Source organism: Rhizobium cerradonense, from assembly GCF_030182455.1.
Taxonomy (GTDB): Bacteria; Pseudomonadota; Alphaproteobacteria; order Rhizobiales; family Rhizobiaceae; genus Rhizobium.
Genome location: NZ_JAQJCK010000004.1, coordinates 173015 through 288357, shown reverse-complemented (window position 1 = coordinate 288357; position 115343 = coordinate 173015). Strand labels below are relative to the sequence as shown.

The following is a 115343-nucleotide window of genomic DNA, read 5'->3' as shown; positions in this document are numbered from 1 at the left end:
GCGCGGAATCGATCTTCTTCAAATCGCTGACCTATCGCTCCCTCGCGGAAACGGCCGACCTGCCGGACCCCTCGCGGCGCAGCGAAATCGCTCGCCTGCTGCGCGCCAATGCGGTCAACCAGAAGCGAGCGGATGCCCTGGACCTGCTCCGCATCCTTGCCGATTGCCCGGACGAACGGCAACAACCACCGCACGACTGGACGTTCCAGGCCAATAGTTTGTGGCGGTTCGCCTTCCACCGCCTTGAAATTGCGCCGTAAAAAGCAGCTCGCAATCCCCGCTCGTGTCACGCTGTATGTCACGCGCCAAGGTGTCCGACTTGAGTTAATGTCTGCTCATGTTCCTGGCGATGAGTATCTAGTTCGCCAGGAACGGGGGCAAAGGGGCATGACATGACAGCAATACTTCCTATCGAAATGGCACATCACGATTCGGATTCACTGAAAGAATTGGCGTCGATCGCACGGTTGATCACCTATGCGCGTCAAAGCGCCAAGAGCATGAACGCCGAATTCCCGGTCTGGTGCCTCGATCTCGCGCTCGGAGCCGTCTTGCAGGAAATGTACGCAAATGGCCTGCAGATGCCGCTCTTCGAAGAAGGCGTAGACAAAGTGAATAGGGCTGTCGCACACTAAGCGCAGTTTTTAGGTTTTCTGGCGGGGGGCCGGAGAAAGATGCCGGTGTGGTTCTTCGGAGCCATGCCGGCATCGCTTTTGTGGCGGGAGCTGATCTCGAAACGTCCGGCGTCGTTTAGCGAACGACTGAAAGCCTATCGGCGCTTCCGATGCGCCTGCACACCCGCCAGGAAGATTGCTATACAATGACGCAGATGCCGCAGCCGGGTTTCGCGGTCTGGCCAGTCGTTCAGCTTGCCGGGATGCGAAATCATCGCGCCGAAGATCATGTTCATCAGCATGCGCGCGCCGCTTGCGGCATCGGCAATCTCGATCAGGCCGCGTTTCTGCTGCAGGCGGAGCCAATCGGCCAGCATCTGCCGCGACTGTTCGGCACCGTAGGTGCGCAGCAGCGACGCCATTTCGGGAAACCGCTGCGCTTCGTTCACGGCAAAGTGAATGAAGGCCTCGCGGTCCCGCTCCGCCACTTCATCGATGTCGATCATGAAAATCTGTTCCAGCGCTTTGTCGAGCGGCAGATTTTCCTTGGGGTCGCGCGGCAGGGCCAGCATCGAGGCACGATGCTCGGCGATGATCGCCATAAACAGCTCGGTCTTGCTCGAAAACAAGCGGTAGAGGGTCTGCTTGGAAATCCTGCACCGCGCCGCGACGAGATCCATGGTCGTGCCGCCGTAGCCAAGCTCATGAAACGTCGCGCGGGCTTCCGCGACGATCTCCGCCCGCTTTGCGTCGTCACTCGCGGTCTTCGGACGGCCGCGCGGGCGGCGAGCGGCAGTTTGCTCTGCTTCCCTAGCTCTTGCCCCCGTCCGTGCTTCCATTCCCAACCTCAAAAAAAGCCAAATGACATTGACATTTATAGCGGTACAAATATTTTCTGTACTAATTGGTACTGTAAATAAGGCAATGGGAAATAGCAACGTGGAAAAGCGCGCCTCTTCTACCCCTGTATTCGTACGTCCGGCGGCATCCAAACGCCTCCCAGCCACACGCATCTCATTGGTTGCCGCAGGGATCGCCGCCACGTTGCTGCTGGCGGGCTGCAACGAGCAGAAGGCCGCGCAAAACAATGCACCGGCCGTCAAGACCGAAGTCAGCGCCATGACGCTGCACCCGCAATCGGTTGCGATCACCGCGGAGCTGCCCGGCCGCACCAGCGCCTACCTGATCGCCGAAGTGAGGCCGCAGGTCGGCGGCATCATCCGCAGCCGTAATTTCAAGGAAGGCAGCGAGGTCAAGGCGGGCGACGTGCTCTACGAAATCGACCCCGCCACCTATCAGGCCGCCTATGACAGCGCCGCCGCCGCTCTGCAGAAGGCAGAAGGCGCCATACCGAGCGCACAGGCCAAGATGGATCGTTACAAGGGATTGAGCGCCCAGAACGCTGTCAGCCAGCAGGACTACGACACTGCGCAGGCGACGCTTGTCCAGGCGCAGGCCGATGTCGCCTCCGCCAAGGCCGCGCTCGAGACCGCACGGATCAATCTCGACTACACCAAGCTGCGCGCACCGATCGGCGGCCGTGTCGATGCCTCGACGGTCACGGTCGGCGCGCTCGTCACCGCCGACCAGACGACGGCGCTGACCACCATCCGCCAACTCGACCCGATGAATGTCGACGTGACGCAGTCAAGCACCAACCTGCTTGAGTTCCGCCGCGCCATTGCGGAAGGCCGATTGAAGACGAGTGGTGACAACGTCTCCGTCCACCTGACGCTGGAAGACGGTTCCGACTACAAGCAGACCGGCAAACTCCAATTTTCGGAGGCCTCTGTCGCCGAGACCGTCGGAACGATCACCGTACGCGCTGTCTTCCCCAATCCGGAACGCGTGTTGCTGCCCGGCATGTATGTTCGCGCAAGCATCGAGGAAGCTGTCGCGGAAAACAGCTATCTCCTGCCGCAGCGCGCCGTCTTCCGCAACACCAAAGGCGAACCGACGGCGATGTTCGTGACCGCCGACAACAAGGTACAGCAGCGTGTGCTGAAGGTGCAACGCAGCGTCGGCAATAGCTGGCTGGTGAACGAAGGCATGCAGGATGGCGACCGTCTGGTCGTGGAAGGCAGCCAGCGCGTCCGGGACGGCCAGGAAGTCAATGTCGCCGCCGTCACGATCGATGACGCGACCGGCGAAGTAAAGCAGGTCGCCGGCGAGCCCGCTGAACAGGCCAAGCTGGAAAAGACCGAAACCCAGCCCGCCTCTGGCGCCCAGAAGTGAGGTAAGCGATGTCGCGTTTTTTCATCGACCGGCCGATCTTTGCCTGGGTCATCGCCATCGTCATCATGCTGGCCGGAGCGTTGTCGATCCTGACGCTGTCGATCTCGCAATATCCGCAGATCGCACCGACGACGGTGAGCATCAACGCGAACTATCCCGGCGCGGATGCCGCAACCGTCGAGAATTCGGTGACCAAGGTCATCGAGCAGGGCATGACCGGCATCGACAATCTCGACTACATGACATCGACGTCGACATCGACGGGCCAGGCCTCCATCTCGCTGACCTTCACCAACAAGGCCGATTCCGACGTCGCGCAGATGCAGGTGCAGAACAAGCTGCAGCTCGTCACCGCGCAATTGCCGCAAACGGTGCAGTCGACGGGTATCACCGTTTCCAAGTCGACATCGAACTTCCTGATGGTCGTGGGCTTCGTGTCGAAGGACGGCAAGCTGAATTCCAACGACCTTGCCGACTATGTTTCCAGCACGCTGAATGACACGCTGAAGCGCATCGAAGGCGTCGGCAACACTCAGATCTTCGGCGCCGGCTATGCCATGCGCATTTGGGTCGATCCGGATAAGCTGGCCAAATACCAGTTGATGGTCAGCGACGTCACCAACGCGATCCAGTCGCAGAATTCGCAGGTCTCGGCCGGCCAGCTCGGCGCGCTGCCGCAGCGAAAGGGCCAGCAGCTCAATGCAACGGTCACGGCCAAGAGCCGCCTGCAGACGCCCGAGCAGTTCAACAACATCATCCTGAAGAGCCAGTCCGATGGCTCGCTGGTCCGCCTCAACGATGTCGCGACGGTCGAGCTTGGAGCGGAAAGCTACACCACGTCGAGCACCTATAACGGCCATCCTTCGGCCGGTCTCGCCGTCATGCTCGCTTCCGGCGCCAATGCCATCAATACCGCGGAAGCGGTGAGATCGACCATCAGCAGCTTGAGCCAGACTCTCCCGCCGAATGTCGAAATCGTCTATCCCTACGACACGACGCCCTTCGTCAAGCTATCGATCGAAGACGTGGTCAAGACGCTGTTCGAAGCTATCGTACTCGTCTTCATCGTCATGTTCGTCTTCTTGCAGAACATCCGCGCTACCTTGATCCCGACGCTCGCCGTTCCCGTCGTGCTGCTCGGCACCTTCGGCGTGCTGTCGCTGTTTGGCTATTCGATCAACACATTGACAATGTTCGGCATGGTGCTGGCGATCGGCCTCTTGGTCGACGACGCCATCGTTGTCGTCGAAAACGTCGAGCGCGTGATGGAGGAGGAAGGTCTTTCGCCGCGCGAGGCGACGATCAAGTCGATGCAGGAAATTACCGGTGCTTTGATCGGCATCGCGACGGTTCTCTCTGCCGTGTTCATCCCGATGGCCTTCTTCTCGGGCTCAGTCGGCGTCATCTACCGGCAGTTCTCGGTGACGATCGTCTCGGCGATGATCCTGTCGGTCATCGTCGCGCTGATCCTCACGCCGGCACTCTGCGCCACCATTCTGAAGAGGCCCGAGCACGGTTCCAAGCAGCGTGGCGCCTTCGGATGGTTCAACCGCAATTTCGAGCGCGCAACGCTTCGCTACCAAAGCGGCATTCACGGCATGATCCGCCTGACGGCGGTCTTCCTGCTGGTGTTCGTGTTGATCGGCGGCGCCGTCGGCTATCTGTTCAACCGCCTGCCGAGCTCGTTCCTGCCAGATGAGGATCAGGGCATCCTCCTGACCGCCATCCAGCTTCCGCCGGGTGCCACGAATTCCCGCACCTGGACCGTACTTAACACGGTGAAGGACTATTATCTCAACAATGAGAAAGACTATGTCGAAGGCGCTTTCGCCGTCGCCGGTTTCGGCTTCAGCGGTCAGGGCCAGAATGTCGGCATCGTTTTCGTCCGATTGAAGGACTTTGCCGAGCGGAAGACGCCACAATCGAAAGCACAGGCGATTGCCGGCCGCGCCATGGGCGCCTTTTCGAAAATCAAGGATGGCAGCGTCTTTGCGCTCGCGCCGCCGGCCATTCCCGGCTTCGGCAGCTCCAGCGGTTTCGATTTCTTCATCAAGGACATCAACGGCGCAGGCCATGCTAGCCTGATCGCCGCCCGCAACCAGTTGCTGGGCGCAGCAGCGCAGAATAAGAAGCTCTTCGGCACGCGTCCCAACGGCCAGGAAGACACGCCGCAATATTCGCTGAACATTGATCAGGAAAAGGCGAGCGCGCTGAACATCGCACTCTCCGACATTGACACGACGCTCTCGACCGCCTGGGGCGGTACCTATGTCAACGACTTCATCGATCGTGGCCGCGTCAAGAAGGTCTATGTTCAGGCGGATAAGAATTTCCGCATGCAGCCGGAGGACTTCGGCCGCTGGTATGTGCGCAATTCCGATGGTGCCATGGTGCCCTTCTCCGCCTTCTCGAAGGGCGAATGGACCTATGGCTCGCCGCGTCTCGAACGCTACAACGGCTCGTCCGCCGTCGAAATCCAGGGTTCCGCCGCTCCCGGCGTCTCCTCCGGCGACGCCATGAACCAGATCGACCAGATCATGGCAAGCTTGCCGCCGGGCTTCAGCCATGAATGGACGAGCCTCTCGGCCCAGGAAAAGCTTTCCGGCAATCAGGCGACCCAGCTCTATGCCATCTCCATCCTGGTCGTCTTCCTGGCGCTGGCCGCCCTCTACGAAAGCTGGTCGATCCCGCTTGCCGTCATGCTGTCGGTGCCGATCGGCATTTTCGGTGCCCTTCTCGCCGCCACCATTTTCGGCCAGTCGAACGACGTCTATTTCAAGGTCGGCCTGCTGACGACCATAGGATTGGCGGCCAAGAACGCCATTCTGATCGTCGAATTCGCGATCGAGCAGCAGGCGAACGGCAAGGATCTGATCCCGGCGACGCTGGAAGCGGCCCGTCAGCGCCTTCGACCGATCCTGATGACCTCGCTCGCCTTCATCCTCGGCGTGATGCCGCTGGCGATCGCCAACGGCGCAGGCTCCGGCAGCCAGAACTCGATCGGCATCGGCGTCATGGGCGGCATGATCTCGGCGACCGTACTCGGCATCTTCTTCATCCCTTTGCTCTTCGTCTCCGTGCGTCGCATCTTCAAGGGCGGGAAGCGGCCGACAAGCACCACTACATCCGAGCCAACCCCGGACACGGCGCACTAGAGCGGTTCAGCGTTTCACGGAATCGCTTTCCCGCTCTACACCTTTGTTTTTACGCATCCCGGACGGAAAACCGCTTCGCACTTTTCCTGGAATTGCTTTAAGAAGCGTCACTTGCATGGCTTTTAAGGGAGGAGAATGCTGTGATCAGGGCTTTGATGATCGAGGCGGAAAACGTGACGCGCTTCCACGAGGTCCCGGAAGGACCGTTGGGCGCCGGCCAGGTCCGCGTCGGTGTCCGGCACATCGGGCTCTGCGGCAGCGACCTCAACACCTTCAAGGGCCTCAACCCCCTGGTGAAGCTGCCGCGCATTCCCGGCCATGAAATCGGCGGCGAGATCCTTGCCGTCGGCCCCGGTGTTGATCCCGCCTATGCGCCCGGCCGCCGTGTCATCGTCATGCCGTACACGAATTGCGGCGAGTGCACCTCCTGCCGCAAGGGCCGGCTCAATGCCTGCCGCTACAACAAGACGCTCGGCGTGCAGCAGGATGGCGGTCTGGCCGAGGAGATCGTGCTGCCGGCTGAAAAGCTGATCCTCAACGATACACTGCCGCCGCGCCATCTGGCTTTGGTCGAGCCGCTATCCGTTGGTTTTCATGCGGTTGAACGCGGACGGGTGGCGAAAGGCGATCGCGTCGTTGTGCTTGGCTGCGGCATGATCGGCATGGGCGTCTTGATCGCCGCCGTCGCTCGCGGCGCCGAGGTCATCGCCGTCGATCTCAGCGAGGAAAAACGCGCGCTTGCCCGGCAATTCGGTGCCGTCGAGGCGATCGATGCGGGCAGCGAGGATGTCGTCGCCAGGGTCAGCGAATTGACGGGTGACGATGGCGTGGATGTCGCTTTCGAGGCGGTCGGCCTGGCCGCGACCTTCACCCAAGCCATCGATCTCGCCTGCTTCGGCGGCCGTGTCGTCTATGTCGGCTATTCCAAGGCGCCGGTCACCTACCAGACACAGTTCTTCAACCTGAAGGAACTCGACATCATGGGCTCCCGCAACGCCCTGATGCGCGATTTTCAAAACGTCATCAGCCATCTCGAGGAGATCGGCGACAAGGCCGATGCGCTGATCTCGAAGGTCTTCCCTTTTGAAGAAGCGGAAAAAGCGCTGCCCTATTGGGATAGCCACCGCAATGCGCTCAAGATTGTGATTGAGCGCGGCGCTTAGCGCTGCGGCGAATGGCGTCTCCGATTCGCCCACGGAATGATGAGGGCCAAATTCCCAATTTAAAAATCTGCCATCGATGATTAATGTGCAATCATTGATGATAGGAGAGGCCCCTTTAGCCAGCATGACGATCCGCAATATCGATGATCATCTGAAGGCACGACTGCGCGCGCGGCAGCATATGGACGATCGATGGAAGATGAGGCACGCGATATCCTGCGAGCTGCATTGTCGACTGAGGAAACACGGCAGCCAAATTTAGCGGAGGCAATTCGCCGTCGGATGGCTGCAACCGGCGGCCTCGTATTGGAGATCGCGCCACGCGAACCGATCCGACCGGTCGAACTTGACCCATGATCATCCTCGATTCAGCGATCACAGGATCGCGAGGAGCAATGCTGGCCACACGCAACGTGCCGGATTTTCTGAACACCGGAATTGCGATGGTCAACCATGGGACCATCGCGGCTGAACCCCGACACCCAATCATGCCGACGTCGAGGACATAGGCGTCTCTGCCGGTTGCTTCGTCGACCACCGACTGTGCAGCTTTGCCAGCATCAGGTAGATGATTGGCGTCGTGTAGAGTGTCAGCACCTGCGAGACAATCAGGCCGCCGACGATGGTGATGCCGAGGGGGCGGCGAAGCTCGGCGCCGGGGCCGGTGGCGATGATCAGCGGGATGGCGCCCATCAAGGCGGCGAGCGTGGTCATCAGGATCGGCCGGAAGCGTTTCAGGCAAGCCTCGTAGATCGCCTCCTCCGACGGCAGGCCGAGCTTGCGTTCGCCCTGCAGCGCGAAATCCACCATCATGATGCCGTTCTTCTTGACGATGCCGATCAGAAGGATGATGCCGATGAAGGCGATGATTGTCAGTTCCGTGCCGCTGATGACCAGCGCCAGCAGCGCCCCGAGACCGGCTGATGGTAGCGTCGAGATGATCGTCAACGGGTGCGCCAGGCTCTCGTAGAGGATCCCGAGGACGATATAGACCGTCAGCAGCGCCGCCAGGAGCAACAGCGGCTGGCTGCTCGAAGATTGTGTGATGCTGGCCGCATCGCCGGCAAAATCCGCATGCAGCGTATCCGGCAGATGCATTTGCAGCACCGCCTGTTGAATGGCATCGTTTGCTGCCTCCAGCGTGGTATTGAGCGCCAGATTGTAGGAGATGGTGACGGAAGGATATTGCCCCTGATGATTGACCACCAGCGGCGCTAGAGTCCGTTCGACCGAGGCCACCGCACTGAGCGGGATCTGGATGCCGCCAGACGCCGGCACGTAAAGCTTGGAAATATCATTGGGATCGCGGGCATAGCTGGGATCGGCCTCCAGCACCACGCGATATTGATTGCGCTGGGTATAGATGGTCGACACCTGCCGCTGCGCGAAGGCGTTGTTGAGCGCCGCGTCGATCGACTGGATGCTGACGCCGAGCCGCGAGGCTTCATCACGATTGATATTGACCGTCGCCTGCAAGCCGTTCGGCTGCCGGTCGGTGGCGACATCGGTCAGCCCCGGCAGCGTCTGCAGGCGTGCCAGCACTTTCGGCGCCCAATCCACCAGCTCGTCGTAATTCGCGCCCCAGAGCGTGAACTGATATTGCGACTGCGATTGGCGCCCGCCGGCGCGAATATCGCCCGGCGAAAACAGGAAGGTGCTGAGACCGGGAATGGCCATCAGTTGCTTGCGCAGCCGGTCTATCACCTCGGAGGTCGAGACGCGTTCCGATTCGGGCTTCAGAGAAATGAACAATTGCCCGCGATTGATCGAACTGGAAAACCCGCCGCCGCCCACGGACGAGCCGACACCGGAGACGGCCGGATCCCTGGCGACCATATCGGCCGCCTGCTGCTGCAGCTTGACCATGGCGGGATAGGAGATGTCGGTCGCCGCCTGCGTGCCGCCCTGAATGAAGCCGGTATCATCCTGCGGAATGAAGCCCTTCGGCACCTTGATATAAAGATAGGCTGATATGACGACGCAAGCGAGGATGACGAGGACGGAGAGCACGCGATGATGCAGCACCGCCTTCAGCGTCCGACCGTAGAAATTGGTGATTGCGCCGAGCGTTCCTTCGACGATCCGGCCGAACAGGCCCGGCCGGGCCTCCATGTCGCGCGCCCGCAGCCGGTGGCCGCAGATCATCGGCGTCAGCGTCAGGGACACCAGGGTCGAGACGACGATGGTGAAACCGAGCGTCAGCGAGAAAGTCTGGAAGAAGCGGCCGACAATGCCGCCCATGAAGAACAGGGGAATAAAGGCGGCAAGCAGTGAAAGGCTGATCGAAACGACCGTGAAGCCGATCTGTTTCGCGCCCTCAAGTGCGGCCCGCATCGGCTTCACGCCGGTTTCGAGATTGGCATAGATGTTCTCGATCATCACGATGGCGTCGTCGACGACGAAACCGACGGAAACGGCAAGCGCCATCAGCGACAGATTGTCGATCGACAGTCCGAAGAGCCACATGGCGGCAAAGGTGCCGCAGAGCGACAATGGCACGGTGACCCCGGCTGCGAAAGTCGTCGTGGCGCGCCGCAGGAAGACGAAGACCACGGCCATGACCAGGCAGATGGTAGCAAGCAGCGTCCATTGCATATCGGTGACGCTGGTATGGATCGTCGTGGTGCGGTCGGAAAGAACCGAGATGTGGACACCGGACGGAATGAGGCTCTGCAATTCGGGGATCAGCGCCTTGACGCCATCCACCGTGGCAATGACGTTGGCGTTCGCTTCCTTGGTGATGTTGAGCAGCACGGCCGGTTTGCCGTCATACCAGGCATCCGAGCGGCTATTGCGCACGCCGGGCTCGACGGTGGCGATATCGGAGAGACGAACGGCCGTGCCGTCGCCGCTCTGCACGATGATCCGGCCATAATCTTCCGGCGTCCGGAGCTGGCCATTCATGGAAATGGAGAAGGCGGCATTGCTGCCGTCGATCGAGCCGATGGGGCCGAGCACATTGGCGTTGACGATTGCCGTGCGAACGCTGTCTAGCGACAGACCCATGGCGGAGAGCCTGTCGGGATCGAGCCTGACGCGCACGGCCGGCTGGTCGGCGCCGCTGACCGTGACGCCGCCGACGCCGTCCACCTGCGAGATGCGCTGTACCACCACGGTATCGGCCGCGTCATAGATGGCGCTTGGCGACACATTGTCCGATGTCAGCGCCAGGATCAGCACGGGCGCCGCCGCCGGGTTGATCTTGCGGAAGGAAGGCAAGGTCGGCAGATCGCCGGGCAGGTCGGTCGCCGCCGCGTTCAGCGCTGCCTGCACGTCCTGCGCCGCGCCGTCGACGCTGCGCGACAGATCGAATTGCGCGACGATGCTGCTCGATCCAAGCGAACTGACCGAAGTCAACTGCGTGATGCCGGCAATCGTGCCGAGATGTCGCTCCAGCGGCGCCGCGACGCTTGCCGCCATGCTGGCGGGGTCGGCGCCGGGGCGGCTGGCGGAGACGACGATCGTCGGCAGATCAACAGTCGGCAGGCTCGCCACCGGCAGAAAACGATAGGAAACGATGCCGAGGATCATCAGCCCGATCGCCAGAAGCGTCGTTCCGACAGGACGTTTGATGAAAGGCTCGGAGAGGCTCATGTCCCGCCACCCGCGACTTCGTCCAGTTCCGGAGCCGGCGTGCCCGTCGGACGCCCGACGATCCGGGCACGCAGGCTTTCGAAAGCAAGATAGATCACCGGCGTCGTATAGAGCGTCAGAAGCTGCGACAGCACCAGGCCGCCGATGATGGTGATGCCGAGCGGGATGCGCAGCTCCGCTCCGGTACCTTGCGCCAACGCCAATGGCAGTGCGCCGAAGAGCGCCGCAAGCGTCGTCATCATGATCGGGCGGAAACGCAGGATCGAGGCTTTCAGGATCGCCTCGCGCGGCGCCAACCCCTCCTTGCGTTCGGCCTCCAGCGCGAAGTCGATCATCATGATCGCGTTCTTCTTCACGATACCCATCAGCAGCACGATGCCGATCAGTGCGATGATCGACAGGTCCTGTCCGAACAGCATCAATGCCAGCAGCGCACCGACGCCCGCCGACGGCAAAGTCGACAGGATCGTCACGGGATGCACGGCGCTCTCGTAAAGCAGGCCAAGGACAATATAGATCGTCACGACAGCCGCCAGGATCAGCCAGGGCTCGCCCGCAAGCGACGAGGCAAATTCCTCTGCATCGCCGGAATAATTGCGCTGGATCGAACTTGGCATGCCGATATCGCGCTCCGCCGCCTGAATCTCGGTGACGGCCTCGCTGAGCGACGCGCCCTTGGCGAGATCGAAACTGAGCGTCACGGCCGGAAACTGTTCGTCATGGCTGATGACCAACGGTGCCGTCATGAACGACGCCGTCGTAAAGGCGTTGAGCGGCACCTGTGTATCGCTGGCGCCGGCGACGTAGAGCTTGTCGAGAGATTTCGGATCGGACTGATATTGCGGTGCAGCCTCGAGGATGACGCGATACTGATTGACTTGCCCGTAGATCGTGGCGATCTGGCGCTGGCCGAAAGCGTCGTTCAGCGTGTCGCTGACGGCCTGCATCGAGACGCCGAGTCGCGAAGCGGTTTCGCGGTCGACATTGACGAAGATGCGGCCGCCGCCCATCTCGACTTCCGAGGCGACGTCGATCAGCTTCGGGCTCTGCTGCAGCCGCTGCGCCAGTTTTTCCGCCCACTCCACCACCGTCGCCGTATCCGTGCCTGTCAGCGTATATTGATAGGGCGCACGGCTGACGCGCGTGCTGATCGAGATGCCTCGCACGCTCTGGAACGTAACGTGGATGCCGGGCAGATCGGCCACTTCACCACGCATGCGGTCGATGATATCGGCCGCCGACGCCGCGCGCTGGCTCCTGGGCTTCAGTACCAGGCTGAGATTGCCGGTGTTGGGCGTCAGGTTGGTGGCGCTGGTGCCGACAACCGAGACGATACCGGTTACGTCAGGGTCTTTGCGTAACCGCTCGGCCACGATCTCCTGCGTCTGCTTCATCGCTTCGAAGGAGATGGTCGGCTCGGTTTCGACGACGGCGGTGATCAGGCCGGTATCCTGCGGCGGCAGGAAGCCTTTCGGAATGACGATGTAAAGGGCGATCGTAGCGGCAAGCGTTGCCACCGTGACCAGCAGCATGAATCCGCTGCGGTCCACCGCCCAGACGAGGCTGCGACGGTAGCCTTCGACCAGCCGTCCCATGCCGCGATCGGTGCCCGCCAGCAAACCGCCGCGATGCTCCTTCGGCTTGCGCAGGATGCGGGAGCACATCATGGGCGTCAACGTCAGCGAAATCACCGCCGACACCACCACGGCGATGGTCAGCGTCAACGCGAACTCGCGGAACATACGCCCGACGATGCCGGTCATGAACAGCAGCGGGATGAAGACGGCGATCAGCGAGAACGTCAGCGAGATGATGGTGAAGCCGATTTCGCCGGCGCCCTTCAGCGCCGCCTGCATCGGGCTCTCGCCCTCCTCGATATGGCGGGCGATGTTCTCGATCATCACGATGGCATCGTCGACGACGAAACCGGTGCCGATGGTGAGCGCCATCAGCGATAGATTATCGAGGCTGAAGCCGGCGAACCACATGACGCCGAAGGTCGCGATCAGCGACAGCGGCAAGGCCACGCCGGCGATGAAAGTCGCCGTCACCGTCCGCAGGAACAGGAGAACGACGAGGATGACCAGGCCGATGCTGACGACGAGCGTCCATTGTACGTCATGGATCGAAGCACGGATCGTCTCGGTGCGGTCGTTGACGATGTCGAGCGAGATACCGGCCGGCAGCGCCTGCTTCAGCCGCGGGATCTGCTTCTGCACGCCCTCGACCGTCTGGATGACGTTGGCGCCCGGTTGGCGCATGATGTCGAGGATGACAGCCGGCTGACCCTGATACCAGGCGCCGACCCGGTTGTTCTCCAGCCCTTCGACGACGGTGGCGACATCCTTCAACTGCACCGGCGCATTGTTGCGATAGGCGACGATCACGGACTTGTAGATGTCGGGATCGACGATCTGATCGTTGGCGGCGAGCGTGAAGCTCTGCTGCGTGCCGTCGAGCGCGCCCTTGGCGCCGGCAACGCTGGCATTGGTGATTGCGGTGCGCAGATCCTCCAGCGCCAGACCATAAGAGGCAAGCCGCGGCAGGTCGGCCTGGATGCGGATCGCCGGCTTGACGCCGCCCTGGATGTTGACATCGCCGACCCCTGAAACTTCGCTTAGTCGCTGTGCCATCATCGTATCGGCGAAATCGCTGAGTTCGCGGATCGAATAGCTGTTGGAGCGCAGCGCCAGCGTGACGATCGGCGTATCGGCGGGGTTCACCTTCGAATAGGTCGGCGGATAGGGCAACGTGCGCGGCAATGTCGAACCGGCGGCATTGATCGCCGCCTGCACATCCTGGGCCGCGCCATCGATATCGCGGCCGAGATCGAACTGCAGGGTGATCTGGCTGATGCCGAAGGCACTCGAGGAGGTCATCGACGCCAACGACGGGATCTGCCCGAGCGGCCGCTCCAGCGGCGCGGTCACCAATGCCGCCATCGTATCGGGATCGGCGCCCGGCAGTTGCGTCGTCACCTGGATCGTCGGAAAATCCACCTGCGGCAGCGGAGCGACCGGAAGGAAGAGAAAGCCGAGAATGCCGCCCAACAGCACCGCGACCCCGAGAAGCGAGGTGGCGACAGGCCTGGAGATGAAGAGCGACGAGACGTTCATTGCTGTTGAGTTGACGTAGCGGGTGGATTGGTGGAAGCGGCATCGCCCCCGCCGGTATTGGCGTTGGGATTGGCATCATTGCCGCCGGCACCATCCGCCTTCTGCCTGCGGTGACCACCATTGCCACCGCCCTGGCCATTATGCTGGCGATGCGGCCGCTGGCCATCACTGGCCGTATTGCCGTTGGTTTGGGTCTGATTGGTTTGGTTTGCGTTTTCGGCAACCGGCTGCCCATCGACCGCGGGCGTCGTTGCAGGCGGTGCGCCCGCGCCGGCCCCTTCGGAAATCTGTACTTTCGAACCGTCCTGTAGGCGCGCAAAGCCCGTCGTCACCACCTTGTCGCCCGGGGCTACGCCATCGGCGATGACGGCCTGTACATCGTCCTGCTGGCGCACCGTTACCGGCTTCATGGCAACCGTTTGATCCTGTCGGACGATGTAGACAAAGGTGCCGTTCGGGCCACGCTGCACGGCAGCGGTCGGAATGACCGTCACGCCCTTCAGCGTCTCGACAAGCAGGCGGGCGTTGACGAAGGCGCCGGGCCAGAGCGCCAGCTTGTCGTTCGGAAAATTGGCCTTCAGCTTCACCGTACCCGTGGTGGGATCGACCTGGTTGTCGACCACCGCCAGCGTGCCGTTGTCGATCACCGTCTGACCGTTGCTTGCGATCGCCTGGACGGAAAGCGCACCCGCCGCGCTCGCCGCATTGACGCGGGCAAGCTGCTGCTGCGGAATGGAGAACAGGATGGAAATCGGCTTGATTTGCGAGAGCGTCACTATGCCCGTCGCGTCCGACGAGCTGACGAGATTGCCGACATCGACATTGCGGATACCGGTGCGCCCGTCGATCGGCGCTTCGATCGTCGTATAGTCGAGCGTCGCCTGCGCGCTTTCGATGGCTGCCTGGTCGGACTGGATCGCCGCCGTATATTGAGCCACAAGCGATATCTGGGTATCGACCTGCTGCTGCGTGCCCGAAGCGCTCTGCACCATGCGCTGAAAACGATCGAGATCGCGTTTCGCGCCGGCCAGCAATGCCTCGTCCTGCGCCTTCTTGCCAATGGCCTGGTCGAGCTGGGCCTTATAGACGGCATCGTCGATGCGGGCGATGACGTCGCCCTTCTTGATGTCCTGGCCTTCCTCGAAACCGATTTCGACAATCTTGCCGCTGACTTGGGCGCGAACCGTCACCGTGTTCAGCGCCTTTACCGAGCCGACACCGTCGATATAGACCGGGACGTCGGCGGATTTCGCATCCGCCGCCAGCACTGGAACCGGACCGGTGAATTGCGAAAGACTGCCACGCCGCCGTCCGCCGCCTTGGCCAAAACCCTGCCCCTGATTGCCACGGTGTTCGCCCTGGGCCTGCTCGCCGGGCGCGGCCGCGCTCTGATAGCCGAGCAGACGCTCGGCACTGCCAAGCCAGCGATCGCGTGTCACATAGGCGCCGTAGGCCACGGCGCCAATCACTGCTACCGACATCAGGACCCGAAATGTCCGAGCCATCAACATACCTTCCTTCACAGCTCCGGCTTCAATGATCTGCCGGTGCGATATAGGCGCGACTTTAGCTTGCAGCTTGTCGCTTAGGAATTTGGTAGGGCCATTAAATTTTGTCCATTTTTGTGTGGCTTAGCGCAACAAACTGTTACATTGGACGAAAACCAGGGTTGTGGTTGCAAATGAGCAAGGGCACACCATGTCCTCGCTGTCTTACAAACTCTGAGCGACGCTTATGGTTCGGGCAGCCAGATCATTCCCGCCGTCGTCGGCACGCTGGAGGTGGCTCCCGCCAACCCAGGCGGCCCTCGGGCATCCAGCGGATGCGGGCTGATCGTCAGGCAATCGACAAGGGCCGCGAGGGCAGGCATCACAGCCTTTTCAGCAGATCCAACAACCCGCCATCGCAACCGCGGCGGCCGATGACCGACAGCCCTACCGGTCCGCCATCCATCTTCCCGGCCGGCATGGAAATCTGCGGCAGGCTGGCGTGGCCGGCGATCGAGAGGAGGCCTATGGCCTGCTGCCGGTAGGCGTCGAATATCTCTTGCGATGAATCCCTGCGCGGCGCAGGACCCGGGCCCGTGGGGATGATCATCACCAAACCGCCGGCAAGTGCCGCGTCCATTGCAGTAGCAATTTCGTGGCGCACCGCATCGACCTTGGCAAAGGTCTCGTCGCTGACGGATCGCGCCACGGCGAAACGCGCGGCGATGTCAGGCCCGAGGTCGACATCATGCGCCTCGATCCAGCCGCCCAGCGCGTTCCATGCATCATAGCCCTGCCAGAAGCGAAAGGCTTCTGACCTTTCTTCCGGCCCGACGATCGGCAACGGATCGGTAACGGTTTTGTCGAACAACGCCGCGATCTTTTCCGCCATCGGCCGCAGCAATGCGGCAAGTCCCGGATCGACGCCCGTCCAGATATCCGAAGGCAGCCAGGCCGTCGAAAAATTCGCCTCGCCGGCAAGACCAAGGGCGCGACCGACGCGAACCAGCGTTTCGACATCGCGGGCAAACCAGCCAAGCGTATCGAAACCGGGGCTGAGCGGCACCACGCCGCCCATGTCGATCGCCCCATGACTGGGCCGCATGCCGAAAATGCCGTTGAAGGAGGCCGGCAGCCGTACCGAGCCGCCGGTATCCGTCCCCAGCGCGAATTCCACCAGGCCGGCGGCCACCGCCGAAGCCGAGCCGGAAGAGGAACCACCCGGCACACGGTCGGGCGCGGCGCTGTTCAGCGGCGTGCCGTAATGCGCGTTGGTGCCCATCAGACTATAGGCAAATTCATCCATATGCGTCTTGCCGGCGAGCACTGCCCCCTCTGCCAGCAGTCGGGCGACGATAGGCGCATGCGCTGCCGCCGGGCCATGGGCGCGCCGCCAGATCGGATTGCCGTTGCCGGTGATCCGCCCTTCGACATCGATATTGTCCTTGGCAGCAAAGGTCAGCCCCGCCAACGAGCCGCTATCCGTGGCGCGGACGGGTTGTGCGAAGAGCTCGATGAAGGCATTGGCGGTATCGATCAGAGGCATGGATGCATGTCCGTGAAGGCGGGAATATCAAGCTAGCCGCATTCCGTCCTTCTAACAATGACGGCACTACCTTCCGATGAGCAATCTAGCGCTCACCGCATCAAAGGACACCCCAGCCGCGATAGCGCCCGCGTCCGGTCATCTCGCGCACACCGAGTTCCGTCACCAGATTGAGGGCGCCACGGGAAGTGACGCCGACATGGCGGGCAACCATGCTGGCGGAGACGATGGGCCGGGAAAGCACGATCTCGATGACGCCGGGCAAACTGCTGTTCGACCGCCGATCCTTGAGCCGCTGTTCCATCTGTATCTTGGCGAGCGACAGGCGATCGAGCTCCTTCAGCCCCGCTTCGGCCGATAGTGCCATGGCTTCAAGAAAAGCGGTCAATCGCATGGTGCCATCCGGCGAGCGGCGGCGCTCCCGCCGTACGGATTTCAGCCCGGTATTGAGGCAGAAGAGGTGCGACGTGACTTTGCCGCGACTGCGAAGATAGGCGCTGACGAGCAGGCTGCCGAGCCAATGCTGCCGCCGCAGCGGCTCGATCCGCTCCCATGCATCGAACAGCACGGCGCCACCCAAAGCCGGCGGCAGGAGATCGGCCTGGTGGATGACGGCGCGCCAGGTCTCCAGCCGCTCGTTCTCGTCCCAATCGTCGTCACGGATCAGGCCGAGCGGATCATCTGCCATCACCGTCCTGGCTTCGGGAATCTTTCCATCCAGCACCTGGCCGGAGCGGGCGATGACGGCATCGATCTCGGCAAAGTCCATGCCGAAATCATCATCATCGTCATCCTCCTCCTCTTCCATTTCCGCCATCTCGACAGAGATGGGGCGCGGAGTGGCCGTTTCCTCGGCGTCGCCGATGTCGCCGCGCAGGGCGGCAATGCCAGCCATTCCCAGCCCCCAGTCCGGCTCGGCGCTCCACAGCCGTCGCCGGGCGCGCAGCACAGCATGCGCAATGACCAGCTCATGCGTCGGCGCGCGAGCGTCGACATGTGCATCATGCAGTACCAGATCCTCGACATGCACCAGTTCGCCGCCAACCCAGAGCGCGCCAACGGCATCGAAAAAATGCCCGCGCTCACGAAAACCGTTGCCGACAGCATGCCGCAACGCTCGCTCATCCAGCCGCGCCAGCATATCCTCTGCCCTGGTCATCGCGGGCAGAAGTGTCGTCAGCGGCAAGTTCGCAAGATCATATCGCATTGGAATCCCATGATTGATTTGATCTAACGGAAGTTAACACCCCTAACGGCATCGGGATAGAAAGCAGCCTCTTTCAACTGTGGACGGTACTTCCTATTTTCCTCTTGACCTTCCAGTAACAGGAAGGTTCATAAACCTAGCCATGCTCGCTTCCGAGCGCTGGAGTTTCCGATGGCATTCCACGACGAACATGACCACCTCCATCATCATCACGATGCGCCGCAGGATGCGGTGATCCGCGATCCCGTCTGCGGCATGACCGTCGATCCCAAGGCGGGCAAACCATCGCTGGACTATCGTGGCCATACATTCCACTTTTGCAGCGAAGGTTGCCGCGACAAATTCGAAGCAACGCCTGAAAATTACCTGACGGCGAAAGACCCGGTTTGCGGCATGGATGTCGACCGCGCGACCGCGCGACATTTCCTGAAGCATGAGGGAGAGAAATTCTATTTTTGCTCCGCAGGCTGCAAAGCAAAATTCGAAGCCGACCCGGTGGCCTATCTTGGTGACGAAAAGCCGACACCGAAACCCATGCCGAAGGGCATGCTCTATACCTGCCCGATGCACCCCGAGGTGATCAGCGATCATCCCGGCGATTGCCCGATATGCGGCATGGCCCTCGAACCGATGGGGGTGCCAGCCGCCGATAAAGGCCCGAACCCGGAGCTTGTCGATTTCACCCGACGCCTCTGGATGAGCGCTGCCCTGTCGCTGCCGCTGTTGATCCTCAGTATGGGGCCGATGTTCGGCCTCCCCCTGCGCGACCAAATCGGCGAGCCCACCGCCACCTGGATCGAGCTGGCGCTCGCGACCCCGGTCGTGCTCTGGGCCGCTCTCCCCTTCTTCCGCAGGGCGTGGAATTCGGTTCTCAACCGCAGCCCTAACATGTGGACCCTGATCGGCCTTGGCGTCGGCACGGCCTATCTCTACAGCCTCGTGGCGACGCTTGTGCCCGGCATTTTCCCTATGAGCTTTCGCGGCCATGGCGAGGCTGTGCCCGTTTATTTCGAAGCCGCTGCGGTCATCGTCGCCCTGATATTTGTCGGCCAGGTGCTGGAGCTGAAGGCGCGCGAGCGCACCGGCTCGGCGATCCACGCGCTGCTCGACCTCGCGCCCAAGACCGCCCGCCGCATCGGCGCCGACGGCAGCGAGACCGACGTTCCTGTCGATCATATCCAGGCCGGCGACCGACTGCGCATTCGGCCCGGCGAGCGCGTGCCGGTGGACGGCTCCGTTGCCGAGGGACAGTCGACCATCGACGAATCGATGATCACGGGCGAGCCGCTCCCGGTCGAAAAGACCGTGGGCGATGCGCTGACCGGCGGCACGATCAACAAGAACGGCACGCTGATCATGATCGCCGAAAAGGTCGGCGTGGAAACGACACTATCGCGCATCGTCGAGTTGGTCGCCAAGGCGCAGCGGTCCCGCGCGCCGATCCAGACGATGGTGGATCGTGTTTCGGCCATCTTCGTGCCCGCCGTCGTGGTTGCAGCCATCATCGCCTTTGCGGTCTGGGCCTTTGTCGGACCGGAGCCGAGGCTGGCGCATGCACTGCTCGCCGCCGTCGCCGTCCTGATCATCGCCTGCCCCTGCGCATTGGGGCTTGCCACGCCGATGTCGATCATGATCGCCACCGGCCGAGGCGCGCAGGAGGGTGTGCTGGTGCGCGACGCCGAGGCGCTGGAGCGCTTCGCCAAGGTCGACACGCTGATCGTCGACAAGACCGGCACATTGACCGAGGGCAGGCCAAACCTGACCGATGTCGTCCCCGCCGCCGGCGTCGACGAAACCCGCCTGCTGTCGCTCGCAGCCAGCCTGGAGCGCGGCTCCGAGCATCCACTGGCCGAAGCGATCGTAACCGGCGCACAGGAGCGCGGCGCGAGCCTTTTCGACATATCCGGCTTCGCGGCAAAGACCGGCAAGGGCGTGGAGGGCCGCGCCGGCGATACGGCGATCGCCCTCGGCAATGTCGCGATGATGGCCGATCTCGGCGTTGCGACCGACGCGCTGCAGGCTGAAACCGAGCGTCTGCGCGGTGACGGCAAGACCGTGATGTTCGTCGCCTTCGATGGCCGGTTGGCCGGCGGCGTCGCCGTTGCCGACCGGATCAAGCCGACGACAGCGGCCGCCATCAAGGCACTGCACGATAGCGGCTTGAAAATCATCATGGCAACGGGTGACAACGCCCAGACCGCCAAGGCCGTCGCTGCGCGTCTCGGCATCGACGAAATCCGCGCCGATATGTTGCCCGAAGGCAAGAAGGCGCTGATCGACGAGTTGCGGGCCAAGGGCAATGTGGTTGCCATGGCCGGTGACGGCGTCAACGACGCGCCGGCGCTGGCCGCAGCCGATGTCGGCATCGCCATGGGCACCGGCGCCGATGTCGCGATGGAAAGTGCCGGCATCACCCTGGTGAAGGGCGATCTCAATGGCATCGTCAGGGCACGGCACCTTTCGGAAGCCACGATCCGCAACATCAAACAAAACCTGGCCTTCGCCTTCGGCTATAATGCTCTCGGCGTGCCGCTTGCCGCGGGCGTGCTTTACCCGGTCTTCGGCCTGCTTCTATCGCCGATGATCGCGGCGGCGGCCATGAGCCTGTCCTCGGTCTCGGTCATCGCCAACGCGCTGCGGCTGAGACTAGAGCATCCCACTTTCAGGCGGAACCGCCTGTAAGCGGATAAGATGCTCTAGATTCAAAAGACTAGAGCGCCGTGCGTTCAAACGAACGCACGGCGCTCTACCGAAATAAGGAGAGTCCACATGAATATTGGCGAAGCATCGGGCCGCTCCGGCCTGCCGGCAAAGACGATCCGTTACTACGAGGATATCGGCCTGATCCGCCCCGATCGAGGCGACAACGGCTACCGCGACTACGGGTCCGACGACGTGCACAAGCTACGCTTCCTGCACCGCTCTCGCAGCCTCGGCTTCTCCGTCGACGAGTGCCGGCAACTGCTGGCGCTCTACGAAGACAAAAGCCGTGCCAGCGCCGACGTCAAGGAAATCGCCACATCGAAGCTCACCGAGATCGACCGCAAGATCCGCGAACTGACCGAGCTGCGCCGCACGCTGGAACATCTCGTGCATGCTTGCCAAGGCAATGAGCGCCCGGACTGCCCGATTCTGGAGGAACTGTCGGAGGGGTGAGGTTGCCCAGCCACCCGCCCTCGCTCTTCGAGGCTCCGGCTTCAGCCTCCGCACCTCAGAGTGAGGGCTGATCTTCTCGCCAGCCACCTGACCTTCTGACGCCTTTCCGTCGCACTCTCTCCGCCTCATTCTGAGGTGCCCAGGCGATGAAGCGTTAGCGAAGCGACAGGGCCTCGAAGAACGAGGCGGCCACCGCCCCCTATCTTTAGTTTACCCGCTCCACCGCAATCGCCGTCGCCTCGCCGCCGCCGATGCAGAGTGCGGCGACGCCCCGCGTTGCACCCTGGCGCTCCAGCGCGTGCAGCAGCGTCACGATCAGCCGCGCGCCCGTAGCCCCGATCGGATGGCCCAGCGCACAGGCGCCTCCATTGACGTTGAGGCGGTCGCGGGCAATGCCGAGGTCCTTAGCGGCGGCCATGGCGACGACGGCGAAGGCTTCGTTGATCTCGAAGAGGTCGACATCGCCGACCTTCCAGCCGGTCTTGTCCAACACCTTGCGGATCGCCGGAATCGGCGCGGTCGTGTACCACGCCGGCTCCTGGCTATGGGTGGCATGCGCCTTGATCTCGGCGAGGATCGGCAGTCCCTCACGCTCGGCGATCGAGCGTCGCGTCAGCACCAGCGCAGCCGCGCCGTCCGCATTGGCCGAGGCACTGGCTGCGGTGATGGTACCGTCCTTGCGGAAGGCCGGCTTCAGCGCGGGGATTTTTTCCGGCGAGACTTTCTGCGGATGCTCATCCTTAGCGATCGTCACCGGTCCGCCCTTGGCAGCAACGGAAATCGGCGTAATCTCGGCCTCGAATGCCCCTGTCTCGATCGCTTTGCGCGCCCGCGTCAGCGTCTCGACGGCATAGGCATCCTGATCGTCACGGCTAAACTGATAGGCTTCGACGGCCAACTCGCCGAAGTCGCCCATCGAGCGGCCCTTCTCATAGGCGTCTTCCAGCCCGTCGAGCATCATGTGGTCGAAAATGCGGTCATGGCCCATGCGATAGCCGCCCCGCGCCTTGGCGAGCAGATAGGGCGCATTCGACATCGACTCCATGCCGCCGGAGACCGCGATCGAGGCGGAACCGGCAAGTATCAGGTCATGCGCCAGCATGGTCGCCTTCATGCCGGAACCGCAGACCTTGTTGATCGTGGTGGCGCCAACCGCATCCGGCATTCCCGCGCCGCGCGCCGCCTGCCGCGCCGGTGCCTGCCCCTGCCCCGCCGGCAGGACGCAGCCGAACAGCACCTCGTCCACCTTCTCCGCCGACAATCCGGCACGCTCCAAGGCAGCACGGATGACATGGGAGCCGAGTTCCGGCGCCTGCAACGATGACAATTCGCCCTGGAAACGGCCGAGCGGCGTGCGCGTAGCGGAGACGATAACGACAGGATCGGTAACGGACATGATGGCTCCTCGCAATCTGCAAGTTAAGGGATCAAGCTATTGCTATCACGTTAGATGATGTTCGTCATGTAAATATCGCGGAAACATTTCTTCGGACGAAGTGCCCGCTATTGCCCGATCCCGACTACCGCGATGATTGTCCTCCTCGTGGATATATTCTAAGGATATCCATCACTAAAGAAATGGATATCCCATGCCTCTCTACATCAAAGACGATGCCATCGATCGATTGGCCCGGCGCTACCAGGCGCTGACCAAAACGTCCACCAAAACCGAAGCCGTGCGGCTGGCATTGCAAAAGGCGTTGAACGAGGAGCTTGCCAAGCCGTCGCTTGTCGATATCGCCGTCACTTTCTGTCGTAACCTGAAGCAGAAGGCCGGCACCAAGGCGGATGCTCTTTCGGAAGGGGATGCCTGATGTTTGTCGATGCCTCGGTGCTTTCCGCAATGATGACCGATGAGGAAGAAGCCCGCAACTTTGCCGCCCGCATGCAGGCTGCGACCGCGCGCATGACGTCGCCGCTAGCGGTAACCCAGGCGGCGATCAGCGTCGCCGGCCGTCTTGACCTCACAATCGTCGACGCCGGGAATGCGGTCCGGACGTTTCTGGAGCTGATGAACATCCAGCTTCTCGCAATTCCGCCGCGGGCCGCCTTTCTGGCGATCGAAGCTCATGAGCGGTACGGCGAGGGTCGCCATCCGGCGGCTCTCAGCCTCGACGACTGCATGACCTATGCCTGCGCCCGCTATTATCGCCAGCCGCTTCTGTTCCGGAGCGATGCATTCGCCCAGACCGATATCGAGGTGGTCTAACCTGTCTGCTTCGAAACTACTGCCCAGGGCAAAGCGAGGTGGGACCGGCGGCGTATGTGTTCGAAACGCCAACGGCGTTTGGCGCCGCCGCGCATTGCAGCCTCGATATCGCATCGCCCGCTCTGATCGGGCCGGTCACAGACGGATCGGTGTTGATCGTACCATCCGGAAGGATTGCGTCCTTGGAATGGTCAAAATTGCCGACGTCGGTCTGGATTGCCTGTGCGTCGAACGTTGTGGTGCGATGTTTATGCGCCGGCCCCGCCATGGCGACGCTGGACATTCCGATGACGAGGGCCGAAATGGTAAGAGCTTTAAGCAGCATAAGACTGCCTCCCATGGGCGTTGAACCTCTATTCATATGGGAGCCTGTAACCCGATTTACAGCGGCGGGCAGGTCAAATATCGCAATTATTTGAAAGCCATGTTCATGTCTTGATGCGATGCCGCGACACCTCCGCACCCGCATCATGCGGCAAGCGGAGGAAGCGCAGCGACGAGACCGCGCCAATGAGGCAAACGACCAGAAAAGCCCAGTGAAAATCGACAAGGGAAAGCGTCTCTCCCCCATGGATGATGCGCGAGAGATTGAGCACGGCGGCGGCGACGGCAACGCCGAGCAACAGCGAGACCTGCTGCAGCATGCTCGAGAGCGTCGAGGCGGAACTGCGCTGCGCCGCATGGATATCGGCAAAGCCGAGCGTATTCAGCGCCGTGAAGTTCATTGAACGCGACAGGCCAGCAATGAATAGCAGGCAATATATCAGCAGATCCGGCGTCGACGGCGACAGAAACGCGCATCCACCGATGCTGGCCGACGAGATCAGGCCATTGACAACAAGCACGTTGCGGAAGCCGAAGACTTTCAACATCTGCGTGGTGATCGCCTTCATGCCGAGATTGCCCGCGAAGTAGAAGAGCAGATAGGTGCCGGCGTCGATCGCCGTACGCCCGAAGCCGACCTGGAAAAGCAGCGGGATCAGGAAGGGCGTGGCATTGATCGCAACCCGGCTTGCCGTTCCCGCCGAAAGCGTCGACATGGCGAAGGTCTGCACCTTGAAGGCGGAGAGATCGAGCAAGGGCGCATCGACCCTCATGAAATGCCGGGTGGCGATGACGGAGAAAACCACGCCGGCGGCAATGAGCCCGATGCTGGGCGCCAATCCCGTCGTCCCCTGGACCACGAACTCCAGACCGGCCAGCAGGAAGGTCAGCCCCGCCGCCGATTGCAGGAAGCCGATGAAATCGAGCCGCGCGACCTTTTCCTCCCGCTGATCCGGCACGAAGCGCAGGACGAGGCCGAGGCCGATGATCCCGATCGGAATATTGATCAGGAAATTCCAGTGCCAACTGAAATAGGTGGTGATGAAGCTGCCGAGCACCGGGCCGATGACCGGAGCCGTCAGCGCCGGCCAGGTAATCATCGACACGGCATGCACCAGATCGGATTTGCGCGCGTTTTTCAGCACGATGATGCGACCGACCGGCGTCATCAACGCGCTGCCGACGCCCTGTACGGCGCGGGCAATGACGAATTCGAAGAGATTGCCGGAGAGGCCGCAGAACAGCGACGCCACGGTGAAGATGGCGATCGACGCCAAAAACACCCGCCGCGCGCCGTAGCGGTCGCCGGCCCAGCCCGCCAGCGGCACGAAGGCCGCCATCGTCAACAGATAGACCGTAATGCCGATGCTCATCGACACCGGCTGGATGCCGAAGGTCATAGCCATCTGCGGCAATGAGGTCGTGACGATGGTGCCGTCCAGAATCTGCATGAAGAAGGAGACGGCGACAACCAAGGCGATGATGCGGGACTGCCGGCCGAAACTTGCTTCGGAAGGCTGATCTGTGGTCCGGGCAATGGTCATGACATGAAATTTCAGAGAATGGCGTTCAAGGGACCGGGCGCTTCCGGCAACAATCATACGATCATTGAATACGCCCATCGCCATGGATTGCAAAGCCGCAAACCCGCGCCGCAGCCATCAAAAATTGACACGGTGACATAAGAAACCGCGATTCCTGCCGAGTTTACCTAAGCTATATCTCCGCCGACAGGATCCTACGGGCGTCAATCGTCCGAATAGCGCTGCTCCCGCCAGGGATCGCCATACATGTGATAGCCATTCTTCTCCCAGAAGCCGGCCCTGTCGGCACCGATGAGTTCGATGCGGTTCAGCCACTTCGCGCTCTTCCAGAAATAAAGATGTGGCACGACGAGACGCATCGGGCCGCCATGCTCGCCGGTCAATGGCTGGCCCTCCCAGGCAGTGGCGAGGATCGCATCTTCGGCCGCGAAATCCGAAAGAGGGAGGTTGGTGGTGTAGCCGTCATAACTCGTCAGCAGCACATGATGCGCTTCGGCCGTCGGCATAGCGAGATCGAGCATATCGCGCGTCGAAACCCCTTCCCAGCGATTGTCGTAGCGCGACCAGGTCGTCACGCAATGGATATCGCTGACGCGGGTGCTTTGCTCGATCGCCTGGAAAGCCGCCCAATCGAGGCTGAGCCGCGTTTCCACGAAACCGACCACATCGAGCCGCCAGCTCGACAAGGACACATGTGGCTGCACGCCGAGATCGAGCACCGGCCAGTTCTTGACGAGATGCTGCCCCGGCGGCAGCCGCTCGGTCTCGGGTCGGCTGATGCGCCCCGTCAGAAACTTGCCCTCCGCCGCCCAGCGGCGCTTTGACGTGGTGAGCTTGCTATCGGCGGGGATCTGATCGTCGCTCATGCAGGCATCCTCTCTGCGGCGCAGAAATAGGATAGCCGAGGTATGTCCGTGTCAAGTCAGGGGCAGTTAATAGCCGACTATATTGCCTCGATGGCGATGCAGAACAGCTCCGCCTTGCCAGAGATCGAGCGTCGTACGGCGACGTCATTCGAAACAAGAAGGCAATCGCCCGCGGCAAGCACAGCATCGTCAATCTCGACATCGCCGCGATGGCAAAGAACAAGGCTGGTCCCGCCCTCGAAAGCGACTTCGCTATTTCCGTCGACCGAGACACGCCGCACCGAATGCGTAAAGCGCGCCCGCCGCGTCATCACATTGAGATCCGTGATCGTCCCGTCAATCAAAGTTGCCGAGGTCGGCGCATCGGCCGCGAAGGGCAGCGGCTCGCTCGCCTGCGTCAGGCGTTCAGGCGCGCGCGCCTCGATAAAGAGGGTCATACCCTCGCCATCAAGAATGGATAGCGTACGATCGATGCCCGGAAAGACCGAGAACGGCCCATCCGTGGCAACGGTCGCCATGCTGACGCGCCAGTCGAAGTCTGCAAGCCCGGCGCCGTCGGGCGAAACGGCGATCTCCACCGTCTCCCCGCCGCCGTTTTTCCAGGGCATGCGCTTGTGGTCACTGGCGCGCAGCAGCTTCATCTTAGTTCCCCAGGATGGCCGGCAGGCGCAGGCCCTGCTTCTTGGCCCAATCGAGGGCGATGTCGTAGCCGGCATCGGCATGGCGCATGACGCCGGTTGCCGGGTCGTTCCAGAGAACGCGCTCCAGGCGCTTGGCCGCATCATCGGTGCCGTCGGCGCAGATGACCATGCCGGAGTGCTGGGAAAAGCCCATGCCGACGCCGCCGCCGTGATGCAGCGATACCCAGGTAGCGCCGGATGCGGTGTTGAGCAGGGCGTTGAGCAGCGGCCAGTCGGAAACGGCATCCGAGCCGTCCTTCATGGCTTCCGTTTCGCGGTTCGGCGAAGCAACCGAGCCAGAGTCCAAATGGTCGCGGCCGATGACGACGGGCGCCTTCAGCTCGCCATTCCTGACCATTTCGTTGAAGGCAAGGCCGAGACGGTGGCGATCGCCGAGACCGACCCAGCAAATGCGTGCCGGCAGACCTTGGAAGGCGATACGCTCGCGCGCCATGTCCAGCCAGTTGTGCAGGTGCTTGTTGTCGGGCAGCAGCTCCTTCACCTTGGCGTCGGTCTTGTAGATATCTTCCGGATCGCCCGAGAGAGCAGCCCAGCGGAAGGGACCGATGCCGCGGCAAAAGAGCGGACGGATATAGGCCGGCACGAAGCCCGGGAAAGCAAAGGCATTTTCGAAGCCTTCATCCTTGGCGACCTGGCGAATGTTGTTGCCGTAGTCGAGCGTCGGCACGCCAGCATCCCAGAAGGCGACCATGGCTTCGACATGCACCTTCATCGAAGCGCGGGCGGCAGCTTCGACGGCTTTCGGATCGCTCTCGCGCTTGGCCCGGTGTTCGGCCACCGTCCAACCGGCCGGCAGGTAGCCGTTCAGCGGGTCGTGGGCAGAAGTCTGGTCGGTGACGATATCCGGACGCGGACCGCCGGCCTTCATGCGCTTCACCAGTTCCGGGAAGATTTCGGCAGCATTGCCGAGCAGGCCGACGGACTTGGCTTCGCCAGCCTTCGTCCACTTGTCGATCAGGGCCAACGCTTCGTCGAGCGTCTTCGCCTTTTCGTCGACATAACGGGTGCGCAGGCGGAAATCGATGCGGGTTTCGTCGGATTCGACGGCGAGGCAGCAGGCACCAGCCATGACGGCGGCCAGCGGCTGTGCGCCGCCCATGCCGCCGAGACCGCCGGTCAGGATCCACTTGCCCTTCAGGTTGCCATTATAGTGCTGGCGACCGGCTTCGACAAAGGTCTCGTAGGTGCCCTGCACGATGCCCTGCGTGCCGATATAGATCCACGAGCCGGCCGTCATCTGGCCGTACATGGCAAGGCCCTTTTTATCCAGCTCGTTGAAGTGATCCCAGGTCGCCCAGTGTGGCACGAGGTTGGAGTTGGCGATCAGCACGCGCGGCGCATCCTTGTGGGTGCGGAATACGGCGACCGGCTTGCCGGACTGCACCAGCAGCGTCTCGTCTTCGTTCAGCGTCTTCAGCGTCGCGGCGATACGATCGAAATCGTCCCAGGTGCGGGCGGCGCGGCCGATGCCGCCATAGACAACCAGCTCGTTCGGGTTTTCCGCAACGTCCGGATCGAGATTGTTCATCAGCATGCGCAGCGGCGCTTCGGTCATCCAGCTCTTGGCGTTGAGCTCCGGGCCACGAGGAGCGCGGATTTCGCGGATATTATGGCGTGGGTTGGTCATGTCATATCTCCAAAGAGGGCAGGATGCCGGCGGATACGGATGCGTTGAGTGCGCCGGAAGCGACCAGGTCGCTGGCGGCCTTGAGGTCGTTTGCCATGTAGCGGTCTTCATCCAGCGTAGGCGCTGCGGCACGGATGGTGGCAATGGCAAGGGTCAGTTCGGGACTGGTGGTCAGTGGCGCACGTAGCTCGACGCCCTGTGCGGCCGTCAGCGCCTCGATGCCGACGATGCCGAAGAGATTGTCGGTCATCGGCAGGAGCCGGCGGGCGCCATGGCAGGCCATCGACACGTGGTCCTCCTGATTGGCGGAGGTCGGCGTCGAATCGACAGAAGCCGGGTGCGACATCTGCTTGTTTTCCGACATCAACGCTGCGGAGGTGACCTCGGCAATCATCAGTCCGGAGTTCAGACCGGGCTTCTTGGCGAGGAAAGCCGGCAAGCCATAGCTCAGTGCCGGATCGACCAGCAGCGCGATGCGGCGCTGCGAGATCGCGCCGATCTCGCAGACGGCAATCGCGATCTGGTCGGCGGCGAAAGCCACCGGCTCGGCATGGAAGTTGCCGCCGGACACCACGGAATTGTCCGAGAGCACAAGCGGATTGTCGGTGACCGCATTGGCCTCGATTTCAAGCGTGCGACCGGCCGAACGCAGGAGATCCAGACAGGCGCCGTCGACCTGCGGCTGGCAGCGGATGCAATAGGGGTCCTGTACGCGCTCATCACCTTCGATGTGGCTTTGACGAATCACCGAACCGGTAAGCAGGCCGCGGAGGGCAGCGGCGGTATCGATCTGGCCTTTATGGCCGCGCAACGTGTGGATATCGGGATGGAACGGTGCCGAGGAGCCCATGGCGGCATCCGTCGACATCGCGCCGGTGATGAGGGCTACCTGCGCGGCGCGATGGGCGCGAAAGAGACCGGCCAGAGCAAGTGCGGTCGAGACCTGCGTGCCGTTGATCAGCGCCAGCCCTTCCTTGGCGGCAAGCACGACCGGCGTCAGTCCAGCCTTTTTCAGCGCAGCAGCGCCGTCCAGCCGCTCGCCAGCATAAAAGGCCTCGCCATGACCCATCATGACGGCGGTCATATGCGCGAGCGGGGCGAGATCGCCGGAAGCGCCGACAGAACCCTTCTCGGGGATGACGGGCACGACGCCCTTTTCCAGCATCGCCTCGATCAACCGCACCAGTTCCAGACGCACGCCGGAAGCGCCGCGGCCAAGCGAGATCAGCTTCAGCGACAGGATAAGGCGAACGACGTTCTCCGGCAGCGGCTGGCCGACGCCGCAGCAATGCGAAAGAATGAGGTTGCGCTGCAGGGTGGCGACGTCGGCGCTGTCGATCTTGATGGAAGCCAGTTTACCGAAGCCGGTATTGATGCCGTAGACCGGCGCATTGCCGGCGGCAATCTCGGCGATACGCGCTGCAGCTTTGAGAATGCCGGCATCGAAGGAGGCATCGAGCTTGGCAGGCTCGCCGGTCCAATAGATCGCGGCCAATTGTTTCAGCGAAACGGAGCCGGGATGGAGAGTGACAGTCATCGGTCGAATCTTTCCCCCTTAAAGATGCGGGCGTGGAGCGGATTGAAGCCGATGCGATAGACAAGCTCGGCAGGGCTTTCGATATTCCAGATGGCGAAATCGGCCGATTTGCCGGCCTCCAGCGTGCCGGTCTTGGAAAGCAGGCCGAGCGCGCGGGCGCCTTCACGGGTGGCACCCGCGATGCATTCCTCGACCGTCAGGCCGAAGAGGGTTGCTGCCATGTTCATCGTCAGCAGCATGGAGGTCAACGGCGAGGTGCCGGGATTGCAGTCGGTGGCGATGGAGATTGGAACACCCGCCTCGCGCAGCGCCTTGACCGGCGGCTTCTGCTTCTCATGAATGGCGTAGAAGGCGCCGGGCAGAAGGACCGCGACCGTGCCGGCATCCGCCATCGCCTTCACGCCGTCCTCATCCAGATATTCGACATGGTCGGCGGAAAGCGCGCCATAGGAGGCGGCAAGCTTGGCGCCGCCGAGATTGGAAAGCTGCTCGGCATGCAGTTTCACCGGGATGCCAAGCGACTTGGCAAGATCGAAGACGCGGGCAATCTCAGCCGGCGAAAAGGCGATCCCCTCGCAGAAGCCGTCGACGGCATCGGCCAAGCCCTTGGCATGCGCCTGCTTGAGACCCGGCAACACGACATCGGAAATATAGTCGTCGTTGCGGCCCTTGTAATCCGCCGGCGTCGCATGCGCGGCGAGATAGGATGTGACGACGCGAACCGGACGGGCGTCTTCCAGCGCCCGGGCGGCTTGCAGCATCTTCAATTCGGATTCGATGCTGAGGCCATAGCCGGATTTCACCTCGATCGTGGTGACGCCTTCGGCAAGCAGCGTATCGAGGCGCGGCAAGGCCGTCGCAATAAGATCGTTGACGGAAAGCGCGCGCGTTGCGTTGACGGAGGAAACGATGCCACCGCCGGCCCGCGCAATCTCTTCGTAACTCGCGCCTTCCAGACGCATCTCGAATTCGCGGGCGCGGTTACCTCCGTGAACGATGTGCGTGTGGCAATCGACGAGACCGGGCGTAACCCAGCGGCCTTCGAGATCGATGGTTTCGGCATCGCCGATCTCAGGCGCATCGCTTTCGCTGCCCGCGAAAAGGATGCGGCCACCCTTGGTCAGGATCGCACCCTTCTCGACAATGCCGAGCCCCGGCGCATCCTCTCGCAAGGTCGCCAGACGGGCATTGCGCCAAAGGCGGCTTTCGCCCTCGGATCTTACGCTATCGCCGGAAAAATTGTTCCCACTCATCAGCTTTACGCCTTTCCTTATGGGCTCATAATGTATATACATATTAAAAGAACTGACAAGAGGGATTTTGGACTCGGTATCCAAAAGGAAAGAGCTAGGTCATGACGAAACTCCATGCACGTTCGGCACTGCTTCAGGATGGCTGGCGGGAAAATGTCCGACTGACTCTGGAGGATGGCCGCATTGCCGGCATCGAGGCTGATGTTGCGGCAGAGGCCGGTGACGAGCGGCACGACGTTCTGGTTCCTGCCATGCCCAACCTCCACAGCCATGCCTTTCAGCGCGCCATGGCCGGCCTTGCCGAAGTCCGAGGCCCGGCGAACGACAGCTTCTGGAGCTGGCGGACCGTCATGTACAAGTTCGCGCTCTCGATGACCCCCGATCATGTCGAGGCGGTGGCCGCGCAGCTCTACATGGAAATGCTGGAAGCCGGTTTTTCCCGGGTCGGCGAGTTCCATTATCTGCATCACGACAAGGACGGCAGCCCCTATGCCAACATTGCCGAGCTTGCCGAGCGCATCGGCGCGGCAAGCACTGAAACCGGCATTGGGTTGACGCTGCTGCCGGTCTTCTACGCCCATTCCGGCTTCGGCGGCGCAGCCCCCATCGACGGCCAGCGACGCTTCATCAATTCGCTCGATCGATTCGAGGCCCTGATGGCCGGCTGCCGGACGATCGTTGATCGGGTGCCGGGTGCCGAACTCGGCCTTGCCCCGCACAGCCTGCGGGCAGTAACGCCCGAGGAGCTGGCAAAACTCGTGCCGCTCGCCGGCGACGGACCGATCCATATCCACGTCGCCGAGCAGGTGAAGGAAGTCGAGGATTGCATTGCCTGGTCCGGCGCGCGACCGGTCGAATGGCTGCTCGATCACGCCCCGGTCGACGGGCGCTGGTGCCTAATCCACGCCACCCACATGACCGATGACGAAACCCGGCGGATGGCGAAAAGCGGTGCGATCGCCGGCCTCTGCCCGGTGACGGAAGCCAATCTCGGCGACGGCACCTTTCCGGCACCGCTGTTTCTGGAGGAAGGCGGCCGCTATGGCATCGGCTCGGATTCCAATATCCTGATTTCCGTTCCGGAAGAGCTGCGGCAGTTGGAATATTCGCAGCGCCTGGCGCTGCGGGCCCGCAATGTCATCGCTTCATCGGGCGGCTCGACGGCGCGCGCACTGTTCGATCACGCAATCGCCGGCGGCGGTGTGGCATTGAAGGCGCCGGCCGGGCTCGCCATCGGCCGTTACGCCGATGTGGTTTCCCTCGATGTCAGCGCCGTTCCCTATCTCTCCGGCGATCAAATCCTGGATCAGTGGATGTTTGCCGGCGGCGTTGCCGTCGACAGCGTCTGGGCGCAGGGCCGCAAACAGGTCGAAGGCGGGCGGCACAACAGACGGGAAGCAATCTCCGCTCGATTCCGCGCTGTGATGAGCGAACTAATCGGTTGAAAAAGAATTTTTCCTCGCGACAATGAAATCCTAAATAAACAAAGTGACGATTACCCAGGTCTCACGAGGAAGCGGTCGGCGGCATGACCACAGGTAAAGAGGCGACGCTCCATCAGCGTATCCTGAACGATATCGAGAGCCGGATCGTTTCCGGCGATTGGCCGCCCGGCCATCGGATTCCCTTCGAACTTGCCCTGGCCGAACAATATGACTGTTCGCGCATGACGGTGAACAAGGCGCTGACGCAGCTTGCCCGGGCCGGATTGATCGAGCGGCGGAAGCGCTCAGGGAGTTTCGTCACTCAGCCACAGGCGCAATCGGCAGTGTTGGAAATCCACGACATCAAGTCGGAAATCCTGTCGCTGAACCTGCCCTACTCCCATAAGATCGTGAAACGCGCCAAGCGCAAGGGTCGTCCCGAGGATGCGCGGCGGCTGCAATTTGCCGGCGCGGTCTCGGTGCTGGACATCACCTGCATTCACTACGCCGGCCGCCGGCCTTTCTGTCTGGAAGACCGCGTCATCAATCTCGACGCCGTACCGGAGGCGGCTCAGGTCGATTTCGACGCATTGCCGCCGGGACCGTGGCTGATCAATCAGGTGCCATGGAGCACGGCCGAGCACCAGATCCGCGCCATCCCCGCCGAGGGCGAGGCCGCCACGAGCCTCGACATTGCCAAAGGCACCGCCTGCCTCGTCATCGAACGGCGCACCTGGAGCAACCTCGGACCGATCACACATGTCCGCCTCACCTATCCCGGCGATCGTCATACGCTGGTGGCGCGCTTCACGCCGTCAAGCTGAAACCGTAGACCGGAAAGCATTTCACGGAATCGCTTTCCGCTCTATCCCTTTGTTTCTACGCATTCCAGACGGAAAACCGCTTCGCACTTTTCCTGGAATTGCTTAGCCGCTACTGGCGCTGGGCGGGCTCGGTCTGCATCGGGATAAGGTTGTCGGATTGATGGATGGGCTTTACGGGATTGACCAGCAAAATGCTGAGCGCAATCAGCACCAACGCAAGGATGAGGGTAAGGCCGATCAAAAGTGGACGAATCGCGATCATTTCGGTTCTCCAATCTTTCGTGTCCTAGCCATAACGTGACAGGAAGGGGATTTTGAGGCAACCAGCTTTTTTGCGCTTAAACATTGCGCCAAACTGCAAAATTTCAACCTCAATCCCCGAATTGATCGGAGTTTTGGCTCGGACTTGACAGACACCCTACCAATAGGTAGGCAAAGTGAATGAGCAATATTTCGACCAAAGCGGACGAGATCGTCCAATCGGCACGCGGCCTGATCATCGCGGGCGGCTATAACAGCTTCAGCTTCGCTGATATTTCGGCAGAGGTCGGCATTCGCAAAGCCAGCATTCATCACCATTTTCCGACCAAGGCCGATCTCGTCAGGACCGTCGTGGCGCGTTATCGGGAAGAGGCTCGGCAGGGTCTCGCCGGGGTCGACGCCAATATTGCCGATCCCGTTGCACGCCTTCGCGCCTATACGGGCTTCTGGGAAGCATGCATCCGAGACAATACCGCACCCTTCTGCATCTGCGCCATGCTTGCCGCCGAACTGCCGGTGCTGCCGGCCGATGTTGCCGCCGAAGTGCGAGGGCATTTCCGGGATCTCTCGAGTTGGCTTGCCGCCGTGATGGAAAAAGGGGCGGCCGAAGGCCGTCTTATTTTGCCGCGCCCGGCAGCGGGGGAAGCTCTGTCCTTCATGGCAACCGTGCATGGCGCCATGCTCTCGGCGCGAGCCTATGGCGACCCGTCAGTCTTTGCCACCATCGTCGAACCGCTGTTCGATCGGCTGGCCACTCTCCATTGAAATTATTCAGATTTTCGTGATGTGGACCGATAACGCGGCTCTCACGCTTGTTTGATTGGCGGAGCTACCGAGTGGTAGATAGGATCGCCTTCGTTGCAATCGAGATGACTTCCTCCGGTTCTCTCATGCAAGGAATTCTGTTGGCCGACCTTGGCCGCTCTGTCGAAAAAACCTACCGATTAGTAGGTAGATCAAAGGAGACTATTCATGGATCGCAAGCATCTGACGAAGGGCATATTGGCACTGGCCACCGGCGCTGTCGTAACGCTCGCCGCGCTACAGGGCGCCAATGCCGCCGACCCCGTCCGCGTACGCGGCACGATCGAAAGCCTCGATGGCGACACGCTCAACGTCAAGTCCCGCGACGGCAAGGACATCGCCGTCATGCTGAAATCCGGCTGGGCCGTCGCCGGCGTCACCAAGGCCTCAGCCGCCAATATCAAGCCCGGCGATTTCGTCGGCATCGCCAATGAGCCAACCGCCAGCGGCGTTGCCGGCGCCATCGAAGTCGTGATCTTCCCCGCCTCGATGAAGGGCACCGGCGAAGGCGACCGCCCCTGGGATTCGAAGCCGAACAGCTCGATGACCAATGCCACGGTCGCCAATGCCGTCAAGTCGGTCAATGGCCCGACGCTCACCCTGACCTATAAGGGCGGCGAGAAGAAAATCAACATTCCGGACGGAACTCCGGTCGTGACCTTCACCTCGGCCACCAAGGACGATCTGAAGGCAGGCGCCGGTGTCTTCATCACCGGCCAAACCACAGGTGACGGCATCGTTTCCACCAATCTCGTTGCCGTCGGCGTCAACGGCACTGTTCCGCCGATGTGATCTTCCCTTCCCGCCCAAGGGAAGCCTGCAGGCCAATCGGCACCCGCCCCCGCCGTAGCCTGCCATGCGGCGCTCCAGATTCAGTTCCCTCGCTGATGGGGCGCCGCCACTTTCCCGGTGGATTTGTGGTACTCTGCAGCCAGGGTTTCCAAAGGGTTCATTGAAGATTTCGAGAGGAGCCTAGCCATGGCCGACATCGATACGACCGGTGCACCACCTGCGCCTCCCCGGACGATCTACATTCGCCGGCATTCGATCGTTACCCGCCTGACGCACTGGCTGAATGTGCTCTGTCTTTCGCTGCTGCTGATGAGCGGCATGCAGATTTTCAACGCCCATCCTGCCCTTTACTGGGGGCAGTACGGCGCCAATGCCGATCCATCCTGGCTGCAGATATCGGCCACCGATGGCGACAACCAGCCCTACGGCACCTTCCGCATCGGCGGCCTGACGATCCCGACGACCGGCGTTCTCGGCGCCTCGAAAGAGGATGGCGAATGGACCGAACGCGCTTTTCCCGCCTGGGCAACGATCCCGAGCTACCAGGACTTGGCCGCCGGCCGGCGCTGGCATTTCTTCTTTGCCTGGCTCTTCGTCTTCAACGGCCTGATCTATCTGCTCTATGGCTTCATTGCCGGCCATTTCCGCCGCGACTTGGCGCCCTCGGGTGCCGAGGTCTCGCCGCGCAATCTCTGGCATGAAATCATTGAGCACGCCCGCCTGCGCTTCCCGAAAGGCGAGAAGGCAAAGCGCTACAATGCATTGCAAAAGCTCAGCTACCTGATCGTCATCTTCATCCTGCTGCCGCTGATGCTGGCGACCGGGCTCACCATGTCGCCCGGCATCGATGCCGGCTACCCGTTCCTGCTCGATATCTTCGGCGGGCGGCAGACGGCGCGCGGCATTCATTTCATCACCGCCTGGACGATCGTTCTGTTCGTCCTGGTCCATGTGGCGATGGTCATCCTGTCCGGTCTCTGGAACAATATGCGTTCCATGGTGACCGGCCGCTACGCCATCCGTAGGGAAGGAGAGGACGCATGAGCAAGATCGTCAGCCGCCGCGGCTTCCTCATCGGCTCTGTCGCCAGCCTCGGCGCTATCGGCCTTACCGGCTGCGACGACGTCACCGAGAACCAGAACGTCCAGAAGGTTCTCGCGCTGGCCGAAGGTCTGACCATGGGCACACAACGCCTTCTCGTCCCGCCGCAGACGCTTGCCCGCGAATATACCGAAAAGGACCTCTCGCCGACCTTCCGCTCGAACGGCACGGATAATCCCGGCACTGCGGATTATGCCGCAATGGTGGAAAACGGCTTCTCCACCTGGAAGCTAAAGATCGACGGCATGGTCAACCAGCCGATGGAGTTTTCGCTGGCCGACCTGAAGAAACTGCCGTCGCGCACGCAGATCACCCGGCACGACTGCGTGGAAGGCTGGAGCGCCATCGGCAAATGGACCGGCGTGCCGCTTGGCCTCATTCTGCAGAGCGCCGGGCTGAAGCCGGGCGCGCGTTATGCGGTGTTCTATTGCGCCGACGAATTAGAGCAGACGCTCGACGGCAGCGGCCGCTACTACGAGAGCCTCGACCTGATCGACGCCTTTCATCCGCAGACGATCCTCGCCTATTCGATGAACGGCAAGGATCTCGAAGTCGCCCACGGCGCGCCGCTGCGTCTGCGCGTCGAGCGCCAGCTCGGCTACAAGCACGCCAAATATGTCATGCGCATCGAAATCCGCGACAAATTCAACGATCTCTGGGGCGGCAAAGGTGGCTTCTGGGAAGATCGCGGCTACGAATGGTATGCCGGAATTTGAAGGCATTACTTTAGCATGTTTCAATTTGTCGCAGGTCGCTTCAGGCCGGAACACTTATGCGTGCAGGTACGTTCTCGCAAAGGGCAATTATGCCCTTTCGGAGGAAATGCACATGCTGAGATCGATTTTGATCGCGGCCGTGCTTGCAGCGGCGAGCACCATGCCCGTTTATGCCGCAGCCACGGTGAAATGTGACGATGCTTCCATTATGGCCTTGCAGACCAAAGTGGATGCAATGACCGACCAGACGAAAAAGACAGCCGCCACCAAACAGGTGACTATGGCAAAAGACGCCATGAAGGCGCACAAGATGAAAAATTGTGTGACCCACATGGAAAATGCCGAGAAGGGCATGAGCAAGATGTAACGGCTCGCCGTTGCTTTGGTGGATTCGGAGGACAAGGCCCGGGCTTCCGGGCCTTAAGTTTGTCGGGGGTGCGAGAAGCCGATGTTTGGATACCCATAAGCTCGCCGAAACCGGCCTGTCTTGAAAGTCGCGGTTAAAAGTAATACCTCTATTTTAGCAATCATTACCGGGATTCCCATGAGTACGACCGTAACTGCAAAAGGACAGGTCACGATTCCAAAAGCCGTTCGCGACAAGCTCGGCATTGGCCCCGGAAGCCAGATCGATTTTCGCCGAGCTGCCGATGGCAGCATTGTCCTTGTCCCGGTGGAAACCGGCAGACAAATCAGCCGTTTTGCCAAATTTCGAGGACATGCCGGAAAAGGCCTGAGCACTGACGAGATTATGGCACTGACGCGTGGCGACGATTGATGTGATCTTCGTCGATTCCAACATACTTCTGGATATTATTACCGACGATCCGATTTGGTACGACTGGTCCATCGGCGAGCTCGACAAAGCATCGCTCGTGGGTCCTCTCTACATCAACGACGTCGTTTACGCCGAAATATCCGTTCGCTACCAGCGCATTGAAGATCTCGATGAGATGCTTGTCGGGACTGGCGTCAGCATCATATCGATTCCACGAGCGGCACTTTTCCTTGCTGGCAAGGTTTTTGACCAATATCGAAAAGCTGGTGGAACGCGCACAGGCGTTCTGCCGGATTTCTTCATCGGCTCTCATGCGACCGTCAGCGGCCTCTCCGTACTGACGCGCGACACCAAGCGTTTCCAGACCTACTTCAAATCGGTAACGCTCATTAGCCCGCCAACAGTATAACTATCGCTACCGGATCAGCCGGCCTTTCCGCAGCCTAGCGGCTACCGCCAATATGTCGCGCGGCGTCGGCAAACGAGATGTCCGACTTGATCTCTCGTGTCGACATCGACGTTACCGTATGCCGCACGCCCGGCAGCCGGTTCAGTTCTTGACGCAGCAGCCGATCGAGGGCGGCCATGTCGGCGGCCAATATGTGCAGGAGATAGTCGGCCTCCCCCGTCGTCGCATGGCAGCGCCAGATCAGCGGATGGCGGCGCACCGCGGCTTCGAAGGCATCGAAGCGCTCGACGTCGATCGACACTTGCACGAAGGCTTCCAGTCCGAAGCCGAGCTGTGCCGGATCGAGGATCGTCCGGTAACCGCGGATCACACCGACCTCTTCCAGCGCCTTCACCCGTTTCCAGCACGGCGTCTTGCTGAGACCGACCAGATCGGCGAGCGCGGCAAAGGAGATGCGGGCATTGGCCTCCAGGGCAGAGACGATCTTATGGTCGAGCGCGTCCAAGTCCAGCGTTCCCTCCACTGCCTCCGATAAGGTTGATCGTACTCCTTATTGGCAATTTTAGAAGACAATTAGGAACAATGTTCAAGGGAAAATTTCGTATCCTTCCAAAAGGGCAAATATGCCAGCGGCAAAGGCCGGGACAAAGGGAACGAAGATGCAGAAGCAAGACTATTACGCGCGGATCGAGGCGCCAGACATGCGCGACTATGGCGTTTATCTGCAATGCGACAAGCTGCTCGCCTGCCAGAAGCCACTAAACGGGATGGTCAACGGCGACGAGCTGCAGTTCCAGATCGTCCATCAGGTGGAAGAGCTCTGGATGAAGCTCATCGCCTATACGCTGGTCGACGTGATCGCCTTCATCGAGGAAAACAAGACCCATCGCGTGGTGACGCTGATGGGCCGCGTGCATCGGCTGATGCGGATGATGACGGCGCAGCTCGATCTGCTCGAAACCATGTCGCCGAAGGAATATCAGCAGATCCGCCTGCAGCTCGGCAATGGCAGCGGCCAGGAATCGCCCGGCTTCAAATTCCTGCTGCGCATGCCGCCGGATCTCTGGCGGGCCTTCAAGGCCCATTATCTCGACGCGCTCGGACTAACGGTCGAGGATGTCTATGACGGCAAATATGATCATGGCGACAGCTATGTCGTCGCCGAGGCATTGGCCGAGTACGACGAATTGTTCCAGAAATTTCGCGCCAACCACATCTATCTGATCCAGCGCTCGATCGGGCTCGGCTCGAAATCCCTCAAGGGCCGGCCGGTCGAACTGTTACAGGCCGGCGCTCGCCATCGCTTCTTCCCCGATCTCTGGGATATCCGCGCCGAGATGACCGACCGCTGGGGCAGTCAATACGGCGTGGTGCGCGATTCCATTTCCAGACACGACGACGCGGCGGAATAGGGTACGCGACCCCGCTGACTTATCCGTCGCGCTGCATGGTGCGACGGAACGCTTTCAGCGTTTCGGCGCTGACATGATGTTCCATGCCCTCGGCGTCGATCCGCGCCGTCTCGGGGCTAACGCCAATCCAGCGCAAGAACGCTTCGACCGTCTGATGGCGAGCGCGGATGTTCTGGGCGATCTTATTGCCCGCCTCCGTCAGGAAAACGCCGCGATAGGGCCGCCGCGATACCAGCCCGTCTTCGCAAAGACGTGCCAGCATCTTGGCGACCGTCGGCTGTGACACGCCAAGCCTTGCCGCGATATCCACCTGCCGGGCCTCGTTGCCATCATCGATGAGATCGGCGATCAGCTCGACATAATCTTCCACCAGAGCGCCACGGGTGGCCTCCCGCGTATGCCGAAAACCCTCCGAATGCGTCTCGGCATCCGGCAGCGGTTCGTCGCGATGGATCGGCGGTTTTCTGGCTGGCAATGCGTTTGGCTCCCTGGACGCACGAATAAACTCGCTTTGATCTTTATAGCACGAGCTTCAATCTTGAAAGCGGATGATGATTTTTGCGACGCGCCATCATCGCCATCACAACGCCGCAACTATAAAATATAGCCTATTGCATAATGTTGATATCCAGCATATTTCTTAGTCACATCGTAATTCGATCCCGGAGCCCCGCATGACGCAGATTCAGGAAGCAACCTCGCCGCAAGCGTGGAAATTTGCCCGCCCAGATGAAGAGGCGCGGCTGAGCCTTCCGGAAGTCAATGCAACGATTCATGTTCCGCACGCCGGCACCTGGGTCCGGCGGCTGATCGCCTTCCTCGGGCCGGGCTATATGGTCTCCGTCGGTTATATGGACCCAGGCAACTGGGCGACCGACCTCGCTGGTGGTGCGCAATTCGGCTACACGCTACTAGCGGTCATCATGCTGTCCAATCTGATGGCGATCCTGCTGCAAGCACTTGCAGCCCGGCTCGGCATCGTCACCGGCCGCGATCTGGCGCAGGCTTGTCGCGACCACTATTCGAGACCGGTCAATCTGGCCCTGTGGTTTGCCTGCGAACTTGCCATCATCGCCTGCGATCTCGCAGAGGTCATCGGCACGGCGATCGCGCTGCAATTGCTCTTCGGTATCCCATTGATCGGCGGCGCGCTGATCACCGCGCTCGACGCCTTCCTGCTGCTGCTTCTGATGAATAAGGGCTTCCGCTTCCTGGAGGCCTTCGTCATCGCGCTCCTCATTGTCATCGCCGTCTGCTTCGCCATCCAGATCGCCGCCGCCGCTCCTCCGGTCGCCGCTATCCTCAATGGTTTCATCCCGTCGCCCGAGATCGTCACCAATCACGAGATGCTCTACATCGCCATGGGCATCATCGGCGCGACCGTCATGCCGCATAACCTCTACCTGCATTCCTCGATCGTGCAGACGCGCGCCTATAAGCGCACGGATGAAGGCCGCCGCGATGCGATCAAATGGGCGACCACCGACAGCACGATCGCCTTAATGCTGGCGCTTTTCGTCAACGCTTCGATCCTGATCGTCGCAGCCGTCGCATTCCACAATAGCGGGCATTCGGATGTCGCCGAAATCGGCCAGGCCTTCCAGTTGCTATCGCCGCTGCTCGGCCTTGGGATCGCCTCGACACTGTTTGCCGTCGCACTTCTCGCCTCCGGCCTTAATTCCACCGTGACGGCGACGCTCGCCGGCCAGATCGTCATGGAAGGCTTCCTCCGCCTGCGTATTCCACACTGGGCCAGACGGCTTTTGACGCGCGGCCTCGCAATTATTCCGGTTGTTTTTGTTACTGCATTTTATGGTGAAAAAGGCACTGCCGATTTGCTCGTTCTGAGCCAGGTCATTTTGTCCATGCAACTGCCCTTCGCGGTCATTCCGCTTGTCCAATTCGTCACAGATCGCAGAAAAATGGGCAGATTCACCATCCCAAGGAGCGTTGCCGTTCTCTCCTGGCTGGTTGCGGGCGTCATCCTGGCGCTGAATTTCAAGCTGCTGTACGACACCATCTTCGGTTGACGAATCACCCGTGATGCGAGAATCTGCGAACCTGGAAGATCACGGTAATTAACAGATACGTAATATTTGCCCAGATTTTGACATGATTTGCCCTAGTTTGGGCCCACCGCAGTCTGCAGGGTTCCTCAATTCATGGTCGAAAGTCCATTGCGCGTCCAATTTCCTGCAGAGGCTGCGATTCAGGCGCGGCCGCATCATGAATTTCATATTGCCTTTCTGCCCCGATCCGCCCATCTTCGCCACCTGATCGCCATCGGTCTTGCCGGCACCGCCTCCTGCGGCCTTCTCGCGACCGTTCTCTACCCGCTGCTTGCCCGCCATACGATCGAGCAGGCCGTTCCGATTCACACGGCCCAGCTCGTCCAATCGCAGCCGGCGTTGCACAAGAGCGACCGGCTTGCCACGAAACAGCGTTTCGACGGCGCCCGTTTTGCGCAGGTGGCGGAAAAGACTTCGAGCGGCGAAACCCGTATCTTCACCTATCACCGCACGACACTGGTCTTCAAAGCCGAGGTTACCGAACCCGCAGACAGTGATGCCACGGCCATCAATGCGGCCTATGACGGCGATACACGGACCGAGAACGCGCTATTTTCGCCGCCGTCGCTTGCAGATATCCGCCAGGGCATCTATCCGCATGCCAATCGCTACGACGCGGTCCGGCGCTCACGCTTCCCGGTTCGCGGCGTGCCGTTGAATGTCAGCGTGTCGAAGGCGACCACGGGCGAGGCAGGCCGCGAGTTCAAGAGACTGGTTTCCATGCCCAAGGACCGGCAGGACCTGCAGGATATCCTCGCCTCCGCCGGTCTTGGTGTAGATGCTGGCGACGAGCTGCAGCGTGCCTTGGAAACCGATACGGTTTCGCCCGGCGACAGCCTGGAACTGCTGCTGGAGAAAAAGACCGCCGATGCGCAGCCGAAGCTGATCATGGCTCGCCTCAGCGGCGAGAAGACACCCGAGCGCATTGTGGCGCGCGACGATGCCGACGGCTTCGTGCCTCTTACCGATGACCGGCTGTTTTCCACGCTCTATAGCGAGAGCCAGGCCGACACGCCGTCCTCTTCGGACGTGGCTGCCGTCGACCTCAAGGGCATCGACAGCAACGATCGGTCGATGATCAGCGCCAAGCTGAAGAAGGCGGGGCTTTCCGATGAAAGCGTCGATCAGCTCATGAAGCTCGCCAAGGCGAATGGCGTTTCCCTAACCGGTGGCGACGATGCGCCCGATAGCGTCGACCTGCTGTTCCGCAAGGCGGACAGTGCCAAAAGCGAACTGATGTTCATCGAGTTCCACACCGATGGCGACACGCATCGCTTCTATCTGCACAAGGACGGCGGCGACGGTGCCTCAGAATTCTACGACGAGGGTGGCCACTCCGTCGCCAAGGTGCTGACCCATCGTCCCGTGCCCAACGGCACGCTCGGTGACGGATTTGCCTGGCGCATTCATCCGATCCTCGGCGTCCGGAAATTCCACAACGGCGTCGATTTCCGCGCACCGATGGGCAGCCCGATCATGGCAGCCGGCGACGGCACCGTCGAAAAGATTTCCTGGGAAACGGGCTACGGCAAATATGTCCGCATCCGCCACGACGGCGGCTACGAGACGACCTATGCCCACATTTCCTCGACGCCGTCGGACCTGCATGTCGGCGAGCGCGTTACCCAGGGCCAAGTCATCGCCTATGTCGGCTCGACCGGCTATTCCACCGGTCCGCATCTCTACTACGAACTGCGCGTCAACGGCCGCTACGAAAACCCACTGACCGCCCAGTTGCCGGCCGGCACCAATCTTACCGGCAAGTCGCTGGACAGCCTGCGCTCGCAGGTCAGCCACGTCGACAATATCATGACCTACCTCGACGTGCCGCCGCCGCAAAGCGAAACCCGCCCCTTTACCGCCTTCGACCAGGGACCGGAGCGAGGCCCAGGTGCAGGCGCTGGCCCCGGTCATTCCGGCAGGCCCTGATTGCCGCGATTATAGCGGCACGACCGAGATTCCCCGAACAGCGAAGTTTTGATTCGAGGCTGGAAAACGGAGCCAGCCACGGATGCGTGCTGAACGATGCGCAGCGGGATCGAGTCGCAGCACTGCCGGGTTGAAATCTCAACATGATCCCGCTTCAGGAAACGGAGGGTTTTCCAATGGTTGATGCCCGATGCAGTTGCGGCGCTCTCACGCTGACGCTTTCAGAACCATCGAAATTGGTTGTCGCCTGTCATTGTCTTGACTGCCAACGCAGGACCGGCGCGCCGTTTAGCGTCGGCGCCTTTTATGCCGCCGATGCCGTCGCCATTTCCGGAACTCCAAAAGAGTTCAGCCGCGATGCGGCAAGCGGCGGGAAGGTCCACACCTACTTCTGTCCGAACTGCGGCTCAACCGTCTATTGGAAGGCCGACAGACTACCGTCGCTGATCGGCATTGCCGTCGGCGCGCTGGCAGATCCCAAATTCCCGGCTCCCGTTATATCGGTTTTCGAGCAGTCGAAACACCATTGGGTTCAAATGGATGGCGCCGTCGAACATTTCCAGCAAAGCAGTGCGGCAAAAAATTCGAATCGAGACTCCACTTAACGCAAACGATTAGCCGGCTCAGCAGGTCCGCTATTCACATAAATCGCATAGAGCGAGCTCGTGGCGGTGATGTAAAGCCGGTTGCGCTTCGGGCCGCCGAAGCAGAGGTTCGATATGACTTCGGGAACGAGAATGCGGCCGATCAATGTGCCATCCGGCGCGTAAACCCGGACGGAATCGCCGCTGGAGGCAAAGATGTTGCCATGGCGATCGACCCGGAAACCGTCGAACATGCCGACTTCGCAGGTGGCGAAGACCCGCCCCTCGCTGAGACTGCGCCTGTCCGGATTGACGGAATAGGCCGTGATTGTCGGCGGCAGGCCGGGCACATGCGAACCACCGGTATCGGAGACGTAGAGCACGCTTTCATCCGGCGAAAAGGCAAGGCCGTTCGGCTTGACGCGGTCGCTGGCGACCAGCGTCACCGTTCCGTCCGCCGGATCGATGCGGTAGACATTCGATGCGTTGATTTCCGATGGTGCGGCAAAGCCCTCATAATCACTGTCGATCCCATAGGTCGGATCGGTGAACCAGACCGAGCCATCCGACTTCACGACGACGTCGTTCGGCGAATTCAGCCGTTTGCCGTCGAAATGTTCGGCGAGCGACCGCCACACGCCGTCATGATCAAGCCGGCTGACACGGCGGCGGCCGTGCTCGCAGGCGACGATCCGGCCCTCGAAATCGAGCGTATGGCCATTGTGATAACCAACCAGGCTCTCGAAGACGCCGGCTGCGCCCGTCACCTCGTCATAACGCAGGATTCGGTCGTTCGGTATATCAGACCACACGACATGACGCGCGGCTGGCACATAGACGGGTCCCTCGGTCCAACGCCCGCCCGTCCAAAGCTGCTCCAATTTTGCAGAACCATTGATCAGCGCCTTGAAGCGCTGATCGAGAATATCATACTGGCTCATGATGCTCCGCCCTGTTCCTCACAGCCAGCCAACCTCCGGACCGGCCTCCCGTAGTCGGAAACCAATCTAGAGACAGCAATCATCGGCTGTCAAAAACAAGCTGCGGACATGACACGCTTTTTACCGGCGTCTTTTTCGTTGCTGGAAGATCTATCCTGCCAGCTCCATCGTCCCCGCTCTCCGCAATGCGGGAAAGGGCTAGGGTGAGTGGCCGGGCAGGCGAGCGCGGCGAAACCACGCTTGCCCGACCATCCCCAAATCCCTCAAAAATTACAGCAACTTCTCCAACGTAATCGGCAGATCGCGTATCCGTTTGCCCGTCGCGTGGAAAACCGCATTGGCAATCGCCGGCGCAACGCCGACGATCCCCAGTTCGCCGACCGCTTTGCCGCCGAGCACGGAGGCATGCGGATCGGGGATGCCGACGGAAATCACTTCGATGTCGGGAATATCGGCATTGGTCGGCACGAGATAGTCGCCGAGGTTGTTGTTGATGACGCGCGCGTAGCGCTCATCGACAATGCCCTCTTCAAGCAGCGCCTGGCCGATGCCCATGATGATGCCGCCCTTCCACTGGCTTTCGGCGAGTTTCGGATTGTAGAGCCGGCCGGAATCGAGCGCCGAAACGACGCGTGAGACGCGCACGGTGCCGAAATCCTCGTCGACACGCACTTCGATGAAGTGCGCGCACCAGCTATGCATCGAATAGTCGCCCTCCGTCGGCGACAGCATGGTCGCGATGGTCGAGAAGTTGCGGTAATGATCCGCCTTGCTCTGCTTGTCTTCCGGCAGGGTATTGCGCAGCACCTCGATCTTGTCGCGGCCGATCTGCCGCAGCAGCTCGGCAATAGCGATGCCATTACCGCCGTCGCGTGGCGGCAGAATGCGGCCTTCCGAAACGATCAGCGTATTGGCCTGCAGATCTCGGAACGGCGAGTTGGGATCGTTGATCGCCAGACCCACCAGCTCTTCACGGGCGGCGACTGCCGCCTTGTAGACGGCGCCGGTCATCAGGTTTGCAAGCTGCGAGCCGCCCGCGACGGGCGCGCGTGGCAGGGCGGAATCGCCGAGCTTGACGCGGATCTGTTCGATCGGAATGCCGAGCGTTTCGGCCGCCGTCTGCGCCAGGATCGTATAGGTACCCTGCCCCATGTCGATGCCGCTGCTCGCCACCTCCGCCGAGCCGTCGGCGAGGATGCGCACCAGCGCTTCGCCCGGCGTGCGGCGCACCGGATAGGTGCCGGCGCCCACCCCCCAGCCGATCAGATGCTTGCCGTCCCGCATGGAGCGCGGCGCATGCGAGCGCTTCGCCCAGCCGAAAGCCCTGGCACCGGCCTCGAAAGCCTCGCGCAATTGCCTTGTCGACCAGGGCTTGTCCGCTTCCTGATCCCGCTCGGCATAGTTCTTCAGCCGGATTTCCAGCGGGTCCATGCCGAGTTGGTAGGCGAGCTCGTCGATGGCGCTTTCGATGCCCCAGGCGCTGGGATTTTCGCCGGGCGCGCGCAATGCGCCGGGCTTTACGGTGTTCACCGCCACGATGTTCTGCCGCGACGAGAGATTGGGCGTCGCATACATGATCGAGGTTACGACACCCAACGGCTCGACCGCCACGTCGCCCACCGAAGTCTCGTTGGCGCTCCTGTGAACGATGGAGAGAAGCTTGCCGTCCTTGGTCGCGCCAAGCGCGATCGTCTGCCGCGTGCCGGGCCGACCGCCGAAAGATGTGAAGGTCTGCGGCCGGGTGATGACCAGCTTCACCGGACGGCCGAGCAGCTTCGCCGCCATGACACCAACAGCCCCATGCGGCAAGGCCAGCGCCTTGGAGCCGAAGCCGCCGCCGATATAGGGCGAGATCATCCGCACATTCTCGAAGGGAATACCGAACCATTCGGCATAGGTGCGCGCCATGCCGTCGATCCACTGGCTCGGCTCCCAGAGGGTCAGCATGTCACCATCCCACTTGGCAATCAGCCCATGCGGCTCGATCGGCACATTGTATTCGCGCGGCGTCTTGTATTCCGCCTCGATCTTGACCGGAGCTGCGGCCAGGGCGGCTGCGGCATCGCCCCATTCCCTTGTCATCGGATCGATCGGAAAACCCTCGCCGCCCGTCGAATCTTCAAGACCAAAGATCGCCGGAGCCTCCTCATAGGTGACCTTGACCAGTGCCGCCGCCGCTGTCGCCTGCTCAAAAGTTTCAGCAACGACGACGGCGACATGCTGGCCGCTATAGGTAATGTCCGTGACAAGCGCCCGATACGGGCCTTCCGGACCAGGGGTGTCGAGCCAGGTGGTCGGCGAGTTCAGGTCCGGCATCATATCCGGCGTCAGCACCAGCAGCACGCCCGGTGCTTTCTCCGCCGCCGATATATCCATGCCGATGATGCGGCCGGCGGCGATCGTGCTTTGCACCATCACCGCATGGGTCAGACCCTCAAGATCGTGCTCGACGGCATAGTCGGCCTCGCCCTTGATCTTCGCCGTTCCGTCAAGGCGCGACAGTCGTCCGCCGAGCGCGCCGTCGGCGGCGCTGTGTTTTCTGGTTTCCATGATGGTCATGCCAATTCTCCCATCGTCAGGATGGCACGCTCGACGACACGCGGCGCAAGCGTAATCTTGTAATGATTGGCACCGTGGTAGACGGCACCTTGGACAGCGAGCAGGCTGGCACGCTTCACAGCCGCGGCATCGAGCACCTGCCCCTTCAATGCTTCTTCGACGGCGCGGGCGCGCCACGGTTTGGTGGCGACACCGCCGAGTGCCACCCTGATATCACGGATCGTCCGGCCGTCCGCCTCCAGTTCGAGCCCGACCGCGGCGCTGGCGGCGGCGAACTCATAGGACTGCCGGTCGCGCACCTTGAGGTAGGTCGAACGGCGTGCGGCCGCGGATGTCGGAATGGTGATCGCCGTGATCATCTCGCCCGGCTCGATCGCATGTTCCCGATCGGGCGTCGTTCCCGGCAAAAGGAAGAAATCGTCAATCGCGACTTGGCGGCTGCCGAGATGCACGACGGCATCGAAGGCCACGAGAGCGACCGCGAGATCGCCGGGATTGGTAGCGATACAGGCCTCGCTGGTGCCGAGAACGGCATGATTACGCGTGACGCCGCCGATTGCCGAACAGCCGGAACCGGGTGCGCGCTTGTTGCAGGCGGAAAAGGTCGCCGGATCGCGGAAATAGGGACAGCGTGTACGCTGCATCAAATTGCCGCCGATCGCCGCCATGTTGCGGATCTGCGCCGAGGCGGCAAGCGACAGCGCCTGCGAAACGGCCGGGAATTGCGCCTTGATATTGGCATCGTCGGCGACCCGGCTCATCTTGGCGAGTGCACCGATCATTACACTCCGATCGGTGAGAGAGATGGCATCGAGGCCGGCAAGATGGCTGATATCCACCACTCTCTCTGGTTCAGCAACGCCGCATTTGGCAAGGTCGAGCAGCGTCGTGCCGCCGGCGAGCAGCATGGTGGCGGAAGAGGCCGCGGCTTGCCGGGCTTCATCGACGGAGCCGGCGCGGAGATAGGAGAACTCTTTCATCGGCTGGCCTCCGCTGCTTCGCGCACGGCGGCGACGATGTGCGGATAGGCGCCGCAACGACAGAGATTGCCGGCCATATATTCGCGGATTTCGTCATCCGAGCCGGCATGGCCCTCGCGGATGCAGGCAACGGCGGACATGATCTGTCCCGGCGTGCAATAACCGCACTGGAAGGCGTCATGCTCCAGAAAAGCGGCCTGGACCGGATGCAGATCGCCATTTTCCGCCGCCAACCCTTCGATCGTCGTCACCTTACGACCTTCGACCTGCGCGGCCAACGTCAGGCAGGAGAGCACACGTTCGCCGTCGACATGAACGGTGCAGGCGCCGCATTGGCCCTGGTCGCAGCCTTTCTTGGTGCCGGTCAGACAGAGATGCTCGCGAAGGGCATCGAGAAGCGTGACACGCGGATCGAGCGAAAGCTCGTGCTCGCGTCCGTTGATATCGAGATGGACAATAGTCATCAGGTCACTCCCTGTTCGGGTCATCATCTTGCAATCATCAGGATCTGCCGGTCATGACATCCGCTCTTGACGTCAGCCCGACCGGCGCCAGGTAATCAGGCGACAACGCTTTCGCCGGCGCATGCGGCTTGTGGTGGGACGCCCGAGGGGAGGCTGCGCTTTCACCGTCCTTGATCCTCCGATCAGACGGCAATGGCGTCCCGGCCCTTAATGCGGTAACAATCCTTCGGTACTCCAGAATAAACGGAGGCGCCTCCGTTTATTAACTTAGAGACTTGTCTGGTATCGTCAAGTCGCAATCCGCATGGAGCAAAAATTGGCTTCGAAGCCATCGCCAGGGCTCAAAGACGAAACGCCGCCAGACGCAAAAACCCTGCGTGCGGATGCGCGTCGCAATCGCGACAAGCTCATCGAAGCCGCGGCGCAAGCCTTCGCCAGCCACGGCACCGCTGCCTCGCTCGAAGACATTGCGCGGCGCGCCGGTGTCGGCGTCGGAACGCTCTACCGTCATTTTCCAACCCGCGAACATCTGGTCGAAGTCGTCTATCGCCATGAAGTTGAGGTGCTCTGCAACGCGGCCGAAGAGCTTTCGCGCGAGCGTGCGCCGGATCAGGCGCTGGAGGAATGGATGCACCGCTTCGTCGGCTATATCGCCACCAAGCGCGGCATGGCCGACAGCCTGCGCATCCTGCTCAACAGCAATTCCGAACTCTTCGCCGACAGCTACGGCATGGTGCCGATCGCGCTCCGCGGCCTGATCGAACGGGCCGTCGCCGACGGCTCAATCCGCGCCGATGTCGACAGCACCGACGTGCTGCATGCGCTGTCCGGCACCTACTCCATGCCCACTTCACCGGAATGGCACGACCGCTCCCGCCGCCTCGTCCGCCTGCTGATGGACGGCCTGCGCTGGGGTGCACCGAAAATGCGGGCGCCGTAGGGCCTGATAATCGGTGGGGCACTTCCTATATGCTTTTGAGCTGAGATCGTCAGGCGAGTTTCTTGCTGCGGCAGAGCCAAACTCCCTTAACATTCACCAAAGCTGAGGAAAACAAAATGTCCGAAAAGCTGGTCAAGATTCCCGGTCCGGATCATCCGATCACGATCGAGAACAAGCGTGCCCATGTCACCGTCTCCGTCGCCGGCAAGGTTATTGCCGATACGCGTGAGGCGCTGTCCCTGACGGAAGCCTCCTATCCCGCGGTCATCTATGTGCCGCGCAAGGATGCCGACATGGCTGCGCTCAGGAGGACCGACTACGCCACCTATTGTCCCTATAAGGGCGATTGCTCCTATTATAGCATCCCCGTCGGCGGCGAGCGTTCGGTGAATGCGGTCTGGACCTACGAAAATCCGCACGCCGCCGTCAGCCAAATCAAGGATTACATGGCCTTCTACCCGGATCGGGTGGATGCCATCACGGTTGATGTCTAAAGCGCCATCCCGCTTCCGCTGTCGAAAACATAGACCTGATCGGCATTGACGTTGACCTTCAATTGCTCGCCGTAGCGAACCGGAGCCTCACCGTCGACGACGGCCGTCACTTGCTCGCCGGCGAGATCGAACAGCACATGGGTCTGCGCGCCCGTCGGTTCGACCAGCAAGGTCTGGCCGGTAAGCGGCGAGCCGCTGCCCGTCAAACTGAGATGTTCCGGCCGTAGGCCGATCTTCACGCTCTGACCGAACTTCACTCTGCGCTCGCCCGCGATGCGCACCTGCGTGCCGTCTGTCAGCCGCACCGACGGTGAGCCGTCAACACCATTCACCATGCCATCGAGAAAATTCATCGCAGGCGAGCCGATGAAGCCGGCGACGAAGAGATTGGCCGGCTGGCGATAAAGCTCGATCGGCGTCCCCTGCTGCTCGATCCGCCCTTGGTTCAGCACGACGATGCGGTCCGCGAGCGTCATCGCTTCGATCTGGTCGTGGGTGACATAGATCGACGTGGTCTGCACCTTCTGATGCAGTGCCTTGATCTCCGAGCGCATCTGCACGCGCAGTTTTGCGTCGAGGTTCGACAAGGGCTCGTCAAACAGGAAGACGGCGGGATTGCGCACCACGGCGCGGCCCATGGCGACACGCTGGCGCTGGCCGCCGGAGAGCTGCGCCGGCTTGCGGTCGAGCAGCTTGGTGAGGTCGAGCATGCGCGCCGCCTCGTTGACCCGCTGCTCGATCACCGGCTTGGGCTGGCCCGAGAGCTTGAGGTTGAAGCCCATATTCTCGGCCACCGTCATGTGCGGATAGAGCGCGTAGGATTGGAAGACCATGGCGATGTTGCGCTCGCGCGGCGTCATGCTGTTGACCACCTGCCCGCCGATCGAAACGTCGCCATCGGTGATTTCCTCGAGCCCGGCGATCATCCGCAGCAGCGTGGACTTACCGCAGCCAGAGGGGCCAACAAGCGCGATGAATTCGCCATCCTCGATCGCCAGCGAGATATCGTGGATGACCGGAAGCGCCCCATAGGCCTTGTGGATGTTATGCAGTTCGACGGATGCCATGTTATTTGCTCCGATGAGAGCAATTCCAGGAAAAGTGCATAGCGGTTTTCCGTCCGGAATTGCTGGAAAACAAAGAAATAGAGCGGTTCAGAGTTTCCGTGAAAAGCTGAACCGCTCTAGGCTCAGGATTTCACGGCACCGGCGGTGAGACCCGCGATGATATGTTTCTGCGCCAGGAAGAAGACGATGATCGTGGGCATGATGGTGAGCGTGATGAAGGCGAGCACCAGTTCCCATTCCGTGCCGAATTCGCCGCTGTAGACCATCATGCCGAGCGGCCAGGGATAGATCGAATCCGAATTCAGCATGATCAGCGGCAGGATGTAGCTGTTCCAACTGCCGACGAAGGAGATGATGCTGACGGTGGCGACGATCGGCCGGGAGAGCGGCAGCGAGATATGCCAGAAGAAGCGGATATAGCCGCAACCATCGACGAAAGCCGCCTGGAACAATTCTTCCGGAAGGTTGCGAAAATAGTTTCTAAAGAGAAGAATACTCATACCGAGGCCGAAAGCCACCTGCGGCAGCACCACGCCCCAATAAGTATTGAGCAGGCCGAGATCGCGGATGCGGATGAACAGCGGCAGGATGGCGGTCGCCGCCGGGAACATCAGGCCGATCAGGAAATAATTCAGCAGGAAGTTCGAGCCGAAGAACTTCACATGCGCAAAGGCGAAGGCTGCCATGGCCGAGACTGTGACCGTCAGGAACACGGTCAGGGTGGCGATGATCAGCGAATTCATCATCTGCCGCCAATAGCGATCGCCGAAGAGGATGCCGGTATAGTTCTCGAAATGCCACTCGGCCGGCAGGCCGAAGGGATTGGTTCGGAGATCGCCGAGCGACTTGAATCCGCCGAGCGCCGTGGTCAACAGTGGAATCAGCACGATAGCGGCGATGATGGTCAGCGACACGTAGAGATAGATCTTCGTGCCGGTGGTCATGCGAACGGATGAAGCCATATCAGTCATTGCGCATAAATATCCGTTTGTAGCCGAAGGCGAGGGTGACGCAGATCACGAACAGCACCACGCCGACGGCGCTGCCGAGGCCGACCTGCATGCGGGTGACGCCGAAATTGTAGAGGAAGGTCACCATCGTCTGGGTCGAGTTGAACGGTCCGCCGCCGGTGAGCGGCATGATCAGATCAAAAAGCTGCAGCGAGCCGACGACGGCGAAGAAGACGGACAGGCGCAGTGTCGAGCCGAGCAGCGGCAGGGTGACGTAGCGGAATTTCTGCCAGCCGGTGGCGCCGTCGATCTCGGCGGCTTCCAGCACGCTTTTGTCGAGGGATTGCAGGCCGGCGATGAACAGCATCATGTGGAAGCCGAAATATTTCCACACGATCACCGCTAGCACCGCGTAGATCGCCAGATCCTTGTCGGCGAGCACGTAAGGGGTGGCGGTGCCGAGAAAATGCGAGATCGCGGCAAACAGGCCGTAGTCTCCGTCATAGACGAAGCGCCAGATCAGGCCCGCTGCCACTTCCGCCAGCACATAGGGAAGGAAGAAGATCAGCCGGTAGAGCACCACGCCGCGAATGCGGTTCGCCAGCATCGTCGCAAGCCATATAGCAAGCGGCACCTGAAGGGCGATCGAGACCAGGATGATCAGCGCGTTGTTCTTCAGCGAGGTCATGAAGGCGCCGTTCTTGAACAGAACCTGGAAGTTGCGCAGCCCGATGAACTCCGTCGGTGGGCCGTAGCCGTTCCATTTGTAAAGGCTGTACCAGGCGGCCTCTCCCATCGGCAGGATGACGAAGATGGTGAAAAGCAGCAGCGCCGGTGGCAGAAACAGCAGGATGACGGGCATGCGGCCGCGTGCGGCCGGCGATTTTCGGCGCGCTGTGGGTTTCGCTCTGGCGATGGTCGGTATGGCGGTCGTTGCGCTGACATCGGTCATGGGCGGTCTCGACAATTGCAGTTCAAAGAAAAACCGGCGCCGGCACAAGGGAGAGGCCGGCGCCGGATGGTGCTAGAGCTGGTCCTGCTCGAAGGCGTCCTGGACCTGCTGCGCGCCATCCTTCGGTGCGATCTGGCCCGAGACGATGCCGACCGAGATGTCGTTGACGACGCGGCCGACGGAGGGGCCGAGATCCTGGTCGAAGAAGTTCTGGTGCCAGGTCGAATGCGCCAGTTGGTCGGCGGAGGCGTGCATCAACGGGCTCTTGACGCCGTCTTCCGCGCCGACGGCGACCGGGATGATCATGCCGGCCTGCGCCATGGTGCGTTCGTTCTCGGCATTGGTCAGATAGGCCAGGAAATCGAGGGTTTCAGGCGGAGCCTTCTTGGTCACGGCCCAGCCGTTCAGACCGCCGAGCGTATCGGTCGGAAGACCGGCACCACCGGTAACCGCCGGGAAGGCGAAGCGGCCGATATTGTCGTCGGCGAGACCCTTGCCGTCGCCGGCATTGGTGCGCTGGTTGGCGGCGGTGTTTTCGAAGCCAAGGATCATCGCAGCCTTGCCATCACCGAAGACGCCGAGCGCCTGCGGCCAGGTGGTGCCGAGATAGCCGGGCTGGAACGGCTCGAGCTTGCCGAGTTCGGCAAGCTGCTCGCCGGCCTTGATGATCGCCGGATCGGTGAAGCCATTGCCCTCGCCGCTCTTGGCCGCGGAAAAGACCTTCTGGCCACCGTCACGCATCACCAGATAGCTCCAGTAGAAATGGATCGGCCACTTCTCGCCGCCGCCGCCGGCGATCGGCACGATACCGGCCGCTTTGATCTTCTTGACGGCGGCCAGATAGTCGTCCCAGCTCTTGATAGCATTGGCATCGACGCCGGCCTTGGCGAAGAGCGCCTTGTTATAGAAGAAGGAAACGGTGCCTAGCTTGTAAGGCACGGCACTGATCTTATTGTCGAAGGTCAGGCCTTTCACCGCCGCAGGATTATAGCTCTTCACCCAGGCGCCATCCTTGGCATTCATCGCCGCGGTCAGATCCATCAGTGTGCCGGTTGCCTGCTGCTGCTTCAACACACCACCGCCCCAACTAAAGAAGAAATCGGGAGCGTCCTTCGATTGCAGCAGCGTCGGCAGCTTGGCCTTGAAGGCTTCGTTCGCCAGGAACTGCATTTCGATCTTCACGCCCGGATGCTGGGCTTCATATTGATCGGCGATCTTGCGCCAGACGGCGATGTAGTTCGGATCGAGCTCCAGGTGCAGCCACTTGACGACCGTATCCGCCGCAGCGCTCGTGGCGCCGGCAAGCATGACAAGTCCCGTGGCAGCGGCGATCGCAGCAACACGCACACCGCGAAGGGCCTTCGCCCCGCGTTCATACAGCATGATTTTCTCCTCCCAAGGGAACAAGAGCCTCAATAATTTTTCCCTTATGCGGATTAATTCAGCGGAGCTTTGCTGAAATGTCAACCACCATCGCTAAATTTTCGGCGAAGTGACTGGGAAACGGCTTGACATCAGGCCATAAGCATAGGTTATTTAATTCGTATCCCGTCAAAAATATCAGGCCGCAGCCGAGCGGATTCGTCATTCGGCACCATTCACATGAAAACAGCAGACCCCGAGCTTATGCGGGCAATCAACCGCTTCAACGTGCTGGATACGATCCGGCGGGCGGGTTCGATCGCGCGTATCGAAATCAGCGAGCGCACCCAGCTTTCGACCACGACCGTATCGGCGATCACCGCTTCGCTGCTCGATGACGGCCTGATCCTGGCGCGCACCGAAGGCGACCTGCGTGAAGCCGCCGCCCGTGGGCGGCCGCGCGTCATGCTGGAGCTCAATCCGGACGCCGCCCGCGTCGTCGGCGCAAAAATCGCCGCGAACCGCATGGTCTTCGTCGTTGCCGATTTCCGCGGCGAAGTGCAGTCGACGCTGACGCTCGCACTTCGCGTCGACCGGCAGCCGATCAGCGTCATCGCCGACCTGATCGAGGACGGGGTGCGCCGCTGCGTCGTCGATGCCAATCTCGCGCTCGACGAAATCGATTCGGTCTGCCTCGGCCTGCCCGGCGTCATCGAACACCGCACCGGCCATGTGCGCTCCAGCCCGATTTTCCGCGAGAGCGGCGTCGATTTTGCCAGGGAAATGTCAGAGCGGCTGGGTGTTACCACCATCGTCGAAAGCGATGCCCATGCGATCACGCTGGCGCATCATTGGTTCGGCGAGGCGAGAGATCTTGACGACATGGTGCTGGTGTCGCTGGAACAGACGCTTGGCCTCGGCGTGCTGCATGGCGGCCAATTGTTTCGCGGCGCCGGCGGCTTGAGCCACAATCTCGGCGACCTCGCCCTCGGCATCGGGCCGCAGGGCACGGTCAGGCTTGCGAGCCTGGCGGGCGAAAGCGCGATCCTCGGCGACCAGCCGAGCGGCGGCCGCTTTGCCGAAGCCATCCGCCTCGGCCGCGGTATGGCGCATGCCAAAACGTTGATTGCCGCCGAGGACAACGCGCTGATCAGCGCGGCGATCCGCGCCGGCGAAGCCTGCGGCATGGCGCTAGCCAATATCGTCACGCTGTTTGCGCCGCCGCGCGTTATCCTCGTCGGCTCGAGCCTCGCGCTCGGCCAGCCCTTCCTCGACAGCCTGAGAGAGGCCTATTCGCTGGCAATCCCGCCATCGATCAAGGGCGTGACCGAACTCGTCTTCGACCAGTCGACGGATGAAACCTGGGCGCAGGGCGCGGCCGTAGTGGCGCTGCGCGAACTCTACGAATCTCCTTGGGGAACGACAGGGCCGGCACCGGCGCTCTGACCCCGCAAGGCATGCACGAACACTTCATTCGGAGGAAGCTTTATGGAAAAGGTCGGCATTGGCATCATCGGCTGCGGAAACATTTCCGGCGCCTATCTCACCGCGATGAAATCGTTCCCCATTCTCGACATCAAAGGGGTGGCCGACCTCAACCGCGAACTCGCCGAAGCCAAAGCCGCCGAATTTGGTCTGAAGGCCGTCGATGTCGCTGCCCTGTTTGCCGATCCCACGATCGAGATCATTGTCAACCTGACCATTCCGAAGGCACATGTCGCCGTCGGTCTGCAAGCGCTTGACGCCGGTAAGCACACCTATTCGGAAAAGCCGCTCGGCATTAACTTCGCGGAGGGCAAGAAGCTTGCGGATGCCGCGGCCGCCAAGGGCCTGCGCATCGGCGCTGCCCCGGACACCTTCCTCGGCGGCGGCCACCAGACGGCGCGCGCGATCATCGACGAAGGCTCGATCGGCATCCCGGTCGGCGGCACCGCCACCTTCATGTGCCCCGGCCATGAGCGCTGGCATCCGAATCCCGCTTTCTATTATGAAGTCGGTGGCGGCCCGATGCTCGACATGGGACCTTACTACATCACAGACCTCGTCAACCTGCTCGGCCCCGTCTCCCAGGTCGCCGGCTTTGCCGTGACGCCACGCAAGGAGCGCATCATCACCAGCGAGCCGCGCAACGGCGAGCGCATCCCCGTGCATGTCGCCACCCATGTTGCCGGCGTCATGGCCTTCGCCAACGGTGCTGTCGTGCAGATCGGCATGAGCTTTGACGTTGCCGGCCACAAGCATGTGCCACTCGAAGTCTATGGGACCGAAGGCACGCTGATCGTGCCTGATCCGAACCGTTTCGGCGGTCCGGTCGAATATCTCAAGAAAGGCGGCCAGTTCGAGGAACGCGAAATCACCGCGCCCTATGCCGACGGCAACTACCGTTCGCTCGGCGTCGCCGATCTGGCGCATGCCATCCGTTCCAACCGGCCGCACCGCGCCAATGGCAGCCTCGCGCTGCATGTGCTCGAAGTCATGGAAGCCTTCCAGACGGCCTCCGACACCGGTCGCACGATCGCCATCACGACGCAGACGGAGCGTCCGGCCCCTTTGTCCGAATCTCTGGTCGATGGACAGATCGGCCGCTAACGACACAGTTTCAGGAGGAATATCATGCGCGAAGCACTTATCGTCTGGGGCGGCTGGAGCGGTCACGAACCGCAGGAATGCGCCCATATCATCCGCGACGTGCTGGAAGAGGATGGCTTTAAGGTCTACCTCGAAAACAGCACCGAAGCCTTTGCCGACCCGTCGATCCATGACCTCAGCCTGGTCGTGCCGATCGTCACCATGTCGAAGATCGAGAAGGAAGAGGTGAAGAACCTCGCCGCCGCGATCGAAAGCGGCGTCGGCATCGCCGGCTATCACGGCGGCGCAGGCGACAGCTTCCGGGAATGCGTCGAGTATCAGTTCATTATCGGCGGCCAGTGGGTCGCCCATCCCGGCAACATCATCGACTACACGGTCAACATCACAAAATCGGATGACCCGATCATGGAGGGGATCACCGATTTCCCCTACACATCCGAGCAATATTACATGCATGTCGACCCGTCGAACGAGGTGCTGGCAACCACGACATTTACCGGCGATCATGCCTATTGGATCGACGGCGTCGTCATGCCGGTCGCCTGGAAGCGCAAATACGGCAAGGGCCGCGTCTTCTATTCCTCACTCGGCCACCAGGCCAAGGAATTCAACGTGCCGCAGATGAAAACCATCTTCCGCCGCGGCGCCCACTGGGCCGCGCGTTGAGAGCACCTGCCTCTATCTGATTTCCAAGCAAGAATTGCCCCTCACACAACCCTCTCCCGGCACGCGGGACAGGGCGGCCGCCCTTCGACAAGCTCACGAGCCGGATGAGGGGCTTCTCCGCACCTCCACCTTGCCACCTTGACCCGAACTGATAAAATATCGCCGGCACGCCACAAACGCTTGTGCTGCTTGCGCTTTTTTTGCTGTCGGGGGAGGACGGATGGACCAAGGCGCCACGGATGCACCCAACACGTCGACGGTCAGCTACGGCACCGAACCGGGTTTGCGTTTCGCTTCCCAGCTCGACGGACGTGGCGGCTGCAAGCAGCTCTGCATGGAAGAGCTCAGCGAGTGGAAGCATGGGCAGGGTGTGACTTGGCTACATCTCGAGCGCGACCATCCTGCCGCAGCCGACTGGGTCATGCATAAAAGCGGCTTCGACCCCTTCGTCATCGAAGCCCTGCTGGAGGAGGATTCGCGCCCTCGCGTCGAACCGGTGGGCGACGGGCTGTTGATCATCCTGCGCGGCGTCTGCGCCACATCGCCGGACGGCGCGACGCAGAAACCCGCCGATATCGACCTTGTGCCCCTGCATCTCTGGGTCGATGGCGAGCGCATCGTTTCGCTCCGCGACAGCGGCCACTACATTACTGCGTTGCGCGATATCCGTCTGTCGTTGGAAAAGAAAAAGGGGCCGCAGCGCACCGGCGACCTGCTCGCCTTGATCGGCGACAAGCTGGTGCGCGACCTCGAACCCGTGCTCGACGCCATGGATGAAGAGGTGGACGAACTCGACGAACTGATCTTTCACGGCGAAGCCGGCCAGGTGCGCGAACGCCTGAAGCTGCTGCGCCGGCGAGCCGTGCAGCTTCGCCGTTATCTGGCGCCGCAACGTGATGCCCTGAACCGCATCGAGCATGACGATGCGCCCTGGCTTGCCGAGCGCGACAAGCTGCGCATGCGCGAAGTGATCGACAAGCTGATGCGCTACATCGAATATCTCGACGCCATCCGCGACCGCACCAGCATCCTGCATGACGACTTGTCGACCGTCATCAGCGAGCGCATCGCCCGCAATTCCAACCGCCTTGCCGCCCTCGCAGCCCTGCTTTTGCCGCCGAGCGTTGTGGCCGGCCTTTTCGGCATGAATGTCGGCGGCATCCCCGGCGTCAACGACACCTGGGCCTTCGTCATCATCGTCGTCTTCGTCACGATCACCTCGATCGCGACCCTCTGGGTGCTGAAGCGTATCAACTGGCTTTAGGGCAGTCTGGTCATGCCGGTCAGCGCGCAGAAAATCCGTCCCACACGCCCTGACGATTCAAGCAATTGGAAACCGTAGTCGAGCCGCCGTCGACGTCCAGGCAGTCCTTCCAGCACCCGCACCAGCACAGCATATGCACCATCCCCGGGATCATCGCCGTTCATCGGCACGCCGCGCCCGCGCCCGCCCTGCGACAAACCCGGCCGGAAATCGCCTCCCGATTAAGGCTTGACCAATTCTGGGAAAGAGCATTACTTTGGATCCATGGATCCAAAGTCAATTTTCAGCGAACTGCGGGACGAGATTGAGTCAGGTGAATTGGCACCAGGCTCCGTTCTCAAGCAGGAATCGATCGCCGAGCGTTTCGGGGTCAGCCGCCAGCCCGTCAGGCAGGCCTTGGACCGCTTACTCGGGAGTGGCTTGGTCGTGCGGCGTCCGGATCGAAGTCTGGCGGTAGCGATCCTCTCGGAACGGGAGGCAAGTGAACTTACCGAGCTTCGGACTATTCTGGAGGTCGCCGCCTTGGAGCAGTCGGTGCCGTTGCTTTTGCCTTCCGCCTTGCGGAAGGCTGAAAGGCTCAACGATGAGCTATTCGCAGAGTACGATCCGGTGCGGATTGAGGAGCTCGACCAGCAGTTTCACCTGACCCTGTATAGCGAGTGCGAAAATACTCGATTGCTGAGAACCATAGCAACGCTTCGACGAGAATCTCGGCGGGCATGCCTTCATCAAAAGCGTGGCGCCCAGGAGCGCATTGATTTTTTCGAGGAACACGCCGCGATCGTTGCCGCTTGTGCCAGGGGAGATGTCGACGCTGCCGCGCAGCATCTTCGCCACCATCTCACTCAAACGACTGCAAGACTTCTTTCCATGCCGACAAAGGATGATCTGATATGAAGATGACCGTCGAGGTGCATTGGGAGCGTGAAGGGGCTGTTTTCACCGACAAGCGTTACAGCCGCGCGCACATCTGGCGCTTTGACGGCGGCCAAGTCGTGCCGGCGTCAGCTTCGCCGCATATCGTTCCGCTTCCTTATTCCGTGGAAGCCAATGTCGATCCGGAGGAGGCCTACATCGCGGCGATTTCCAGTTGCCACATGCTGACCTTTCTCTCGCTCGCCGCACCCAAGCGGATCGTCGTCGAGAGCTATACCGACAAGGCGATCGGCGTGATGGAAAAGGTCGACGGAAAATTGATCGTCAGCCGCGTTGAGCTCAATCCGACCATCGTCTATGCCGGGGAACCGCCAACCGCCGCAATGCAAGCAGAACTGCACCACCTGGCGCATGAACAGTGCTTCATTGCCAATTCCGTCAAGACGGAAATCCAGGTCGCCGCCGGTTGAGGTATCCATTCCGCCAAGGCGATTGATCGGAGGATGTTTCGGACAGGCTTGCGGGTTTCGAGGCCGATCTGCATTTTATTCGCCCCGCACGGCACAGCCAACGGCCTGCTCGGGTTGGCCGCGCTGATCCAGGTTTCGGCCACGCTTCCGGCAAACTTTATTGCTTTCGAATACGCGACAGGCGATCCCGACTGGTGGCATGACATTGCCGAAGGCCTGTCGGAGGTGATCGTCAAGAACGGTTTCATCGATATCATCGATCGCCCCGGCATGGTCGTCGATCTTAATCCGGAAAAGGCCAGGCGCTATCTTGCCGAGGACGATCGCGACTTTTTCGCCAGATTCTTCGGCCCTATTCGTGCGGTAAAGCCAGGTCTGCGGTACAAAATCGCCGCCTCGGCTTTCTGTATTCGGGGTGACTTTCAGCCATTTTCAGTGTCGCCTAAACAGTTATGCTGCGGATGAAGGCGCATCCCCTGATGTCGGTTTCGGCCGGAAATTGCGACCCGCCCAATTTTCGTTTGACATTCCTTTATCTTCATTTATCGTCATTCTAGTTTCGGTTTTCGCATGAGGGGTAGAAATCGAAACGAGGGGAGAGGTAATTGTCCAGAGCTCAAATCGACGTCACGGATGTCATTGGTCGCTGCGTGAGCCGCAGTCCGGTCGAGCGCGTCTGCCGCGTTCAGAACCGTGCTCGCCTCGGTTTGCGTCATCGCGAATCCCTCTCATCCGGATCGACGCAATTTACTTCTCCACAACCATCCCGCCGCTCCCGAATCTGTCGAAGGAACGGGGCATTCGGACAGTAAAGACATAAACGATCGCGGCGGGTTTATATCCTCCAGATCGCTACCCAATGGGCAACAAAACAGGCCTTACGGCCAGCAATCCGTCGCAGCGTCCCCATACGATGCATGGAAGGAGCATATGGTGCTTGAACTCAGAAACGTGTCGAAGGCGGTCGGCGGCGAAACGCACATTGCTGAAACGAACCTGACGCTGCAGCGCGGCACGCTGAATGTCCTCCTCGGACCGACGCTTTCAGGCAAGACGTCGCTGATGCGGCTGATGGCCGGGCTGGACAAGCCGACTTCGGGCACGATCCACGTCGACGGCGCCGATGTCACGGGCGTGCCCGTGCAGCGCCGCAACGTCGCCATGGTCTACCAGCAATTCATCAACTATCCCGCCATGACCGTTTACGACAATATCGCATCGCCGATGCGCCTCGGCGGCATCGATGCGGCGACGATCGACCGCGAAGTGAAGAAAGCCGCTGATCTTCTGCGGCTCGGCCCCTTCCTCGATCGCCTGCCGCTCAGCCTCTCCGGCGGCCAGCAGCAGCGCACCGCGCTTGCCCGCGCCATCGTCAAGAATGCAGGCCTTGTGCTGCTCGACGAGCCGCTCGCCAATCTCGACTATAAACTGCGCGAAGAACTGCGCGCCGAACTGCCGAAAATCTTCGCCGAATCCGGCGCCATCTTCGTCTACGCCACCACAGAACCGTCGGAAGCGCTGCTTTTGGGCGGCAATACCGCCACCCTGTCGGAAGGCAAGATCACCCAGTTCGGACCGACCATCGATGTCTTCCGCAGGCCGAAGGACCTGATCACCGCCGTTACCTTCGCCGATCCGCCGCTGAACACGATCTCGCTCGACAAGCGCGGCAATCTCTTCGTGCTGAACGGCGATATGAGCCTGCCCGTACCGCCGGGCCTAGAAAGCCAGCCGGACGGCCCCTACACCATCGCCTTCCAGCCGCACCATCTGGCGCTGAAGCCGCAGACCTCCGAAGCGGTCGCAGCGCCGGCAAGGGTGATGGTGACCGAGATCACCGGTTCGGAAAGCTTCATCCACATCGATTTCGCCGACCGGCGCTGGGTCATGCTGATCCAGGGCGTCGAGGACATCGATGTCGACGACTCGATCGATGTCTACATCGACCCGCGCCACATCATGGTGTTCGACACCAACGGCGCCGCCGTCACACCCGCCCTGCAACGGGCTGCCTGAGGAGAGACAGGGCCAATGGCACGCATCGACCTGGACCATATACGACACGCCTATAACGACCATCCCAAATCCGATGCGGACTATGCGCTGAAGGAAGTTCATCATAGCTGGGAGGACGGCAGCGCCTATGCCTTGCTCGGACCGTCCGGCTGCGGCAAGACCACCCTGCTCAACATCGTTTCCGGCCTCGTGCGCGCCTCGGAAGGCCGCATCCTCTTCGACGGCAAGGACGTGACTAAACTGTCGACGCAGGAGCGCAATATTGCCCAGGTCTTCCAGTTTCCGGTCGTCTACGACACGATGACGGTTTATGAAAACCTCGCTTTCCCCTTGCGCAACCGGCACGTTCCGGAAGCCGAGGTGAAGCGCAAGGTCGATGAGATCATCGAGATGATCGGCCTCTCCGACAGTGCCCATCGCAAGGCGCGGGGATTGACGGCCGATGCCAAGCAGAAAATCTCTCTCGGCCGCGGCCTGGTGCGCTCCGATGTCAGCGCCATCCTGTTCGACGAACCGCTGACGGTTATCGACCCACATATGAAATGGGTGCTGCGCTCGCAGTTGAAGCAGCTCCACCGCCGCTTCGGCTTCACCATGGTCTATGTCACCCACGATCAGACGGAGGCGCTGACTTTCGCCGACAAGGTCGTGGTGATGTATAACGGCGAGGTGGTGCAGATCGGCACGCCGAACGATCTCTTCGAGCGGCCGCGCCACACCTTCGTCGGCTATTTCATCGGCTCACCGGGCATGAACGTCATGCCCGTGCAGATCGAGGGCCGCAACGCCCGTCTCGCCGGCAGCACCGTCGCGCTGCCGGGCGCCCCCATCAATGGACAGGGCGGCAAGACCGAACTCGGCATCCGCCCGGAATTCGTCCGCCTCGGCCGCGAGGGCATGCCGGCGACCGTGACCAAGGTCGAGGACCTCGGCCGCCGCAAGGTGGTGCGCGCCAGACTGGAAGGCCAGGAGATCACCGCAATCATCGGTGAGGACCAGACCGTGCCGGCCGAACCGCACATCGCCTTCGATCCCGCCGGCATCAATATCTACGCCAACTCCTGGCGCGTCGAGATGGGAGCCTGATCATGGACAAGACCTGGAACAACAAAGCCTGGTTCATGCTCATTCCCGTACTGCTGCTGGTCGGCTTCTCGGCCGTCATCCCGCTGATGACGGTGGTGAACTATTCGGTGCAGGACACCTTCGGCAACAACGTCTTCTTCTGGGCGGGAACACAGTGGTTTGAGGAGATCCTTCATTCCAGCCGCTTCTGGGATTCGATGCTCCGCAACCTGATCTTCTCCTTCGTCATCCTGGCGATCGAGGTGCCGCTCGGCATCTTCATCGCTCTCAACATGCCGAAGAAGGGTATCGGCGTTCCGGTTTGCCTGGTCTTGATGGCGCTGCCGCTGCTGATCCCGTGGAATGTCGTCGGGACGATTTGGCAGGTGTTCGGCCGCAGCGATATCGGCCTGATGGGCTACGTCCTCGTCGGCCTCGGCATCGACTACAACTACGTCTCCGATCCGGCCGATGCCTGGGCAACGATTATCATCATGGATGTCTGGCACTGGACCAGCCTCGTCGTGCTGCTCTGCTATGCCGGCCTCGCCTCCATTCCCGATGCCTTCTACCAGGCCGCCAAGATCGACGGCGCCTCGCGCTGGTCCGTCTTCCGCTACATCCAGCTTCCGAAGATGAACCGCGTGCTTTTGATCGCCGTGCTCCTGCGCTTCATGGACAGTTTCATGATCTATACCGAACCTTTCGTCGTCACCGGCGGCGGCCCCGGCAATTCGACGACCTTCCTGTCGATCGATCTCGTCAAGATGGCCCTTGGCCAGTTCGATCTCGGCCCGGCAGCGGCAATGTCGCTGATCTACTTCCTGATCGTGCTTCTGCTGTCCTGGGTCTTCTACACCGTCATGACCAATTATGATGCGGGAGAGACGCGATGAGCGGCAAACCTCTTACGACCTCCGCAGGCGATAACACGATGAACAAGATAGCGGCTTCCAGCCCCGTCGCCGGTGTTACCGCGACGACCGGCACGCAGCCGGTGAGCCGACATAAGGAGGAGGGTCGCTGGTCCTGGGTGGTGCCGACGCTCTACATCATCTTCCTGCTGCTGCCGATCTACTGGCTCGTCAACATGAGCTTCAAGACCAATGAGGAGATCGTCAGCGGGTTAACGCTCTATCCGCATCAGCCGACGCTGCGCAATTACACGATCATCTTCACCGATCCGTCCTGGTATAAGGGCTATATCAACTCCATCACCTATGTCGTCATGAACATGGTGATCTCGGTTGCCTGCGCGCTGCCCGCAGCTTACGCCTTCTCGCGCTACCGCTTCCTCGGCGACAAGCACGTCTTCTTCTGGCTGCTGACCAACCGCATGGCGCCGCCGGCGGTCTTCGCGCTGCCCTTCTTCCAGCTCTATTCGGCCTTCGGCCTGATCGACACTCATATCGCGGTAGCCCTGGCGCACTGCCTGTTCAACGTGCCGCTGGCGGTCTGGATCCTTGAAGGTTTCATGTCCGGCGTGCCGAAGGAGATCGACGAGACGGCCTATATCGACGGCTATTCGTTCCCGCGCTTCTTCATCAAGATCTTCATTCCCTTGATCGCAAGCGGCATCGGTGTCGCCGCCTTCTTCTGCTTCATGTTCTCCTGGGTGGAACTGCTGATCGCCCGCACGCTGACCACGACCGACGCCAAGCCGATCGCCGCCATCATGACGCGCACGGTCTCGGCCGCCGGCATGGACTGGGGCCTGCTTGCCGCCGCCGGCGTGCTGACGCTGATCCCCGGCGCGCTCGTCATCTATTTCGTCCGCAATTACATCGCCAAGGGCTTCGCGCTCGGCCGCGTCTAAGAGGAAACCGCCATGAATACTGATTTCTCCTGGATGGCCTGGACGCTGCCGACGGTCCTGTTTTTCGCGACCATTCTGCTGCTTCTGCTCGGCATGGCCATTTGGGAATATTTTTCGCCCGGCGGCAATCCGCGCGTCGGCATCCTGCATTTTGAAACAACGCGCGGCGACCGGCTGTTCGTCTCGCTGCTCGGCGCTGCCTTCATTCATATTGCGTGGTTGGGCCTGGGAGGGCCGAACCTGTGGTGGGCGGTCGCCATTTCTGTCGTCTACGCGATCGGCGTTTTCCGTCTGGTCTAGCGCGGTTTCAAGGAGTTACCGCGCCCTTTGCCCGTCTCGGACACATGGCGCAGTAAGATAAGTCGATACGGATGGCTGGGGGTCTGGCCGTCTGACAATACACTCGCAACCTGTAGGGAGGAATATATGCGACGGCATCTCTTAACAACGACGGCAGTCGTGATGCTGGCTTTGGCCGGATCGGCCCATGCCGGCATGAACGAAGCCAAGGCATTTCTGGACAAGGAGATCGGCGATCTCTCGACGCTCTCGCGCGCCGACCAGGAAAAGGAAATGCAATGGTTCGTCGATGCGGCCAAGCCTTTCCAGGGCATGGAAATCAAGGTCGTTTCGGAAACCCTGACGACCCACCAGTATGAATCGCAGGTTCTGGCACCGGCCTTCACCGCCATCACCGGCATCAAGGTCACGCACGACGTCATCCAGGAAGGCGACGTCGTCGAAAAGATCCAGACGCAGATGCAGACCGGCCAGAACCTCTATGACGGCTGGGTCAACGATTCGGACCTGATCGGTACCCATTGGCGCTATAAGCAGGTGCGCAACCTGACCGACTGGATGGCGGGCGAAGGCAAGGACGTCACCAACCCCAATCTCGACATCGCCGACTTCATCGGCACCAGCTTCACCACCGCTCCGGACAAGAAGCTTTATCAGCTCCCCGACCAGCAGTTCGCCAACCTCTATTGGTTCCGTTACGACTGGTTCAACGACCCGAAGAACAAGGCCGATTTCAAGGCTAAATACGGCTATGATCTCGGCGTGCCGGTCAACTGGTCGGCCTATGAGGATATCGCTCAGTTCTTCACCGGCCGTGACGTCGGCGGCAAGAAGGTCTTCGGCCATATGGACTACGGCAAGAAGGACCCGTCGCTCGGCTGGCGCTTCACCGACGCCTGGCTCTCCATGGCCGGCAATGGCGACAAGGGCCTGCCGAACGGTCTGCCCGTCGACGAATGGGGTATCAAGGTCGACGCCGGCTCACGTCCGGTCGGCTCCTGCGTCGCGCGCGGCGGCGACACCAACGGCCCGGCAGCCGTCTATTCGATCCAGAAGTATCTCGATTGGCTGAAGGCCTACGCTCCGCCGGAAGCACAGGGCATGACCTTCTCCGAATCCGGCCCGGTTCCGGCACAGGGCAATATTGCCCAGCAGATCTTCTGGTACACGGCTTTCACCGCCGACATGGTCAAGCCCGGCTTGCCGGTCATGAACGCGGACGGCACGCCGAAATGGCGCATGGCTCCTTCGCCGCACGGCGTATACTGGAAAGACGGCATGAAGCTTGGCTACCAGGACGTAGGTTCCTGGACGCTGATGAAGTCCACGCCGGTCGATCGCGCCAAGGCTGCCTGGCTCTACGCGCAGTTCGTGACGTCAAAGACCATAGACGTGAAGAAGAGCCAGATCGGCCTCACCTTCATTCGCGAATCCACCATCCGCGACAAGAGCTTCACCAAGCGCGCGCCTGAACTCGGCGGTCTGATCGAGTTCTACCGTTCGCCGGCCCGCGTTCAGTGGTCGCCCACCGGCACCAACGTTCCGGACTATCCGAAGCTGGCACAGCTTTGGTGGCAGGCCATCGGCGATGCCGCATCCGGCGCGAAGGATGCACAGGGCGCCATGGATGCGCTGTGCGCCGATCAGGAAAAGGTGCTTCAGCGCCTCGAGCGTGCAGGCGTGCAGGGCGACATCGGCCCGAAGCTCGCCGAAGAGCATGATCTCAACTATTGGAATGCCGATGCCGTCAAGAATGGCCATCTCGCTCCGCAGTTGAAGATCGCGAACGAGAAGGAAAAGCCGGTCACCGTCAACTACGACGAACTGGTCAAGAGCTGGGCTGACGCAGCAAAGTAAGCCCGACCTTTCATGCGGCAGGAATGCCGGGACTCGAAAGAGCTCCGGCATTTTTTGTTATGAATAATTTATTTGAAGAGAATATCGATCCAATGTCGGATTGCTGAAGTATCGTTCGTCCTAAGGTCGTCCAATTCGTCAATTCAGAAGGATCATAACCATGCCGAACACCATACGTTTGCATCGCGTCCTGGCAACCAGCCCGGAAAAGGTCTATCGCGCATTCATCGAGGCGGACGCGCTCGCCAAGTGGCTTCCGCCCAACGGCTTTGTCTGCACCGTGCATCATCTGGAAGCGACAGTCGGCGGCACGTTCAGAATGTCCTTCCGCAACTTTACGACCGGCAAAAGCCACGCCTTTGGCGGCGAATATGTCGAGCTGATCCCCGGCGAGCTGGTGCGCTACACCGACAAGTTCGACGACCCCAACCTGCCGGGCGAAATGGCAGTGACAGTGACGTTGAAGAAGGTCCTGGTCGGAACGGAAGTAAACATAACCCAGGCAGGCGTGCCCGACGTCATTCCGCCTGAAGCCTGCTATCTCGGCTGGCAGGAATCGCTGCGCAATCTGGCAAAGCTCGTCGAACCCGATATCAACGAATAGCGCATCGGGATCGCGGCAAGATCAATCGGAACCGGATCGCGTTGACGATCTTCGCGATCCGGTGATGCATCCAGACCTGCCAATCCGAACGTCTCCCTCCGAGTGGGGGAGATGTTCCAAAGGGACGGAGCGGCGTCAGAGGCGCGGCATATGCCACCGCCTCTGAACGAACCTCACCCCATCACCCTCTCTTCAACTTCGTCTTCCCTTCTTCCACCAGTTTTTGCGCGGCTTCCGCAACCGTGATCTTGCCAAAAGCAAGCTGGTCGGCGACCGGGCGCATCACATTCTGGTCGAATTCTCCGGAACCGAGCGGCGCCGGTGCCGGATAGGCACCGACCTGATCCTTCAGCAGCTCGACATATTTTACCGTCTGCTGCTCGACCGGGTTGAGCGTTGGCAGGATGGCCGCGCGCACGGCCGGCGACATCGGCACACCGCGCTCGACGCCGAGGACCTTGCCGGCATCGAGATCGTTGACGAAGAAATTGATGAATTTCGCGGCCGCTTCGCCGTTCTTGCTGGAGGAGCCCACGCTCCAGATCAACGCCGGGCGATAGTAATGGCCGGAAGGTCCATCCTTCTTTTCGCGCGGCAGCATCGTGATGGCGAGCTTGCTCTTGACCACGAGCTGATAACCGACGAGCTGGTTGGAATAGGCCATGCCGATCGCCGATTTGCCCTGTGCCAGGCAATTGCTCTCAATGGTGTTCTGATCGAGCGTCTGGACGTCGGGCGATACGGTGCCGCCACGCTGGCGGAGATCCTCCCAATAGGAATACCATTCCTTGGCGTCATCGACGCCGAAGCCGAGCCCGCCATCTTCGGAATAGAGGCTCTTGCCGCGCTGGCGCAGCCAGGCATCCAGCACATAGTTGTAACGCGCACCATAGGGGCCGCCCCAATAGGCGCGCTTGCCGGCAGCCTTGGTCAGTTCCACGGCAAGGTCGGCATATTCCGCCCAGGTCGTCGTGGGGCCGGGCGGCGTCAGGCCGGCCTTCTTGAAAACGTCCTCATCATAAAACATCGCGAAGGAATTAAGCCCGAGGCCGACGCCATAGAGCTTGCCGTCGACCGTCGTCAGCTTCAGCACATCCTTGCCGAAACTGTCGACATTCAACGTTGAAGGCACGAACTGATCGAGCGGCATGCAGGCGCCACGCTTCGAATAATCCGAGATCGTGCTCGGCTCAAGCTGGAAGACATCCGCGATGGTCTGGCTCGCCATTCCCGTTGCGAGTTTGGCCCAATAACCGTCGCCGCTGATGCTCTCGCCGACGATGGAAATATCCGGGTTTTTGCTGTGGAACAGCTCGGCGACGGCGACCGTGCGCTTGCCGCGGTCGGGCGAGCCCCACCACATCGCCCGCAGTTGCGTGGAGTCGGCAAAGGCGGGCAGCGAGCCCCCTGCACCAAAAGCAAGACCGGCAGCGGCTCCGGCAGTCCCAATCATGAATGAACGGCGATTCATACGCATGAGATTCCTCCTTCTCTTGCGATGCCCATGGCGCGTTATCCGCGACGACCTCCCGACGCCTTGTGCGGACAAATTCGAGGGCAGGATATGCAATTCGATTGCGTATTGCAATAAACAATCTTTTTCTTGCAAATTTGCATAATTTGCGGAAATATTGCCGCATGAGTGAAGTTCGATCCAAACGTGTCAGGCAAGCCGATATTGCCAGCAGGGCCGGCGTCTCCGTCTCGACGGTATCGCGGGTGCTAACCAATGAGCCTGGAATCAGCGAAGCTATCCGTCAGCAGATCTTCAAGGTGGCGAGCGATCTCGGCTACCCGCTGAAGCCGGCCGCGGAAACCGTGCCGGCCGCGCTCGCGCTGATCGCCAGCGACAGCGCTACCGGCGGCCTGAGCGTCTTTTATGAGGGTATTTTGGAAGGCTTGCGCGCCGGCGCAGCCGAACGCGGCATGCCTTTCGACATTCGCCTCGTCCGCGAAGCCAGGACCACGCCAGACCATATCGGTGAATATCTCCAGGCAGCCGGCGCCGAGGGTCTGTTCCTCGTCGGCATCGATCCCTCCGATGAGCTGCGCATCTGGCTGGAGGACAGCGGCACGCCGGTCGTGCTCGTCAACGGCACCGATGCAAAACTGCGCTTCGATGGCGTCTCCCCCTCGAATTTTTTTGGCGCCTATGCCGCGACGCGACGCCTGATCGATGCCGGCCATCGTCGCATCCTGCATCTGACTGGTTCGCATCGCCAGACCATTCGCGAGCGCATCCGTGGCTTCGAGGCGGCGATGGCTTCCGTCGAAGGCGGTGAAGGCCGCGTCGTGCCCTTGACGTTTAGGGGCAGTGCCAGCACGGAGGCCCATGCCGTCACCACCGCCGTCCTTGCCGAGGATAGCAGCTTCACCGCCGCCTTCTGCATGAACGATTTCGTCGCGGTCGGCGTGCTCGAAGCGGTGATGGAAGCGGGTCTGCGCGTGCCGGATGATTTCGCCATCGTCGGCTTTGACGATCTGCCCTGCGCACTGATGACCAATCCGCGCCTCGCCACCATGCGCGTCGACCGCGCGGCCATCGGACGCGAAGCGATCGGCCTGATGACCGCCCGTTTCCGCGACCGTGAAGCGCCCGCGCGCCAAGTTTGTCATGCCGTCGTCCCAGTCCCTGGCGGCACGCTCCCGCCCGAAACCTGAGCCCGTTTCTTTAGCGGCAACGACCGAAAAAGAGCCAGACCGATGACCTACGACCCCGCCAGCACCAACCCGCTCGCCGGCAATCCGCTGGAAAATCGCACCGACATGCGCCGAGCGCTGATCGACCTGTTCTATCCGCTGCTTCCTTACTTCTCCAAGGGCAATGCCCGTGTCCGTATCGATGCTGCCGGCGCGCATTTCGACCGCGCCGCCGCCGATCTCGAAGGCTTCGCCCGCCCGCTCTGGGGTCTCGCACCATTCGGCGCCGGCGGTGGCGATTTTGCGCATTGGTGCCGCTATGCCGAAGGGATTGCCAATGGCGTCGACCCCGGCCATCCGGAATATTGGGGCACCGTCAACGGCCGCGACCAGCGTATGGTCGAACTCGCCGCCCTTGGTTTTGCGCTTGCCCTAGTGCCGGAAAAGATCTGGGAACCGCTCGATGGCAGAGCGCGCGACAATCTCATTGCCTATCTCAAGCATGCCCGCGCGTTCGATTATGCCGAGAACAACTGGAAATTCTTCCGCGTCCTCGTCGATATCGCCCTCGACCGGCTCGGTGCGGCGTTCGATCGCAGCCTGACGGAAGAATATCTCAGGGAATTGGACGGGTTCTACATTGCTGACGGCTGGTATCGCGACGGCAATATCAGGCGCGTCGATCACTACATTCCCTTCGCCATGCATTTTTACGGGCTGATCTATTCCAGGCTCGTCGATGACGACCGCGCCAAGCGCTACCGCGAACGCGCCGTCCTCTTTGCCAAGGATTTTCGCCACTGGTTCGCGCCCGATGGCGCCACCGTGCCCTTCGGCCGCAGCCTCACCTACCGCTTCGCCTGCGCCGGCTTCTGGTCGGCGCTGGCCTTCGCCGATGTCGAGGCCCTGCCCTGGGGCGAGATCAAGGGGCTCTGCCTGCGGCACCTGCGCTGGTGGGCTGACAAGCCGATCGCCAATCGCGACGGTACGCTGCCGATCGGCTACGGCTATCCCAATCTTCTGATGTCGGAAAACTACAATTCAGCCGGCTCCCCCTATTGGGCCTTCAAGGCTTTCCTGCCGTTGGCGCTCCCCGAGGCGCATCCCTTCTGGACCGCCGAGGAAAAGCCGCATGTCGCCGAGCCGGCGATCGTGCCGCTCAAGCACCCCGGCATGGTGATGATGCATGGCAAAGCGGATGTCGTGGCGCTGTCCTCAGGCCAGGAAAACCTGCAGATGCGCTTCGGGTCGGAAAAATACGCCAAATTCGCCTATTCCGCCCGCTATGGTTTCAGCGTCGAAAGCGACGAGCGTGCCTTTGCCGGCGGCGCTTTCGACAGCATGCTCGCCTTCAGCGACGATGGCCTCCATTATCGTGTTCGCGAAACCAATGAAGAGGCGAAGCTCGCCGGCGATACGCTTTACGCCAAGTGGTCCCCCTGGCCTGACGTCACCGTCGAAACCTGGCTGATCGCCGCGGCACCCTGGCATATCCGCCTGCACAAGATCACCACGCCCCGCCCGCTACAGACGGCCGAAGGCGCTTTTGCCATTGCTAGGCGGGATTTCGAGGCCGATACGCTGGCTTCGCAAAAAGGTGCTGCCTATGTTGTCGGCGAGGCGGATTTCAGCGGCATTCTCGATCTCGGTTCGACCATCCCGCGCGACGGCCTGGCGCAGAAAGCGCCGCCCAACACCAATCTGATCGTTGCCAAGACGCTGGTGCCGCAACTGCGCGGGGCGATTCCGGCAGGCGAAACCATTCTCGTTTCCGCCATCCTGGCAGAGCATGACCCCGCTGCCCTCTCAGGCGCCTGGACGAAGCCGCCCACTAAACCCGATCTCGATGGCTTGCGCGCACTGATCGCCGAAAAAGGCGTCACCGTCAGCGCCATCGACGTGCCGGGACGACCGGCATGACCCAATCGTCCCCAGACCGCCCCGCCATCGCATTCGCCATGCAGCCCGCGCGGACGCAGCATGTCCTGACGCCCGGGCTGATGCAGCGGCTCGACGTGATCGGCCGCGTATTGGACGCCGCGCCAATGGAGCGCTTTGACGACGAAAGAGCACGAAAGCTGCTAAGCGAGACGGAGATCCTGATCACCGCTTGGGGCTCGCCGCATATCGACGCCGCCGCATTGGCGCAGGCGCCGCATCTGAAACTGGTGGCGCATGCGGCCGGCACCGTGAAGGGGCTGATCGAGGACAGCCTGTTCGCCAGGGGCATATCGGTAAGCCATGCGGCACAGGCCAATGCCCTGCCGGTCGCCGAATTCACCCTCGCCGCCATCATCTTCGCCGGCAAGCAGGTCTTCCGCTTCCGGGACGTCTATGTCGCTGACCGTCATCGCAACCGCACGCAGCCGATGCAGAGCCAAGCGATCGGCAATTACGGCCGAACGGTCGGCATTATCGGCGCCTCGCGCATCGGCCGGCGGGTGATCGAATTGCTGGCGCCGTTCGACTATAGGATCCTGCTTTACGATCCGATGGTCGGAGAGGCGGAAGCACGGCAACTCGGCGTCGAGAAGACCGAACTCGACCTCCTGATGGCGCGGGCCGACATCGTCTCGCTGCACGCCCCATCGCTGCCGGCGACACGGCATATGATCGACGCCCGCCGCCTGTCGCTGATGAAAGACGGAGCCACTTTCATCAACACGGCACGCGGCGCGCTGGTCGACGAGGCCGCCCTGCTCGCAGCACTGAAGACTGGCCGCATCGACGCGATCGTCGACGTCACCGATCCCGAAATTCCGGAGGCAAGCTCAGCCTTCTACGATCTGCCGAATGTCTTCCTGACGCCGCACATTGCCGGCGCCGTCGGCCTGGAACGCACCCGCCTCGGCGAGATGGCCGTCGATGAAGTCAGCCGGTTCATCGAGGGAGAGCCGTTGCTCTACGAAATCCGCCGCGAGGACCTAGCGCGCATGGCGTAAAGCCTCGGAATCATCACCAAACCGCCTCATTTCGGCACATGCGGAAAACCCGTTTTTAATCATTCTGGGCTAGCAATCTCTTCAGCGAAGAGGTTCTAGTTATGCGTACCCGTATCATCTCCATAGCCGCTGTGCTGCTGCTCGGAATGCTAGCAGGCTGCGCCACCGCACCGTCCCATACCCGCAATGTCTGCGCGATCTTCGATCAGCGCGACGGCTGGTTCAACAATTGGCAGCGCGCCGCCGAACGTACGGAACGGGAATACGGCGTGCCGGTGCCGATCCTGATGGCGACGATTTACGCCGAATCCGGCTTCCAGCCGCATGCCCGGCCGCCGCGCCGGAAACTGCTCGGCTTCATTCCCTGGACGCGACCTTCCAGCGCCTATGGCTATTCTCAGGCTCTCGACGGCGCCTGGGATCACTATCAGCGCGACACGGGCCGCTGGGGCGCACGCCGCTCCGACTTCTCCGACGCGATCGAATTCATCGGCTGGTATCACGCCCAGAGCCATCTGCGGAACGGCATCCCACTTAACGATCCCTATAATCTTTATCTGGCTTATTATGTCGGTTGGAAGGGCTATCAGCAGGGAAGCTGGCGCGGCAATGGCGACCTGCAGCGCACGGCGCAGAAGGTCGCCAACATGTCCGCGCTCTATGCCTCGCAGTTGCGCAATTGCAATTGAGCCTCAGCGGTTTTGCTTTTCCATGAAAAGTTAAGCCGCTCTAAGGCCGCGCCTCGAGCAGGTTGAGCCCGTCATCCTGACCCCAGATATCGGCGATCGATACCTGCTGGCCGGTCCGGCTGCTTTCCAACGCCGCGATGCCGCAGAGAACCGAAAGCGCGCCCGCGCGTGAACCGGCGCGCTGTCTCAGTTCGTCGTTTGGCCCGGACCGCAGCAGCATGTTGCGCAGCCGGTCGTCGCCGCCGTAATGGCCGCCCGAGGAATAGGGCACCCAGATGCGCTCGACATCACCGAAATTCTTCATGACGACGATTTCGTCGGCCGGCGGCGTCGTCCAATGCTGCTTTTCGTATTGCCGCAGCTCGATACGCCCCTTGTGGCCGTTGAAGGCAATATGGTGGCCTTCGATCGGCATATAGGTGTTCAGCGAATAGGAGACGTTGACGCCGTTGCGATAGCGGATCGAGGCGACCATGGTGTCGGGAATGTCGATATCCTCGCGGAAGACGCAGGCATCGCGAACATAACCATCGACCGTCGACGGGTCTTCATAGAGGCTTTCGAGCAGCGGCGTGGCGCTGATATCGAGATAATAATCGCACTCGTCCTTATACCGACAGGTGCGACAGCGCTCACCACGGAAGGGGCCTTTGCGACCATAGTGCTTGAGATCGGCAAAGGCAGACACGGTTTCCGGATCGGAATCGAGGTACCAGTTCAGAAGATCGAAATGGTGCGTCGCCTTGTGAACGAAGAGGCTGCCGGAATTTTCGACAAAGGCGTGCCAGCGCCGGAAGTAATCGGCGCCATGACTGGTGTCGAGATACCAATGAAAATCGACCGAGGTCACATCGCCGATAACGCCGGAATTGATGAGTTCCTTGATCTTCGCCGCCGTCGGCGCGAAACGATAGTTGAAGGACACGTCGACCCGCTTGCCCGTCCGAGCCTCGGCATTAAGAATACGCTTGATCTTGCCGACCGTGGTCGTCATCGGCTTTTCACTGATGACATTGGCGCCTGCTTCCAGCGCTTTGACAATTTGATCGTCATGGGTGGAATCGCGGGTGCAAACGATGACGAGATCGGGCTTTTCGACCCGCAACAGCTCGTCGAAATCGGTATAGACCGCCACGGAGGCGCCGATATAGTCCAGCGCACGCCTGGCCCGCATCGCGTTGAGATCGCAGACGGCGACAAGTTCGACCTCATTGCTCCAGCGCTCGACCAGATCCTTGCCCCACATGGTCGCGCCGCGATTGCCCGTGCCGACCAGCGCATAGCGCTTCTTCGATGACGACTGCATGTTTCTCCTCCAGAGTCTGCAATAACGATGGTCAGGTTGGTCCGGCTCGACCGCACCTTTTGCGTGGCCCCTCACCCAACCCTCTCCCCGCACAGCGGGGTGAGCGGGTTTATCATGCATGATATTGCCTCGATCCGAGTGGTTGGATCGGTTGGCTTGCTCCGTAGTCCCTTCTCCCCGTCCGAACGGGGAGACGGCTAGGGTGAGGGGCCATGCACGACAGCGCGTCAAAAACGGAGCATGCCTGGCCATTACCGAAATCTTATGTCGGCGGCGTCTCCATCGCGCTCCAATCCGGCTCGACGGATGAACCGAGGCCGATCGCGCCGATCACCGAACCGATGGCGATCCTTCCACCCTCGATCCTCAATCGCGTCCGCCCGTTTCGAACGGCGTAGAGATCGGCATGATCCCGTGCGAAAGCCGCCTGCTCAGCCTGGGGTGCGCCGGCCATGCCGTCGACATAGTGGTGGCCGTTCCGCTCGATATGCGTCATGCCGATCAGCGAGGCGAGCGCCAGATCCTGTTGTACGGCGAGACCGCCCTGTGTCGTCAGGTCCTCTGCCGACATGAAATAGGCCACACCGTCATCGGCGCTCCACTTGGCGACGCGCGCCCGGTTCAGCAGCGAACGATAAAAACCCTTGCAGGATTTAGAGGAGATGCCGGTATAGCCAAGCCGTCTGGCGGCAACGAAAGCGTTGATATCGGCATCGGATTCATCGATCTCGACAGGCTTGAAGGCCGCAAGCGCCGTGACCGGCTTCTCGAAGGCGTAAGCGCGGGCGATCGGCTGCTCGACAAACAGGATCGAAGCCGCAAAACGGGCAAGCCGCGGTTCGGCCTGGATGCGCGTCAGCAGATCGGCGACCGCCTCGGCGGACGCGAATTGCTCATTACCGTCAAGCGTCACCGAATAAGCCGGCATTTTGGCATCGATGACAGCGGCAATGCGGCAGAGACGGTCGATATCAGCATCGGGAACGCCCGATACCTTCACCTTGAAGAAGGTCAGGCCATAAGCATCGATCGCCTCTTCAAAACTTTCCGGCAGGCCGTCATTCAAACGGTCGGCGGCCGGGATGTCGCCCGCTCGGATAGCATCGACCAGACCGACCGTGTGCCGCGCGGCGAGGCTTTCGACCGGCGCCAATCCCTTGAGGAAAGCCGCCAGGTCGAAGCCCGCCAGATCGGGCGCCGTCGATACATCGATGCCGGGGCGGTTGGCTCTGATCGCCTGCGCAACCGTCAACCCTTCCAGCCGGCAGAGCGCATCGAGAACCGCCCTGTTGGCGAGCGCCAGGCCGAAGGACGCGACCAGTCCGTTCAGCCCCTCGGCGGCTGCCCGCGTATGGTGCACCGCTTCGACGGCCGCATGCAGCGCGAAAGCCGTGCCCAATCCCGCATTTTTCAGGGCGTCGAGAGCCAGCGCCAGCGAGCGGCGAAGCTGGTTTTCATTGTCGGTATTGGAGAGTTCCGGCGATTTATCGAACCATTTCGGCACCATCAGCTCGGCAGCCATGCCACTTGCCGAACCCCCACGGGCATCTTCGATGCGGACGCGCAGAAAAATCTGCCGCGCCTCCCGCAGCGTCGCCGCGCCGAAGCGGAAAGGAAGCCGCAATGTCACCGGCCGCTCGAAGGTCTCGGCCTCGACAAGTCTGATTTTCAACGGTTCGGTCATATTTCAGATGGCTCCTGTGATCGTCAGGCAAGTCTGCCTATGCCGCACATTTGCGCCTGGCCCCTCACCCCAGCCCTCTCCCCGCAAGCGGGGCGAGGGAGTTCTGTCGTGCCAACCCTTCGCTGTTCCGCTAAGGCAAACACCGCTTTGCTCGGTCGTCCCCTCTCCCCGCTTCGGCGGGAGAGGGCTAGGCTGAGGGGCCATGCACATAGATGCAGCACCCACGAGATATCCTGACCATCCCGATATTTGGGAAGCCACCATCCCTCAAATCTCCAGCGGCTCGACATCCAGCCAGCGGCGCTCCGCCCAGCTCTTCAGGCCGAGAGAGGCGAGCTGCACGCCCTTGGCGCCTTCCGTCAGCGTGTAGCGCCAGGGCGCGTCTTCGAGCACATGGCGCAGAAACATCTCCCACTGGATCTTGAAGCCGTTGTCGTAAACCTGGTTGTCCGGCACTTCGTCCCAGGTGTTGTAGAAGTCGATGGTCTGCGGTTGGTCCGGGTTCCAGACCGGCTTCGGCGTGTTGACACGGTGCTGCGTCCAGCAGCGTGTCAGCCCCGCCACGGCCGAGCCATGCGTGCCGTCTACCTGGAACGTGACGAGATCGTCGCGGCGCACACGCACCGCCCAGGAGGAATTGATATGGGCGATGATGCCGCCCTCCAACTCGAAGGTGGCATAGGCCGCATCATCGGCATCGGCGACATAATGCCGGCCGGCTTCGTCCACGCGTTCGGGAATATGGGTGGCGCCGAGGCAGCTAATCGCCTTCACCGGCCCGAAGAGATTGTCGAGCACATAGCGCCAGTGGCAGAGCATATCGAGGATGATGCCGCCGCCGTCTTTCTTGCGATAGTTCCACGACGGCCGCTGCGCCGTCTGCCAGTCGCCTTCGAACACCCAGTAGCCGAACTCACCGCGCACGGAGAGGATCTTGCCGAAGAAACCGCTGTCGCGCAGCATGGCGATCTTGCGAAGGCCGGGTAGGAACAGCTTGTCCTGCACGACGCCGTTCTTCAGGCCCGATGCCTTGGCCTTGCGGGCGAGCGCAATCGCAGCGTCGAGGTCGTCGGAGATCGGCTTTTCGCAATAGATATGCTTGCCGGCATCCAGCGCCTTCGAAATCAGCTCGGCGCGCATCTGCGTCGTCGCCGCATCGAAGAAAATCGTGTCATTAGGGTCGGCAAGCGCACCGTCGAGATCGGTGGTCCAGCGCTCAATACCGTATTTACGGGCAAGCTCTTCCAGCCGCGCCGCATTGCGGCCGACAAGGACCGGATCGGGCATGACGCGCTCGCCGTTCGACAACAACACGCCGCCTCCGGCGCGGATCGCCACGATCGAGCGGATGAGATGCTGGTTCAGCCCCATGCGTCCCGTGACGCCGTGCATGATGATACCAACGCGCTTCATGATCCCTCCTGAATTTCTGAGCCGACTCCCTCCAGAGTCAGGAAAAGCAAAGGCTTGGTCGATCAGCCAATGTAACTATATAGTTACACGATCGCGCGATACGTCCGGATTTGTCAATCGCCTTTCGAAAATTTCTCGTGATCGCCGGAGCGCCGCGAGTTCATGCTAAGCCCTGATCGAAGCCAAGGTCACCGAAACGATATGCTCGCCCCAGGCTTTCAGCGCCGCCGGGGCCGTCAGCTTGCGGGCGAAAATCGTCGACAGCGTATGGCGATTGGACAGGTAGAAGAACCCGAGCGCGGCGATGGTAAGGTAAACCGACACCGGGTCGATGGCCGGCCGGAAAATGCCGGCTGCTTCACCTCGTCGCAGTACGTCGGCGAGTTCGCCGATGAAGTGCGAATGCATCGCCAAGATCTTGTCGGAACGTTTCAGATAGCGCGCTTCATGCAGGTTTTCGGTAACGAGCAGGCTCAAAAATTCCGGATGCTCAAGGAAATGATGCCAGGTGAAAAGCGCAAGTTCGCGCATCCCTTCCTCGGGATCACGGCGCGCAAGGTCGAGATTTTTCTCGGCATTGCGGATTGCCGCATAGGTGGCTTCCAGCACGGCGACATAGAGCCCCTCCTTGTCGCCGAAATAGTGATAGAGCATGCGTTTGTTGGTCTGCGCCCGAGCCGCAATCGCATCCACCCTCGCGCCACCGAAACCGTGAGCGGCGAATTCCTCCGTCGCCGCTTCCAGGATCATGGCATGGGTGCGTTGCGGATTGCGCGGCACCTTCGCCGGCCTCGTTTCCGCATTCCCGTAAGCGCCGGCTTTCGCTGGTTTTTCAGTTCCTTGCGTCGCTCTGGTCACCATGGACATTCCTCCTCCCCGATCTATCTCTTCCGCAACGGACCTCTCCAGCCTCAGCGCAGGTCGTTTGATTGTGACACGATTGGCGCTTGACAGCGGTCGCGTTTCTATCCAACTTGTAACCAAATAGTTATATCATGCAAAAGCAGTTCGTAAATCACCGGTTAACTGGGGAGGAGACCAGGATGACTTTGACGATCGATCGCCGGCAGTTGCTTGCCGGCATGGCAGCGACGCTAGCTTTCAGCGGTATCGGACTTAACCGCGCCAATGCGGCAACCTCCATGCGCCTTCTTTGGTGGGGATCGAAGGAGCGAAGCGATCGCACGTTTGCGGCAGTGAAGGCCTATCAGGCCAAGAACCCGGACGTCACGATCGCCGGCGAATCCTTCGGCTGGGACAGCTACTGGACGCGTCTTGCCACGCAGACCGGCGGCGGCAATGCGCCCGACCTCATTCAGATGGATTATCGCTACATCTTTGAATATGCCCGCCGCGGCGCGTTGCTCGACATGACGCCCTATCTCGGCAAGAGCCTGGCGATCGAGGATTTCGGGGCTCCCAATATCAATTCCGGCAAGGTCGATGGCAAGATTTACGGCGTCAATCTCGGGGTCAATTCCTCCATGGTCGTCGTCAATGTGGCAGCCTGGCAGGAAGCCGGCGTCGAGCCGCCGCATGACGGCATGACCTGGGAGCAGCTCGGCGAGGCCTGCGCCAAGGTCACCGCCGCCAAGAAACGCCGCGGCTTCTACGGCACCGCAGATCAGAGCGGCGGAGAGCCCGACTTCGAATGCTGGCTGCGCCAGCGCGGCAAGGCGCTCTATACGAGCGACGGCAAGCTCGGCTTCGAGGCCAAGGATGCCGCCGAATGGTTTTCCTTCTGGGACCATCTGCGCGAAATCGGCGCCTGCGTGCCGGCCGACGTGCAGGCGCTCTACAAGCAGACCCTCGAGACTGACATGCTGGTGACCAAGAAGGCGGCCGTCAGCTACGCCTTTTCCAACCAGTTCGTCGCCATTCAGGGCCTCGTCAAGGAAAAGATCGACCTGATCGCCTATCCCAGCGACCCCGGCAGCAAGCCCGGCCAGTATCTGAAACCCTCGATGCTGATGTCGGTTTCGGCAACCTCCGCAAACAAGGACGCCGCCGTCGCCTTCGTCAATTATCTCGTGGAAGATCCAGAAGGCGCAAAGATACTCGGCGTAGAGCGCGGCGTTCCCGCCTCCCCGAAGATCCGCGATCTGCTGACGCCGGATCTCGATGCGACAAGCAAACAGGTTGTCGACTACATCGGCCGATTGACGCCGAAGGTCGGAGCACTCCCGCCGTCTCCGCCGAACGGTGCCGGTGAAAATGCATTCCTGCTGAAGAAAATCGCCGAGGAAGTGGCTTTCGGCAAAACCAGCGCGCAGGACGCTGGAGCGAAGTTCACCGAACAGGCGGCGGCAAACATTACGCGAGGCTGATACCGTGGGTACAAACAGCAAGAGCGTTGCCGGCGGCTTGGCCGTCGGCGAGCGCGCGCCGTTGCGCGTCGAAACTTATCAGAAGGCGCCGAGTGCATTTGCGCGCAACGCGCCGGGCTATCTGTTTCTCCTGCCCTGGTTCATCGGCTTCTTCGGCCTGACGCTTGGACCGGCGATCGTGTCGCTCTACCTGTCCTTCACCGACTATAACCTGCTGCAGGCGCCGCATTTGGTTGGGCTGGACAATTATGCGCGCATCGCCACCGGCGACGACAAGTTCATCTCGTCGATGAAGGTGACGCTGTTCTATGTCGTCTGCTCGGTTCCGCTGAAGCTTGCCTTCGCGCTGATGGTGGCGCTGTTGCTCAACCGCGGCATTCGTGGCCTGCCGATCTATCGCGCCATCTTCTATCTGCCGTCGCTGCTCGGCTCCAGCGTCGCCATCGCCGTGCTCTGGCGGCAGATTTTCGATGGCGACGGCGTCGTCAATACCCTGCTCTGGTATGTGCTCGGCATCAACGGACCAAGCTGGATCTCCAACCCCAACTATTCCCTCTACACCCTCATCATCCTGGCCATCTGGCAGTTCGGCTCGCCGATGATCATCTTCCTTGCCGGCCTCCGGCAGATCCCGACCGATCTCTATGAGGCGGCCAGCCTCGACGGCGCTTCGAAGGCACGAATCTTCTTCAAGATCACCCTGCCGCTCTTGACGCCGGTCATCTTCTTCAACGCGGTCGTGCAGACCATCGACGCCTTCAAGGCCTTCACGCCGGCCTATGTCATCTCGTCCGGCACCGGCGGGCCGATCGACTCGACGCTGTTCTACACGCTCTACCTCTACCAGGAAGCCTTCGGCTATTTCCGCATGGGATATGCCGCAGCCCTCGCCTGGGTCCTGGTGATCATCATCGCGGTCTTCACCGCCTTCTCCTTCCTCTCCGCTCGTTATTGGGTTCACTACGATGACTGACGCGAAGCTCACCCATTTTCCCGACGATCTGAACCCGCCGCGCGAGCGTCCCTGGTTCCTGTCCGTTCTCATCCATGTCGCACTGGTCGGCGCATCGATCGTGATGCTCTATCCGCTGCTGTGGATGCTGTCCGGTTCGGTCAAGGATCAGAACGAAATCTTTGGCTCGGCCTCGCTGATCCCATCGCAGTTCGACTTCAGCGCCTATGCCCGCGGCTGGTTCGGTGGGCAGGTGAATTTCGGCTCGTTCGTGTGGAATTCCGTCGTCATCGCCGTCCTTTCCGTCATCGGCAATGTCGTCTCCTGCTCCCTTGCGGCCTATGCCTTCGCGCGGCTGAATTTCTGGGGCAAAAATTTCTGGTTCGCACTGATGCTCGGCACGCTGATGCTGCCCTATCACGTGACGCTGATCCCGCAATATATCCTGTTCCTGAAGCTCGGCTGGGTGAAAACCATGCTGCCGCTGGTCGTGCCGAAATTCCTGGCGGTCGACGCCTTCTTCATCTTCCTGATGGTGCAGTTCTTCCGCGGCATCCCCCGCGAGCTCGACGAAGCGGCGATGATGGACGGATGCAGCCCCTGGCGCATCTACTGGCGCATCATGATGCCGCTGTCGCTGCCGGTTCTCGCCACCGCCGCCATCTTCTCCTTCATTTGGACCTGGGACGATTTCTTCGGTCCGCTGATCTATCTCTCCGACATCAACACCTACACGGTGCAGCTCGGCCTGCGCTCCTTCGTGGATTCGACCGGAAGCTCCGACTGGAGCAGCCTGTTTGCCATGTCGAGCATCTCGCTGATCCCCGTCTTCCTGATCTTCCTGTTCTTCCAGAGGCTGCTGATCGACGGCATCGCTACCGCCGGCCTCAAACGCTGACGCAAAAGCACGATCCCTGACGATTTTCGGGGGTCATGCTGCAAAGAATATACTTGAAAGGAAATGTCGTATGAGCGCCCTGCGCTTTGCTGCCATCGGTCTCAACCACGATCACATCTACGGCCAAGTCAACGTCATGCTGCGGGCCGGCGCGGAACTGGTCGCCTTCTATGCCGCGGAAGATGAGCTTGCGGCCGTCTTCTCCGGGCGCTTCCCGCAGGCAAAACGCGTGGCGGACAAGCGCGAAATCTTGGAGGACCGCTCGATTGACCTGATCGTCAGCGCGGCAATCTCCAGCGAACGGGCCGCCCTTGCCATCGAGGCGATGCGGCATGGTAAGGATGTGATGCTCGACAAGCCCGGCATGGTGACGCTGGATCAGCTCGCCGAAGTGCGCAGGGTACAGGCCGAAACCAAGCGCATCGTCTCCATCCTCTATTCCGAACATTTTGAAACCGCCTCGACCGTCAAGGCGGGCGAATTGGTCAAGGCCGGCGCCATCGGCAAGGTGATCCACACGACCGGCCTCGGGCCGCACCGGCTGCGCAAGCCGACCCGGCCAGATTGGTTCTTCGACCGCGCGCGCTATGGCGGCATCATCACCGACATTGCTTCGCATCAATGCGAGCAATTCCTGTTCTTCGCCGGTTCGCTCGAAGCCGAGGTTCTGTCGGCTACGGTCTCGAACCGCGCCAATCCCGAGACACCCGGCCTGCAGGATTACGGCGATTTCCATGTGCGTACGCCAGACGTCACCGGCTATGTCCGCGTTGACTGGTTCACGCCCGACGGCCTTTCCACCTGGGGCGACGGCCGCCTCTTCATCGTCGGCACGGAAGGCACCATCGAGCTGCGCAAATACATCGACGTCGCCGGCCGCCCCGGCACCGATCACCTGTTCCTGACCGACCGCAAGGGCATGCAGCATATCGATTGCAGCGGCGTCGAGCTGCCTTATGGCCGGCAGCTGGCTAGCGATATCAGGGACCGCACCGAAACCGCGATGGGACAGGACCATTGCTTCAAGGCCATGGAGCTGGCGCTGAAGGCGCAGGCTCTGGCCGAAGCGACATCGCTCAACAGCGTACAAAGGTAATTTGCACATGTCCGACGTAAAGAAAGTTGCGGTCATCGGTCTCGGCATCGGCCGCTCCCATATTGTCGAGGGCTATCTGCCGCATCCGGACCGCTTCGAAGTCGCCGTGCTCTGCGATCTCAACGAAGAGCGCCTGAACGCCACTGGTGACGAATTCGGCATCACGAGGCGCATCAAGGATTTCGTCGAGGTCCTGAATATGCCGGACATCGATATTATCGACATCTGCACGCCGCCCGGCTCGCATTTCGAAATGATCCTGCAGGCGCTCGCCGCCGGCAAGCATGTGGTCTGCGAAAAGCCGCTGGTCGGCTCCCTCGCCGACGTGGACGCGATCATCGCGGCGGAAAAGACGGCGAATGGCAAGCTGATGCCGATCTTCCAATATCGCTATGGCGACGGCATCCAGAAAGCCAAGCGCATCATCGAAGCCGGCATCGCCGGCAAGCCCTATGTCGCCACCTCCGAAACCCATTGGGTTCGCACGGCGGAATATTACGCCGTTCCCTGGCGCGGCAAATGGGCAACGGAACTCGGCGGCGTGCTGATGACGCATTCGATCCATCTGCACGACATGCTGACCTATCTGATGGGGCCGATCGCTGGCCTTTTCGGCCGCGTCGCCACCCGCGTCAACGATATCGAGGTGGAAGATTGCGCCAGCGCCAGCCTGCTGATGGAGAACGGCGCGCTTGCGACGATCAGCGCGACGCTCGGCTCTCAGGAACAAATAAGCCGCCTACGCCTCGCTTTCGAAAACGTGCTGATCGAAAGCAACCACGAGCCCTACAGCCCCGGCCAGGACCCTTGGAAAATCATTCCGGCGAATGACGAGATCGCCGCGAAGATCGATGCCTTGCTTGCCGATTGGACGCCGATTCCGATCCGCTTCAACACGCAGATGAGGCTCTTCCATGAGGCGCTGGTTTCCGGCGAACCGCTGCCGGTGACCACGGTCGATGCCCGCCAGGCACTGGAGCTGGTGACCGCGTTCTACGAATCGTCGGAAACGCGCACCGAAGTCCGCTTTCCAGTCGGCCCGGAAAGCACGAAATACAATAGCTGGAGGCCGGCATGACGACGGCCCTGCGAGCCATCAGGACCAACAAGGAGGAAGCGCCCATGGCGACAAGCGTCTCGCTGCAGAAGGTCATCAAGCGCTATGGCGAGCTTCAGGTCGTCCACGGCATCGACCTGGAAATCGAGCCCGGTGAATTCGCCGTTTTCGTCGGCCCCTCCGGCTGCGGCAAGTCCACGCTGCTGCGCATGATCGCCGGCCTGGAGCCGATTTCCGGCGGTGCGCTCTACCTCGATGGCAGCCGCATGAACGATGTCCCAGCCTCCAAGCGCGGCATCGCCATGGTGTTCCAATCCTATGCGCTTTATCCGCACATGTCGGTCTACAAGAACCTCGCTTTCGGCTTGGAAACGGCGGGCATGAAGAAGCAGGAGATTCAGCCCCGCGTTGAGAAAGCCGCAGAAATCCTGCAGATCAAGCAGCTCCTGCAGCGCAAGCCGAAGCAGCTCTCCGGCGGCCAGCGCCAGCGCGTCGCCATCGGCCGCGCCATCGTGCGCGAACCGAAGATCTTTCTGTTCGACGAACCGCTCTCCAATCTCGATGCCGAGCTGCGCGTGCAGATGCGCGTCGAGATCGCCCGCCTGCACCAGCGGCTCGGCAATACCATGATCTACGTCACCCACGACCAGACGGAAGCCATGACCATGGCCGACAAGATCGTTGTGCTGAATGGCGGCAACATCGAGCAGGTCGGCGCCCCGCTCGATCTCTACAACAAGCCGCGTAACAAGTTCGTCGCCGGCTTCATCGGCTCACCGAAGATGAACTTTCTTGAAGCCAAGATCGTTGCCTCCGACGACGGCTCCGCCGTCATCGACCTCAACGGCCAAACCGTTCGCCTGCCGCGCCGGCTGGGCGGCCTCCAGCCCGGACAGCCCGTCACGCTCGGCGCGCGCCCGGAGCACCTGAACGTCGGCGATCGCGGCCTGGCGCTTGGCAACGCCCGTGTCGATCTCGTCGAGCACCTCGGTGGCCAGACGATCTTGTACGTTACACTGCGGGGCGGTCAGGCATTGACGGTTGCGCTGGAAGATCAGCAGGCCATCCGCGCGGGCGAAACGGTCAGCATCCACATCGATCCCGAACGCTGCCATCTGTTCGGGCCGGATGGCGTGACTTTGTAGGGGGGTGATGACCAAGTGTGCGGGAATCTATCTCGCCCCTGGCGGGCGAGAAAGCAATTTCACTGGTTTAGGAATTGCGATACCGGAGGCTCTGCATGTCTGGAAGTCCAACGCAATTTCTAAGCCATTGAAATTGCAAGAGAGGGGGTCCATGTCTTGCGCAGATATCCCGGGGCTGTTGCGTCCCTGCCTACCCCCGCTCTTGTAAAAACTAAGAATTAGACGAGGGACGAGCCCTCGCCTAATCCTAAGTTTTTACTTTCTCGCCCGCCAAGGGCGAGATAGGCCGCTGCGCTTACCGCACCCCTAATCAGACCTCGACGATCCGCCGGGTACCCAAGGTCCTGATCTGACCCGTGGGAACAGTCTCAGCCGACGTCCCAGCCCTCGGATGAAGCCTCAACCGCCGGGTCGCCCCCGGCGACAGGTGGAACCAATCGTGCTCTGCCCGATAGGCTTCGAAATCGATCTGCACCGATTGTACCAACCGGTCGCTGCGCAGATCGAGGAACCAATGGCCGTCCTGTTGCGTGATGGAGGCAGCGATTTCGCCCTCATGAAAGGCTTTCGTCCTGCCCAAGGGAAAATAGAAGGCTTCTGCGATCAGCGCCCCGGTCTCGCGCGCCGTAAGACGCGCCACCGTGACGTCATGCGACGGCGGGCCGAAGCGGAAGGCATAGGTCGTGTCGAAGAAGGCGCCGAAAAGATCAGTGCAGGCTATCTTTTGCTTGCCGCGAGCCTCAACCGACAATTCCCGCTTGCCGCTGACCACGGACTGCCGGCCGTCCCGCAGGCAGACCACATCAAGATCAAGATCAAGGGCAACATCGCCCTCGTTGATGACATGCACATCGAGGCCATTCGTGCCTTCATCGGTAAGCAATACTTGCACCGGCCGGAAAGCGCGGCGGAGGGCATACCATATGGGCTTCGGCTCGCCGGTGGAATCGATCACGCCCCAGCCGGGACCGGGCAGCAGATCCTGCAGTGTCCAGACGAGAGCGCCATTGCAGCCGGAGCCCTGGCGGCGCCATTCGGCATAGGTTTCTTCCGCGACTTCGCCGGTAACCGCTCGCGACAGATCGAGATAGAGATCCGGATCCTCCCGCCGCAGCCGGTCCGGCTCGAAGCCGTAAAGTTCGCGCAAGTAATGGTCGCGCACATCCTCGAAATCCCAGGAAGCACCACGATCGCGCGGCACGCGCTCTTTCCATAGCGGGCTATGGACTGCCGGAACCGGCAGATGCCGCGCCAAGGTCCGGGCGTGCGGCACATGCGCGAAAGCCAGGCTTTCCGCAGCAAAGCGAACATCGGCACGGCGCGCATCGCCAAGCGGCCGCATATAGGCCCCAACGCCGTAATAATGCGTCACGCCCGCATTCGGGGAAAACGGCATAGCGCCGCCCGCAGGGGAATTGACGACATAGGGAACGTCGGGCCGGATGGCCTTAACGACGGCCGGAAGGATCTCCTCCACGATCGGGCTTGCCCAAAACCGCTCCGGCAATCCCAGCATCGCCGCCTGCTGATACATCTCGCTCCCACCGCAAAGCACGGCGAGCGAGGGTGACAGGCGCGTGCCGGAAAGAAGCTGCGCCGCCTCCGCTTCGACATGGGCGTTGAATGCCTTGTCGTTCTTCGGATAGTCGAAATTGGCGAACATGAAATCCTGCCAAACCAGCAGGCCGAGTTCGTCACAGACCCGGAAAAACTCCGGGGTCTCATAGACCATGGTGCCGCCAATGCGGATCATGTTCATGCCCGCCTCCGCCGCCAGTCGCAGCCAGGGCTCATAATCCTCGCGGCCGCCGGGCAGACGGGCAATATCCGCCGTCGTCCAGACGGCGCCGCGGCAGAAGATACGCTCGCCATTGACGACAAGCGCAAAATCCTGGCCGTCCGCACCGCGATCGACCGCGAGCCGGCGGAAGCCGGTGCACCCGAGCGGATATTCAACGCCCTCGATGATCAGCGCGACGTCATGAAGATGGGGCGTCCCGTGTGTATGCGGCCACCATGGCATCACGCCCGGGATTTTCAGGAATGCGGTGCAGTGGCCGCTATTGTCTTTCGTGAATGCCTGCTCGGCTTCGCCACAACGAAGCACCATCTCGCCGACCTGCCCTTCGATGACGAGCGAAGCATAAAGCCGGCCCTCGCCGTCCTCCAGCAGGTCTGGACGCAGGGAGAGGTCGCGAATGACGGGACTATGCGGGCGAAACAACGAAATCGGCCGCCAGGGGCCGACGGTGTGGATTTCCGGGCACCAGCCGGGCATATGGCCGAGCAGCGTCGTGCGAACCAGGCGCAGCCCCTGCGGCGTGATCATCTGCGGCCGCCAGCGGGCTCTGGGACCGGGTTCTGCAAGCCGCGGCTCCAGCGCCCGGAAGCAGAGCGCCAGCTCATCGCCGCCCAGCAGATGGACGGCGAGTTCGTGGGCCGCGAACATGCTTTCGGAGACGAGGATTTTTCTGCCGTTCAGAAAGACTTCGCAGAGCGTTGCCAACCCATCGAGCCGCAGAACGGCATTGCCGAGGTCGGCGTCGACCAACCGGCAAAGATACCAGGCGTCCTTGTCGTTCAGCGGATGGGGATGCTCACGATTGAAAAGCCCGGCCTTTTCCAGCGCGCCGGCCACCGTGCCCGGCACCGATGCCGGAATGAACCCGGCCGAAAGCGGCACATCCGAAGGCGAGGCGCAGGCGCCCGCATCCGTCAGAACCAGATTCCATCCTTCGCTCAGCAGCGTCTCGCCGCCAAAGCTTGCCAAACGCCCGTGCATTGGATCTCCCGGCTCAAGACATGATCCCAAAAGTGCAAAGCAGCTTTTGGATAGGATCATGTGTAACTAAAGCTTTTGTTCAAGCAGCCCCATCATGGAATCCCACGCATCCGCGGCCGGATCAAGGGCCGTCCGCAGCGGCTCGAATTTCTTGCGGGTTATGGCGCGGGCAAGCTGGAACTGCACCGATTTCGCCACTTCCGAAATTCGCCGCGCCTCGCCGGCAGCCGCTGAAAATTCTCCCGTCAACCAGTCGAGATGGCTGCCTGCCAGCTCAAAATTGGCGCCGAGCTGACGCAGCGTATTGAAGGCATATTTATGGAAAAAGCCGAAGGGCCGCTCGGCCACCGCTTCCACCTGCGCCGGGAAAACCGCTGCGAAGGCACGGATGGGATTGGCCATAGGACGACAGCGGAAATGGAAGGCCAGAAGTTGCCGGGACGTCTGCCGGATGGCAGCGCCACCCGGCGCATTCTCGGGAAACTTCGCAAATTCCGTATAGGGCAGGAAGGGCAGGTCTTCGTCACCCAGATGCAGTTGGAACAACCCGTCGAAATCCTCGCCCGACAGCCGGAAAAAACCGCCATTGTGGAAATAATCGAGCTCGCGGCCCGCCATATCCAGCCTGTTGATGGCGACGGTCGTCTTGCCGTGCTCGCGGCGGTAACCGACACCCTGGGTGTCCGGCATATAGAAGGAATCCATCTCCACGAGGCAGAGCCGGCCACGGCCGATCTGCTCGGCGACATGGTGCTGGACCTTGTCGTAGATTGCCAGTTCGGTGCAGCGGATGCCGTAGAGTGCCTCGAGATCTTCGAGCGGCACCTTGAAGAAGGTGAACTGGTCCCCCTCGAAATCTTGGCGCATCGTGAAGCCGAGCATGGCTTCCGGCGGCAGTTTCAGGCTCGAAAGCACCTCGATCCAGAGATCGATATAGCAATTGGTTTCCGGCCACATGCGCTCGCTGTCGTGCAGCGCATGTGGCTTATAGGCGGCGGGATCCAGTCCCTGAAAGACGGCAGCCATGGAAGCGATCAGCCCCACAGCGCCTTGCGCACGCTTTCGGGCCATTCCTTGGTATCGAGACCATGGGTGTGGAACAGCGCTAGCGCAATGCGCTCCAGACCGAAGCCGACACAGGCCGTATGGGCGACACTGCCGTCGGCAAAGTTCAGACCCCATTTCGCGCCGAAAGCGTCCTGATGATAATTGAAGCTCATGCAGGCGGTCGGTTTGGCGACGGAGGTGATCGGGATCAGCAGCTCGAATTTTAGGTTCTGATCGCGTTGATTGTTGGCGAGCATCTTGCCGGCGCGGCCGAAGAATGGGTCGTTGGCGACGTCGATGGTTACCTCAAGACCGACAGCCTTCATCATCTCGACGCCGCGATCCATCCAGCTCTGGCGGAAATCAGTCACATGCTTTTCGCTGCCCATGCAGACATATTCGCGCATGCGGAACAGTTGCTGGCGAGCCGGATCCTTGGAGGGCTCATGACGGAAGCAATAGGACTGCAGGTCGAAGAGTGCGCCGTCGTCGGACAATGCGCCGCGCTTGGCAACCGTCGGATAGAGCGGATAGCAGGCGGCCGGCGTCAGCACGATATCGGTCGCCTGCTGGTCCTTCGTCCAGTCGTCGCCGACTTCCATGCACTTCAGCAGGCTCATATGGTCGAGTTCGTTGCCGCAGAAGCTGTGCACGGTGCCGGCAAGCTGCGGGAAGCTCTTCATGTAACCACTCTTTTCGAAGAAGGCGCGGTTCATGCCGGGCGGAAACCGGATGGCTTCAGCACCATCGGCGCCGCCGAACTTGTCGATCAGCCGTTCGAAAGCGGAAATGACGTCTTCGAACTGGCCACTGCGGCCATAAAGGCCATCAATGCCGGTGTCGATCAGAAGGCCGGATTCAAAAAGGCGGTCGAGAAACGAGGTCTGCATATCCATGACGGTTACCCTAACAGGCTAGTATCTTGCTTATGGACGAGCAGCATGGTCGACGTATTGCCGAGAATGCGGTCGTTCGAGATCATCAGTTGAGCGGAATGCGCGTCGCGCAGATGGCGGCCGAGGCTGTAGGGCGTGCCGTTCTTGTAGCCCATGATGCCGCAGATCAGCATGGCGTGGTTGATGATCGGCAGGATCATTTCCGACGACGCGATCTTTACGTTGTTCATGGCGACGGCAAAGGCCATCGAGGAGAGCCGGTCGGCATCGGCCTTGGCCTCTTCATAGACTTTCAGACCGGCCACGACATTCGATTTCACCATCTGCAGCAGGCTGGAGACCTCCGCCAGCCGCAACGCGCCGGGCGGCTGCGTGCCGGGCGACTTGCGGGCCGCGGCGCGCACGAAAGCCTGGGCGCGGGCCACCGCATCGGCCGCGATACCGTACCAAACGCCGCTCCAGAGCAGATGCGAGCTTGCCAGCATCGATTGCGCGGCAATTTCGGCAAACGGTTTCGGCAGGATCTGCATGGCCGGCGCCTCGCCTTTGAAGAGGAAGCCGTCGGAGCAGGTGCCGCGCATGCCGAGCGTGTTCCACTCGACGGTGCGCTCCAGCGTGTATTGATCCCTGAGGAAAACCGTCAGTACCTGGTCGGAAGAGGCCGCCTCGGCATGGCTGCGCGAGGTAATCAGGATCGCATCGGCATGGGCGCCGTAGGAGATGACGGTTGCGTCTTTCTCCAGGAAGCAGCGGTCGCCTTCGACCTTGATGGCGCAGATGCTGTTGCGGAGATTGCCGCCAATGCCGCCTTCCGTCGTCGCCGATGCCAGCAGAAGCTGCTCTTTGGCAATACGGCGCATGAAATCGCAGTGCCAGTCGCTGCCGGCACCGTGCTCGACCAAGCTCGACAGCTTGATCTGATGCATGGCGAAAACCATGGCGCTGGCCGCACAGGCTTGACCAAGGATGGAGCAGAGCTCGGCTATTTCGGTTGTCGAAGCACCCTCGCCGCCAAGATCGGCGGGAATCTGGATCGACAGCAGCCTTTCGGCGCGCATCGCATCCACGGCCTCGCGCGGGAATCGACCTTCGGCGTCGACTGCATCAGCATATTTGCCGGCAATTGCCGCAACGCGCGCGGCGCGCACCGCCGCCGTATCTCCGGCTCCGGCTTCAACCAAAGCGACCGCAACGTTCATCAGGCAACCTTTCGGCTATCCAGGATCATGGCGACCGTCTTTTCGATGGCGACGATGCTGGCAAAGGATTTGCGGTTCAGCAGGTTGTCGGGAAACTCGATGTCGAAAGCTTCTTCGATGCCAAGCATGAGCTGCACCGACGCAAAGGAAGACAGCCCGGCCGCGTAGAGATCGGCATCGTCGGCAATCTGATCCATCGTAACGGGGAGCGCACCAAACTTGGCCAGCAAATCGCGAATCGTCTCATTCATCTGTAGTCCCTCCAGGCAATCGCAAACACGACGGCAGCAACGCCGTCTTATCCTGAGCCGAGAAGTAACAGGTAAAATAGAACATTCCGCTAAGCGACGTGGTAAATATAACCACGCTATACTTAGCAAGAAAATCTTATACTTTAGATTTATCTAAAGTAAATTTACGATATTTAAGCCATGTAAGCTGTCGTTTGCAGGGTGATATCTTACAATTCTAAAATATGCAGCGAAGGATGTGCGGAAAAATGGTACTTGGCCGCAAGGTTAATGCGCCAATTTTCCAGCAAAATTCATTTACAAACACGGCGCCTCAGACATCCTGAAGTAGCAGAAACCGCTCGGGAACAGACTATCCCTCCGGCGGATAGATATGCTCGCCGTCGCGATAGTCCGAGATGGAATAGCAGCCTTCGCCGAGTTCGCGGACGGCTTTTCTGCCGATGTCCGCCTTGCCGTGGCCGCCTGGAATATCGAGGATGTAGGTGGGCTGGCATAGGCCGGAAATGCGGCCGCGCAGCGCAGCGACGATCTTCTGCCCCTCCGCTATCGACAGGCGGAAATGGCTGGTGCCAGGGGCAAGATCGGGGTGATGCAGGTAATAGGGCTTGATCCGCGTCTCGACGAAAGCCTTCATCAGCGCCGCCAGCACATCCGGATCGTCATTGACGCCCTTCAGCAAGACGGACTGGCTGACCAGGACGATACCGGCATCGACAAGCCGCGCACAAGCCGCACGCGCCTCGCCGGTCAGCTCGCGCGGATGGTTGGCATGCAGCGCCACATAGACCGTCTTGCCGCTCGCCTTCAGCGCCGCAATCAGCGCTCCATCGATCTTCAGCGGATCGACGACCGGTACACGGGTGTGGAATCGGACGATCTTCACATGATCGATATCGGCGAGCACACTGAGCATCTCCTCCAGCCGGCGCGGCGACAGCACCAGCGGATCGCCGCCGGTCAGGATGACCTCCCAGATCTCCCGGTGATCGCGGATATAGGCGAAGGCGGCATCAAGTGCCGCCGCATCCAGCGTTCCAAGTCCCTGCGGCCCGACCATCTCGCGGCGGAAACAGAAGCGGCAATAGACCGGGCAGACATGCACGGCCTTCAACAGCACGCGATCAGGATAGCGATGGACGATGCCTTCGACGGGGCTATAGGCATGATCGCCGATCGGATCGGCCCGCTCTTCCGGCGTGACGATGAGTTCAGCCGTGTCGGGCACGAATTGCCGGGCGATGGGGTCGGCGGGATCGCTGCGGTCGATCAGCTTTGCCATGGTGGGCGTCAGTGCGATGGCGTAACGCTCCGCCACCGACTGCAGCGAAAGGGCCTCACCCGCATCGATCAGACCGGCCTGTTCGAGGTCGTCGACATTTCTGATCGGGCGCATCACATTCATGAACCGAACTCCGAAACAGGTGCCCAGAGCACCTGTTCGATCCGCGAGGCCCCGGTCGCTAGCATCACCAGCCGGTCGAAGCCGAGCGCTATGCCGCTCGCCTCCGGCATGGCTGCGAGAGCTTCAAGAAATTCCTCGTCCAGCGGATAGGTCTCGCCATAGATACGGGCTTTCTCGGCCATCTCGATCTCGAACCGCCGCCGCTGCTCGACGGCATTGGTGAGTTCGCCGAAAGCATTGGCGAGCTCGACACCGCAAGCATAGAGCTCGAAGCGTTCGGCCACCCGATGATCCCTAGCCGAAGGCCGAGCAAGAGCCGCCTCCGAGACCGGATATTCGTCGAGGATCGTCGCCCGGCCGAAGCCGAGATAGGGCTCGACCTTCTCGACCAGCACGCGGCTGAAAAGATCGGGCCAGTGATCGTCGTTTGCAACGCGCATGCCGACACGCCGCATCTCGGCCGCCAGATGCTCACGATCCGTCGAACCGTCGAGACCGATCGAACCGAGCAGGTCGATCCCGGCATAACGTTCGAAGGCCGCAGCGACGCTGATACGCTCCGGTGTGAGGAACGGATCGGTTTCGGCGCCGCGATAGCTGAGTTTCTTTGCCCCCACCGTCTTCGCCGCCAGCGCCAGCAGAGCGGCGCAATCGGCCATCAGCGTCTCATAGGTCTCGCCCGCCCGATACCATTCCAGCATGGTGAATTCCGGATGGTGCAGCGGACCGCGCTCGCGGTTGCGATAAACGTGGGCGAAACAGGCAATGCGCTCCTCGCCGGCAGCCAGCAGCTTCTTGCAGGCGAATTCCGGCGAGGTGTGGAGATAGAAGGGCGCCTTCTGGCCGTCCGTCGTCAGCGCCTCGGTGGCGAAGGCATGAAGATGCGCCTCGTTGCCCGGCGATACTTGCAGCGTTGGCGTGTCGACCTCGATAAAACCGTTGCGGATGAAGAATTCACGCAGCGCCGCCTGGATGGCATTGCGGCCAATCAGGAACGGCCGCCGGTCCGCGTGCACGCTGCGGGTCCACCAGGGGGACGCTTTGCTGCTCGTTGGCTCCATTGCGCGCTTTCTTCTCGGGATCGCCGGGGATGGGGGTGGCTATTTCTGCTGATTTAGGGTACTTGCGCCCCCAAGCAAACAATAGCTGCGTCTCGAGGTGCATTTCGACAGTCCCTCTACGACGCAAAGGGCAGCGTTACAAGGAAGTCTTATGGTCAAGGTCATCGCCTCTTCAGTCCGCAAGGGCAACGTTCTCGATGTCGACGGCAAACTCTACGTCGTTCTCACCGCTCAGAACTTTCATCCGGGCAAGGGCACGCCGGTCACCCAGGTCGACATGCGCCGCATCGTTGACGGCGTGAAGGTGTCCGAGCGCTGGCGCACCACCGAGCAGGTCGAGCGCGCCTTCGTCGAAGACGTGAACTTCCAGTACCTCTACGAAGACGGTGAAGGCTTCCACTTCATGAACCCGGCCACCTACGACCAGGTCGTCGTCGACGTCGAGACCATGGGCGACCAAAAGGCCTATCTCCAGGAAGGCATGACCTGCATCCTGTCGATCCACGAAGGCGTTCCACTGGCACTCGAACTGCCGCGCCATGTCACGCTGGAAATCACCGAGACCGAACCGGTCGTGAAGGGCCAGACGGCATCCTCGTCCTACAAGCCCGCCATGCTGTCGAACGGCGTACGCACCATGGTTCCGCCGCACATCAACGCCGGCACCCGCGTCGTCATCGCCACGGAAGACAACTCCTACGTCGAGCGCGCCAAGGACTGAGGAATCAGCCTATCGTTTCACGGAAAACGCCCTGTCCTCACGGATGGGGCGTTTTTGTTTTGTGCATGATCTCGCATGCTGAGCGAATTCGGGCCTATCTCGCCCGGGCGAGATAGGGCTCCGCCACAAAGCTACCGCGACGGCCCATTCGCCCTCTTGGGGCTTACGTCCGGTACCACCGCCGCCCGCGGCACGACTGCGGCAACGACCTCCTCATGTTGCACCAGCGCCTGAAGATGCAGGACGCGTGGCGACATTGCCTGAAGATAGGCTTCGGACCGGCCGATATAAATCACGGTGGCGTCAGTGAACTCCGTCAGCAACGCCGAGAACTTGGCCTGAATATCCGGCTCCAGCCCTTCCATGACTTCATCGAGGATGATCCATTTCGGTTGCGCCAGCAGCAGATGCGCGAAGGCGAGCGCCTTTTGCTCGTCATTGTCAAGGAGCCGGTCCCAGCGCGCCTGCGTATCGAGCCGGCTCTTCAGGCGGCCGAGGCCGACCTTGTCCATCGCAGCCTCGACGGCGGCATCGTCATAGGTATCCCGATCCTCGGGAAAACTGATCGCTTCGCGTAGCGTACCGCCAGGCACATAGGGCGTGTGCGGCATGAACAGCATGTCTTCCATCAGCGGCAGGCTGATCTTTCCGGAGCCGCAATTCCATTGATGCGCCAGCGATTGGAACAGCAGCCTGCGGTTCACGCCATGGTCGCCGTTGACCATGATGTGCTCGCCGGCGGCAATCGTCACCGTGCCCTCGCGGATACGGAAGCCGTTCTCGATGATATCCTCGCTGGTCTTGGTGGAAATCTCCATATCCGTCCAGACCATTTCACCGGGCGCAGCATGGTCGAAAGCAATGGTATGCGGCATGACCTTGCCGTCATCCATCTCGGTCAGCGCCTGGCGGAAATCGGTGACACGCATCAGCGTGGCGCGCCATTCCGCGATCGGGCCGAAATTGGCGACATACCAGCGCAAGGCGGTATTGACCTGGTTGAAGGCACCGACCGCCACCATCAATTGACCGATGGTCAGCCCGCCGGAGAAATAGGCGGGCGCGGCCACCAGGATCGGAATGATCAGCACCAGCCAGCCATAACCGGCCGAAACCCAGGTGAGATTGGTGTTGGCAATGGCGAGCTGACGGATGACGGCAAGCACGGCGGAAATATCGAGATTGATCCGCCGGCGCTCATTCTCCTCGCCGCCCGCAATGGTGATCGCCGGCATATGCTCGTTGGCATGCATCAGGGCAAAGCGCAGCTCGGCTTCCTTGGAATAGCGGTCGGCATTCAGCCGCACCAGCCGGCGGCCAACGAGCTGGCTCAGGAACGAGGCAGAGCCGGCATAGATGATTGCCGCCCAGACCATGTAGCCGGGAATGGAAAAGCTCATGCCCTTGAAATTGAAGACCATGCCGCTGGACAGCTCCCAGAGCACGCCGATGAAGCTCAGGAGCAGGATGGTCGCCTGTACCAGACCGATCGCAAGGCCCGTCGTGCTTTCGGCAAGATTACGCGCATCCTCGTGCAGCCGCTGGTCCGGATTGACGCCGATCAGGCCGGAGGAGGCCAGACGAAGCGCGCGCTTGGCCTGCAGCCACTGGTCGACGAGATCGCGCGCCAGGCCCTCGCGCATATAAAGCGCGGTCATTTGATTGAGCCATGCCTGCACGACGTTGAGGACCAAAAGCAGGCCGGCAATAATGCCGAAGACGCCGAGCTGATGGAAGAACGCTCCCGTATCGCGCCGCGCCAGCGAATCATAAAACGGCGCATTCCAGTTGTTGAGCAGAACCTGGACATAGGCCGTGACAAGAATAATCGCGAACAAAGCAATCGTAAGAGAAATAATCTTGATGCGTACCGCCGAATTCCAAAAGGCGGAAAACATCATGCGCAGCCGATAGAGAACGCTGAAGTCGTATCCGACCCGGTCCGCTCCCTCATTATTCGGCTTGGCTTGCGTTTCAACTGCCATCAACACTTCCCTGCGACGCACTTAATCCTCAGTTAATCATGACCTGCTCACATGTCCATCCATGCGATACATCAGCGTGATCACGTTCGGTATATACACCGTTTCACGCCTTGAACCGAATTAGGCCAAGGGATAGCTTGCGCCCGAAAGATTGATGAAAGCCTTCCAATGCAATTTCAGGGCACCGCGGACTATATCGCCGACAAGGATCTGATGGTCGCCGTCAACGCCGCCATTCGGCTGGAACGACCGCTTTTGGTGAAGGGCGAGCCTGGGACGGGCAAGACGGAACTGGCTCGTCAGGTCGCCGCAGCCCTCGGTCTCGACCTCATCGAGTGGAATATCAAATCGACCACGAAGGCGCAGCAGGGTCTCTACGAGTATGATGCCGTCTCGCGCCTGCGCGACAGCCAGTTGGGCGACGTGCGCGTCAATGACGTCAGGAACTACATCCGCCAAGGCAAGCTCTGGCAGGCATTTACGGCCTCGCAGAAATGCGTGCTGCTGATCGATGAGATCGACAAGGCCGACATCGAATTCCCGAACGATCTGCTGCAGGAACTCGACCGCATGGAGTTCCATGTCTATGAGACCGGCGAAACGATCCGCGCCGCCGTCCGGCCGATCGTCATCATCACCTCGAACAATGAAAAGGAGCTGCCGGATGCTTTCCTGCGCCGCTGCTTCTTCCATTATATCCGCTTCCCCGACGCCGAAACGCTGACGCGCATCGTCGAAGTGCACTATCCCGGCATCAAGCAGACACTGGTGCGGGCGGCCCTCACCCAATTTTTCGAGATCCGCGATGTGCCGGGGCTGAAGAAGAAACCCTCCACCTCCGAAGCGCTCGACTGGATCCGCCTCCTCGTCGCCGACGACGTCGATCCCGCCACGCTGCGCGGCGACGCAAAGAGCGTCTTGCCGAAGCTGCATGGGGCTTTGCTGAAGAACGAGCAGGACGTCCATCTCTTCGAACGCCTTGCTTTCATGGCGCGCGGGCAGGGGAAATGATGCAGCCGGATGCCGTGAAGGTCTTGATCTACGCGCTGAGCGGTCGGCATTTGCTGGTATTCGACGAGCCGGATTTTCCCACCGTCGAACTCCAGGTTCCCGGCGGCACTGTCGAACCCGGCGAAGGCATCGCAACGGCGGCGGCGCGCGAATTCGAGGAGGAAACCGGTTTTGCGCCGGACGAACTCCATCCGCTCGGCATTCATGACTATCGGTTCGAAAAGGATGGGCGCCAGCACCATCACCAACGGCACTATTTCCGCTGCCGCATCTCCGAGACGGCGCCCGCCACCTGGCTTCACTATGAAATGACGCCGTTCGGCGGCGGCGATCCGATTGGCTTCCGTTTCTTCTGGCTGCCGATCGAGGACGCCAGGCTACGCCTCGGCTATGGCATGCAGGCGCTCCTTGGTCATCTGTAGGCGACAACCGACATACGCAACCGCCCGCTTTTCCCGGAAAAGCTTGCCCATTGACCCGCAGGGGCAGCAGGTCTATTGAATTTCTCCCGTGGTGATTTGGCCGGCCGGCTTGCAGCCACGTTAAAAAAGTCGCTAAAGGGCCGCGTGCGGACCGGTAGCGATTCTTATCGCGGCCGGTTTTTTGTTTTTGTCGAGTGATAACGATGCCCATCAAGATTCCCGATACGCTGCCCGCGTTCGAAGCCCTCCAGAGCGAGGGTGTGCGGGTGATGACCGAAACGGTGGCGATCCGGCAGGATATCCGCCCCCTTCAGATCGGGCTTCTCAACCTCATGCCGAACAAGATCAAGACCGAAGTGCAAATGGCGCGCCTTGTCGGCGCCTCGCCCTTGCAGGTGGAATTCTCGCTGATCCGCGTCGGCGGCCACAAGGCCAAGAACACATCGGAAGAGCATCTGCTCGCCTTCTACCAGACTTGGGAGGAGGTGAAGCACCGCAAATACGACGGCTTCATCATTACCGGCGCGCCGATCGAGCTGCTGGATTATGAGGAGGTCACCTACTGGGACGAGATGCAGCAGATCTTCGACTGGACGGCGACCAATGTCCATTCCACAATGAACGTCTGCTGGGGCGCGATGGCGGCTGCCTATCATTTCCATAGGGTGCCGAAATATACGCTGAAGGAAAAAGCCTTCGGGGTCTATCGCCACCAAAACCTGAAGCCGTCCTCGGTCTATCTCAACGGCTTCTCCGATGATTTCGCCATTCCGGTCTCGCGCTGGACGGAAGTGCGCCGTGCCGACATCGAAAAGGTGCCGGGGCTACAGATCCTGATGGACTCCAGCGAGATGGGCGTCTGTCTGGTCCACGAGCAGGCCTGCAACCGGCTCTACATGTTCAATCACGTGGAGTATGATTCCACCTCGCTGGCGGACGAATATTTTCGGGATGTGAACGCGGGCGTGCCGATCAAGATGCCGCACAATTATTTCCCGCATAACGACCCGGAAATCGCGCCGCAGAACCGCTGGCGCAGCCATGCGCATCTGTTCTTCGGCAACTGGATCAACGAGATCTACCAGACCACGCCCTATGATCTCGAGGAGATCGGCCAAGAGAGGTTCTGAGCTTGTTCATTCCCTTCTTCCTGAAACTGAAGGAAGCGAAGGTTCCGGTGACGCTCCGGGAATTCCTGTCGCTTCTGGAGGGGATGGAAGAAGGGATCGCCGATTACGACGTCGAGGCCTTCTACTATCTGGCCCGTGCGGCGCTGATCAAGGACGAGCGCTTCATCGACCGTTTCGATCAGGTCTTTGCCGATTACTTCCGCGGTGTCGAGGCGGTCGGCAGCGATGCGCCGCCGGCCGAGCAGGTCGCGATCCCCGAGGAATGGCTGCGCAAACTCGCTGAAAAACATCTGACGGACGAGGAAAAGAAGCTGGTCGAGGCGCTCGGCGGCTTCGAAAAGCTGATGGAGACGCTGCGTCAGCGTCTTGCCGAACAGAAGGGCCGGCACCAGGGCGGCTCGAAATGGATCGGTACGGCGGGCACGTCGCCGTTCGGCGCGTATGGCTATAACCCCGAAGGCGTGCGCATCGGCCAGGACGCGTCCCGTCACCGCAAGGCGGCGAAAGTCTGGGACCGCCGCGAATTTCAAAATCTCGACGACAGCGTCGAACTCGGCACCCGCAACATCAAAGTGGCGCTGAAACGGCTCCGCCGCTGGGTGCGCGAAGGAGCTGCCGAAGAGCTCGATCTTTCCGGAACGATCCGCTCCACCGCAGAGCACGGCTATCTCGACGTCCAGACCCGGCCGGAGCGGCGCAATGCCGTCAAACTGTTGATGTTCTTCGATGTCGGCGGTTCGATGGATGATCATATCCGTGTGGTCGAGGAACTATTCTCCGCCGCCCGCGCCGAATTCCGGCACATGGAATATTTCTATTTTCACAACTGCCTCTACGAAGGCGTATGGAAGGACAATCGCCGCCGGCGCGCCGATATTACCGCAACGGCCGACCTGATCCGCACCTTCGGTCCCGACTATCGCGTCGTCTTCGTCGGCGATGCCTCGATGAGCCCCTATGAGGTCACCCATCCCGGCGGCTCCGTGGAACATTGGAACAGGGAGGCCGGCGAAGCCTGGCTCAGCCGTATCACCGGCCATTTCCGCAAATGCGTCTGGCTCAATCCCGTGCCCGAAAACTATTGGACCCACACCACCTCGATCTCAATCATCCGCCGTCTGCTTGCCGAGCGGATGTACCCGCTGACGCTTGGTGGTTTGGAGAGGGCGACGAAGGAACTGTCCCGCTGAGACAATCTACATTGATTGCCTGCTTGTCTTCATCATGCATGCTTGATGGCGATGGCTAGGCACAAGACCGCGGCAAACCCGAACAAAACACCTCGCCGGCCTGTCGTACGCATTGCACATTTCCGGCGCAGTCTGCCGGTTCCGAAGCCGTCGGGAGAAACCCGAGCGGCACTTGATCGGCCACCCGCCGCCTCTAAATTTCGCAATCGACCGATTGCGGACCGGCGCAAATGGGGGCAGGGTCAAGCCTCGAATTTTCAATGGGAATGGATGAGCTGATATGACGAAAGACAATTTGGAGCGGGAAGTTTTCGGGACGACGGCCGATGGAGAAACGGTCTATCGCGTCAAGATAGTCGGCGGCGGCCTGACGGCTCACATCATGACCTGGGGTGCCGTCATTCAGGACCTGCGGCTGGACGGCCATAGCCCGTCCCTGCTGCTCGGCTTCGATGACTTCGCCGATTATCCGGCCCATTCCTCCTATTTCGGCGCCACGCCCGGCCGCTGCGCCAACCGCATCGGCGCCGGCCGTTTCACGCTGGACGGCAAGGAATATCAGCTCGACCTCAACGAAAAAGGCGTCACCCATCTGCATGGCGGCAAGGATAATACCGCCAAGCGCAACTGGACGATCGTCGAACACGCCATCGACCGCGTCGTGCTGAAGATCGTCGATCCGGATGGCCGCGCCGGCTATCCTGGCAATTGCACGATCCAGGCGACCTATTGGGTGCATGGCAACGGCGAATTCTCGGTTACCTATGAATCGACGACCGATCAGCCGACGCTCGCCAATGTCTGCCAGCACGCCTATTTCAACCTCGATGGCCACGACGACGCGCTCGGCCACGACATCATGATCGCCGCCGACCACTATACCCCGACGGATGAAAAGCAGGTGCCCACGGGCGAAGTGCGTCCCGTCGCCGACACTGTCTTCGATTTCCGCGAAATGGCGCCGATGATGCGCTTCGATGGGACCGAACAGGCGCTCTACGACCATAATTTCTGCCTGTCGTCCGAACGCACCGCCAAGCGCTCGGTGGTGCTGGCACGCAGCGTCAATTCCGGCGTCTCGCTGGAAGTGCGCACGACCGAGCCCGGGGTGCAGTTCTATGCGGGCTTCAAGCTGGATGTTCCCGTTCCCGGCCACGATGGCCGCAAGATCGGCCCCTTCGCAGGGTTCTGCCTGGAAACCCAGGTCTGGCCGGATGCCATCAACCACGAGGGCTTCCCGAACGCCGTTCTTCGTCCCGGCGAAGTACTGCGGCAGGAAACGGATTACATCTTCACCAAGAACTGAGCTGAAGGTACCCAATCACGGAATTGTCGGCCGGGCGCACTGCGCCCAGCCGATTGAATTTTAGCCCCGCAGATCAGATTCACCTTGCAGATTGGTTCTAAATAGGTTCTATGAAGGACCCATGGATAGAACCAGTTTAGTCGCTGAATTGAACAGTCGTGGCCTGCGCGACGCGGCCATGAGCGGCCCGTTGTACAAGCGCCTGGCGCAGGCGCTGACCGGGCTCATCCAGGAAGGCCTGCTGAAATCGGGAGCAGCGCTGCCGGGCGAGCGCGACCTGGCCGAGGCATTGCAGGTCGGCCGCGTCACGGTCCGCACCGCCTATCGCGATCTGCTGGCCTCCGGCGCGATCGAGTCACGCCATGGCAGCGGTACTTTCGTGTCGCAGCGCGTCGAGCGTATCGAACAATCGCTCTGGCGCCTCTCCTCCTTCTCCGCCGATATGCGCTCGCGCGGTCGCGAGCCGGCGGCAAGGATCCTGTCGCGCAGCGTCAGCACGCCGGCACCCGAAGAATGCTTTCTGCTCGGTCTCGGGCAGGACGAGCCCGTGCTGCGGCTCGATCGCTTGCGCCTGGCCGATGGCCAGCCGCTCGCCATCGAGCGCGCCGTCGTACCGATCAAATTCGTCGGCGAGGATGCGGTTTCCGAGGGTTCGCTCTATGATGCGCTGGCTGGAAACGGCTTCAAGCCGGTCCGGGCCCTGCAACGGCTGACAGCCGTGACGCTCGATCCGACCTCCGCGTCGATCCTCAACGTCAAAGCCGGCGCGCCCGCGCTTTTGATCGAACGTATTTCACGCCTGGAAGACCAGCGCGTCGTTGAATACACCCGCTCGCATTATCGCGGCGATGCCTATGATTTCGTTGCCGAATTGAGAATTGGAGATGACCTATGAGCGAGACCCAATCCCTGATGCTGACGGAAGCCGGCCAGTCGCCGGATGTTGTCGCGGCGCTGCTTGAGAAAGAAAAGCCCGTCTTTGCTGAAATCGCAAAGCTCTTCACCTCTACGCGTCCCTCTGTTATCACCACGGCCGCACGTGGGTCTTCCGACCATGCCGCCACCTTCTTCAAATATCTCTTCGAGATCTCCCATGGCGTACCCGTCGCGTCGGTCGGTCCGTCGATCGCCTCGGTCTATGGCGCCCCCCTGCATCTAAAGGGCGGCATCCACTTCACCGTATCGCAATCCGGCGGCAGCCCCGACATCATCGCGCTGCAGGCCGCCGCCAAGCAAGGTGGTGCCACCACGATCGCCGTCGTCAACGTCACCGACAGCCCGCTCGCCAAGGAGGCCGATATCGTGCTCGGTCTCAACGCCGGCCCGGAAAAGAGCGTCGCCGCCACGAAATCCTTCATTGCCTCCGTCGCAGCGCTCGCCGGCGTCACCGCCGCGATCTCGGGAAACCAGGCGCTTGCCGCCGGCCTCGCCAAATTGCCGGAAGCGCTTGCAGCGACATCGGGGATCGACGGCAAGGCCGCCGAGGACGTGCTGTTCAACGCGACATCGCTTTATACCGGCGGTCGCGGTCCAGCATTCGCCATTGCGCTGGAGGCAGCCCTGAAGGCCAAGGAAACCTCTGGCCTGCATGCCGAAGCCTTTTCGCTTGCCGAGCTGATGCACGGACCGATGCGGCTAGTGCAGCCGGGCTTCCCGATTGTTGCCTTTTCGCCCGACGATGCCGCCTTTGCCAACAATGCCCAGGCGCTGGAGCGCCTGCAGAAGCTCGGCGCCACCGCCGTCTCCTTCTCTACCGCTCCGCTACCCGGCATCAACCTTCGCATGCCGACCACCGGCAACGGTTTGCTCGACCCGCTGGTGTCGCTGCTCTGCTATTATCGCCTCATCGAATCCGTGACGCGTCGCAAGGGATTCGATCCGGATAAGCCGGCTAATCTTCTCAAGGTAACGGAGACCATGTGATGGATTACAAGGTCTTTACCGGCGCCCGCGTCTTCGACGGCGAACGGTTTCACGAGGACAGCGCCTTGGTGACCGGCAATGGCCGGGTGCAGGCGATCACCGCCGCCAACAATGTGCCGGATAATGCCGAAGTGATCCGCCTTGACGGCGGCGTCCTGTCCCCCGGCTTCATCGACGCACAGGTGAACGGCGGTGGCGGCCGCATGCTGAACGACGGCCCTTCGCCGGAAGCCATGTATACGATCGCCGAGGGGCATCGCCCCTATGGTACGACGGCGCTGCTGCCGACGCTGATCACCGATATCGCTGCGACGACGACGGCGGCGATCGAGGCGGCGACCGAAGCCGTCAAGGCCAACCGAGGCGTCGTCGGCCTGCATCTCGAAGGCCCGCATCTGGCGCCGGCCCGCAAGGGTGCACATCTTGCCGAACTGATGCGCCCGGTCGAAGACAGCGACGTCAAGACCCTCATCCGCGCCCGCGAGGCGATCGGCATCCTGCTGGTCACCATGGCGGCCGAGCAGGTCACCGCACGCCAGGTACAGGCGCTGAACGAAGGCGGCGTCATCGTCAGCATCGGCCATAGCGACTGCACCGCGGAAGCGGCCGATGCCCGCTTCGACGCCGGCGCCCGTGGCGTCACCCATCTTTTCAACGCCATGAGCCAGATGGGTCATCGCGCGCCGGGCCTCGTGGGCGCAGCGATCGACCATCCCGCGCCCTGGTGCGGCATCATCGCCGATGGTCACCATGTCGATCCACGAGCCCTGCGCATCGCGCTTCGCGCCAAGCGCGGCGAGGGCCGGCTGTTCTTCGTCACCGATGCCATGTCGCTGGTTGGCACCGACCTTCCGAGCTTCACCCTGAACGGCCGCACCGTCTATCGCACCAAGGGCGGCTATTGCTCGAAGCTGACGCTGGATGACGGCACGCTTGCCGGCTCCGATGTCGATATGGCCTCGACGATCCGTTACGGCGTCAATATCCTTGAATTGCCGCTGGCAGAAGCCTTGCGCATGGCGACGTCCTATCCCGCGCGCTTCCTGCGGCTTACCGACCGTGGATATCTGACGCCCGGCGCGCGTGCCGATCTCGTCCACATCAATGACGGCATCGAAGTCACCAAGACATGGATCTCCGGCCAGCGATCGGCCTGAAACCGCAAACGAGAGAGGCACGGAATGACCGCAGTCACGGACAGCTATTTCTCCGCCCTCATCGGCCGGCTGGAAACCTTGCGCGAGACGCTCGCCGAGCCGATGGCCAAGGCTGCCGCCGTCATCAGCGCGGCGGCGCGCGCCGATCGACGCGTCTATGTCTTCGGCACCGGCCATTCGCATATGCTGGCGGAGGAGGTGCACTACCGCGCCGGCGGCCTGGCCTTCACCATCCCCGTGCTGGTCGGCTCCGCCATGCTGCACGAAGGCGCCGTCATCAGTTCGGTCTATGAGCGCACCGAGGGCCTGATACGGCCGATTTTCGAGCGCTACGGCATGCAGTCCGGCGATGTACTGATCATCGCCTCCAATTCCGGCGTCAATGCCGCCCCGATCGAGGCTGCCGATTACGGCCGCGAGATCGGCGCGACCGTCATCGCCATTACTTCCCTCGCCTACTCCACCGCTATCGCCAATGGCCGCCGGCGGTTAGCCGATATCGCCGATATCGTCTTCGACAACGGCCTGCCGCCTGGCGACGCCGTCATCGATCTGCCAGGCAGCGATTTGAAAGTCGGGCCGGCATCGACTGCGATCGGCGCCACGGTGTTGAATGCCGTTTTTGCCGAAGTCGCCGCCGAGCTTTGCAAGGACGGCGACCCGCCGGTCTATCTCAGCGCCAACATGCCGCGCGCCAAGGAAATCAATCAGCGGCTGGTGAAAAAATACCGGCCGCGCAATCCACATCTCTGATCCGTATCACTGCGCCGCGGCGTCGTGGGCTGAAGGCGCTTCCGCCGCAGCCTCCGCCGCCGGCCGGCGCCGCCTGCGCAGCACGACGTAGAAGACGGGCGTCAGGAACAGGCCGAACAACGTCACGCCGAGCATGCCCGAGAAAACCGCCGTACCCAGCGACTGGCGCATTTCCGCGCCGGGGCCGGTGGCGATCATCAGCGGCACGACGCCGAAGATGAAGGCGAAGGCAGTCATCAGGATCGGCCGCAGGCGCAGATGGCTGGCCTCGATTGCCGCTTCGACGGCACTCTTGCCCTCCTCCTGCGCCTGGCGGGCGAATTCCACGATCAGGATCGCGTTCTTCGCCGCAAGGCCGATCAGCACGATGAGGCCGATCTGCGTCAGGATATTGTTGTCCATGCCCCTGAGATGCACGCCGATGAGGGCAGCCAGCACCGCCAGCGGCACGATCAGGATGATGGCCAGCGGCAAGATCCAGCTTTCATACTGCGCCGAGAGCGCCAGGAAGACGAAGATGACCGACAGCGCGAAGATATAGACGGCCGTATTGCCGGTGTTCCTTTCCTGATAAGCGAGCTCCGTCCATTCGAAGGTCGTACCCGCCGGCAGGAGGTTCTTCGCCAATCCTTCCATCGTATCGAGCGCGGTGCCGGTCGAAACTCCCGGCCCCGGATTGCCCTGGAGGGGGACCGAGACATACATGTTGTAGCGTTGGACAAGCGTCGGCCCGGTCGTATCCCGAATGTCGACCAGCGTCCCGAGCGGCACGAGCGCACCGGTTGCCGAGCGAACTTTCAGAGCGAGAATATCCTCCCGGTCCATGCGATATTGCTGGTCCGCCTGCGCCCGTACCTGATAGACGCGGCCGAAGGCGTTGAAGTCGTTGACATAGGACGTGCCGAGATTGATCGACAAGGTCTCGAAGATATTCGGGATCGGCACGTTCAGCGCCCGCGCCTTGTCACGATCGACCGCGAGGAAATATTGCGGGCTATTGGCCGAGAAGGTGGTGAAGACGCCGCTGACCCCCTTGTTCTGCGCGGCCACGCCCATGAGCTGATAGGCCAGCGGGAGAATCCGGCGCATATCGGCATTTTCCCGGTCCATAAGCTGCATCTTGAAGCCGCCGGAATTGCCGACGCCGCGGATGGAAGGCGGCGGAATCGCGATGATGAAGGCTTCCTGGATGCCCTGCAGGCTGCCGTAGAGCTGACCAATGATTTTGCTGGCGCTCTCCCCGTTCTTCAATCTCTCCTCAAACGGTTTGAAGGGCGTGAAGATGACACCGGAATTCGAGGCATTCGTGAAGGTCGCGCCGTTGAAACCGGCGAAGGCAACAGCGTTTTCGACGCCCGGCGTTTTCCTGATGATCTCGGTCGCCTTCTGAATGACGGCGTTGGTGCGCGCGAGCGACGCTCCATCCGGAAGCTGTACGACAACGATGGCATAGCCCTGGTCCATGGTCGGGATGAAGCCTTGCGGCACGATCTTGCCCATGTACCACGTCGCACCCAGCAGCCCGACGAAAACGACAAGAGCGCAGCCGAGCGCGACCCAGGTCGTGACGAGATGGCTGATGACCCAGGAATAGCCGCTGCTCATCCGGTCGAAGCCGCGGTTGAAACCGTTGCCAAGAGCGCGGCCGAAGCGCGAGAAGATGTTATTCGATTTCTTATGGTCATGCGGGCGCAGCACGATCGACGCGATCGCCGGCGACAGCGTCAGCGAATTCAGGCAGGAAATCGCTGTTGCAACGGAAATCGTCACCGCGAACTGCCGGTAGAACTGCCCCGATATGCCGGGAATGAAAGCCGTCGGCAGGAAGACGGCGATGAGGACCAGCGAAATCGCCAGCACGGCGGTACCGACCTCGTTCATGGTCACGTGCGACGCCTCTTTCGGCGTCATCCCGAGCGCAAGATTGCGTTCGACGTTTTCGACGACGACAATCGCATCGTCAACGACGATGCCGATGGCGAGCACTAGGCCGAACAGCGTCAGCATATTGAGCGAGAAGCCGAAGGCCAGCAAAAAGGCGAAGGTGCCGATCAACGATACCGGGATGGCGACGATCGGAATAATCGCCGTTCGCCAGGATTGCAGGAAGACCAGCACGACGATGGCGACGAGGATCGCTGCCTCGAAGATCGTCTTGTAGACCTCGTTGATCGATTCCGAGATGAACTCCGTCGGATTGTAGACGATGCGATATTCGAGGCCCTGGGGGAAATCCTGTGCCAGATCCTTCATCGTCTTCTGGATATCTGCGGCGGCATCGAGCGCATTGGTGCCGGGCCGCGAAAAGATGCCGAGCGCAACGGCGGGAGCACCGTTCAGATAGCTGTTGGTGACATAGTCCTGCGCGCCGAGTTCGATGCGCGCCACATCCTGCAACTGCACGAGCCGACCGCTATCCGTCGCCTTGACGATGACATAGCGGAATTGTCGCGCATCGGAAAAGCGCCCCTGGGTCGTCACCGTATATTGAAAGGCATTGGTGCCCGAAACCGGCGGCCCGCCGATCGAGCCGCCCGATACCTGCACGTTCTGATCCCTCAAGGCCTGGACTATATCGCCGGCCGTCATGCCGTAGGCGGCAAGCTTTTCGGGGTCGAGCCAGATGCGCAGCGAATATTGCCGCTCGCCGAAGAGCTGCACGTCGCCGACGCCGTCGAGCCGGACGAGAAGGTCGCGGATGCGCGTGCGGGCGTAGTTGGAGATATAGAGTTGATCATAGCGATTGCTCGGAGAAAGCAGATGCACGACCATCATCAGGTCAGGCGAGCTTTTGACCGTGGTGATGCCGATGCGGCGAACCTCATCCGGCAGGCGGGGCTCGGCGATGGAGACGCGGTTCTGGACCAGAACCTGCGCCTTGTCGAGATCGGTGCCGAGCTTGAAGGTAATGGTCAGCGACATCGAACCGTCGGCGCTGGAATAGGAGGACATGTAGAGCATGTCCTCGACGCCGTTGACCTCCTGCTCGATCGGCGTCGCCACCGTATCGGCAATGGTCTGCGAATCCGCACCCGGATAGGAGGTTCGCACCACGATCGTCGGGGGTGCCACTTCCGGATATTGCGCGACCGGAAGCTGGAAATAGGCGATGCCGCCGACGATCAGCAGCACGATGGAAAGGACCGACGCGAAAATCGGCCGGTCGACGAAGAAATGGGAAAATCTCATTGGTCCGACCCCTGGACCGATGCCTGTGTCGGCGCCTCCTCGTTGGTCGCATCCGGCGGCAGTTGGACCAATTGCGGTGCAACCTTGACGCCGGGCCTGATGCGCATCAGCCCGTTGACGACGATGGTTTCGTCGCCAGTCATGCCGCTGCGGATGACGCGGTAGCCGTAAAGCTTCGGCCCAAGCCGCACGGATTTCGGCGTAACGCTGCCATCGGCACCGACGACGTAGACGACGCGCTGATCCTGATCGGCGCCGATGGCCTCGTCGGGAACAAGGACCGCCTTGTAACTATTGGAACCCGCGACCTGGATGCGCCCAAAAAGGCCAGGCTGCAAGACGAGATTCGGATTGGGGAAGCGGGCGCGCACACGGATCGTGCCGGTTTGGTTGTCGACGCGGTTTTCCGCGAAATCGAGCTTGCCCTTGAACGGCTGCTGGCGATTGTCGGCGATCATCACGGTGACATCGAGGCCGCCGCCGCCCTGCTGCAGAACACTGCCGTTCTTGCGCGCCTCATCAGCATAGGAAAGCAGCCGCCGTTCATCGACGTCGAAATAGAAGTCAATCGGATCGAGCGAAACGATGGTCGTCAAAACGGTCTGGTCCGCCTGGACGAGATTGCCGACCGAAATCAGGCGCCGGTCGATGCGGCCGCTGAGCGGCGCAGTGATCCTGGTATATTCCATGTCGAGCGAGGCACGATCGACAGCCGCCTGCGCGCCGCGGACATTTGCCTGCGCCGAGATCAGATCGCGGCGGCGATCGTCGAGATTGGATGCGGACAAACTGCCGGTACCCGCCAATGCCTGCGTGCGCTGAAATTGCGCATCGGCATTCGTCAGTGTCGACTTCGCGACTTCGAGGGAAGCCGTGGCTTCATTCAGCGCGTTGACGTAGGGCCGTTGGTCGATGACGAAAAGCAGGTCTCCCTGCTTGACTATGGTACCGTCCTGAAAATGCACCTCCTGCAGATAGCCGCCGATGCGCGAGCGCACGGAGACCTCATCGACCGGCTGGAAGCGGCCGATGAATTCATCGCTGTCGATGACATCGCGGACCACGGGCTTGGCGACCGTCACCGGTGCCGCGGGCGGCGCATTTTGCGCTAGCGCCTGAGATCCCGTGAGAACAGCAATTGCACAGCTTAAGAAAGCGACACGCGCCAGCGTCATCGGCATGAAGGAACCCCCTGACCAATAAATCACCCACGGCAAAAACTGCCGCGTCAAGCGTTCATGATGTCTGCCTGCAGCCTTCCGCGAAGGACCTACACCGCCAGCGGCGGAATCTCGTCAGATCTCTTCGGACTTCTCAATGCGTCGCGGATGACTGACGATCCGCGGCGTCCTCCAGCTCTGGAACGCCGTGCGTTGGTTTAAACGCAGAAGGGGCGCTCTGGACGTTTGAACCTGGAGCATCTGTTCGCTTGGAGGGGATATTTACCTGAAAGCAGGATGCTCTAGTCTGGTACTTTCAACACAATGTATAAACAGTTTATCGAATTCGACAACAGGGAATAGCACCGGCTGCAACCATCTGTTTTCTTTAATATACCGATGGCTATGAAAGGTTGATGACACGGTTTGAACCGCGCCTCAGCCCTCCAGCTCTTCCCGCAGCATCTCGAGCTCCAGCCATTCCTCTTCCATTTTCGTCAGGCTGTCGCGCAGCTTTTCCATCTCGGCCGCAAGGCGGTTGAAGCTTGCCGGATCCTTGGCGAAGAGGTTGGGATCGGCCATTTTCTTTTCGCGGGCGGCGATGTCAGCCTCGGCCTTCGCCATCTCCTTCGGCAGGTTTTCCAGGGCGAATTTCTGCTTGTAGGAGAGCTTGCCCTTACCCTTCGAAGCTTCAGCGGTGGCTGCCTGCGTCTCCGCTGCTTTCGGCTTCTCGGCTGCCTTTTCGGCTCGCTTGCGCTCCTCGATTGCGCCCTTGCGCTGAGCGAGCATGTCGGAATAGCCGCCGGCATATTCGATCCAGCGGCCGTCCGGCTCTTCGGGATTGGCAGGTGCGATGGTTGAGGTCACGGTCCGATCGAGGAAATCACGGTCGTGACTGACGAGGATAACGGTGCCGTTGAAGCCGGCGACGATCTCCTGCAAGAGGTCAAGCGTCTCGATGTCGAGATCGTTGGTGGGTTCGTCGAGGATCAGGAGATTGGTCGGCCGCGACAGGATACGCGCCAGTATCAGCCGGGCACGCTCGCCGCCGGAAAGATTCTTGATTGGCGTACGCGCCTGTTCCGGCTGGAACAGGAACTCCTTCATATAGCCGGTGACGTGCCGCTGCTCGCCATTGACCAGCAGGTTTTCACCGCGGCCGTCCGTCAGGTAATTGGCGAGCGTATCCTCCGGATTGAGGTCTTCGCGCTTCTGGTCGAGGGTGGCGATCTCCAGATTGGTGCCGAGCTTGACCGTGCCGCCGTCCGGCGGCAATTGGCCTGTCAGCATCTTCAGGAGCGTCGTCTTGCCGGCACCGTTCGGACCGACGAGACCGATACAGTCGCCGCGATGCACCCGGATCGAAAACGGCGCGACGATAACGCGCTCGTCATAGGTCTTGGTGATCTTGTCTGCCTCGATCACCAGCTTGCCGCTTTCCTGCGCGTCGGCCGCCGCTGCCTGCACCGTGCCCTGCGGTCCCTTATGGCCGCGATGGCGCGCGCGCATGTCCTGCAGCTCGCCGAGGCGGCGCATATTGCGCTTGCGCCGCGCGGTCACGCCGTAGCGCAGCCAGTGCTCCTCGCGCTCGATCGCCTTGCCGAGCTTGTGCTGTTCCAGCTCCTCGGCCTCCAGCACCTGGTCGCGCCAGCCTTCAAAAAACGCGAAGCCGCGATCGAGCCGCCGCGACGTGCCGCGATCGAGCCAGACGGTCGCCGTCGACACCTTTTCCAGGAAGCGCCGGTCGTGCGAGATCAGCACCAGGGCGCTGCGGCTCTTCTGTAGCTCGCCTTCCAGCCATTCGATGGTCGGCAGGTCGAGATGGTTGGTCGGCTCGTCGAGCAGAAGGATATCCGGTTCCGGCGCAAGAACGCGGGCAAGCGCCGCGCGGCGCGCCTCGCCGCCCGAGAGGTTTTTCGGGTCCTCCTCACCGGTCAGGCCAAGATGGGAGAGCAGGTAGGTAACGCGATAAGGATCGTCGCCCGGTCCGAGCCCGGCTTCGGCATAGGCGGCCACCGTCTTATAGTCGGCGAAATCCGGCGCCTGCTCGAGATAGCGCACCGTCGATGACGGATGACGGAACACTTCGCCGGACTGCGCCTCGACAAGGCCGGCGGCGATCTTGAGGAGGGTCGACTTGCCGGAGCCATTGCGGCCGACAAGGCAGATCTTATCGCCCGGCTCCACCTGCAGCCCGGCGCCGGCCAAGAGCGGCGCGCCGCCGAAGCTCAGAAAGATGTCGTCGAGTTTCAGGATGGGAGGGGCCAAGATCAGACTCCGCTGAGATCATAGGGGCGGGCAAGGACGATCGCCCTGCCGCTGCCGAGCGAAAGGCGCACAGTGCCTTCAGCCACATTGGAAATGGTGCGCGACGCGCCGAAGGGCAGATGGAAATCGCGCAGGGGATAGCGGGCGTTGTGAATGAAGAGACCCTTCAAGTCGCTGAAGCCCAGAATGGAAAACAGCGAGCCGGCCGGCAGCGCCAGTTCCAAGTCGCCCGGCAGCAGCGGCACGGCCTCTTCATCGCCCGAGGTCAGCAGCACGTCGAAACCTTTTTCGGCGAGCTGAACGCCATTGATCAGATGCTGGATCGCATGATCCGAACGTTCCCCACCCATGGCGCCGGCGAGGATCAATCGCTTTGCACCACGGTCGATCGCTTCCGACACGGCGATCTCGCCGTCCGTCGCTGCCTTTGCCTCCGGATAGGGCTGCTTGGGCACATCCGGAAATGCACCGTGCAGATCCGCCGGCGTCGAGTCGAAATCGCCGACCCAGAGCTCGGGCGTCGCATTGAGCGCCACGGCATGGCGCATGCCGCCATCTGCCGCAATGAAACGGCTGCCCGCGACCGCCGCGCGCAGCCGGTCCGTCAGGCGAAGCTCGCCGCCAAGAAGGATGGTGAAGGTGGTGGATTGGCTCATGTGCCAAGCCCATAGCGCAAAGACGCGTCCTAAGGGAAGAGCGCTGTTGGCAAGAACGGCGGTGTCAGCCGTTCAGCCGTCTGTTTCCTTGATGCGCGCCTGGAAAACCCGCTCGTAACCGCTGACGAACCGATCGAACAGCAGCGAGAAAGTCTCGATGTCCTCGGTCGACCAGTCGGCAATGATGCTCTCGATGACCGAAAATTTCTGCGCCTGGATTTCGGCGAGCAGCCTTTGGCCCAGCGCGGTCAGCACGACCACGATGCGACGCGCATCCGCCTGCGACGCCTTGCGGCGCAACACGCCGCGGGCGACCATGTCAGCGACGATGCGGCTTGCCCGCGATGGATCGATGCGCAGGATTTCGGCGATGGTCCCGACCGTGACTTCGCCGGCCTCTTCCGCGCGCCTTACGGCATCGATGACGTCGAGATGCGAAAGCTCCAGGCCCGGCGCAACGTTCTGGATGGCAAGCCGACCGATCATGCGGCGGCCGGTCATCAGGCGCATGCGGGTCATCACCTGCCCGATGCGCAACCGGTTTTCATCTTCGGGCAAGGGTGAGGCTTCAACTTCTCGTGTGTTCGTCGCTGATGTCATCATTCCAACATATCAGAGACGGATAGGAATTAAAATATGCAAACAGCATTCACTTGCCATTGACAGTTATATGCTGATAGCACATATATTGTTCCGGAACATTCGCTTTCGAAGACCTGTCCGAAAACGCCATGTTCCGCATTCAGGAACCGGGGCGTTCCCATGCGTTCGGTCGAGCGCATAGCGTTTCGGGCAAGCTCGGATTTCTCGTTCCATGGATATGCAGACCACGCCCACGCCACTTGTGGCGGATCATCGCCGCCGGCTGATTCTCTTCTTCTTCCTGATGACCGCCATGTTCATGGCAACCCTCGACAACCAGATCGTATCGACGGCACTTCCGACCATCGTCGGAGAATTCGGGCACTTGGAACGCTTCGGCTGGATCGGCTCGGCCTATCTGCTGGCCCTTT

Annotated in this window: 103 protein-coding genes, 1 pseudogene and 1 riboswitch (2 of these 105 running past the window's edge); of the genes and pseudogenes, 60 read left to right on the top strand and 44 right to left on the bottom strand. The window is 61.2% G+C overall.

Annotation, left to right across the window (positions count from 1 at the left end; all coding sequences use genetic code 11):
• A protein-coding gene (locus PH547_RS11970) for a TfuA-like protein (RefSeq protein WP_104824724.1) crosses the window boundary here: on the top strand, positions 1-260 show its 3' end. Its footprint begins 466 nt before the window's first position; the window shows 260 of its 726 coding nt (coding positions 467-726); its start codon lies off the left edge, out of view; its stop codon occupies positions 258-260.
• 132 nt (positions 261-392) lie between these two features.
• Positions 393-635 (top strand): hypothetical protein, encoded by a 243-nt coding sequence (locus PH547_RS11965; protein WP_104824725.1) that lies wholly within the window; start codon positions 393-395, stop codon positions 633-635.
• A 134-nt stretch (positions 636-769) separates the two neighbouring features.
• On the opposite strand, the gene PH547_RS11960 is transcribed toward PH547_RS11965, so the two are convergent.
• Positions 770-1453 carry a TetR/AcrR family transcriptional regulator gene (locus tag PH547_RS11960; RefSeq protein WP_104824726.1) on the bottom strand — a complete coding sequence of 228 codons (684 nt, stop codon included), beginning with the start codon at positions 1451-1453 and terminating at the stop codon, positions 770-772.
• Positions 1454-1538: 85 nt separating this feature from the next.
• On the opposite strand from PH547_RS11960, the gene PH547_RS11955 reads away from it, so the two are divergent.
• From PH547_RS11955 to PH547_RS11940, 4 genes and pseudogenes are all read left to right on the top strand, one after another.
• Positions 1539-2849, top strand: a complete 1311-nt coding sequence (locus PH547_RS11955) for an efflux RND transporter periplasmic adaptor subunit (RefSeq protein WP_104824727.1) — start codon at positions 1539-1541, stop codon at positions 2847-2849.
• Positions 2850-2857: 8 nt separating this feature from the next.
• On the top strand, positions 2858-6004 hold the full coding sequence (locus PH547_RS11950) for an efflux RND transporter permease subunit (protein ID WP_104824728.1): 3147 nt from the start codon (positions 2858-2860) through the stop codon (positions 6002-6004).
• Between the two features lie 140 nt (positions 6005-6144).
• Complete coding sequence (locus PH547_RS11945) at positions 6145-7167, top strand: zinc-binding alcohol dehydrogenase family protein (protein ID WP_104824729.1); 1023 nt, start codon at positions 6145-6147, stop codon at positions 7165-7167.
• Between the two features lie 97 nt (positions 7168-7264).
• A pseudogene (locus tag PH547_RS11940) lies at positions 7265-7524 on the top strand (FitA-like ribbon-helix-helix domain-containing protein).
• Positions 7525-7653: 129 nt separating this feature from the next.
• Here PH547_RS11940 and PH547_RS11935 read toward each other — a convergent pair.
• From PH547_RS11935 to PH547_RS11910, 6 genes are all read right to left on the bottom strand, one after another.
• A complete protein-coding gene (locus tag PH547_RS11935) occupies positions 7654-10761 on the bottom strand; it encodes an efflux RND transporter permease subunit (RefSeq protein ID WP_104824730.1) in 3108 nt (1035 codons plus the stop codon).
• A complete protein-coding gene (locus tag PH547_RS11930) occupies positions 10758-13877 on the bottom strand; it encodes an efflux RND transporter permease subunit (RefSeq protein ID WP_104824731.1) in 3120 nt (1039 codons plus the stop codon). The genes PH547_RS11935 and PH547_RS11930 overlap by 4 nt, the downstream gene beginning before the upstream one ends.
• Positions 13874-15382, bottom strand: a complete 1509-nt coding sequence (locus PH547_RS11925) for an efflux RND transporter periplasmic adaptor subunit (RefSeq protein WP_104824732.1) — start codon at positions 15380-15382, stop codon at positions 13874-13876. Before PH547_RS11925 ends, PH547_RS11930 begins: the two co-directional genes overlap by 4 nt.
• Positions 15383-15609: 227 nt before the next feature.
• Positions 15610-15747, bottom strand: coding sequence for a hypothetical protein (locus PH547_RS11920; RefSeq protein ID WP_285168318.1), 138 nt, complete (start codon positions 15745-15747; stop codon positions 15610-15612).
• A complete protein-coding gene (locus tag PH547_RS11915) occupies positions 15747-16910 on the bottom strand; it encodes an amidase (RefSeq protein WP_285168317.1) in 1164 nt (387 codons plus the stop codon). Before PH547_RS11915 ends, PH547_RS11920 begins: the two co-directional genes overlap by 1 nt.
• Before the next feature lie 100 nt (positions 16911-17010).
• Positions 17011-18117 (bottom strand): RHE_PE00001 family protein, encoded by a 1107-nt coding sequence (locus PH547_RS11910; protein ID WP_285168316.1) that lies wholly within the window; start codon positions 18115-18117, stop codon positions 17011-17013.
• A 171-nt stretch (positions 18118-18288) separates the two neighbouring features.
• Between PH547_RS11910 and PH547_RS11905 the strand changes: the two genes are divergently transcribed.
• Positions 18289-20799 (top strand): heavy metal translocating P-type ATPase, encoded by a 2511-nt coding sequence (locus PH547_RS11905; RefSeq protein ID WP_285168315.1) that lies wholly within the window; start codon positions 18289-18291, stop codon positions 20797-20799.
• Positions 20800-20886: 87 nt separating this feature from the next.
• Positions 20887-21273, top strand: a complete 387-nt coding sequence (gene cueR, locus PH547_RS11900; RefSeq protein WP_104824736.1) for a Cu(I)-responsive transcriptional regulator — start codon at positions 20887-20889, stop codon at positions 21271-21273.
• A gap of 205 nt (positions 21274-21478) precedes the next feature.
• Here cueR and PH547_RS11895 read toward each other — a convergent pair whose 3' ends face one another.
• The gene (locus tag PH547_RS11895; RefSeq protein WP_285168314.1) at positions 21479-22669 is read right to left on the bottom strand and encodes an acetyl-CoA C-acyltransferase; all 1191 of its coding nucleotides are present in this window, start codon (positions 22667-22669) and stop codon (positions 21479-21481) included.
• Positions 22670-22862: 193 nt separating this feature from the next.
• Between PH547_RS11895 and PH547_RS11890 the strand changes: the two genes are divergently transcribed.
• Together PH547_RS11890 and PH547_RS11885 are read left to right on the top strand one after the other, a co-directional pair.
• On the top strand, positions 22863-23087 hold the full coding sequence (locus tag PH547_RS11890) for a type II toxin-antitoxin system VapB family antitoxin (RefSeq protein WP_104824739.1): 225 nt from the start codon (positions 22863-22865) through the stop codon (positions 23085-23087).
• Positions 23087-23482 carry a type II toxin-antitoxin system VapC family toxin gene (locus PH547_RS11885; protein ID WP_104824740.1) on the top strand — a complete coding sequence of 132 codons (396 nt, stop codon included), beginning with the start codon at positions 23087-23089 and terminating at the stop codon, positions 23480-23482. Before PH547_RS11890 ends, PH547_RS11885 begins: the two co-directional genes overlap by 1 nt.
• A 16-nt stretch (positions 23483-23498) precedes the next feature.
• Here PH547_RS11885 and PH547_RS11880 read toward each other — a convergent pair whose 3' ends face one another.
• The 7 genes from PH547_RS11880 to hutI all read right to left on the bottom strand — a co-directional run bounded on the left by PH547_RS11880 (position 23499) and on the right by hutI (position 31334).
• Positions 23499-23807 carry a hypothetical protein gene (locus PH547_RS11880; RefSeq protein WP_104824741.1) on the bottom strand — a complete coding sequence of 103 codons (309 nt, stop codon included), beginning with the start codon at positions 23805-23807 and terminating at the stop codon, positions 23499-23501.
• A 103-nt stretch (positions 23808-23910) separates the two neighbouring features.
• Positions 23911-25350, bottom strand: coding sequence for an MFS transporter (locus PH547_RS11875; protein WP_104825260.1), 1440 nt, complete (start codon positions 25348-25350; stop codon positions 23911-23913).
• A gap of 203 nt (positions 25351-25553) precedes the next feature.
• Positions 25554-26216: a sulfite oxidase-like oxidoreductase gene (locus PH547_RS11870; protein ID WP_283047960.1), complete on the bottom strand. Its 663-nt coding sequence runs from the start codon at positions 26214-26216 to the stop codon at positions 25554-25556.
• Between the two features lie 77 nt (positions 26217-26293).
• On the bottom strand, positions 26294-26857 hold the full coding sequence (locus PH547_RS11865; protein WP_104824743.1) for a HutD/Ves family protein: 564 nt from the start codon (positions 26855-26857) through the stop codon (positions 26294-26296).
• 1 nt (position 26858) lies between these two features.
• Positions 26859-28544, bottom strand: coding sequence for a urocanate hydratase (gene hutU / locus PH547_RS11860; RefSeq protein ID WP_104824744.1), 1686 nt, complete (start codon positions 28542-28544; stop codon positions 26859-26861).
• A gap of 1 nt (position 28545) precedes the next feature.
• A complete protein-coding gene (gene hutH, locus PH547_RS11855; RefSeq protein ID WP_285168313.1) occupies positions 28546-30081 on the bottom strand; it encodes a histidine ammonia-lyase in 1536 nt (511 codons plus the stop codon).
• Positions 30078-31334: an imidazolonepropionase gene (gene hutI / locus PH547_RS11850; RefSeq protein WP_104824746.1), complete on the bottom strand. Its 1257-nt coding sequence runs from the start codon at positions 31332-31334 to the stop codon at positions 30078-30080. The genes hutH and hutI overlap by 4 nt, the downstream gene beginning before the upstream one ends.
• Positions 31335-31435: 101 nt before the next feature.
• Here hutI and PH547_RS11845 point away from each other — a divergent pair, with 101 nt between their 5' ends.
• Together PH547_RS11845 and hutC are read left to right on the top strand one after the other, a co-directional pair.
• The gene (locus tag PH547_RS11845) at positions 31436-32779 is read left to right on the top strand and encodes a formimidoylglutamate deiminase (RefSeq protein WP_104824747.1); all 1344 of its coding nucleotides are present in this window, start codon (positions 31436-31438) and stop codon (positions 32777-32779) included.
• 83 nt (positions 32780-32862) lie between these two features.
• A complete protein-coding gene (hutC, locus tag PH547_RS11840; RefSeq protein ID WP_104824748.1) occupies positions 32863-33582 on the top strand; it encodes a histidine utilization transcriptional repressor HutC in 720 nt (239 codons plus the stop codon).
• A gap of 109 nt (positions 33583-33691) precedes the next feature.
• Here the strand turns inward: hutC and PH547_RS11835 are convergent, their stop codons facing one another.
• Entirely contained in the window at positions 33692-33844 is a 153-nt protein-coding gene (locus PH547_RS11835; protein ID WP_158704499.1) for a hypothetical protein, read from the bottom strand.
• 179 nt (positions 33845-34023) lie between these two features.
• On the opposite strand from PH547_RS11835, the gene PH547_RS11830 reads away from it, so the two are divergent.
• The 7 genes from PH547_RS11830 (at position 34024) to PH547_RS11800 (ending at position 38443) form a co-directional block, all read left to right on the top strand.
• Positions 34024-34608: a TetR/AcrR family transcriptional regulator gene (locus PH547_RS11830; RefSeq protein ID WP_104824749.1), complete on the top strand. Its 585-nt coding sequence runs from the start codon at positions 34024-34026 to the stop codon at positions 34606-34608.
• Between the two features lie 207 nt (positions 34609-34815).
• The gene (locus tag PH547_RS11825) at positions 34816-35439 is read left to right on the top strand and encodes a single stranded DNA-binding domain-containing protein (protein ID WP_104824750.1); all 624 of its coding nucleotides are present in this window, start codon (positions 34816-34818) and stop codon (positions 35437-35439) included.
• Between the two features lie 186 nt (positions 35440-35625).
• Positions 35626-36483 (top strand): cytochrome b/b6 domain-containing protein, encoded by an 858-nt coding sequence (locus tag PH547_RS11820; protein ID WP_104824751.1) that lies wholly within the window; start codon positions 35626-35628, stop codon positions 36481-36483.
• On the top strand, positions 36480-37256 hold the full coding sequence (locus tag PH547_RS11815; RefSeq protein WP_104824752.1) for a molybdopterin-binding protein: 777 nt from the start codon (positions 36480-36482) through the stop codon (positions 37254-37256). Before PH547_RS11820 ends, PH547_RS11815 begins: the two co-directional genes overlap by 4 nt.
• 112 nt (positions 37257-37368) lie before the next feature.
• Entirely contained in the window at positions 37369-37623 is a 255-nt protein-coding gene (locus tag PH547_RS11810; RefSeq protein ID WP_104824753.1) for a hypothetical protein, read from the top strand.
• 177 nt (positions 37624-37800) lie between these two features.
• A complete protein-coding gene (locus PH547_RS11805; RefSeq protein WP_104824754.1) occupies positions 37801-38034 on the top strand; it encodes an AbrB/MazE/SpoVT family DNA-binding domain-containing protein in 234 nt (77 codons plus the stop codon).
• 1 nt (position 38035) lies between these two features.
• Complete coding sequence (locus tag PH547_RS11800; protein WP_104825261.1) at positions 38036-38443, top strand: type II toxin-antitoxin system VapC family toxin; 408 nt, start codon at positions 38036-38038, stop codon at positions 38441-38443.
• Positions 38444-38477: 34 nt separating this feature from the next.
• Here PH547_RS11800 and PH547_RS11795 read toward each other — a convergent pair whose 3' ends face one another.
• On the bottom strand, positions 38478-38948 hold the full coding sequence (locus tag PH547_RS11795) for an Lrp/AsnC family transcriptional regulator (protein ID WP_283047972.1): 471 nt from the start codon (positions 38946-38948) through the stop codon (positions 38478-38480).
• 154 nt (positions 38949-39102) lie between these two features.
• On the opposite strand from PH547_RS11795, the gene PH547_RS11790 reads away from it, so the two are divergent.
• On the top strand, positions 39103-39855 hold the full coding sequence (locus PH547_RS11790; protein WP_283047974.1) for a tryptophan 2,3-dioxygenase family protein: 753 nt from the start codon (positions 39103-39105) through the stop codon (positions 39853-39855).
• A gap of 19 nt (positions 39856-39874) precedes the next feature.
• On the opposite strand, the gene mntR is transcribed toward PH547_RS11790, so the two are convergent.
• Positions 39875-40330 (bottom strand): manganese-binding transcriptional regulator MntR, encoded by a 456-nt coding sequence (gene mntR / locus PH547_RS11785; protein WP_104824756.1) that lies wholly within the window; start codon positions 40328-40330, stop codon positions 39875-39877.
• A gap of 199 nt (positions 40331-40529) precedes the next feature.
• On the opposite strand from mntR, the gene PH547_RS11780 reads away from it, so the two are divergent.
• The 3 genes from PH547_RS11780 to PH547_RS11770 all read left to right on the top strand — a co-directional run bounded on the left by PH547_RS11780 (position 40530) and on the right by PH547_RS11770 (position 44458).
• Positions 40530-41885: an Nramp family divalent metal transporter gene (locus PH547_RS11780; RefSeq protein WP_285168312.1), complete on the top strand. Its 1356-nt coding sequence runs from the start codon at positions 40530-40532 to the stop codon at positions 41883-41885.
• A 132-nt stretch (positions 41886-42017) separates the two neighbouring features.
• Positions 42018-43853 carry a M23 family metallopeptidase gene (locus tag PH547_RS11775; RefSeq protein ID WP_285168311.1) on the top strand — a complete coding sequence of 612 codons (1836 nt, stop codon included), beginning with the start codon at positions 42018-42020 and terminating at the stop codon, positions 43851-43853.
• Between the two features lie 176 nt (positions 43854-44029).
• On the top strand, positions 44030-44458 hold the full coding sequence (locus PH547_RS11770; protein WP_285168310.1) for a GFA family protein: 429 nt from the start codon (positions 44030-44032) through the stop codon (positions 44456-44458).
• Here PH547_RS11770 and PH547_RS11765 read toward each other — a convergent pair.
• The 4 genes from PH547_RS11765 to PH547_RS11750 all read right to left on the bottom strand — a co-directional run bounded on the left by PH547_RS11765 (position 44455) and on the right by PH547_RS11750 (position 49381).
• Positions 44455-45378 (bottom strand): SMP-30/gluconolactonase/LRE family protein, encoded by a 924-nt coding sequence (locus PH547_RS11765; RefSeq protein WP_285168309.1) that lies wholly within the window; start codon positions 45376-45378, stop codon positions 44455-44457. The genes PH547_RS11770 and PH547_RS11765 overlap by 4 nt on opposite strands.
• Before the next feature lie 270 nt (positions 45379-45648).
• Positions 45649-47937 carry a xanthine dehydrogenase family protein molybdopterin-binding subunit gene (locus PH547_RS11760; protein WP_285168308.1) on the bottom strand — a complete coding sequence of 763 codons (2289 nt, stop codon included), beginning with the start codon at positions 47935-47937 and terminating at the stop codon, positions 45649-45651.
• Complete coding sequence (locus PH547_RS11755; RefSeq protein WP_285168307.1) at positions 47934-48917, bottom strand: FAD binding domain-containing protein; 984 nt, start codon at positions 48915-48917, stop codon at positions 47934-47936. Before PH547_RS11755 ends, PH547_RS11760 begins: the two co-directional genes overlap by 4 nt.
• The gene (locus PH547_RS11750; protein WP_199773499.1) at positions 48914-49381 is read right to left on the bottom strand and encodes a (2Fe-2S)-binding protein; all 468 of its coding nucleotides are present in this window, start codon (positions 49379-49381) and stop codon (positions 48914-48916) included. Before PH547_RS11750 ends, PH547_RS11755 begins: the two co-directional genes overlap by 4 nt.
• A 304-nt stretch (positions 49382-49685) precedes the next feature.
• Here PH547_RS11750 and PH547_RS11745 point away from each other — a divergent pair, with 304 nt between their 5' ends.
• Both PH547_RS11745 and PH547_RS11740 read left to right on the top strand, forming a co-directional pair.
• Positions 49686-50321 carry a TetR/AcrR family transcriptional regulator gene (locus PH547_RS11745; RefSeq protein ID WP_457900151.1) on the top strand — a complete coding sequence of 212 codons (636 nt, stop codon included), beginning with the start codon at positions 49686-49688 and terminating at the stop codon, positions 50319-50321.
• Positions 50322-50437: 116 nt separating this feature from the next.
• A complete protein-coding gene (locus PH547_RS11740) occupies positions 50438-50815 on the top strand; it encodes a DUF427 domain-containing protein (RefSeq protein ID WP_285168306.1) in 378 nt (125 codons plus the stop codon).
• Here the strand turns inward: PH547_RS11740 and PH547_RS11735 are convergent.
• The 4 genes from PH547_RS11735 to PH547_RS11720 all read right to left on the bottom strand — a co-directional run bounded on the left by PH547_RS11735 (position 50812) and on the right by PH547_RS11720 (position 55167).
• Positions 50812-51882, bottom strand: a complete 1071-nt coding sequence (locus PH547_RS11735) for an ABC transporter ATP-binding protein (RefSeq protein ID WP_285168305.1) — start codon at positions 51880-51882, stop codon at positions 50812-50814. The two genes, PH547_RS11740 and PH547_RS11735, sit on opposite strands and share 4 nt — an antisense overlap.
• Positions 51883-52004: 122 nt before the next feature.
• The gene (locus PH547_RS11730; RefSeq protein WP_104824765.1) at positions 52005-52853 is read right to left on the bottom strand and encodes a carbohydrate ABC transporter permease; all 849 of its coding nucleotides are present in this window, start codon (positions 52851-52853) and stop codon (positions 52005-52007) included.
• On the bottom strand, positions 52846-53784 hold the full coding sequence (locus PH547_RS11725; protein WP_285168304.1) for a carbohydrate ABC transporter permease: 939 nt from the start codon (positions 53782-53784) through the stop codon (positions 52846-52848). The genes PH547_RS11730 and PH547_RS11725 overlap by 8 nt, the downstream gene beginning before the upstream one ends.
• A gap of 72 nt (positions 53785-53856) precedes the next feature.
• Positions 53857-55167, bottom strand: a complete 1311-nt coding sequence (locus PH547_RS11720) for an ABC transporter substrate-binding protein (RefSeq protein ID WP_285168303.1) — start codon at positions 55165-55167, stop codon at positions 53857-53859.
• Between the two features lie 219 nt (positions 55168-55386).
• Here PH547_RS11720 and PH547_RS11715 point away from each other — a divergent pair, with 219 nt between their 5' ends.
• The 14 genes from PH547_RS11715 to PH547_RS11650 all read left to right on the top strand — a co-directional run bounded on the left by PH547_RS11715 (position 55387) and on the right by PH547_RS11650 (position 68669).
• A complete protein-coding gene (locus PH547_RS11715) occupies positions 55387-56592 on the top strand; it encodes an ROK family transcriptional regulator (protein WP_285168302.1) in 1206 nt (401 codons plus the stop codon).
• Positions 56593-56634: 42 nt separating this feature from the next.
• Positions 56635-57735, top strand: coding sequence for a Gfo/Idh/MocA family protein (locus PH547_RS11710; protein ID WP_285168301.1), 1101 nt, complete (start codon positions 56635-56637; stop codon positions 57733-57735).
• A 24-nt stretch (positions 57736-57759) separates the two neighbouring features.
• Positions 57760-58401 (top strand): ThuA domain-containing protein, encoded by a 642-nt coding sequence (locus PH547_RS11705; protein WP_285168300.1) that lies wholly within the window; start codon positions 57760-57762, stop codon positions 58399-58401.
• Between the two features lie 220 nt (positions 58402-58621).
• Entirely contained in the window at positions 58622-59665 is a 1044-nt protein-coding gene (locus tag PH547_RS11700; RefSeq protein ID WP_104824771.1) for a CorA family divalent cation transporter, read from the top strand.
• 228 nt (positions 59666-59893) lie between these two features.
• Complete coding sequence (locus PH547_RS11695; protein ID WP_285168299.1) at positions 59894-60562, top strand: GntR family transcriptional regulator; 669 nt, start codon at positions 59894-59896, stop codon at positions 60560-60562.
• Positions 60559-61011, top strand: a complete 453-nt coding sequence (locus PH547_RS11690) for an OsmC family protein (protein ID WP_483315540.1) — start codon at positions 60559-60561, stop codon at positions 61009-61011. Before PH547_RS11695 ends, PH547_RS11690 begins: the two co-directional genes overlap by 4 nt.
• Before the next feature lie 114 nt (positions 61012-61125).
• Positions 61126-61476, top strand: coding sequence for a hypothetical protein (locus tag PH547_RS11685; protein WP_285168298.1), 351 nt, complete (start codon positions 61126-61128; stop codon positions 61474-61476).
• 468 nt (positions 61477-61944) lie between these two features.
• On the top strand, positions 61945-63027 hold the full coding sequence (locus PH547_RS11680; protein WP_104825265.1) for an ABC transporter ATP-binding protein: 1083 nt from the start codon (positions 61945-61947) through the stop codon (positions 63025-63027).
• Between the two features lie 15 nt (positions 63028-63042).
• Positions 63043-64113, top strand: a complete 1071-nt coding sequence (locus PH547_RS11675) for an ABC transporter ATP-binding protein (protein ID WP_104824773.1) — start codon at positions 63043-63045, stop codon at positions 64111-64113.
• Positions 64114-64115: 2 nt separating this feature from the next.
• A complete protein-coding gene (locus PH547_RS11670) occupies positions 64116-64988 on the top strand; it encodes a carbohydrate ABC transporter permease (protein WP_104824774.1) in 873 nt (290 codons plus the stop codon).
• 38 nt (positions 64989-65026) lie between these two features.
• Positions 65027-65908: a carbohydrate ABC transporter permease gene (locus tag PH547_RS11665; protein WP_104825266.1), complete on the top strand. Its 882-nt coding sequence runs from the start codon at positions 65027-65029 to the stop codon at positions 65906-65908.
• 12 nt (positions 65909-65920) lie between these two features.
• A complete protein-coding gene (locus PH547_RS11660) occupies positions 65921-66208 on the top strand; it encodes a DUF2160 domain-containing protein (RefSeq protein WP_285168297.1) in 288 nt (95 codons plus the stop codon).
• 126 nt (positions 66209-66334) lie between these two features.
• A complete protein-coding gene (locus PH547_RS11655; RefSeq protein ID WP_285168296.1) occupies positions 66335-68065 on the top strand; it encodes an ABC transporter substrate-binding protein in 1731 nt (576 codons plus the stop codon).
• 160 nt (positions 68066-68225) lie between these two features.
• Entirely contained in the window at positions 68226-68669 is a 444-nt protein-coding gene (locus tag PH547_RS11650; protein ID WP_283048008.1) for an SRPBCC family protein, read from the top strand.
• A gap of 181 nt (positions 68670-68850) precedes the next feature.
• Here PH547_RS11650 and PH547_RS11645 read toward each other — a convergent pair whose 3' ends face one another.
• On the bottom strand, positions 68851-70146 hold the full coding sequence (locus tag PH547_RS11645) for an ABC transporter substrate-binding protein (RefSeq protein WP_285168295.1): 1296 nt from the start codon (positions 70144-70146) through the stop codon (positions 68851-68853).
• A 161-nt stretch (positions 70147-70307) separates the two neighbouring features.
• On the opposite strand from PH547_RS11645, the gene PH547_RS11640 reads away from it, so the two are divergent.
• The 4 genes from PH547_RS11640 (at position 70308) to PH547_RS11625 (ending at position 74940) form a co-directional block, all read left to right on the top strand.
• Entirely contained in the window at positions 70308-71330 is a 1023-nt protein-coding gene (locus PH547_RS11640) for a LacI family DNA-binding transcriptional regulator (protein WP_283048011.1), read from the top strand.
• 42 nt (positions 71331-71372) lie between these two features.
• A complete protein-coding gene (locus PH547_RS11635) occupies positions 71373-73229 on the top strand; it encodes a DUF2264 domain-containing protein (RefSeq protein WP_285168294.1) in 1857 nt (618 codons plus the stop codon).
• Entirely contained in the window at positions 73226-74251 is a 1026-nt protein-coding gene (locus PH547_RS11630) for a hydroxyacid dehydrogenase (protein ID WP_104824781.1), read from the top strand. The genes PH547_RS11635 and PH547_RS11630 overlap by 4 nt, the downstream gene beginning before the upstream one ends.
• A 101-nt stretch (positions 74252-74352) precedes the next feature.
• The gene (locus tag PH547_RS11625; protein ID WP_104824782.1) at positions 74353-74940 is read left to right on the top strand and encodes a transglycosylase SLT domain-containing protein; all 588 of its coding nucleotides are present in this window, start codon (positions 74353-74355) and stop codon (positions 74938-74940) included.
• Positions 74941-74980: 40 nt separating this feature from the next.
• Here the strand turns inward: PH547_RS11625 and PH547_RS11620 are convergent, their stop codons facing one another.
• From PH547_RS11620 to PH547_RS11605, 4 genes are all read right to left on the bottom strand, one after another.
• Positions 74981-76246, bottom strand: coding sequence for a Gfo/Idh/MocA family protein (locus tag PH547_RS11620; RefSeq protein WP_104824783.1), 1266 nt, complete (start codon positions 76244-76246; stop codon positions 74981-74983).
• Between the two features lie 262 nt (positions 76247-76508).
• Positions 76509-77930, bottom strand: a complete 1422-nt coding sequence (locus tag PH547_RS11615) for an enolase-like domain-containing protein (RefSeq protein WP_104824784.1) — start codon at positions 77928-77930, stop codon at positions 76509-76511.
• A 267-nt stretch (positions 77931-78197) separates the two neighbouring features.
• Entirely contained in the window at positions 78198-79343 is a 1146-nt protein-coding gene (locus PH547_RS11610; RefSeq protein ID WP_104824785.1) for a Gfo/Idh/MocA family protein, read from the bottom strand.
• Between the two features lie 165 nt (positions 79344-79508).
• Complete coding sequence (locus PH547_RS11605; RefSeq protein ID WP_104824786.1) at positions 79509-80204, bottom strand: TetR/AcrR family transcriptional regulator; 696 nt, start codon at positions 80202-80204, stop codon at positions 79509-79511.
• A gap of 182 nt (positions 80205-80386) precedes the next feature.
• Between PH547_RS11605 and PH547_RS11600 the strand changes: the two genes are divergently transcribed.
• From PH547_RS11600 to PH547_RS11575, 6 genes are all read left to right on the top strand, one after another.
• Positions 80387-81670, top strand: coding sequence for an ABC transporter substrate-binding protein (locus PH547_RS11600; RefSeq protein ID WP_104824787.1), 1284 nt, complete (start codon positions 80387-80389; stop codon positions 81668-81670).
• A 61-nt stretch (positions 81671-81731) separates the two neighbouring features.
• Positions 81732-82643, top strand: coding sequence for a carbohydrate ABC transporter permease (locus tag PH547_RS11595; RefSeq protein ID WP_245463998.1), 912 nt, complete (start codon positions 81732-81734; stop codon positions 82641-82643).
• Entirely contained in the window at positions 82636-83520 is an 885-nt protein-coding gene (locus PH547_RS11590) for a carbohydrate ABC transporter permease (protein ID WP_457900133.1), read from the top strand. Before PH547_RS11595 ends, PH547_RS11590 begins: the two co-directional genes overlap by 8 nt.
• A gap of 70 nt (positions 83521-83590) precedes the next feature.
• Positions 83591-84616: a Gfo/Idh/MocA family protein gene (locus tag PH547_RS11585; protein ID WP_285168292.1), complete on the top strand. Its 1026-nt coding sequence runs from the start codon at positions 83591-83593 to the stop codon at positions 84614-84616.
• A 7-nt stretch (positions 84617-84623) separates the two neighbouring features.
• Positions 84624-85694 carry a Gfo/Idh/MocA family protein gene (locus PH547_RS11580; protein ID WP_285168291.1) on the top strand — a complete coding sequence of 357 codons (1071 nt, stop codon included), beginning with the start codon at positions 84624-84626 and terminating at the stop codon, positions 85692-85694.
• Between the two features lie 44 nt (positions 85695-85738).
• Positions 85739-86818: an ABC transporter ATP-binding protein gene (locus PH547_RS11575; protein ID WP_285168448.1), complete on the top strand. Its 1080-nt coding sequence runs from the start codon at positions 85739-85741 to the stop codon at positions 86816-86818.
• A 310-nt stretch (positions 86819-87128) separates the two neighbouring features.
• On the opposite strand, the gene PH547_RS11570 is transcribed toward PH547_RS11575, so the two are convergent.
• From PH547_RS11570 to epmA, 7 genes are all read right to left on the bottom strand, one after another.
• Complete coding sequence (locus PH547_RS11570; protein WP_285168290.1) at positions 87129-89600, bottom strand: glycoside hydrolase family 2 protein; 2472 nt, start codon at positions 89598-89600, stop codon at positions 87129-87131.
• 66 nt (positions 89601-89666) lie between these two features.
• A complete protein-coding gene (locus PH547_RS11565; RefSeq protein ID WP_285168446.1) occupies positions 89667-90626 on the bottom strand; it encodes a DUF1839 family protein in 960 nt (319 codons plus the stop codon).
• Positions 90627-90634: 8 nt separating this feature from the next.
• Positions 90635-91543: an amino acid--[acyl-carrier-protein] ligase gene (locus PH547_RS11560; RefSeq protein WP_104824794.1), complete on the bottom strand. Its 909-nt coding sequence runs from the start codon at positions 91541-91543 to the stop codon at positions 90635-90637.
• A 5-nt stretch (positions 91544-91548) separates the two neighbouring features.
• Positions 91549-92742 carry an acyl-CoA dehydrogenase family protein gene (locus PH547_RS11555; protein WP_285168289.1) on the bottom strand — a complete coding sequence of 398 codons (1194 nt, stop codon included), beginning with the start codon at positions 92740-92742 and terminating at the stop codon, positions 91549-91551.
• Entirely contained in the window at positions 92742-92993 is a 252-nt protein-coding gene (locus tag PH547_RS11550) for an acyl carrier protein (RefSeq protein WP_104824796.1), read from the bottom strand. Before PH547_RS11550 ends, PH547_RS11555 begins: the two co-directional genes overlap by 1 nt.
• Before the next feature lie 352 nt (positions 92994-93345).
• A complete protein-coding gene (locus tag PH547_RS11545) occupies positions 93346-94398 on the bottom strand; it encodes a lysine-2,3-aminomutase-like protein (RefSeq protein ID WP_285168288.1) in 1053 nt (350 codons plus the stop codon).
• Complete coding sequence (gene epmA / locus PH547_RS11540) at positions 94395-95459, bottom strand: EF-P lysine aminoacylase EpmA (protein ID WP_104824798.1); 1065 nt, start codon at positions 95457-95459, stop codon at positions 94395-94397. The genes PH547_RS11545 and epmA overlap by 4 nt, the downstream gene beginning before the upstream one ends.
• A gap of 151 nt (positions 95460-95610) precedes the next feature.
• On the opposite strand from epmA, the gene efp reads away from it, so the two are divergent.
• On the top strand, positions 95611-96180 hold the full coding sequence (gene efp, locus PH547_RS11535; RefSeq protein WP_104824799.1) for an elongation factor P: 570 nt from the start codon (positions 95611-95613) through the stop codon (positions 96178-96180).
• 131 nt (positions 96181-96311) lie between these two features.
• On the opposite strand, the gene PH547_RS11530 is transcribed toward efp, so the two are convergent.
• Positions 96312-98165: an ABC transporter ATP-binding protein/permease gene (locus PH547_RS11530; RefSeq protein WP_104824800.1), complete on the bottom strand. Its 1854-nt coding sequence runs from the start codon at positions 98163-98165 to the stop codon at positions 96312-96314.
• A 168-nt stretch (positions 98166-98333) separates the two neighbouring features.
• Between PH547_RS11530 and PH547_RS11525 the strand changes: the two genes are divergently transcribed.
• From PH547_RS11525 to PH547_RS11485, 9 genes are all read left to right on the top strand, one after another.
• On the top strand, positions 98334-99176 hold the full coding sequence (locus tag PH547_RS11525) for an AAA family ATPase (RefSeq protein ID WP_104824801.1): 843 nt from the start codon (positions 98334-98336) through the stop codon (positions 99174-99176).
• On the top strand, positions 99176-99598 hold the full coding sequence (locus PH547_RS11520) for an NUDIX hydrolase (RefSeq protein WP_104824802.1): 423 nt from the start codon (positions 99176-99178) through the stop codon (positions 99596-99598). The genes PH547_RS11525 and PH547_RS11520 overlap by 1 nt, the downstream gene beginning before the upstream one ends.
• A gap of 78 nt (positions 99599-99676) precedes the next feature.
• A riboswitch (SAM riboswitch) is annotated at positions 99677-99754 on the top strand.
• Positions 99755-99801: 47 nt separating this feature from the next.
• Positions 99802-100728 carry a homoserine O-acetyltransferase MetA gene (metA, locus tag PH547_RS11515; RefSeq protein WP_104824803.1) on the top strand — a complete coding sequence of 309 codons (927 nt, stop codon included), beginning with the start codon at positions 99802-99804 and terminating at the stop codon, positions 100726-100728.
• 2 nt (positions 100729-100730) lie between these two features.
• Positions 100731-101918 carry a vWA domain-containing protein gene (locus PH547_RS11510; RefSeq protein ID WP_104824804.1) on the top strand — a complete coding sequence of 396 codons (1188 nt, stop codon included), beginning with the start codon at positions 100731-100733 and terminating at the stop codon, positions 101916-101918.
• Between the two features lie 280 nt (positions 101919-102198).
• Positions 102199-103224: an aldose epimerase family protein gene (locus PH547_RS11505; protein WP_104824805.1), complete on the top strand. Its 1026-nt coding sequence runs from the start codon at positions 102199-102201 to the stop codon at positions 103222-103224.
• Between the two features lie 121 nt (positions 103225-103345).
• Positions 103346-104119, top strand: coding sequence for a GntR family transcriptional regulator (locus tag PH547_RS11500; protein WP_285168286.1), 774 nt, complete (start codon positions 103346-103348; stop codon positions 104117-104119).
• Positions 104116-105147: an SIS domain-containing protein gene (locus tag PH547_RS11495; protein WP_104824807.1), complete on the top strand. Its 1032-nt coding sequence runs from the start codon at positions 104116-104118 to the stop codon at positions 105145-105147. The genes PH547_RS11500 and PH547_RS11495 overlap by 4 nt, the downstream gene beginning before the upstream one ends.
• Positions 105147-106304 (top strand): N-acetylglucosamine-6-phosphate deacetylase, encoded by a 1158-nt coding sequence (nagA, locus tag PH547_RS11490; RefSeq protein WP_104824808.1) that lies wholly within the window; start codon positions 105147-105149, stop codon positions 106302-106304. Before PH547_RS11495 ends, nagA begins: the two co-directional genes overlap by 1 nt.
• 24 nt (positions 106305-106328) lie before the next feature.
• Positions 106329-107057: an SIS domain-containing protein gene (locus PH547_RS11485; protein ID WP_104824809.1), complete on the top strand. Its 729-nt coding sequence runs from the start codon at positions 106329-106331 to the stop codon at positions 107055-107057.
• A gap of 6 nt (positions 107058-107063) precedes the next feature.
• On the opposite strand, the gene PH547_RS11480 is transcribed toward PH547_RS11485, so the two are convergent.
• The 5 genes from PH547_RS11480 to PH547_RS11460 all read right to left on the bottom strand — a co-directional run bounded on the left by PH547_RS11480 (position 107064) and on the right by PH547_RS11460 (position 114930).
• Positions 107064-110246: an efflux RND transporter permease subunit gene (locus PH547_RS11480; protein WP_104824810.1), complete on the bottom strand. Its 3183-nt coding sequence runs from the start codon at positions 110244-110246 to the stop codon at positions 107064-107066.
• Entirely contained in the window at positions 110243-111427 is a 1185-nt protein-coding gene (locus tag PH547_RS11475; RefSeq protein ID WP_445944967.1) for an efflux RND transporter periplasmic adaptor subunit, read from the bottom strand. Before PH547_RS11475 ends, PH547_RS11480 begins: the two co-directional genes overlap by 4 nt.
• A gap of 417 nt (positions 111428-111844) precedes the next feature.
• A complete protein-coding gene (locus tag PH547_RS11470) occupies positions 111845-113674 on the bottom strand; it encodes an ABC-F family ATP-binding cassette domain-containing protein (protein WP_104824812.1) in 1830 nt (609 codons plus the stop codon).
• Between the two features lie 2 nt (positions 113675-113676).
• Entirely contained in the window at positions 113677-114330 is a 654-nt protein-coding gene (locus PH547_RS11465; protein ID WP_285168285.1) for a thiamine diphosphokinase, read from the bottom strand.
• Positions 114331-114402: 72 nt separating this feature from the next.
• The gene (locus PH547_RS11460) at positions 114403-114930 is read right to left on the bottom strand and encodes a MarR family winged helix-turn-helix transcriptional regulator (RefSeq protein WP_285168445.1); all 528 of its coding nucleotides are present in this window, start codon (positions 114928-114930) and stop codon (positions 114403-114405) included.
• A 214-nt stretch (positions 114931-115144) separates the two neighbouring features.
• Here PH547_RS11460 and PH547_RS11455 point away from each other — a divergent pair, with 214 nt between their 5' ends.
• A protein-coding gene (locus tag PH547_RS11455; RefSeq protein ID WP_285168284.1) for an MDR family MFS transporter crosses the window boundary here: on the top strand, positions 115145-115343 show its start. Its footprint extends 1337 nt past the window's final position; the window shows 199 of its 1536 coding nt (coding positions 1-199); it begins with the start codon at positions 115145-115147; its stop codon lies beyond the right edge, outside the window.

Bases quoted from the DNA above. Each gene is read 5' to 3' on its own strand.
- PH547_RS11965 (WP_104824725.1), top strand. From the start codon at position 393: ATGACAGCAATACTTCCTATCGAAATGGCACATCACGATTCGGATTCA.
- PH547_RS11960 (WP_104824726.1), bottom strand. From the start codon at position 1,453: ATGGAAGCACGGACGGGGGCAAGAGCTAGGGAAGCAGAGCAAACTGCC.
- PH547_RS11955 (WP_104824727.1), top strand. From the start codon at position 1,539: ATGGGAAATAGCAACGTGGAAAAGCGCGCCTCTTCTACCCCTGTATTC.
- PH547_RS11950 (WP_104824728.1), top strand. From the start codon at position 2,858: ATGTCGCGTTTTTTCATCGACCGGCCGATCTTTGCCTGGGTCATCGCC.
- PH547_RS11935 (WP_104824730.1), bottom strand. From the start codon at position 10,761: ATGAGCCTCTCCGAGCCTTTCATCAAACGTCCTGTCGGAACGACGCTT.
- PH547_RS11930 (WP_104824731.1), bottom strand. From the start codon at position 13,877: ATGAACGTCTCGTCGCTCTTCATCTCCAGGCCTGTCGCCACCTCGCTT.
- PH547_RS11925 (WP_104824732.1), bottom strand. From the start codon at position 15,382: ATGGCTCGGACATTTCGGGTCCTGATGTCGGTAGCAGTGATTGGCGCC.
- PH547_RS11920 (WP_285168318.1), bottom strand. From the start codon at position 15,747: ATGCCTGCCCTCGCGGCCCTTGTCGATTGCCTGACGATCAGCCCGCAT.
- PH547_RS11915 (WP_285168317.1), bottom strand. From the start codon at position 16,910: ATGCCTCTGATCGATACCGCCAATGCCTTCATCGAGCTCTTCGCACAA.
- PH547_RS11910 (WP_285168316.1), bottom strand. From the start codon at position 18,117: ATGCGATATGATCTTGCGAACTTGCCGCTGACGACACTTCTGCCCGCG.
- PH547_RS11905 (WP_285168315.1), top strand. From the start codon at position 18,289: ATGGCATTCCACGACGAACATGACCACCTCCATCATCATCACGATGCG.
- cueR (WP_104824736.1), top strand. From the start codon at position 20,887: ATGAATATTGGCGAAGCATCGGGCCGCTCCGGCCTGCCGGCAAAGACG.
- PH547_RS11895 (WP_285168314.1), bottom strand. From the start codon at position 22,669: ATGTCCGTTACCGATCCTGTCGTTATCGTCTCCGCTACGCGCACGCCG.
- PH547_RS11890 (WP_104824739.1), top strand. From the start codon at position 22,863: ATGCCTCTCTACATCAAAGACGATGCCATCGATCGATTGGCCCGGCGC.
- PH547_RS11885 (WP_104824740.1), top strand. From the start codon at position 23,087: ATGTTTGTCGATGCCTCGGTGCTTTCCGCAATGATGACCGATGAGGAA.
- PH547_RS11880 (WP_104824741.1), bottom strand. From the start codon at position 23,807: ATGCTGCTTAAAGCTCTTACCATTTCGGCCCTCGTCATCGGAATGTCC.
- PH547_RS11875 (WP_104825260.1), bottom strand. From the start codon at position 25,350: ATGACCATTGCCCGGACCACAGATCAGCCTTCCGAAGCAAGTTTCGGC.
- PH547_RS11870 (WP_283047960.1), bottom strand. From the start codon at position 26,216: ATGAGCGACGATCAGATCCCCGCCGATAGCAAGCTCACCACGTCAAAG.
- PH547_RS11865 (WP_104824743.1), bottom strand. From the start codon at position 26,857: ATGAAGCTGCTGCGCGCCAGTGACCACAAGCGCATGCCCTGGAAAAAC.
- hutU (WP_104824744.1), bottom strand. From the start codon at position 28,544: ATGACCAACCCACGCCATAATATCCGCGAAATCCGCGCTCCTCGTGGC.
- hutH (WP_285168313.1), bottom strand. From the start codon at position 30,081: ATGACTGTCACTCTCCATCCCGGCTCCGTTTCGCTGAAACAATTGGCC.
- hutI (WP_104824746.1), bottom strand. From the start codon at position 31,334: ATGAGTGGGAACAATTTTTCCGGCGATAGCGTAAGATCCGAGGGCGAA.
- PH547_RS11845 (WP_104824747.1), top strand. From the start codon at position 31,436: ATGACGAAACTCCATGCACGTTCGGCACTGCTTCAGGATGGCTGGCGG.
- hutC (WP_104824748.1), top strand. From the start codon at position 32,863: ATGACCACAGGTAAAGAGGCGACGCTCCATCAGCGTATCCTGAACGAT.
- PH547_RS11835 (WP_158704499.1), bottom strand. From the start codon at position 33,844: ATGATCGCGATTCGTCCACTTTTGATCGGCCTTACCCTCATCCTTGCG.
- PH547_RS11830 (WP_104824749.1), top strand. From the start codon at position 34,024: ATGAGCAATATTTCGACCAAAGCGGACGAGATCGTCCAATCGGCACGC.
- PH547_RS11825 (WP_104824750.1), top strand. From the start codon at position 34,816: ATGGATCGCAAGCATCTGACGAAGGGCATATTGGCACTGGCCACCGGC.
- PH547_RS11820 (WP_104824751.1), top strand. From the start codon at position 35,626: ATGGCCGACATCGATACGACCGGTGCACCACCTGCGCCTCCCCGGACG.
- PH547_RS11815 (WP_104824752.1), top strand. From the start codon at position 36,480: ATGAGCAAGATCGTCAGCCGCCGCGGCTTCCTCATCGGCTCTGTCGCC.
- PH547_RS11810 (WP_104824753.1), top strand. From the start codon at position 37,369: ATGCTGAGATCGATTTTGATCGCGGCCGTGCTTGCAGCGGCGAGCACC.
- PH547_RS11805 (WP_104824754.1), top strand. From the start codon at position 37,801: ATGAGTACGACCGTAACTGCAAAAGGACAGGTCACGATTCCAAAAGCC.
- PH547_RS11790 (WP_283047974.1), top strand. From the start codon at position 39,103: ATGCAGAAGCAAGACTATTACGCGCGGATCGAGGCGCCAGACATGCGC.
- PH547_RS11780 (WP_285168312.1), top strand. From the start codon at position 40,530: ATGACGCAGATTCAGGAAGCAACCTCGCCGCAAGCGTGGAAATTTGCC.
- PH547_RS11775 (WP_285168311.1), top strand. From the start codon at position 42,018: ATGGTCGAAAGTCCATTGCGCGTCCAATTTCCTGCAGAGGCTGCGATT.
- PH547_RS11770 (WP_285168310.1), top strand. From the start codon at position 44,030: ATGGTTGATGCCCGATGCAGTTGCGGCGCTCTCACGCTGACGCTTTCA.
- PH547_RS11765 (WP_285168309.1), bottom strand. From the start codon at position 45,378: ATGAGCCAGTATGATATTCTCGATCAGCGCTTCAAGGCGCTGATCAAT.
- PH547_RS11760 (WP_285168308.1), bottom strand. From the start codon at position 47,937: ATGACCATCATGGAAACCAGAAAACACAGCGCCGCCGACGGCGCGCTC.
- PH547_RS11755 (WP_285168307.1), bottom strand. From the start codon at position 48,917: ATGAAAGAGTTCTCCTATCTCCGCGCCGGCTCCGTCGATGAAGCCCGG.
- PH547_RS11750 (WP_199773499.1), bottom strand. From the start codon at position 49,381: ATGACTATTGTCCATCTCGATATCAACGGACGCGAGCACGAGCTTTCG.
- PH547_RS11745 (WP_457900151.1), top strand. From the start codon at position 49,686: ATGGAGCAAAAATTGGCTTCGAAGCCATCGCCAGGGCTCAAAGACGAA.
- PH547_RS11740 (WP_285168306.1), top strand. From the start codon at position 50,438: ATGTCCGAAAAGCTGGTCAAGATTCCCGGTCCGGATCATCCGATCACG.
- PH547_RS11735 (WP_285168305.1), bottom strand. From the start codon at position 51,882: ATGGCATCCGTCGAACTGCATAACATCCACAAGGCCTATGGGGCGCTT.
- PH547_RS11730 (WP_104824765.1), bottom strand. From the start codon at position 52,853: ATGACTGATATGGCTTCATCCGTTCGCATGACCACCGGCACGAAGATC.
- PH547_RS11725 (WP_285168304.1), bottom strand. From the start codon at position 53,784: ATGACCGATGTCAGCGCAACGACCGCCATACCGACCATCGCCAGAGCG.
- PH547_RS11720 (WP_285168303.1), bottom strand. From the start codon at position 55,167: ATGCTGTATGAACGCGGGGCGAAGGCCCTTCGCGGTGTGCGTGTTGCT.
- PH547_RS11715 (WP_285168302.1), top strand. From the start codon at position 55,387: ATGAAAACAGCAGACCCCGAGCTTATGCGGGCAATCAACCGCTTCAAC.
- PH547_RS11710 (WP_285168301.1), top strand. From the start codon at position 56,635: ATGGAAAAGGTCGGCATTGGCATCATCGGCTGCGGAAACATTTCCGGC.
- PH547_RS11705 (WP_285168300.1), top strand. From the start codon at position 57,760: ATGCGCGAAGCACTTATCGTCTGGGGCGGCTGGAGCGGTCACGAACCG.
- PH547_RS11700 (WP_104824771.1), top strand. From the start codon at position 58,622: ATGGACCAAGGCGCCACGGATGCACCCAACACGTCGACGGTCAGCTAC.
- PH547_RS11690 (WP_483315540.1), top strand. From the start codon at position 60,559: ATGAAGATGACCGTCGAGGTGCATTGGGAGCGTGAAGGGGCTGTTTTC.
- PH547_RS11675 (WP_104824773.1), top strand. From the start codon at position 63,043: ATGGCACGCATCGACCTGGACCATATACGACACGCCTATAACGACCAT.
- PH547_RS11670 (WP_104824774.1), top strand. From the start codon at position 64,116: ATGGACAAGACCTGGAACAACAAAGCCTGGTTCATGCTCATTCCCGTA.
- PH547_RS11665 (WP_104825266.1), top strand. From the start codon at position 65,027: ATGAACAAGATAGCGGCTTCCAGCCCCGTCGCCGGTGTTACCGCGACG.
- PH547_RS11660 (WP_285168297.1), top strand. From the start codon at position 65,921: ATGAATACTGATTTCTCCTGGATGGCCTGGACGCTGCCGACGGTCCTG.
- PH547_RS11655 (WP_285168296.1), top strand. From the start codon at position 66,335: ATGCGACGGCATCTCTTAACAACGACGGCAGTCGTGATGCTGGCTTTG.
- PH547_RS11650 (WP_283048008.1), top strand. From the start codon at position 68,226: ATGCCGAACACCATACGTTTGCATCGCGTCCTGGCAACCAGCCCGGAA.
- PH547_RS11645 (WP_285168295.1), bottom strand. From the start codon at position 70,146: ATGCGTATGAATCGCCGTTCATTCATGATTGGGACTGCCGGAGCCGCT.
- PH547_RS11640 (WP_283048011.1), top strand. From the start codon at position 70,308: ATGAGTGAAGTTCGATCCAAACGTGTCAGGCAAGCCGATATTGCCAGC.
- PH547_RS11635 (WP_285168294.1), top strand. From the start codon at position 71,373: ATGACCTACGACCCCGCCAGCACCAACCCGCTCGCCGGCAATCCGCTG.
- PH547_RS11630 (WP_104824781.1), top strand. From the start codon at position 73,226: ATGACCCAATCGTCCCCAGACCGCCCCGCCATCGCATTCGCCATGCAG.
- PH547_RS11625 (WP_104824782.1), top strand. From the start codon at position 74,353: ATGCGTACCCGTATCATCTCCATAGCCGCTGTGCTGCTGCTCGGAATG.
- PH547_RS11620 (WP_104824783.1), bottom strand. From the start codon at position 76,246: ATGCAGTCGTCATCGAAGAAGCGCTATGCGCTGGTCGGCACGGGCAAT.
- PH547_RS11615 (WP_104824784.1), bottom strand. From the start codon at position 77,930: ATGACCGAACCGTTGAAAATCAGACTTGTCGAGGCCGAGACCTTCGAG.
- PH547_RS11610 (WP_104824785.1), bottom strand. From the start codon at position 79,343: ATGAAGCGCGTTGGTATCATCATGCACGGCGTCACGGGACGCATGGGG.
- PH547_RS11605 (WP_104824786.1), bottom strand. From the start codon at position 80,204: ATGGTGACCAGAGCGACGCAAGGAACTGAAAAACCAGCGAAAGCCGGC.
- PH547_RS11600 (WP_104824787.1), top strand. From the start codon at position 80,387: ATGACTTTGACGATCGATCGCCGGCAGTTGCTTGCCGGCATGGCAGCG.
- PH547_RS11590 (WP_457900133.1), top strand. From the start codon at position 82,636: ATGACTGACGCGAAGCTCACCCATTTTCCCGACGATCTGAACCCGCCG.
- PH547_RS11585 (WP_285168292.1), top strand. From the start codon at position 83,591: ATGAGCGCCCTGCGCTTTGCTGCCATCGGTCTCAACCACGATCACATC.
- PH547_RS11580 (WP_285168291.1), top strand. From the start codon at position 84,624: ATGTCCGACGTAAAGAAAGTTGCGGTCATCGGTCTCGGCATCGGCCGC.
- PH547_RS11575 (WP_285168448.1), top strand. From the start codon at position 85,739: ATGGCGACAAGCGTCTCGCTGCAGAAGGTCATCAAGCGCTATGGCGAG.
- PH547_RS11570 (WP_285168290.1), bottom strand. From the start codon at position 89,600: ATGCACGGGCGTTTGGCAAGCTTTGGCGGCGAGACGCTGCTGAGCGAA.
- PH547_RS11565 (WP_285168446.1), bottom strand. From the start codon at position 90,626: ATGGCTGCCGTCTTTCAGGGACTGGATCCCGCCGCCTATAAGCCACAT.
- PH547_RS11560 (WP_104824794.1), bottom strand. From the start codon at position 91,543: ATGGATATGCAGACCTCGTTTCTCGACCGCCTTTTTGAATCCGGCCTT.
- PH547_RS11555 (WP_285168289.1), bottom strand. From the start codon at position 92,742: ATGAACGTTGCGGTCGCTTTGGTTGAAGCCGGAGCCGGAGATACGGCG.
- PH547_RS11550 (WP_104824796.1), bottom strand. From the start codon at position 92,993: ATGAATGAGACGATTCGCGATTTGCTGGCCAAGTTTGGTGCGCTCCCC.
- PH547_RS11545 (WP_285168288.1), bottom strand. From the start codon at position 94,398: ATGAATGTGATGCGCCCGATCAGAAATGTCGACGACCTCGAACAGGCC.
- epmA (WP_104824798.1), bottom strand. From the start codon at position 95,459: ATGGAGCCAACGAGCAGCAAAGCGTCCCCCTGGTGGACCCGCAGCGTG.
- efp (WP_104824799.1), top strand. From the start codon at position 95,611: ATGGTCAAGGTCATCGCCTCTTCAGTCCGCAAGGGCAACGTTCTCGAT.
- PH547_RS11530 (WP_104824800.1), bottom strand. From the start codon at position 98,165: ATGGCAGTTGAAACGCAAGCCAAGCCGAATAATGAGGGAGCGGACCGG.
- PH547_RS11525 (WP_104824801.1), top strand. From the start codon at position 98,334: ATGCAATTTCAGGGCACCGCGGACTATATCGCCGACAAGGATCTGATG.
- PH547_RS11520 (WP_104824802.1), top strand. From the start codon at position 99,176: ATGCAGCCGGATGCCGTGAAGGTCTTGATCTACGCGCTGAGCGGTCGG.
- metA (WP_104824803.1), top strand. From the start codon at position 99,802: ATGCCCATCAAGATTCCCGATACGCTGCCCGCGTTCGAAGCCCTCCAG.
- PH547_RS11505 (WP_104824805.1), top strand. From the start codon at position 102,199: ATGACGAAAGACAATTTGGAGCGGGAAGTTTTCGGGACGACGGCCGAT.
- PH547_RS11500 (WP_285168286.1), top strand. From the start codon at position 103,346: ATGGATAGAACCAGTTTAGTCGCTGAATTGAACAGTCGTGGCCTGCGC.
- PH547_RS11495 (WP_104824807.1), top strand. From the start codon at position 104,116: ATGAGCGAGACCCAATCCCTGATGCTGACGGAAGCCGGCCAGTCGCCG.
- nagA (WP_104824808.1), top strand. From the start codon at position 105,147: ATGGATTACAAGGTCTTTACCGGCGCCCGCGTCTTCGACGGCGAACGG.
- PH547_RS11485 (WP_104824809.1), top strand. From the start codon at position 106,329: ATGACCGCAGTCACGGACAGCTATTTCTCCGCCCTCATCGGCCGGCTG.
- PH547_RS11480 (WP_104824810.1), bottom strand. From the start codon at position 110,246: ATGAGATTTTCCCATTTCTTCGTCGACCGGCCGATTTTCGCGTCGGTC.
- PH547_RS11475 (WP_445944967.1), bottom strand. From the start codon at position 111,427: ATGCCGATGACGCTGGCGCGTGTCGCTTTCTTAAGCTGTGCAATTGCT.
- PH547_RS11465 (WP_285168285.1), bottom strand. From the start codon at position 114,330: ATGAGCCAATCCACCACCTTCACCATCCTTCTTGGCGGCGAGCTTCGC.
- PH547_RS11460 (WP_285168445.1), bottom strand. From the start codon at position 114,930: ATGACATCAGCGACGAACACACGAGAAGTTGAAGCCTCACCCTTGCCC.